The organism is Polaromonas sp. P1_E12, assembly GCF_056405975.1.
Genome location: NZ_JBFUBB010000010.1, coordinates 1 through 111,639, shown reverse-complemented (window position 1 = coordinate 111,639; position 111,639 = coordinate 1). Strand labels below are relative to the sequence as shown.

The following is a 111,639-nucleotide window of genomic DNA, read 5'->3' as shown; positions in this document are numbered from 1 at the left end:
GATATGAATCTTCTCGGTACATGCGAAACATAACGAGGCAGAGTCCCCAGCTAATCCACCTAATGTTAAAAAGATTACTGATATTCATCTAATCCCCTAGGCCAGAGCTGCCATTAAAACTGCTCGATCAGTTCGCTCATCGCGACCATGCTGACGGTTAAGGCGCCAAAAGCGAATAGCCTGAGTGCCGCGATGAAGCCGTCTTTGCGCCAGGCGGAGATCGGCCAGTACATTTGCAAAATGCAGAGCACGAGCGCGACGATGAGCAGGTATAGCTTTGTCATCGCGGCATCGTAGCAATAAAAAGCCCCCTCAGGACCTCTCCTTGTTTCGCTTGCGAGGCGGCCCTCTGCTCGGAGCCTTAAAGGCTCAAAGGTCTGCATGTGGTTGGGCGGATGACGATGCAGGCAGAACCGTGTATGTGATCACGGTGAGTCAGACCAGGATGCCGGTGAAGACTGTCGCCAGTCTGGAGCTGTAGGAGGTTGGCTATAAGTGAAAAGCTCTCAAGGATTGCGCGGCGTCAGTGCAATGGAAAGAGAAAGTTAGAGCGCTGACGTGTGACAGCCTGCAGATCACGATGGCATTGCAGAACACTGCAACGTCGAACCAGCCGCGAGCACTGTAAAAAGTATCCCCTGGGGTTTGTTTTCGTTTCGCATGCGAAACCAATGACCTTAAACTCCATCCAACAAAACGGGAGGAATTTATGAGAACCTGGATTCGAACTCTTGGTGTGATTCTGTTGGCAATTTTCACGAACACATACACCAATGCGGAAAATTTTTACGGGCCCAACGAGTTAAACGAAATCGTTACCAAGGCTTATAAGGCAGATGATTTTGTTGCGCTTGATAAGTTGGCTACCAAGCTTCGTACAGAAAGAAGTCGAACCCCCAGTGGAGTTTGGAATCTCACCGTTTTCTATGGCAACCTAGGCTACGCTATTGTTGGGGAAAAGGAAAAGAACTCGGAGGCGCAATGGGCGGCCATAGAAAGCAAACTGAATCGTTGGGTCGCAGCTTTTCCTCAATCGGCTATGGCGCCAATAGCACTGGCTACCGCACAGAAGCAGCATGCCTGGGCTCTTCGCGGTTCTGGCTATGCAAGTACCGTCACCCCTGAAGGCTGGAAAGGCTTCGCGAGCTACATGGCGATTGCTCGCAACACCCTCGATGTGAACAAAAAAATCAGCAGTGATGATCCGCAGTGGTATATCGTGATGCTGGATGTGGCGCTTGCGCAGAACTGGACAAGAGACCAACATTGGGCGTTGTACGAAGAAGCAGTGTCGAAAGAGCCTCTTCATTACCAGACATATTTTGTGGCGGCAGAGCGTTTTCTCCCAATGTGGGGAGGGAGCATGCGGCAAATCCAGGATTTTGCTGCGGATGCCGTGAGACGAACGACCTCAACAGAAGGCCAGGGAATGTATGCACGTATCTATTGGGTCGCAGCAGGGCGCATGGGAGGGGAAGCTTTCTTTGCAGAGTCGCATCGGAGCGCAGTTTGGTCGCAGATGAAAGCCGGCTTTGAAGACGTGCTCAAAAAATACCCAGCCGATTGGAATAGGAATGCGTACGCGAAATTCGCATGCCAAGCCGGTGATGTGGATACGTTTATAGCCATGACCCGCAGCTTTAATGGCACGCCCATGAAAGACGCATGGCCCGGCGACTACTTCCAGAAATGCAAAGAATACGCCGGAAAGCTGCGACCAAATAGCCTACTTTGAGTCTTTCCCAGCGTTTCCGGCACATTAAGTCGCATCAGCCAGCATGTATCTCGACAGAGTACTCGCCCCCAGCTTCCAATGACTACTTCATCTCTTCGCCAATTCTTTATGTCTTTGCTCTTGCTCGCACTTGTGGGGTGCAATCAAGCGGACATGATTCAAAAATTTGCTTCGCCTGCCGATCAGACGCTGGCCAAAAGTTACATTGATCTTCTGCGACAGCAGCGCTTTGAGGATATTGAGAAGGCGGCTGACCCAAGCATAGCTGGGCCGGCACTTCATGACGCGCTTGTTCAAATGGCGGCATTGATCCCCGCTGGAGAGCCCTCAACAATTATGCTGGTTGGCGCTCATCGGATGAACAGGGATGACTCTTCGACCGTCAATCTCACGTTTGAATATGGCTTTTCAGGCAAATGGATTTTGACGAGCGTCGCCGTAAGGAATCATGGTGGTAAGGCCACCATAGTTGGCTTTAGCGTCGTTCCCCAGCCAGCTTCACTTAAACAACAGAATCGGTTCACGTTAACAAAAAAAACGCCAATTCAATACCTTGTTTTTGCGTTGGCCATAGTCTTTCCGTTGCTTACCCTCTGGGCGCTTGTTGTTTGCGGCAGGTCTAAACTCAAAGGCCGAAAGTGGCCGTGGGTACTGTTCGTTATGCTTGGGTTTGGAAAGTTTGCAGTGAACTGGACAACTGGCGAATGGAGTTTCGCGCCCTTGTCCTTACAGCTATTTAGTGCGGGAGCGTTTGCCCCCTTGTACGGGCAATGGACCGTTGCGATTGCTCTTCCGATCGGCGCAATTACTTTTTTGATACTCAGGAAAAAGCTAAGTGTTGCAGCAATTAAAAGCTAACTGGTCGGCCCACTCGGACACACAGCAGCAGATTCCTGCTGCGCGGCGCTTGCTACGTGCCGGTGGTCTCAAACGATAGACCCCGAGGAAACACAATGCGAGTGCTCCGTGAGAAGTCCGCTTTGTGAATGGGTGGGCGCATCGCCGTTGCCACCTGTAGCCGGTTCAAAAGTAGGCATCGCGTTGTCGACGATCGGAACTGAACCAATCCACGGCCTTCGCCACAAGCCCACGACAAGTACTAACGGTTGGTACTTCTGGTCCGGAGGTGAACCGTCAGAAGCCAGCGACTTCTTTGCCCTCCTGCATGTGGAGAATCTGGCAGAGAACCTACCATGGGTTGTCGAGTATCTTGAGTTGCCGCCAGGGTATCGCTTGCTGATAGATGGCTCCAACCATGAAAATGTGTGGTTCGATAAACGCTGCTTGTGGCCCAACCCCTCAGTCAATGAGACGTCTTGCGCATCGCACAAGCCGCCCCTTACCTCCACCGTTAGACCTCTTTTGACACCATGAACGTCCTCTTGTATCCCTTCATGCTGCTATCGGCAGTTGGTCTGCTTCTCAGCGTAGGAAGTCACCTGGCAGCCCTGATTGGCCTGCCAATTCCAGGTGGACATCTGGTTTGGGGTTTGCACGCCGGCATCTTCGTAGTGTGGCTTCCGACGGTCTTGGTCGCCAATCGTATGTCGCGCCACGGAAGACGCGCTGATTTTTGGAAGCTGGCCCTATCGGGCTGCCCAACTTGGGCACGCTATGCGATCTACGGGCTCTTCGGATACGCGATGCTCAATTTCATTCTGGGTATGAGCGACGTACCCAGCCATAGAGACGGGAGCAATGCTGCCAATTCCGGCGCCGAAGTGCGTCTCTTCTCTGGGCATTGGATGGTTTTCTACGGCGCGGCGTTTGCAACGCTCTACTCCGCGATCAACAACTCCAGGTTGCTGAAAGGCCGAAAATGCATTCGAGGCCATGAGGTCGCACCACTCGATAAGTTCTGTCCCGAATGTGGGGCAGCTATAGAGCATGGGCACATCTAACCTGTCTCTCCAGCGGACTAATTCTGAGGGGCTTCGGCTCCCGCCGCGATCCGCTGAGCTCAAACGTTGGGCGTCATGACCAATCCGCGTTTATGGAAGACCTGGGGTATTGCTGAAGCAAACCTGAAAGATGCTCGTCGCTACCTTGTCGAGGCGGCCACCGATGCGGACTCAGAGAAGTATTCATTGGTTCAGTTCGATGAATACCTTGCCCATAATGAACTTGGCTTGGCACTGCAAGAGATTGCCAGCATTGCGGAAGATTTCACATGCAAGGCGGCATTCTGGAAGCGGCTCGAAGCGGCCGCAGAGGTCATGGAATTGCCAGAGTCTGCCTCGGCGTATAGGGATAAGTTCTTTGCGGAAACTCGTCGTCACTAAGACGCCCAACCCTTCATCGCAGCCGACCCTGGCCAGCTGCGCTGGCCGGTCGGCTGAATTCAAACGCAGGTTGCTCCGTGGCCAACAAAAAACCAGGTTTCAGTCGCACCCTTGCTCTAGCGTGCTGAACTCCGTCGAAATCTGATCTAGTTATGGAGTGAACCCCTCGGGCTGGACCAGGGGATTCACTCCAACACCGGGATGGGGTCTTGTGGGGGGATTCAGCGGCGACCGGGGCAGCGCGGTTTTTTCACCGGTTTATGGGCGAGGATGATCAAACACAACGGAATCGGCTGTTTAGGCTTAGCTCGTCCATATTGAGGAGGCGGTAGCCACACTGCCCGCCTAGAATCGGTTTGCGGGGTTTGGTGTTCTTTTTATCGATCTGAACGAAACTCAAAATGAGCAATAAGTCTTTTAATAACAAGCACTTGGCTGATTTTTTGGTGGCCAGGTTATACCGCAAGCGCGATGTTATACCGCGGACCTTGCGGTATACATTGCGTTAAGAACTCCAAATGCGTGTTCGCCTAGTACTACTGCTAGTCGCAGCTCTTCCTCTATGCAATGCATTTGGGCAGGAACGAGAAGGCCTACGAATTCATGCCCCACCCGCTTGGGCGGGATGGAAGAAGGCAGCGGAAGAAAAGAAAGACGGACTCGAATTTACGGCGTGGGTCCCTCTGGACCAGCAGGGGTCTGCATGGAAAGAATCAATCACTCTAGCCATTCTGGAGCCATCTCCCCCGGAAGATGCTGTAACGAACGCCATCCGCCTCACTCTTGGTGTGACGGCCAAGGCCTGTCCCAACTCCAATGTTGTGCCACCTAAGCCGCGTAGTGAAGGCATCTTTACTGTTGCTTATGCACAGTTCTACTGCTCTAGATTCCAGGACAAGAACGTGGGGGAACTTACCTTCGTCAAAGCCATTTCTTCTGCTCAGCGCACATATGTCATATCAATGATCAAGAGGGTAAGGCCCTTTGACATCCGTGCACCCGGGGCGTTTGTGTTCTCTGCAGAGGAAGAGGACCCGGTTAGCTGGCTTTCAGCGGCAGCAAATTACCTAGGTACCGTGAAAGTCTGTGTCAGTCGGCAAGAAAAGGAAGACGTATGTTCGCCCTAGAGTTCCTAACACGGCAGTCCACGCTGACGCCGTGCGGCAAAGCCGCGCAGCGCCGGTGACTTCTACGTTAGATACCATGGAAACACTGCTCGTTCTGGTGCTCGCGCTTTTTGCGGTTGGCTTCGCGGTTGGTGCATTCTTGAATCATCCAGACGAACTCCCGCCGCACCGACTTCGTAGGTTTCTGTGGTCCGGGTGGATTGGATGGACCATCCTCTGCGGTGCACTGCTGCACCTTGCGAACGAAAAGCTTTGTCCCCCCGGCAGTTGCATCGGAGTGGCCTTAGGGCTTGCGTGGTTCGGACTGACGCTAGCGTGGTTAGTTGGCGGGCTGTGCGCGACGGCTGGTATCTATACTGCCCGGAACTATCTGAGGAACCACTAGTGGCAATGGCATCAAACAAGCCGTTCGACACTGACGCCCGAGTGCTTCAATGCGCTCCGTGCACACGCCTCCCGCTCGCCGATCAACTCCAACGTTAGGCCGCACCATGCGAGTCATTGCAATTGTTTCGCTTCTCGTTCTGCCTGGTCCGATATTCCTGGCCTACTCACAATTCATTGGCAACACGGGCTTTGAGTGGAAACACCTTCTAGCGAACTACGCTTGGTGTTCTGCAGTCTTGTATTGCTCCGCGTTGATTTTGATGGGAGCCCGCGCGAGCGTTACGCTATGGCTTGCTACTCTCGCCGCGGGGAATGCAGCTCTTATTGCATTCTGTTTTTGGATGGCCAGTCTCTTGGCGAGAGGCTACAGGGACACCGAAATCGCATGGGTGCTTCTTTTTCCAGCTCAGGCACTGGTCATTGCGCTCGCGGTGTTGGCCCATTGGATTGCGCACCGGAACAAGGAACGGCCTGGCCATGTTGCCTAACAGGCCGATCGAAACCGGCACACAACGCCGCGGCTCCGCGAAGCGCATGATTTTCGGCGCGACTGATAGCGCCAAGCCTCTATGTGCGGCTCACTTTCAACGTTGAGTATCTTGACCATGCGTCTTTTTTATATCTCAATTGCCATTGCACTATTTCAGGTCACATCCAGCCATGCCGCGTGCTCTGACAAAGAAAGTTGGATGGCGGCAAAGTCATTGCGCCTAATCTCATCCAATGGACAAAACCCGAAAGAATCTTTTGAGGTAGAGGTACGCCACTTGGGTAACGCGCAAATGTTTTCGCGCGTCATCCAGGGTGTTGCGGTCGCCGAGTCTTACCGGCTTTCTGGCGGGCGACACCTGTTTCACGGCCTTGATGAAAAAACGTTCAATCACCCTGTTGGCTTTGACCCCAGGCAGTCATTTTTTCTGCCAACCATGATTTTGGAAAAATTTGGGTTTGCCGGATTGTGTGGGATTTCCGGCGAGCAACACTTTCATGGTTCCATCGACCTGGGCGATTACTCGCCTCCTGGTATGCGTAGGCTGATGGTTGAGGGAACGGTGGCCCGTACCTCTGCTTCCGTTGTGACATTTTCACTTCGCCTGCTTGGTGACGCTGCTACGACCATCGACGGGTCGTTCGATTTTGTTCCCCCACCATTTCCAGCCGAGGCCCCGGTTCTCAATTGGTATTACCTCCTTCCCGGCGATCGTATGCTTTCCGCTAAACGTACGAATACCACTATGCCCACGCTGAGTGCTTTCGTTCAAGGTACGGAACAATAACTGTGCGCACAGAAAAGGGGCCTAATTCTGGCGGCCGTAGCCGTGACCGAGAACAACAAGCATGTACCCACCGCCAGACGCATCGTCGGCACCGTCAGGTTTGAGGGTCGATAGAAATTCTTAACCCGTCAATCAACACAGACTCACAACAGCAAAAAGGCCGCTCCACCGCTACTATCGTGGTTCGGTCATCTCTAACATTAGGCGTCTCATGGCACTACTTTTAAAAATCATCACCGTACTGTTTGGCCTCGCATCGATCGCAGCGGGCGTAAAGAGTGTTCTGCGACGAGAAGCCAAATTCACATGGAATGGAGATAGCGATGAGAAGCGTGTCGTTGAAGGGATTCCGGCAATCCTCATCGGTCTGGGCGAGATCGCTATAGGCCTTTACATCATCTTCGCTCTACGCTTTCCTTTTGCGAGCTGAGATATTTACATCGGACCGAGTCACCATCGCCAATGTTGCCCGCTGCTTGTTGGCTAGAACTGGTTGCCCGGAGAGAATGCCGCCTAACCTTTCCACCGAGGGGACGTTTCAATGGCCGCTTCGCGCCTATTGGCCCGCCCCTCATGTCCAACGTTAGACCGCTTCGCAATATCATGGACCGACCTCCTAAAAACCTAAATGGCTGTCGTGTGCTGGCGTACGTCCGAACCGATGATGCCGTGTTTACCGGGCTCCTGCGGTTGAACGTCGGCGGCGACTGGTTGGGTCGTGTGCCGTGCCTTGCCATCTGTGCCTTTGGCGAAGCGTCGGAGCTGGTAGTCCTCCATTGCGACGAGTCCTGGAATGTGCTTGGGATCCAGGGATGGAATATGGTGGGTACGGATGCACCGTCCTCCCCTTCGGAGGTTGCGTCGATCGTTGCGAAGTACTATCAGGGTCTGGAGGCCCGCTGGACGCACGTTCCGTGAGGCTACGCAAGGCGTTCCGATCTCCTGGAGTATTCAGATGATGCCTGTAACGGGACAGCGGCCTAACTTGTCGATTAACACGAACGCCCAAGGGCGTCAGCGCGCTTCCCGCGCATCTTTACGTTAGCCGTCATGAAGGTCGTAGTCACGCGGAACCCCGGCTGGTATGGCAAGTTTGTATCGATGGATATCCTTTGCAACGGCCGGCGCCTCGCGTACATTCGAGAGAAAGAAACCGTGCACGTTCAACTTGAGCAAGCTGACATACCAGCGAAGTTGGAACTACGAATGCAGCAAATGGTTGGCAGCCCAACAATCGAGATATCTCGTCTGTCTTCCGATTTACACCTTGAATGCGGCGCGAACAACTGGACTCTATTGGATTTTTTTGACCTCTCCCTCCTGTCAGGTCTCAAGAACGAGGTCTTCTACTTCAGGAAGGTGGTGCCCGAGTGAACGCGTGCCACCGTCAATGAGACTTACCTTGCGGCGAGTCGTCATTTCTCAGGCGTCACATCGGGACATTCACACGATGACGGCCAGCCCTTCCTTCAAGCGGACGTGCCTATGGCACGCCGCCAAAGTCACAACCGAGGTGCTCGTCCATATTGGGGAGGCGGTACCCACACTGCCCGCCTAGAAATGGTTTGCGGGGTTTGGTCCCTTTTTTATCGACCTGAGTGAAACTCAAAATGGGCAATAAGTCTTTGAATAACAAGCACTTGGCCGGGTTTTCAGTGGCCAGGATATACGGCAGGGGCGATGTTATACCGCAGACCTTGCGGTATACATTACGTTAGACAGCATCTCAATGGCCCGTATGGAACTCCTGCCCTTCGTTGCATCTGCTGCCGCCATTGCGGGTTTCGCTTTGGTGGGATGGCTTGTCTACCGCTATTTAGCTGAGCTCATGCTAATGCGTCGCGGCACAATTACCCGAGGCAGGGTGGTTAGTGCCGTGGAGTTGGGCAACAGTCACGGCGGCAAGATGTTCGTCGTGTCGTATGAATTTTCGGCCACGAGCTCCGGCGGAAATGCCTTGATGTACCGCGGTAGGCAATTGATGAGTTACGGTTTTCGGCCCAAAGACATAGTGGTTGTTCGCTTTTTGTCAAAGTGGCCTCGGATTAACCTTATCGCAGACCGCACCGTTTGACGGGGCGACAAAACAAGAATGCCAAGTATGCTGTCTAACATTTCGCTCGGCGCGGACACGCGGCAACAGAATGCCGCTGCGCGGCGCTTGCTGCCTGCCGGGCAGCTTTGACGTTAGGCATCACCAATGCTGCTCATCCCAGTTGAGATATTTCGCTTCGTCAACCCGGATTTCCCCGGCTTCGTTGAGTGCGAGTTGGTCGATGCTGAGGGGACACGGCATCTATTCATGGAGAAGGTGCCTGTTGTGACCTTGGAGCACTTGACCGAGCACAGTGTGTACCCGGCAGCGGGCGTGATCGCTTGCGAGGTTGAGGCATCTTGGATGGAGCCGAATGGGAGAGCCCTGGTACGTGTGACCACGGAACGCCCATGGGGTGTCGAATCGGTTGGAGGACGGTCTTTATTCGTGCTCGATCCAGCGACTCTGTCGCATGAAGATGCTGCCTAACATGTTGCTCGACACGGACCCACAACTGCAGAAGGCGGCTTCGCCGCAAGTGTTATGGGCCGGTTACCTTCAACGTTAGGCCCAGAAGGAACAACGTATGCCAAGTATCGCTTCCCTGCTTCTCGCCGCGAGCGCGTTTGTGATCCTCGGCCTCGGTTGTGCTCATCTTCTATTCACCTTTCGCGGGAACAAGTTTTATCCTCGCGACCCCGCGCTAATGGCTCGAATGCAGGAAGTCTCGCCTGTCATCTCGGGCAAGATGTCAATGTGGAAGGCCTGGGTCGGATTCAATGCGAGTCATAGCTTCGGCGCAATGCTGTTCGGCCTTGTCTATGGCTATCTTGCTCTGGCGCAGCCTTCAGTCCTGTTTTCATCGTGGTTCCTGCTAGCTGTCGGCCTTGCCTTACTCGCTGGCTGTCTCTTTCTCGGCTGGCGCTACTGGTTCAGCACCCCGTTTCGAGGCATCGTCTTGTCCACGGCGCTCTATGTCTCTGGTGTACTCGCACACTGGGCCTAACCCTTCCATCGAGGGGGCAGCCAGCAGCCGGCTTCGCCGTCCGTCGGCCGCCCCTCATCTCAAACGTTAGGCCCCGCCACTATGGAGCTAGCCTTCTCGATCGCATATGCCGCGGCAATCTTTGTTGCCTCAAATGTCGTCTCATTCCCCCCTGGGCTTTATTAACGGCTTCCTGGAGGTCAGGAAGCAACCGCTAAGTCGGCGGTCTCGGCTCGTCCTCGAGTTCTCAGAAGGAGCCGTCGAAGTTCTTGTCTGGATCGTCATCACAGTTCATCTGTTCCGTCAGCAGTTCGAGACGCCTTATTTGGTTGCCGCTGGAGCATACGGGCTGGCAGGAGTGGTTGGATATCTCATTGATGTTCGAGTCTTCAAGAAGTCACAAATCACCTTTCTCATCCGCATCATCTTCACCTCCGCGTTCTGCGTTGTCGTGGGCGCATATGTTGCATAGACCTGTGCGCGCGAGGCCTAACCCGTCCCTCAACCAGACATGCCTCGGCAAACCAAGTCATGCCGCTTATCTCAACCGTTAGACATCACAAATCAGCACTGGAGGAGTACATGGGAACAGGAGGAAAGGATCAGCCCAAGAAGGCGCCGATAACGGACAACATTCGAAGCATGAGTGTTCATCGTGGTCTCTGTGTTTTTTATGGGCTCTTTGGTGTGGCCCTGTTCGTGCTGCTCTGGGACGGCGTAGACGGCGAGTCAATTATTGGCCCGGGCTTATTGGTCCTGGCCTTTGGCACCGTTCACGGCGTGATCGCATTTGGAGCTGCGCGATCCAGACCTTGGGCGCGCACGTCCTCCATCGTGGTTGCCTGCTTGTTGCTGCTTGGTGTCCCCATTGGCACCCTGATCGGTGTCTATCTTCTCGCGAACTTAAAATGGCCCAAAGCTGGTGATGTCTAACTTGGCGGTCGACACGGAAACCCAACTCCGTACGTGCGCTTCGCGCTCCTGTCGGTCGCCGGTCACCTCTACGTTAGGCGCCTCAAGAAAGGTCTTCGTGCAACAAGAATCTGAGGAAGAAGTTCGTCGAATTCTGCAAGCAGCTTTCGGCACACTGGCTCTCCACGGAGAGCTTCCCCCAAGCGAGCACTACGCAACACTGGATGTCCTCTACCATCCCGAGGCATGGGTACAGATCTATGGCGACTACATGGACTTTTCCTACGCTGAGCAGGCCCCGCCGGAAACGCTCTTGGCCGAAGTTCTTGCGTCGCTGCAATCCGCTCAGATTATCGATTGGTGCCCTGGAAGACTGGCGACTGTTCAATACAAGGCGGCAGATGCTGTCACGCTGTCAAAAACCATTGATGCGTTGCTAAAAAAGCTCTACGGATTCACGGACTACAAGCTGGTCGGGACCCTAAAAACCTGGCAGCGCGCATAAAGAAGGCTTTGCTGTGAGAAAGGAAGGCTGGTCTGCATGGAAGCGCCTAACCTTTCAATCGAGAGGACGTGTCCGGGCAAGCCGGGTCACGCCTCTCATCTCAAACGTTAGAGCGCATATGATGACTGATCACAACTCCACCAAGCTAACCTCTTTATCCGTGCTGCTCCGAGTCGTGATTGCAGCAATCGGAGTTTTTATTGGTCTACTTTTGCTTGTAATCATTGGGCTTACAGGCAGCAGCATCTACGCGCCGCGCCTTGCCATCGAAATATCCAAAGTGGCCATTTTGGTCGCGACAGCTTCCATCGTTGTTTGCTGCATGACACCCCCCAGGATTCTTCGCGGGAGATCTACCCAAGCGAGAGTCTTTAAGTACTTGCTGGTGTTTCTTGCTGCTCAGCCACTAATAGTCATACCAATTGCATACAAGTTCTTTCGACATGCACTCTAACAATTCATTCAAGTCGACGCCGCTTCGCGGGCGGCCTTAACTCAGGCGTTAGGCACCCATGCTTTCGAGCCGCGTTGGCACCTGCACCTGGACTGAAGTGGAGCGCTTCTATGAGCGTCTCGTGAGCGACAGTGCGTGGCCGTTTGTGCCAATGCTTGAACTCGTGCGCTTCATTGCGTCTTCGACTTACGCGAACGGCTTGTTCCCTGCCACGTCGCATGAAGTGTTGCTAATTGGTCGGGTCGCCAACTTTGTGCGCCACGACAATGAACTCCAAGTCGCGTTCAACGCCGCGGCCCAAACATTTTCGTTCACCTACTCACAGCGCCCCGATGAAACCGACCCATGGTCACGCTCGTGCGGCGTAGCAGAAGGCCGTGCCACATTCGAGCGCCTGCTACACAAGCGCTTAAGGTGGTTCCATGAGGGCTGAGGCGCCAACCCTTCCAACGAGCGGACACCTTCCAGCGCTTCGCACGCTTCCAGTCACCGCTCATGTCAAACGTCAGCCCCTCAGATGTTGTTCGAACTTTTCAAGACAGCCGCCCCTCGACGTATAGGGAGAACTTCTTTACGAAAATTCGTCGTCACTAAGACGCCCACCCTTCATTGCAGCCGACCCTAGCCAGCTGCGCTGGCCGGTCGGCTGAATTCAAACGAAGATTGCTCCATGGCTAACGAAAAACCAGGCTTCGGGAGCATCCTTGCTCTAGCCTTTTGAATTCCGTCGAAATCTGATTCCGGTAGCGCGGAATTCAATAGCGTCACCAGTTCGTGCCCGACACGGTATGCTGCAACTCTCGCGGCGTCGTTTTCATTTTTTTGTCTAGACATATATGAAACCCTGGATCTGCGGGCTGATCTTCGCGGCCCTTATCGTTGTCGGTGCTATCGTGACGCTGGCCATAACGCTTTGGTAGGTTACTTCGTTATCGGCTAAAAACGGACATGGAATCAGCATCGTGAAGCGTTGGTGGCACAGCCCTTATTTTTCCCTGATTGGCAACGTTGCCGGTCTTTGCCTCGGGCTTATTCTGGGATGGGTTTGCCTCAATGCGATGCTCGCGGGCGAAATCAAGTTCAGCAAAGCTAATCGATGGATTCGGTTGGAAAGCGAGCCAACTGTGTTTTGGCTGGCCTTCTGGTTTCAATTTGCCCTGGCGGTTTTCGTTGTTGCGGTGACTCCCAGATCAATACGCAAAGACATTCGTGCCATCCGGGAAAATCGAGCGCAATCCAAGAATTCTTGATGACAGTTTTGGACTCATTGCAGTCTTCTGTAGCCTGTAATGGGCCAACATTTATGAATCGCGTTCTTCACGCTTGATCCGCTGTTTGGACGCCAGCCTGCGCATTTCCCAGCACCAGCCGCGTACTGATGCCGGTAACGACGGCAGGCTAAAAGTGGACGGCACTGCCGGACTACGCGGCTTCCATCCAGTGGAAAGAAAGAGCGCAGAGCCCTGACATGTGACACCCCACAGATCACGATGCGTTGCAATAAACCGCCGTGACCGGAAGCCGACCGCTTCGAATTGTCATCCCGACCAGGATATCGCGTGCGATACCATGCCCTAAGTTATGGGGATGAGCGTTATGCAAATTGTCGGAATCGTGTTGGCGATTGGTATTGGAATCGTGAGTTGGCCGGCAGCGTTAGCACTGGGTGGATGGGGTTCTCCCCTGCGCGCTCTTGATTCACTTTTACTCTGGACTCCCATAGTTGGCACGGCAGCACCAATCGCTTTCCTCCTATTCGTGAAAGGGGCAAAGGTATCCGGGGCATGGGTGGTGGCGTTGGCTCCGCTCCTCGGTGTGCTGAACGTACTTTGGAGTGTCGATTTCTATACGGCTTACCTTGGACCCAGTCTTCCTTCGTCTGACCCAATCCCATGGGCATTCGTGGTTTATTCTGCAATGTGGCTGCTGCCCTGGTTGTATGCAATCACTGCATTGAGGAAAAGGAGACTGTCCGCCTAGAATTCGTTTGCGGGGTTTGGTCTTTCTTTATCGACCTGAGTGCAACTCTAAATGGACAATAAGTCTTTGAACAACAAACACTTGGCTGGTTCTTTAGCGGCCAGGTTATACCGCAGGCGCGATGTTATACCGCAGACCTTGCGGTATACATTACGTTAGAAATGCTATGACTGAACCGCTTACCGCACTTCTCGCCGCAATTCCCGGCCTCGCCAGCGCCGGGGCCGCTATCGCCAAGGCCTCTGGCGAAAATGAGCGCAACGCCCAGCTCATAGAGTTTCAAAAAGTTCTGATTGAGGCCAATTCCAGTATCGCGGCCGTACAAATTCAAAATGCGGCGCTGCTGCGCGACAAAGACGATCTTGAAAAGAAAATCGTGGGCATGGAGAACTGGGAGCGCGAGAAGCAGCGCTATTCGCTTGTCACCATCCTGGATGGCGCTCTTGCTTACGCGGCCAAGGAAAGCATGAGCGATGGCGAGGCCCCGCATTGGCTTTGCACAAACTGCTTCAACGGAGGTAAGAAAGTAATTCTCAACACCGTTGATGGTGCGCGCGGCTTTTCCATGCTTGTGTGCCCAGCGTGCAAGGCGCAGTTGCAGTCTGGGTATCGTGGCAATCTTCCAGCTACATATGCGCCCGGCTAACCGCCGCATTTCTAACATGGCAGTCAACACGGACGCTCCGCCTTCGGCTGCGCGCCGGTCACCTCTACGTTAGAACTCACGTGACCTACGCAGCTACTCAGAATGCGGTCTGCTTTGAGGACCTCAAGACCGCGGCGCTTTACTTCGACAGCGTTATGCCCATTTCGTTTAGCTCGATGCTCGGGCGAGGCGAGGGAAATGACGTTCTGTTTAAGCTGCCGGAGGAAATCCCTGGTGAGGTACTCGTCCATCTCCTGTTTGGCGTAACCCCGACGACCCAATCTGAGAAATGGACCCTACTGGGTCGATACATCGATTCGTGGGATGCCTTCATAAAGGCAATCGCTCCTGCGAGAGCGAGGTTCCCGAATAGCTACGACGACGTGAAGTCAGCCTATTTGCGGAATGCCTCGGTGGGTGAACAATTGACTGTGCGAGGCGAATTTCAAAAGCTAGCGAACGCACTTGGGAAGAAGTACTCGACAGTATTGCTTCCTAGCGGGAATGAAACCGAGGACGCCGGGGTTTATGGCTGTCTCGCGCTTGCGAACGTTCCTCTCGTAGATGTCAGTCGCATATCTTGGGAGCAAGTTCTAGAGCTTCGAAAAGACCCTGTTGCGCGCATGGCACTCAGAAACCTCCGGCTCTTCTTCTTCACCAACTATGAAGGAAAGCCGCCAGCGTTCATAGCTGATGATCTCGCGCGCCGCCTCGACGACTATGCCAGCACTCGCAAACGGATGGGATTCGAAGTCGTCACAGGCAGCATCTCCGCTCTCATCGATGCCAAAGGCGTTCAGACCGCTGCAGCCTTAGGCATCGCCGCAGGGCTGGCTGGGGGGCCTCTAGTGGGCTTAACTTCTGCAGCTCTCCTGGAGGTGAGCGGCGCGGTGCTTGAGTTCGCCAAGAGACGATTTGCGGTCACGGAGTTCGAGAAAAATCACTCTCTCGCGTACCTTATTCGAGTAAAGGAGATCGGACGATGATTTCTAACACATCAATCGACACGGGCCCACAACAGCAGGAGGCGGCTTCGCCGCAATCTGTTCTGGTCCGGTCATCTTCACGTTATACGGCTTTGTCGAGGAGTGGTCCATGCTGAAGCAGTACGAAGAGCTCGCGGTGCTGGAGCAAGGAGAGGACGGCGCTGTTGTCAGCATCCGGGGACAAGGCGGGCCGTCGGTCCTACTCGGTGCGGGATACCTTGGGCATCTTGAGCGCGTCGCGCGACAAGCGGAGGCTGAATTGGCCCTGCCTTCGCTTTATTCACGGTCTCCCGCGTTGCGCCTCCTTTGCGCGGAGGTCATCACGCTATTGGCCACGCATCAGGAGGCGTGCAACAAGTACGAGGGCGGTCCTCCTGCGGCAAGGTCGCTCGCTTTGGCGCTCGAAGAGTTGGAAAAATTGCGCGAGGCTCTTGGCACCCTATGAATACTCAGCGCCATGAGCAATCAGCCGTATAACATGTCGCTCGACACGGAAACGCAACTGCAGAAGGCGGCTCCGCCGCACATGTTGCGCTCCGGTCAGCTTCAACGTTAGACCTCAGGAGGTACACAGGTGAACCCCGAAACATGGAAAGTTGCAATCAGTGCCCTATCTGCCTTGGTCGCAGTAACTAGCGCCGCCCTAGCATTTCGAGCACGATTCCAGACACGCGCCGACATCTTCGAAGCCCTGCGCGACGCTCTCATACTTGCGATGGCCGAGAACGACAATCGATGCAGCCACATCAGCCTGCAATGCACATTCACCAGGAGTAACCTCGTACGAGTTCGGCCGTTAATCAAAGAGGAATCCGGGCGAGCAGAAGCCGATGCATATTTGGCCAATCTCAACGAGATAGAGAATCTGACAAAGGTGTTCGAACGCCGTGAGTACACAGCTGAAAAGATCGATGCTCTAGCCTACAACGAGGAGACTCTCGCAACGCTTCGACGAATGGCACGCTCAGAACAGGTGAATGCAAAGCATCTCCAGGCATCCAGCTACGACTTCATTTTTGCGCAGATGGATCGCTTCATGAAGAGGCACGATGCTGAGGCCTAACCCTTCAATCGAGAGGACGTGCCCCAGCAAGCCGGGTCACGCCTCTCATCTCAAACGTTAGGCCGCATATGGACCCAGGGGATATTCTGCGGAGAGGACTTGCACACGCATCTGAAGGGCGGTACGAAGAGGCACTCACGGACTATTTGTGGTTCCACAAGCACGCGTTGGAACATGAGCGGGCGTACTACGGCGTCAGACTTTCCTTTGCACTGGCCTACTGGAAGGAGCTTTCTAACGTCTATCCACCCGCCGCTGCGGCCATGAAGACAGTCAGGGACGAAACTGCCGCCGCACTGCTACGGGTCGAAGGCAATACTCGTACTCTATTTGACGAGGTGGCGGCGATCGATCGCGAGCTGGGTCTCAGCCGGGACACCTACGAGCTCTTCCTCTCCTTGATGATGAAGGATCCTGATCGAGCAAGAAAATGCGCTGAGCTAGCGCTTCCGAGCATCGTCGGGGCCGAGGACTACAAACTGGCCACGCAATTTTTACCCCATCCAGAGGACTACCTGCTGTACGAAAGCGAACGTCTGAACGAAAACCTCGCGCGCGAGGTCCTGCCTCGTAGCAGAGCGTTGGCCGAACTTGATGCATTCGTGCATATCTACTGCAACGACGTCAAATTGCTTCTGCGTGTATTGGAGGGCATTGGCGAGAAGGCGTGGCGCCGCGCTTCGGTAGAGTGGGCCATAGCACTGGTAGAGTCGCGAAAGGCTCGTACGATGGTGGCCCTTCAGTTAACTCATGGCAATGCGTAGAAGGATGAGCATTAAAGATCTCAAAATAGAATACGCCGTGTACTCAAAGCTATCCCGTTTATTCTTTTGCCTCCTGCTCGTACTCCCAATGGGGTGCGCAGTCCAGCAGACGCCGGGCAATCCCACCCAGCAAATAGAAATTGCATTTTCGCCAGAGGCCGGTTCGGAAGCGCTGGTTCTAAAAGTAATCGCCAGTGCCCATCAATCCATTCGATTGGCCGGATATTCCTTCACGTCGCCGGCCATAGTTAAGGGCTTGATGGAAGCCAAGCGCCGCGGCGTCGACGTTAAGGTACTGGTGGACGACAAAGGGAACCGGGGACAGGCGAGCCTGGCTGCGATGAATTTGATCGCTGGCGCAGACATCCCTATTCGAGTGATCTCAACCTACGCGATCCACCACGACAAGTACATCGTGGTCGACGGTCGGCATACGGAGACTGGGTCGTTTAACTTCAGCCAGGCGGCCGCAAAATCGAACTCCGAAAACGTACTCGTTGTGTGGGAAAACCCCGGCGTGGCTAATCGCTATCTGGCTCACTGGGAAAGCAGATGGCGACAAGGTATTGAGATTGATAAAGCTTACTAGCGTTGCTAATCAAAACTGATCGCGCACCAAAAGGCATCGACCTGACTGGCAGCCGATGGCGCTCTGGCGCTCATTGCCCATCAGGAAAAACTTACCGCTTTCAACCGTAGCCCGGCGAGCTGGTCAGGCGTGGGGTCAAATAGAACGCTATAGCGCGGCAAGACATAGGGGAGCTTCACCAAATCTGCGCCAAGCTCTTCCGCCAGTGTTTCCCATTTAACAACAAACGGCTGGTGGTCTGGACCGTCGCCAATCGCACCTGGATCGACAAGTGCAACCAGTTCGGACTGGGGCAGAACGGTTGGCAGACGGAGACTCAAGGTTGAATAGGTCAGTACCTCGCCGCTTGCGCTTTTCACTGCCTGGAAGCTTGCGACGAATGCGTCATTGCCCTTCTTCTCAAACAACCGGCAGAGTGCCTCTTTCTGAGCATCGTAGTCACCAGAGCGGTGCGATAGACGCATGGTACGGAGTTCATTGAGGTTCGAGCCCTCAGGCTGCCAGGAAGTCCATTCCGAACCTTCCAGGCGGAACATCTCCGGAGAAAGATGACGGGAGGTCGCCTCCATCCGGTCCTTGGCCAGCGCCATCAACAAAGCCAGACCCGCTTCATCCTTGTCGCCCGTGATCAACAGACATTCCCTGGTGGGGACCATAGCCACTGGATTGCCATTCAGCTCCAGCTGCCACGCGAGTTCTGGTAGCAGTATGCGTGCGGCATCGTAAAGATCGCCATATTGGGAGACATATGTTCCCGGAATGGCCTGCGTGAAAGATGGCGGCGCCTTGTGCCGGAGGTTATCTGTGGCGATAGCAAGTGCCTCATCGGCAGACATTCCCCAATCGGAGAAGGCCGTAGCTCCGACTTGTTGAACCACGGTTTCTGTGTCGAAAGCGACGCCAATCCCCACAATGGAGCCGAATGGGCGCATGTTCCAGGTATCCGCTTCGGCAAGCGCACAGCCCATCGCGTCCAGTACGGTTAATTCCAGGCCCGGCATATACCGCAAGACAGGCAGCAGCTTGTCGCGCGCCTCAGCAAAATCACTGGGTATCGCGGGCACCTCAGCAACCTTGCTCAATCGAGACATCAGGTCGGCGCGGRCTGCTTTGTCGCTCTTCAAGAAGTCTTCGTAGAAATTGGTGAGGTACAGCGTCTGGCCGTTGTCACCGCGGAGGCAGAACTGCCCTTCGTCATAGGTGAAACTTAGATGAGGGAGGTCTTGCCTGAGCCGTTCAGTTGCCAGGTCGGCGAACTTGTTTTTGGTAGGTGGCTTGTTGAATATTTTTTCTAGACCGAACAAAGAAACTCTCCCAATTAGTTTGTGCAACTCTATCAGAGCTATGTCTGATTAATTCGCCCCACATGCAGCGGAGTATCGTGAGATAAGCTAAACAACTTCGACGAAAGGACCTAGCCATGCGCACGCTTTTTCCCAACGCTCTTGCACTAGCCCTGCCGATAGCCCTCTCCGCCTGCGCAGGAGGCCCTGGTGCATCAACGCCAGCATCTGCGCCGCCAAGCGGACCTTGCAACGCCGCACCAGCCCAATTCGCCGTGGGCCGCAATGTGAGCGCAGCGCTTCAAGAAGAAGCCCGCACACGCGCCGGCACAAAAAACGTCCGGGTGCTTAAGCCTGGGCAGGTCGTGACGATGGAGTTCAATGCTGATCGGCTGAGCCTGACGGTGGATGCTGCCGGGCGCGTGACGCACGTCAGCTGCGGTTAAAAAATAGGCCGGCACGGAAGCCGGCTAGCGTTTGTGGTTTTTGACTTCTTTTGTTTTCAAGTTGCTGCGGCTGCTTGCGCCCGGCCTTGCTGAGCAGACTACGTTCGATGGATTGCCAGGTTTGGCAGGCCGACATATCAACCTGAATGTTGTTGTTGCCTCCCCACGCAAGCCCTTAATTTGAAGGACGCAAAGCGACCCGTTGCTGATATTCTTCCTTCGTTCGGCAGCCTCTGCTGGCCATCTGCTCCACTTATCAAAGGCTGCGAATGTCTATCAACAACTGGAACGCCTTCCTGAAGAAAGTTTGCGCGTTCGTCTTGCTATTTGGCGGGTTTCTGACCGTTGCAGTAGCTGCTTCTGAAACGGCACCAGCCGCTGCATTGGCTGCTTCTGAAGCGGTATCAGCCAGTGGCCCCAGGCCACGGGAATTCAAGAAACTGGGCATGTACCCGTGGAGTTGCTGGGGCTTCCAGGGTGACGTCTGCAAAGGTGAAGATTGGCCAGACCTTGCAACCACCAAAGATCGCCTGAAGCTGCTCTATTACTTGAACCATCAGCTGAAAAATTTCGCCATGCTTGAGCGGGCGCTCAAAGAGCTATCAGGCTCTGACAAAAACTTTCCTACGGGTGAGCCGTTATCAAGTGCGCCCGGTTTTGCGTTTCGCCAAATTTTTTTGACGCCAGGGGCGGGGGAACCTGAGCGTCTGCAACTGGCGCACTGGAAAACCGCGTTTCCGAATTCGCATTTTGTCGTCCTCGCTGAGGCGGCCTACCAGCATGCGGATGCGTGGAATGCACGAGGCGGCGGCTATGCCAACACCGTTTCACCCGAATCCTGGAAGCTGTTCGACAGCAGACTTCGGGCTGCGCAGAAACTTCTCGACAGCGCGCCAGCAGAAGCAAAAAAGACGCCCCTTTGGCATAGCGTGGCCTTTGATGTTGCGCTTGACTCAAGATCGAACAAGGCAAAAGTAGCGCCTGTCTTCAAGGCGGCAGTGACGCAGTGGCCGCGGCAATTCGACTTCTACTCAACTGCAGCCTCGCGATTGACCCCAAAGTGGGGTGGCAGCTGGGAGGTCGTTGAGGCCTTTATCGATCACTGGAGCAAGCAACAACAGGCTACCGAAGGATTGTCGATGTATGCACGCCTGTATATTGACTTGAGAGAATACGCACTTCCGAGCGACACAAAGATGAGTTGGCAGAGGATGCGTGCGAGTCTTGAGGATCTGGTTGCGCGCTATCCCGATCCCCAGTTTAAAAACTTTTATGCCGCGTATACCTGTTTCGCCAGGGACAAGCCGGCATATGCCAAGGCCATTAGCCAGCTGCCCAAAGAGCAGCTTCGTGTCAATTTATGGCTGCCGGGCAACTCCTACGATGTCTGTACGTTATGGGCTTCAAAATAGGGCACCACCGCATGCTGAAACTCATCGATTTGAAAATGACCCCGGTTTTCCAAAACTGGCGCAGCCATCTGAAGAAGGGATGCATTCTTGCCGTGCTGGGGGTTGGCTTGGCTGCTACGGCATCTGCTGCATCCGACGATGAAATTCCCTGGCGTTGCCATAGCCCACCTGGAAGCCCGCCATGCAACAACGACTATTGGCCCAATTTTCAGACTGCCGCGTCAAACCTGAAGCTGCTATACACACTGGAAAGCTTTAAAGCACTGGAACGGTCGCTTAAGGAGTTGATTGCATCGGGCAAGAATTTCCCCGCAGGTGAGCCCATGGCCACCGCGCCGTATATGGGGTTCCGCTTGGCAATGCCCGCACCTGGAACGTTGCCTCTGGAAGAAGACCGAATCAAACGCTGGAAATCTGCTGTTCCGAATTCTTACTTTGCAGTTTTTGCTGAAGCCCGCTACCAATACGCCAATGCGTGGAACGCGCGCGGCTCGGGAGGACCGAACTCGATATCTCCCGAGGCTTGGGAGCTCTATGACAGCAGGCTTGCTGCCGCACAAAAAATACTTGATGACGCGCCCACCGAGTTGAAAGCTACGCCGATGTGGGACATGCTGACGCTCGCCATTGCTCTTGACTCAAGATCTGCCAATGCCAATATTGCAGCGACCTTAAAGAATGCCGTCAAGCGTTGGCCGAGGGATTTTTATCTTTATAGAAATACGCTGGACAGCATGGCTCAAGCGGAGGACGGGAACTGGGAAGCCATTGATGCTTTTATCAATTACTGGAGTGAGCAGCAACGGGCTACCGAAGGAAGCTCAATGTATGCACGACTTTATATTCACCGGACTCGAGCTTTGCTGCCCGGATCAAAAATGAACTGGCCGCGAATGAAAGCAAGTTTTGAAGACCTGATTGCGCGCTACCCAGATCCGTATTTTAAAAACCTCTATCCGAGCTATGCATGCGCCAAACAAGACAAGCCCACGTTTCTGAAAGCCATGAAGCAATTGCCGAAGGAAGAATTGAACAGCAGCTATTGGCTGGCCGGAAAATCGTATGAAGCTTGCGCGAAATGGGTGGCCAGATAAGCCGAACACTTATACGACCCTGGATCTTCTGACGCAATCGCGCCGGAAGATACGGCTTGCGCACCCGGCTTAACGGCTATCACGACCCTTGCTGAGCTTGCTCTGTTGCTGAAGCTGCCGCTTGCGCTTGGCCTTGTTGAGGGACTCGGGCTCTGGGGGGCGATTGCGCAATGCTTCGGCTTCGCGGGCCTGTGATTTTTCTTTGCGCTTTTTGTCGCGGAAGTGCACAAACAGCCGGCCCAGCCCGAAGCTGACGGCGCAACTGATAACCAGAAAAACAACGGCGGATGTTTCCATAGATCTTGTAGACGAGGTGTTGCGTTGACGTTGGCGCTGGCGTTGGGCGTTGACGTGGGTGCTAGTCGGCCAAAAACAATGTCTGCAGGTCGTTCAAAAAATCAAAGCCGCGCTCGGTGGGCTTGACGCGTACGAAGTCGCGTTCGATCAGGCCTTTGCGTTCGGCTTCTTCGAGGCCGCGATGGATGGCGGTGACTGGCAGGCCGGTCTTTTCGGTGAAGTCTTGCAGCTTGAAGCCGTCGCGCAGGCGCAGGGCGTTGAGCATGAATTCGAACGGCAGGTCGGCGCGGCTGACTTCAGTTTCTTGCGTGACGGCTTCGCCGGCCAGGGCCTTTTCCATATAGAGCTTGGGCTCACGGTAACGCACCTGGCGGACCACACGGTGCGCAAAGCTGAGCTTGCTGTGGGCGCCGGCGCCTATGCCGAGGTAGTCGCCAAACTGCCAGTAGTTGAGGTTGTGAAAGCAGCGGTGGCCGGGCTTGGCGTAGGCCGACACTTCATAGCGCTGCAACCCGGCGGCCTGCGTGATCTCGGTGATTTTGTCGAGCATGGCGTAGGCGGTGTCTTCCTCAGGCACCACGGGCGGAAATTTGGCGAAGTAGGTGTTGGGCTCGATGGTGAGGTGGTAAATCGAGATGTGGGGCGGCTGCAGGGCCAGCGCCTGCCGCATGTCTTGCTCGAGGCTTTCCATGGTCTGGCCTGGCAGCGCGTACATGATGTCGAGGTTGAAGGTGTCGAAGGCCTGTGCGGCTTCTTCTACCGCGGCGATGGCCTGGGCGCGGTCGTGCACGCGGCCGAGGGCTTTGAGGTGCTTGTCGTCAAAGCTCTGCACGCCGACGGACAGGCGCGTGACGCCGGCGCTGCGAAAGGCCTTGAAGCGGTCTTTTTCAAAGGTGCCGGGGTTGGCTTCGAGCGTGATTTCGCAGTCGGCTTCCAGTCTGAGGCGTGCGCGGATGTCGGCGAGCAGGCGGTCTATGGCCTGGGGTGAAAACAGGCTGGGTGTGCCGCCGCCAATGAAGATGCTGTGCACCATGCGGCCCCAGATCAGGGGCAGCGCGGCCTCCAGGTCGGCCACCACGGCGTCGATGTAGCGCTGCTCTGGCATTTCGCCGGCGACCTCGTGCGAATTGAAGTCGCAATAAGGGCATTTCTCGAGGCACCAGGGCAGGTGCACGTACAGCGACAGCGGCGGCAACGCGGCCAGCTGCAGCGTGCCGCTGCGCATGTAGTGCTGGATGTCTTTCATGATGGGTTCTGATCGCTGAACGAATATGGTAGGGACGAAGCCTCACATCCGTTGATGCTCAGGCCAGTGGACACCGCGGGACCGGCTTCGCCGGACCGCAGGTGCCGCCCCTTGAGGGGGAGGCCGCGACACGAAGTGCGCGAAGCCACGGGGTGTTTCATATTCTCCAGCGCTCGCGCAGGAGTTCGATCATTTGCTGTGCGGCTTTGCCGCGGTGGCTGTTGGCGTTTTTGACTTCAACGGGCAACTGTGCAAAGGTTTTGCCGAACTCGGGGATGTACATCACCGGATCAAAGCCGAAGCCGTTGCTGCCGACGGGCGCGGGTGCGATTTCTCCGGCCACGCGGCCTGAGGCGATCAGTGGCTCCGGGTCTTCTGCAGACCGGACCGCCACCAGGGTGCTGACCAGCGCGGCGCGACGCTGGGCGGGCTGGGTCAGGCCGGCCATCTGCTCGAGCAAGGCTTTGACGTTGTTGTCGTCGCCCTTGGCGTAACCAAACTGCGTGGCGTAAAACGCGGTGTCCACGCCGGGCAGGCCGCCGAAAGCGTCCACGCACAAACCGGCGTCGTCGGCCAGCGCGGGCAGGCCGCTGAGGCGCGACGCCTGGCGGGCTTTGGCGAGTGCGTTTTCCACAAAGGTGCGAAAGGGCTCGTCAGCCTCCGGCAGGCCCAGCTCGGCCTGGCTGACCAGCGTCAGGCCCAGGGGAAGAAGCATGGCCTTGAGCTCGGCGAGTTTGCCCTGGTTGTTCGACGCAAGTACGATCTTCATAACGAAAAAATGCTCCAAGCCAATAGGGGTCTGCGCGAGCAGCTATTAATTTGATAGCGACCGTTTCTGCATGCCGACCAGTTCGACGATGCCTTTTTCGGCCAGAACCAGCAGCGCGTCCATTTCCTTGCGTGAGAACGCCGCACCTTCGGCAGTGCCCTGCACTTCCACATAATTGCCGGCGCCGGTCATGACGACGTTCATGTCGGTGTCGCAGGCGGAGTCTTCGGTGTATTCCAGGTCCAGCAGGGGCGTACCTTGCACGATGCCGACCGAGATCGCGGCGACGTGGTCGATGATGGGGGTTTGCTGGAGCTTGCCGCTGGCCAGCAGGGTATTGACGGCGTCCTGCGCGGCCACAAAAGCGCCGGTGATGCTGGCGGTGCGGGTGCCGCCGTCAGCCTGAATCACGTCGCAATCAAGATGGATGGTGCGCTCGCCGAGTTTCTTCAAGTCAAACACCGACCGCATCGACCGGCCGATGAGGCGCTGGATCTCTTGCGTGCGGCCGCTTTGCTTGCCGCGGGCGGCTTCGCGGTCTCCGCGGGTGTGCGTGGCGCGGGGCAGCATGCCGTATTCAGCTGTGACCCAGCCTTCGCCGCTGCCCTTTTTGTGGCCGGGCACTTTTTCTTCAACGGAGGCGGTGCACAGCACCTTGGTGCCGCCGAACTCGATGAGCACCGAGCCTTCGGCGTAGGCCGTGTAGTGGCGGGTGATGCGTACGGGGCGCAGGGCGTCGGCCGCACGCGCGCCGCTTCGTTCAAACTGACTCATGGTGGATGGCTTTCTGGCAAGGCGCCGGATTGAATGGCGGAATTGAGGGGGATGGAACTGGAATGGAGCGGGAACGGGAGAGGCAAGCGGCGCCGAAGGCGCAGCCACCGAAACGGCTAAGCCGGGGTATCAGGCTTTTCTTGCGGCTGAGCGGCGAATGGCTTCGTTGATTTCAGCGATGGAGCGTTCAATGGTCGCTTCGTCAAGGTCGTCCACCACGGTATCCAGCACGCCGGCCTGGATGGTCGAGGCGAAAACGCCGTCCATGATGCTGTCGGTAGACACCCCCCGGGTGGATTCGAAGGCGTCGGGCGTTTCCCACTCCATGGCCAGCACGGTGACGTTGTCGCTGTGTTCGCCGCCGGTACGCAAGGCATTTTCGACCAGGTCGGGGACGGCATCCGAAACCCCTTTGCCGGCCAGCTGGCGGACAATTTCCTCGTCGCTCAGGCTGCCCCAGAGACCGTCGGAGCAGAGCAGCAGTTTGTCGCCCTGCTGCAGGGTCACGGGCCCGGCAACGTCAAAAACAGGTTTTGTCGGAGAACCGAGGCAGGTGAACAGGATGTTGCGGTTGATGCGTTCGAGCTTGATGACGCCGGCGCTCTGCTGCTCCAGGTAGGAGTGGTCGCGGGTGCGTGTCAGCAGTTCGCCGTCTCGCACCACATACAGGCGTGAATCGCCGCAATGGACCCAAGTGGCTCCGGTGCCCTGCAAAATCGCCGCGACCAGCGTGGTGCGGGGCGTGTCGAGCATGCCTTTTTCGCTGGCGTAGCGAATGATCTGGTGGTGCGCCGCCATCAGCGCGGTTGAAAGAAATTCGGTGGTGTCTTCAATGACAGGGCGCGCTTCTTTCTGGTACAGCGCGGAAATGGTCTGCAGCGCAAGCTGCGCCGCCACTTCGCCTTCAGGATGGCCACCCATGCCGTCTGCCAGCACAAACAGGCCCGACTCTCGCGTGTAGCAATAGCCCATGCGGTCTTCGTTCTTCTCGCGCCCGCCTTTTCGGCTTACCTGAAAGACTGAGAATTTCATTTGAATTTAGTCGCGTAGCCAGTGGCTTTGCGCGCTGTTTTTTTCGTGTCAGACACCATGTTGTCAAACTGAAGGCGAACCTTTTCGCTGACGGTGAGTTTGGTGTAACGACGCTCACCTTCCCTGCTCAATTCTTTTTGTAATGCAAATACCGACTGCGGCCGTGACAAGGGGTCAAGGGACATGCACCACTCTACGACCTCAATCAGGTTGTCGGAATACACGCCACGCAAACGGGACAGGGCTAGCGACAAACGGTCTTTTTCAAGGCGCTGCGGCGCATCATTGGGGGGATAGCCCTGCATGGTGGCGTAAATGCAGGCGCCGATCGCATAGATATCGGTCCACGGACCCATGGAGGAGTCCCTGCGGTACATCTCGGGGGCAGCAAAGCCCGGGGTGTACATGGGGCGGATGAAGTTGCCTTCCTTGCTCAGCACCTCTCGGGCTGCGCCGAAGTCGATCATGACGGCGCGGTTGTCGTCGGTAATGAAGATGTTGGCGGGCTTGATGTCCAGGTGGAGCATCTTGTGCTGGTGCACGATGCGTAATCCCCGAAGGATTTCGTCGAAAAGCGAACGGATGGTCGACTCGCGGAAGACCTTCTGCTTTTTCAGCTCACGGGCCGTGATGATGAAATCCTGCAGGGTTCCGCCCTCCAGGTAGTTCATGACCATGTAAACGGTCTCGTTTTCACGGAAGAAATTCAGCACACTGACCACGGAGCCGTGTGAAATCTGGGCCAGCGAACGGCCTTCTTCGAAGAAACTTTTGAGTCCCAGGCGGTACAGCGAGAGTTTTTCAGCCTGGACCTGCGGAAGCAATTCCCCCGGGGCCCGGCCAGCCAGGGACGACGGCAGGTACTCCTTGATGGCGACCTGCTGGCCCTCGTTGTCGACGGCCAAGTAAACTACGCCAAAGCCACCGGCTGAAAGCTTTCGCACAACACGATAGCCACCAATCACGGTGTCGGGCGGCAATGGTGCGGGCTTGACCTTTGACATAATTTGGGATGAGCCAGAATGACTTGGTCAGTCTGGGTCTTGTTCTCTCTCTAGTAAAGCGTATTTTTAAATGTCAGTTTACAGCATGACGGGTTATGCAGCCGTGCAATCGAGCATGGCGCAATCCGCCCCGGAAACTGAATCGGGCGCGGATGCCAGCTCCCGTCTGGGCGTCGAAATACGCTCTGTCAACAGCCGGTTTCTTGATTTGGCGTTTCGCCTGCCCGACGAATTGAGGCAGGCCGAGCCCGCATTGCGCGAATTGCTCACCGGCAAGCTCAAGCGCGGCAAGGTGGAAGTGCGGGTTTCGCTGGAAAGTACCTCGGCCAGCACCCTGCGCGCGCCATCTTCGGCAACCTTGCAACGGCTCGGGTCGCTGGAAGACAGTATCAAATCCTGGCTGCCGCAGGCACCCGCACTCAGCGTGGCAGATATTCTGCGGATCGCCACCAATGAGGACAAAAAACCACACGACTACAGCGATGAGCTGCTCAAGCTGGCCAAAAAAGCCTTGAAAGAGCTGATGGCGGCCCGCGAACGCGAAGGCGCCCGGCTGGCCGACATGCTGCTTGACCGCACGGGACAGCTGCGTGCGCTGGCAGCGCTGGCGGTACCCATGGTGCCCAAACTGGTTGAGCAGCAGAAAACCCGCTTCCTGGAACGCTGGAAAGAAGCCATGGCGCTGTCGGACGGCGCCACGCTGCCGGAAGTTGCACAGGACCGGGCGCTGACAGAGGCCACAGCCTTTGCCATCCGCATTGACGTCGCGGAAGAAATCACCCGCCTCTCCTCGCACCTGGATGAAATTGACCGCCTTCTGGCAAACGGCGGGGAACTGGGCAAGCGCCTGGATTTCCTGATCCAGGAGCTGCACCGCGAAGCCAATACACTGGGCTCCAAATCGGCATCCCTCGAACTGACACGCATTTCCGTCGACATGAAAGTGCTGATAGAGCAGATCCGTGAGCAGGTCCAGAACGTCGAATAGCCCCGCCCCTAGCCTAAAACACCGAAATCACCGCCCAGAACGCATGGACTACCCCGGAAACCTCTTTGTTGTAGCCGCCCCCAGCGGGGCCGGCAAATCCAGCCTGGTCAAGGCCCTTCTGGAACTGGATTCACGCATCCAGCCCGCGGTGTCGCACACCACGCGCCCTCCACGCGGCCAGGAAAAGCACGGCAGGGAGTACTTTTTTCTCTCGCCCGAGGACTTTGACGGCATGGTGCTGCGCGACTCCTTCCTGGAATGGGCACATGTGCACGGCCATCGCTACGGCACCTCGCGGCAGACCATTGAAGAGCGAATAGCCACCGGCGCCGACGTGATTCTGGAAATAGACTTTCAGGGGGCGATCAACATCAAACGGATTTTTTCCAATGCGGTGCTGATTTTCATACTCCCGCCAAGCTGGGAAGAGCTGCGCTCGCGCCTGCAGCGGCGTGGCGAAGACAGTGCCGAAGTCATCGAATTGCGGCTCAAAAACGCGGCCACCGAGATGGCCCAGGCCCGGGAATTCGACTTCGTTATAATTAACGAGTTATTTGAGCGGGCAGTTTTCGACCTGAAAACCATTGTGCATGCCCAAAGGCTCAAGTTTTCGGCCCAGCGGCGAGCCCGCGCCGAAACCTTCCAGGCCCTTCAAATTCCCTGATTTCACCCGCTTTCCCCGTTATCGATCACACCGGAGATCACCATGGCCCGCATTACCGTTGAAGACTGCCTCGAAAAAATCCCGAACCGCTTCCAGCTGGTGTTGGCTGCCACCTATCGTGCACGCATGCTCAGCCAGGGGCACGCCGCCAAGATTGAAAGCAAGAACAAGCCTGGCGTTACCGCTCTGCGCGAGATCGCAGAAGGCAAGATTGGCCTCGAAATGCTGAAAAAAGTGCCATCCTGAGTCAAATCTGGCACCGCAAAAAAGCACCGCAATGCGGTGCTTTTTTCATTTATGGCCTCATAAAGTCCATTTTTTTCATGATTTATTCATGCCGCGATACATTTAAGGCATGAGCGCCATGCTTTCGCCTGTTGTTTCCAGCAAGTCGACCCCCGCCGCCGCCAACGCAGCAGCGGCAAGCTTTGCTGCGCTCACGGCGAAACTCGACTACATGAGCGCTGCCGACATTGACAATGTCCGCCGCGCCTATCGCTTTGCAGATGAGGCCCACTTGGGCCAGCTGCGCAACAGCGGCGAACCCTATATCACCCACCCTATCGCCGTCGCGCAACAATGCGCCGAGTGGAAGCTGGATGCACAGGCGCTCATGGCCGCCCTGCTGCATGACGCCATTGAAGACTGCGGCGTCACCAAGCCCGAGCTGATCGAGCGTTTCGGCGCGCCGGTGGCTGAACTGGTGGACGGGCTGACCAAACTCGAAAAGCTGGAATTCAATACCCGGGAAGAAAACCAGGCTGAGTCTTTCCGCAAGATGCTGCTGGCCATGGCACGCGACGTGCGGGTCATCCTGATCAAGCTGGCTGACCGGACGCATAACATGCGCACGTTGGGCGATGTCCCGCGCGCCAAATGGACCCGAATCTCGCGCGAAACCCTGGACATTTACGCGCCCATCGCCCACCGCCTGGGCCTGAACACGACTTACCGGGAATTGCAGGACCTTTCCTTCCAGCACCTGCACCCCTGGCGCTACGCCACCTTGACCAAGGCGTTGCAGAAGGCCCGCGGCCGCCGACGCGACGTGATCAAGCGGGTGCAGGGAGAGGTCGAATCGGCCTTTACCGGTGCCCATGTGCCGGTGATGATCTCGGGACGAGAAAAGACGCTGTATTCCATCTACCGCAAGATGGATGAAAAGCACCTTTCGTTTGCCCAGGTGACCGATCTCTATGGGTTTCGGGTGATCGTGAAAGACCTGACGGCCTGCTACACGGCCATGGGGGTGTTGCACCAGCTCTACAAACCCCTGCCCGGAAAGTTCAAGGACTACATCGCAATCCCGAAGATCAACGGTTACCAGTCCCTGCACACCACGCTGGTTGGCCCCTTCGGTACCAATATCGAGTTCCAGATGCGCACCGAAGCCATGCATGTGGTGGCGGAATCCGGGGTCGCGGCGCACTGGCTTTACAAGGCCACCGACCCGGATGGCGACGCTTCGCAGCGGCTGGGGACACAGTGGCTGCAATCGCTGCTCGACATCCAGCAGGAAACACGCGATGCGGCCGAGTTCTGGGACCACGTCAAGATTGACCTGTTTCCCGAGGCGGTCTATGTGTTCACGCCGAAAAGCCAGATCATGGCCATGCCGCGTGGCGCGACCATCGTGGATTTTGCTTACGCCATTCACAGTGACGTGGGGCACCGCGCCGTAGCGGCCAAAGTCAACGGCGAACAGGTGCCGCTTCGGTCCGAGCTGCATAACGGCGACGTGATCGAAATCATCACGGCTTCGGTCTCCAGCCCCAACCCCGGCTGGCTGGGATTTGTACGCACGGGGAAAGCCCGCTCCAAAATACGCCACCATCTGAAAACCATGGCGCTTTCCGAGTCGCAGGATCTGGGCGAGAAAATGCTCGCCCAGGCGCTGCGCGCCGAGGGCATCGAACGCGAACGTCTCCCCGACGACGATGAAGCCCACCACGCCACCTGGGAAAAGATCCTGCGTTTTACCGGCAACCGGTCACGTGCCGATCTGCTAACCGACATCGGGCTGGGCAAACGGATCGCCAGCATGGTGGCCAAGCGCATCGTCACCCTGCTTGCCGAAACCGGTGAAAAACCCAATGCCCTGCTCATGAGCCGTGAGCGCTACACCGCCCATGAGTCTGTGTCGCAAGGCGCGCTGGTGATCGATGGGAGTGAAGGCGCCTCCGTACAGTTTGCCCCCTGTTGCCGCCCGATTCCTGGCGACGGCATCGTGGGCTACCTGGGCCGCGGTGAAGGTCTGGTGATACATACTGATGACTGCGCTGTCGCCAAGCGACTGCAGCACCGTGACAGCGAGCGTTTTATCGCCGTGGACTGGTCCGACGAGCCTGTGCGGACGTTTGAAACAAACCTCCTGGTCACCGTCTCCAATGGGAAAGGGGTCCTGGCGCGAGTGGCGGCTGCATTGGCCAGTGCCGAGGCGGACATTACCCATGTCGACATGGGCCAAGAGCCTTCGCATGACGCCACGGACCTGCGCTTCGGCGTGGCCGTGCGCGACCGCATCCACCTGGCTTCCGCCTTGCGCAGCGTGAAACGCACACCTTCCGTACTGCGGGTGCAACGCGCCAAATCGTCCGGCTAATCAGCTGTCGATTTGTCCGGTGCGGGATAGTCCACTTTCAGTACCTCGAGCGCCTGTACACCCTGCGGAGTCACGAGACTGACTTCATCGCCAACACGCGATTTGAGCAGCGCTCTGGCGACAGGTGATATCCAGCTGATTTGTCCTTGGGCGCTGTTGGCTTCGTCAATGCCCAGAATGGTCACGACTCGCTCAACTCCGTCGCCATCGGCATAGGCAACTGTCGCGCCGAAAAAAACCTGGCCGCTGCCATGATGCACCGACGGGTTGCTGATTTCCGCAATTTCCAGTCTCTGCGTCAAAAACCGGATTCGCCGGTCGATTTCCCGCAGCCGCTTTTTACCGTAGTGGTAGTCGCCATTTTCGGAGCGGTCCCCATTGCTGGCAGCCCAATGAACGATTTCCACCATTTTGGGTCGTTCGCTGTCGATCAGGTCCAAAAGTTCGCTGCGCAGATGCTCATAGCCCTGCGGTGTGATGTAATTTTTGCCACCTGCAGGCAGGGGTGCGAGCGTCGGCTCGTCATCCTCCGGCTCGGTTTCTTTGGTAAAGGCTTTGTTCATGCTCCGGCCACCATAGCATTCATGGCTGCCGGCCGTGAATGTCTCTAGAAATCTTCCATTTTCAGCACGAGGGGATTTTCAGGCGTGTAGCTCACGCCCGCCACAACCAGATCAGCGGCCCGGGCGTGAATCATTTCAGCATCCTGTTCATACGCTTTTTTCAGGGAATCCGGCCCAGGCACGGCGCCGAAGAACTCCTCCATCGCCTCGCGCGAAATCCTGACGGGAATGGTGCTGCCCGCGTACGACAAGCCAAAACTGAGCCACTCGCCGTGGTCCTCGACATTCAGTGATCCCATGTTTCTCCTCCGGAATTAGGCTTCCAGAATAGCGGAGCTCTTGTTGGACGTACAGCCCGTCCGGCGCCGCCCAGTCCCAGGAAAACCACTATCGCGCTGGCAACGGTATGAAAAAGGACCCTAAAGCGGCCCCCGGAAAGAAAAATAGCCTAGAGGGATGAGCCTCTAAGCTATTGAAATCACTTAAGAAAGTGGTGCGGCTGGCAGGAATTGAACCCACGACCCCTTGGTTCGTAGCCAAGTACTCTATCCAACTGAGCTACAGCCGCTAAGCCTCAAATTATAGCTTATTTAAATGGTAGGGCGTGAGTGACTTGAACACTCGACCAAAGGATTATGAGTCCTCTGCTCTAACCAACTGAGCTAACGCCCCACTCAAGGGATCGATTGTAAGGGCCTACTTGCTATGGCTGAGCGCGGTGCTCACCAGCTTGGAGGTGATGTCGACAATCTGGATCATTTTTTCGTAGGGCATACGCATGGGCCCTATCACGCCCAGGGTTCCCACTACCTGTCCGTCGACTTCATAAGGGGCCGTCACCACAGACAGCTCCTGATACGGAATGACCTGGCTTTCGCCGCCGATGTAAATCCGGACTCCCTCGGCGCGGCTCGAAACATCAAGGAGCCGCATCAGCTGCGCCTTTTGCTCGAAGAGATCAAAGAGCTTGCGCAGGTTACCCATATCGCTGGAGAAGTCGCTGACGGCCAGCAAATTGCGTTCGCCGGAAATAACCACCTCGTCGCGCGATTCGATGGCCTCCGAGCTGACCTTCACCGCCGCCTGCATCAACGTAGCGATTTCACCGCGAAGGGCTTCCACCTCGTTCTTCAGGCGCTCCCGCACCTCTTCGATCGCCATGCCGGCGTAATGTGAATTGAGGAAATTGGCCGCTTCAACCAATTGGGACTGCGTGTAGTCCGCCTCGGTGAAGATAACCCGGTTTTGCACATCGCCGTCGGGCGAGACGATGATCACAAGAAAGCGTTTTTCGGACAGGCGCAGAAACTCGATATGGCGAAATACCGACGTCCGGCGTGGCGCCATGACGACACCCACGAATTGCGACAGGCTTGACAGCATGTGCGCCGCATTACTGAGCACTTTTTGGGGTTGATCAGGTGCCAGCCGCGGCGCACCGATATGGCCCGACGACGACAAGGAGTCGCGCTGGGTAGTCAACATCGTGTCGACAAAGAGCCGGTAACCCCGCGCTGTGGGAATACGCCCTGCCGAGGTGTGCGGGCTGACAATCAGGCCAAGCTCCTCCAGGTCGCTCATCACATTGCGTATGGTGGCCGGAGACAGTTCAAGGCCGGAAGCTTTGGAGAGCGTACGCGAACCTACCGGCTGTCCATCGGCAATGTAGCGTTCAACGAGTGCTTTCAGCAGCAATCGGGCACGATCATCAAGCATGGTGCCATTCTACGAAGCTTCGGTTGCCATGTTGTGATGTAATTTGCCGATGAAGTCGCAATTTCGCCATGTCGCATTGATCGGCAAGTACCACGCACAAGGTTCCCGGTCAGCACTGGAGGAGATCGCACACTTCCTGGGCACCCAGGGTTGCGATGTGGCGATCGAGCAGGACACCGCCAGCAACACCGGCCTGACCCGGTTCCCGACCCTTGATGCAGCCGGCATAGGGGCCCAGTGCGACCTCGCCCTCGTCGTGGGGGGAGACGGCACCATGCTGGGCATAGGCCGGCTACTGGCCCAATTCGGCATCCCCCTGGTGGGCATCAACCAGGGCAGGCTGGGGTTTATCACTGACATCGCCTTTGAGGACTACCAGAACACACTCATTCCCATGTTGCGTGGCGAGTATGAAGAAGATCGACGCTGGATGATGCAGGCCGAGGTCGTGCGTGACGGCAGGTGCGTCTTCAGCGCCACCGCCATGAACGACGTTGTCGTGAACCGCGGAGCGACCGCCGGTATGGTGGAACTCCGTGTGGAGGTGGATGGCCGCTTTGTGGCGAACCAGCGCGCAGATGGCCTGATCATCGCCTCGCCGACCGGCTCCACGGCCTATGCCCTTTCAGCGGGCGGGCCCTTGCTGCACCCATCGATTGCCGGCTGGGTCTTGGCGCCGATTGCGCCGCATACCTTGTCCAACAGGCCCATTGTGCTGTCGGACTCGGGCGAAATTACCATTGAAATCGTCTCTGGCCGCGACGCCAGCGCCAACTTCGACATGCAGTCGCTGGCCAGCCTGCTGCATGGCGACCGCATCACCGTCAGGCGTTCCGAACACCAAATGCGTTTCCTGCACCCCAAAGGCTGGAGCTATTTCGACACGCTCCGGAGAAAGCTGCACTGGAACGAAGGCGTGGCCTGACCGGCCAGGATTCAAGTTATGAGCCTCAAAACCATATCGCTTCGCGACTTTGTCATCGTCCACAAGCTTGAGCTGGATTTGTCCGGCGGCTTCTCGGTGCTCACCGGTGAAACCGGTGCGGGTAAATCGATCCTGATTGATGCACTACAACTGGCGCTGGGCGCTCGAGCCGATGCCGGCGTGGTTCGCGAAGGCGCCGCACGCTGCGAAATCAGCGCAGAGTTTGACAGCCCCGCAGGCCTGGCCCCCTGGCTGGAACAAGCCGGCTTCGACAGCAGCGAAACCCTGCTGCTCAGGCGCACGATAGACGCGCAGGGTAAAAGCCGCGCCTGGATCAATGGCAGCGCGGCAACGGCCACCCAGCTCAAGGACATCGCCGACCAGCTGGTGGACATCCACGGCCAGCATGCGTGGCAAAGTCTGACCCGCCCCGACGCAGTACGCGGCTTGCTCGACTCCTATGCAGAAGTCTCTACCGGCGAGTTGTCACGCCTGTGGCAACAATGGCGGCTCGCCCAGAAAACATTGAATGACGCACGCGAAGCGCAAGACAGCCTGCAGCGCGAACGCGAGCGGCTGGCGTGGCAAATCGGCGAACTCGACAAGCTGGCACCCGGGACCGCCGAATGGGACGAGCTGAATGCCCAGCATGGGCGATTGTCCAACGCGCAAGCTCTGCGCGATGCCGTACAGGCCGCCGTCGACGCATTGCAGGAGTCCGACGAGAACGCCACCGCACTGCTGGGGCGAGCCATTGCATCGTTGCAAGGCCAGGAACACATCGAACCCGAGTTCAAGGGCATCCTCGAGGTGTTAAATGGCGCTCTGGCCCAGATGGAAGATGCAGTGCATTCGCTCAATGGCTATGCGCGGCACGCCGAGCTGGAACCCCAAAGGCTGGCCGAACTCGACGAACGTCTTTCGCTGTGGGTCAGCCTGGCGCGACGTTACAAGCGCACCCCAGCCGAACTGCCTGAATTGCTGGCCTCCTGGCGGGCCGAGTTGCACAAGCTCGACGAAGCCGCCGATCTGGCTCAACTGGAAAAAAACGAAAGCCAGGCAAAGTCAGCCTACCTGGACGAAGCCGGGCAGGTGTCGAAGGCGCGCAGCAAAGCTGCACCCAAACTCGCCAAGGCCATTACCCAGGCCATGCAGGGCCTAGGCATGCAGGGCGGCAAATTTGACGTTGCTCTCAGCAAACTTGAACAACCAGCCCAGCACGGGCTGGAGCAAGCCGAATTCCTGGTAGCAGGCCATGCCGGCAGCACACCTCGCCCCGTGGGCAAGGTCGCCTCCGGCGGCGAGTTGTCGCGCATCGCGCTGGCCATCGCCGTCACCACCAGCCAGCTGGGGCAGGCGCAAACGCTCATATTTGATGAGGTTGATTCGGGCGTGGGGGGTGCCGTGGCCGAAACCGTCGGACGGCTGATGAAACAACTGGGTAAAGACCGGCAGGTCATGGCAGTCACCCATCTGCCCCAGGTAGCCGCCTGTGCCGACCAGCACCTTGTCGTTGCCAAGCGGGCCGAAAACGGCACCACCCTCAGCACCGTAGACCATGTCAACGGGGAACAGCGCGTGGCTGAAATCGCCCGCATGCTCGGCGGTGAGCGGCTTTCCGGCACTACGCTGGCCCACGCCAAGGAAATGCTGGGACAGTGATGGCAGCACTGGAAATGGTTCTTATCACCGGCATGTCGGGTTCCGGAAAATCGGTTGCCCTGCATGCACTGGAAGACGCCGGTTATTACTGCGTCGACAACCTTCCACCGGAATTGCTGACGCCCTTCGTCGCACTGGAGCAGCAGCACGGCGCCCAGAAAGTTGCCATTGCCATGGACGTGCGAAGCGCAGTCTCGCTTCCCCTGGTACCCCAGCAATTGCGGCAGTTGCGCGCTTCCGGCGTGGCGGTGCAATCCCTCTTCCTGGATGCAAACACGGAAACTCTCGTGCGCCGCTTTTCCGAAACGCGCAGGCTTCACCCTCTGTCGCGCATTGACGCCTCCGACCAGCACCGGGCATTGGTAGACGCCATAGAGCTGGAGCGGGAGTTGTTGGGCGAAATGCGCGAGCAGGCCCACGTGCTCGACACCAGCATGATCCGCTCATCACAGCTACAGGGCTATGTAAAGTCGCTGATCTCCGCTCCCAGCACCCAGCTCACGCTGGTGTTCGAGTCGTTTGCCTTCAAGCGGGGCGTGCCGCTGGACGCGGATTACGTGTTTGACGTTCGCATGCTGCCCAACCCGCACTATGAGTCGGGTCTGCGCCACCTGACCGGGCTTGATGAGGCCGTGGCAAGCTATCTCAAGGCCCACACGGAAGTGGACGACATGTTCCGCCATATCGAGCAGTTTCTCAGCCATTGGCTGCATGCACTGGTACGTGACCACCGGAGTTATGTGACCGTGGCCATCGGCTGCACCGGTGGCCAACACCGTTCCGTCTACCTTGTCGAGGAATTGGCCGCAGCTTTCGGCCAACAATGGCGAACGCTGAAGCGGCATCGCGAGCTCGACGCCGTTTGAGTCCAGATAAGGCTGGGCACGGCCTCACCTTCCAGTACAGCGGGCAGGCCTAGGCGTCCCGTTCCAACAGTTTGCGTATGGGCGCGGGCAGCCCCAGTGCAGGCCATTCGGCGGGGCCGAACCACGCACCGGGCCGTTCATCCGAAACCAGAGACCTGGGCATGGTTTGCCCGGCCCGAAAACCTGCGATCCACGGCGACAGGTGCAAGTCCTTGTGTGTCAGCACGTGGACAAAACCTGGCAGTGGATCGAGCCTTTCCCGCAAGGAAGCCGGCAAATCCGCAGTCAGTGCCTCATCACTCTCGAAAACCGGCAGGCAGTAAAGCCCACCCCAGATTCCCCGGCTGGGGCGCTTTTCAAGCCAGACCGAACCATCCGGCTTCTGCGCCCACAACAGACTCAGCGACTGCGCACTGCGCTTGAGCTTTCGTGTCTTCACGGGATATTTGCCGGGATCACCGGCTGCAAAACCGCGGCACAGGTTTTGTACCGGGCATAACAGGCACTGGGGCTGGCGGCCCACGCAAATCGTGGCACCCAGATCCATCAGTCCCTGCGTATAGCGCGGCATGGTTTCGGGCAGGTCCTGCTCAGGCAGCAGCTCTGCAGCCGTGTTCCAAAGCGCCCGTTCATTGGCACTTTGAGCCAGATCGGCGGAAAAACCCAGAACCCGCGTTAGCACCCGTTTGACGTTGCCATCCAGAATCGCAACACGTTCGCCAAAACAAAACGAGGCGATGGCCGCGGCGGTTGAACGGCCTATGCCTGGCAGGGTCTGGAGCTGCTCGGCCGTCTCCGGAAATTGCCCGGCATGCAATGCCACTACATCCTGAGCGCAGCGGTGCAGATTGCGCGCACGGCTGTAATAACCCAGCCCGCTCCATAGACCCAGCACATCGTCTTCGGAAGCCGCAGCCAACTCCTTCACCGTCGGGAAGCGTGAAAGGAATCGCGCGTAATAATCCAGAACCGTTGCGACCTGAGTCTGCTGCAACATGATTTCAGACAGCCACACGCGGTAGGGATCGCGTGTGTTTTGCCAGGGAAGGCTATTGCGTCCGTGCGAAGCCTGCCAGCGCACAATTTCCCCGGAAAATCCGGGCAACTGGCATGAGGCCGTTTGCTTCACAGCAACCGATTTCCGCCCCGAAGGGGTCTTGGTGGGTCGCGACCGCGTCAACGCTCAGGCAGCCTCGGGCACCGCGGCATTTTCTGCAGTAGCGGCACCATCCGGCGTCTTGGACTGCGTTGAAGAGCCCATCAGATGGGAAGTCAGCTCCGTGAGCTTGTTGTCCAGCTCATCGAGTACGCGCTCCTGGATATCGATTTCAGCGATCCGTTCATCCAGACCAGACGCCGCTTGCTGGATGCGCTCGATAGCTTCAAGCCTGCGGCCGAAATTGCGCCGCCGCTCGCGCAACTGCGCATCAAGCTGCGATGCCGCTGACTTGTTCCAGAGCTCCACTTCGCCAAGGGCGGATTCGTAGACCACCCGCAGGCGCGTGGCGAGGGCACGTACCAGCCTCTCGGAAAATTCCGGCTGGGAAAGTTTCAGAACATTGCCCACACCAAGATATTGCAAATGGCTGCGCTCAATTTGCTCCAGGTCGTGTTCATAGCGGATCAGCTCCGGCTCTTTTGGCGCCTGCAGCGAAAAACTGAACTCGGCATTGAGCTGGCGAAAGGAGGCAGTCAACATGGACTGGATTTCACTGCTCATGATCTGCGACTTCTGCAGTCCCTCGCGAAGGCGGGAAAAAGTCTGGCCATAAGCCTTCTTGACGCCCAGCTTGATGCCCGGCTGCTTCAGGGCATGCGTCAGCTCGGCCAGTTCTGCCTTGAGCGTCGGCGTGCTGAGCAGATTGAATACGTCACGGAGCAATTTGAGGTGGACAGAACGTACCGCGTGAATTTTCGAGCCGCTGGTGTCGAACTCAGCCTGCTCCTGCTCGATGCGGCTGCGCATGTGCTTGATGACCGAGACGTTCTTTCCTCTCAGGCCACGCAACTCAATCATCTGTTCGGCCAGATCGCGCCGGCGGATGTGCATGGCCCGCCCCGCTTCGGTCCGGAGTTCGCTGATACCGCCCGACACCGCTGTACGCAGGATTTTTTGGCGCTGTCCCATCACGCCCTGCCCCAGCGCCAGCTCGAGGGCAGGCAGGTGGCTGGCCTCCAGCAAGGCTTTGTCTCGCGTGACCTTGGCCACCAGCCCTTTTTGGGCCGATACGGGAATGACCTGGGATTCAGGCAGGCCCAGGATTTCGGCAGATGTTGCACGCTGCTTGTCGATCTGCGCCTGTACTTGTTCGGGCGTGCTTAACGCGTCCCAAAGGGTGTCGATCTTGTTGAGCACCACCAGGCGTGCATCGGTGCCATCACCGTCGGTGATCAAATGCTCGCGCCAGATGGCCAGGTCGGACTTGGTGACACCGGTATCGGCGGCCAGTATGAACACCACGGCATGGGCCTGGGGGATCAGGCTCACCGTCAGTTCGGGTTCTGCGCCAATGGCATTGAGACCCGGCGTATCCAGGATGACCAGGCCCTGTTTGAGAAGCGGGTGCGCAATATTGATCAGCGCGTGGCGCCACTTGGGCACCTCTATCAGGCCGTCAGCGCCTACACGCGGGTTGTCCTCCGGGCTGCTGTCATGCCAGAAACCAAGAGAGCGGGCTTCGTCCTGGGTGACATGGCGGACTTCGGCCACTTTTTCGAGCGCCTGCGCCAGTTGCGCCGGGTCATTCACGTCGAGGTCGATCCGTGTCCATTTTTCAGGTACCGCGCGCCACTCCATGAGGGCTTGCTTCTGCAGGCGCGTTTCGATGGGAAGCAGGCGCAGGCAGGGCGGCACATCCGCGTCGTAGCCCAGTTCGGTCGGGCACATGGTGGTGCGGCCAGCGCTTGCCGGCATGATGCGGCGGCCATAACCGGCAAAAAAGATCGCATTGATCAGCTCGGACTTGCCGCGCGAGAATTCGGCCACAAAGGCGACCATGACCTTGTCGGAACGTACCTGTGACTCGAGCCGCTGCAGGCGCTCCTCAACCGCTGCATCCAGCAGGTCATGGTCCTTCATCCACTCTGCAAGCAGTTTCAGGCGCAATGCGAATTCGCGCCGCCACGTGCCGTGCTGGTCAAATTGTTCGTTAAAAGACATCGGTCTACCGTAAAGTGTGTCGGTCAATATAGCATCGCAAACCCGAAAGAACCATTGGCGCGTCTACGGACTCAAGGTTTCTGGCAATTCGCACAGTAAAAAGTGGACCTTTGCCCCTGCCGGAGGGTCTTCACGGGTGCTGCGCACACCCGGCAGGGCAGGCCGGCGCGGTCATAAACCATGGCTTCCAGCTGGAAATAGCCCGATTCACCCTGTGCATTCGAAAAGTCTCTCAGGGTGCTCCCCCCCTTTGTAACAGCTTGGGCCAGTACCTGGCGGATCGCCCCGTGAAGCAAGGCCGCGCGGGGCTTGCTGATCCGGTTTGCCCGGGTGGTCGGCCGGATTCCAGCCAGGAAAAGGGCTTCCGACGCATAAATATTGCCGACACCAACCACGGCCTCCCCGCCCAACAGCACCTGCTTGATCGCCGTTTGCCGCAGTTTCAGCGCCTGGTGAAAGCTTTCCGCGTCAAAAGCGTCAGTCAGCGGCTCGACGCCGAGCCGGCCAAGCAGCTTTTGGGCGGCAGCCGCGCCTTCATCGCTGGCATACACCACAGCCCCGAACCGGCGCGGGTCGTTCAAACGCAAAGTCCCCTGGCTGGTGGCCATTTCAAAGTGGTCGTGCTTGCCCAAGGCGGGGAAACCGTCGCCAAAAGCCACACTGCCGGACATTCCGAGGTGGATCAGCAGCAGCCCGTTGCTCAGGTCCACCAAAAGATACTTGCCGCGACGGCGAACTGCCAGCACCTTCTGGCCGGCAAGCTTGTGCGGCGCGCAGCCCAGCGGCCAGCGCAGGGGCTTGCCCATCTGGACGCGCTCAATGACGGCGCCGGCGATACGGTCCGCAAAGCTCAACCGGGTGACTTCAACTTCTGGCAGCTCAGGCATGGTTTTGTAAATAAGGGCGCTGCTGCATGGCGCAAGAAGGCAGCGGTGGGCCAGCCGAAGATCAGGGCCGCGGCGTAAAGCGGCAGCGCAGCCGGGAAGCTTCAATTATCATGGTTCGATGAAGAAAAAAATTGGCCTTGCCATCAGCGGCCTGTGGCTGGCTGTTCCCCTGGTCCTGGCGCAGACCGAAGAACCGCTCCTGGCTGCGCCCTCAACGCTTGTCGAGGCCAAAGCCGCACAGGAAGCGACTCCATCATCGCAGCTGGATGGGGCCCTTTTTTACCAGCTGCTGGTGGGTGAAATGACCCTGCAGGAGGGCGAGCCCGCCGCAGGATTTGCGCTCATGCTGGACGCCGCCCGCAAAACCGGCGATGCGCAGCTCTACCAGCGCGCTACGGACATCGCACTGCAGTCGCGCTCTGGCGATGCCGCACTGCAGGCAGCCCAGGCCTGGAAGGCAGAGCAGCCCGCCTCGCGCGAGGCAAACCGTTATGTCCTGCAGATCCTGGTGGCATTGAACCGGATTGCCGACACGACCGAACCGCTGCAAACCGAAATCCGGCTTGCTCCGGAAATGGAACGCGCTGCGGCATTGACTGCGGTACCCCGGATTTACGCGCGTGTGCCCGACAAAAAGCTGGCCAGCACGGTGGCCGAAGAAGCGTTGGCCACCTACCTGAACAGTCCCGCCACCGCCAGCGCCGCCTGGACCACGGTGGGGCGTATGCGGCTGGCCGCCGGCGACAGCAACGGCGCGCTTGCGGCAGCCAGGCGCGCACAGGCTGCAGGCCCGCTCTCCGAAGGCCCGGCCCTGGTCGGGCTGGAACTGATGGACCCGAAACAGCCTGAAGCAGAAAATCTGGTCCGCAAATACTTTGAAGGCAACGCCAAAGCCCTGCCCGAAGTGCGGATGGCCTATGCGCGCGCGCTGCTGGATGCCCAGCGCTACGCCGAAGCCGCCGCCCAGCTGCAAGTGGTGACCCGCGAAAAACCCGAGCTTCCCGAAGGCTGGCTGGTACTGGGCTCCCTGCAATTGCAGGACAACCAGCTGGCACAGGCACAAACCTCGCTGGAGCGCTACGTCACCCTGGCCCAGCAGCAGACAGCCGAAGGCGAGCGCAACCGCGGCCTGGCCCAGGCCTACCTCTCGCTGTCCCAACTGGCCGAAAAACGCAAGGACTATGCGGCGGCAGAAAGCTGGCTGGCCAGGATTGAAAATTCCGCTGACCTGACCCAGGCCCAAACCCGGCGCGCCTCTATCCTGGCCAGCCAGGGCAAACTGGAAGAAGGACGCCAGCTGATCCGCAAGCTCCCCGAACGCAACGCTGCAGACGCAAGACTGAAATTGAACGCGGAAGTAGGCCTGCTCCGCGAATTCAAGCAGTACCAGCTGGCCCATGATGTGCTGGCGCAAGCCCTGGCCAGGAACCCCGACGAAACCGAACTGCTGTACGACCAGGCCATGATGGCTGAAAAGCTGGGTTCGATGGATGAAATGGAACGTCTGCTGCGGCGCGTCATCCAGCTCAAGCCCGACTACCACCACGCCTACAACGCCCTGGGCTATTCATTTGCGGATCGCAGCGTGCGCCTGCCGGAAGCGCGTGATCTGATTCGCAAAGCGCTCGAATATGCGCCCGCCGATCCATTCATCAAGGACAGCCTGGGCTGGGTCGAATTCCGAATGGGCAACACCTCGGAAGCCATCAAGATCTTTGAAGCCGCTTACAAAGCCAAACCGGACGCCGAAATCGCGGCCCACTTCGGTGAAGTGCTCTGGACAACAGGCCAGCGTGACCGCGCCGTGGCCATCTGGAAAGAAGGCCGGCTGCTGAGTCCCGAAAACGAGACCCTGCTCGAGACGCTCAAGCGCCTGCGCGTGAAGCTGTGACGGGAATTCGCGTCCTGCCGCCTGTACTGCGTATCCACCTGACCCGTCTGGGTCTGGTGTGCGCCTGCGCTATTGCTCCTTTTTTGATAGCTGGTTGCGCTCAACCACAAAGGCTTGCGGGCACAAATGACTCAAAAAATGAGCTTCGGACAGGCCGTATCAGCCTGCAGGTCCAAAGCGAACCTGTGCAGTCTTTTTCGGCGAGCTTCGAGCTCAAGGGCCAACCCGAGCGCGGCGAACTCTCGCTGATCAGTCCTTTGGGCAGCGTGCTGGGTGTGCTCCGCTGGTCGCCCGGTGAAGCCGTACTCGACTCAGGCAATGGCAAGATCCAGCGATTTTCTTCGGTGGATGAGCTGATGGCCCAGGCGACAGGTGCGGCCGTCCCGGTGACCGCGCTCTTTGCCTGGCTGCAGGGCGACAATGCCAGCGTCAGCGGCTGGTCTGCAGACCTTTCCCGTTACGCCGAAGGCCGCATCACGGCCAGGCGGGTGCAGCCAGCGCCCCCAGCCGACCTGCGTGTTGTCCTTGACCAATAATTCCGGGGTGAATGCCCCGGCTTCGCCGCAAGGCCTCCCGTACTTTCACGCTCCCGGTTCCTGTTATTGCTTTGGCGACACCAGTTCATGACGACTCATACCGCCCCCGTCCCACACGCCGCGCAGCCGCTCAAAGCCCTGTATGACGTGCCGGCGCCCGCCAAATTGAACCTTTTCCTGCACATCACCGGACGCAGGCCCGACGGCTACCACCTGTTGCAATCCGCATTCATGCTGATCGACTGGTGCGACACCCTGCACTTTGAACTGCGCGCCGATGGCCAGATCACCCGGGAAGACCTTCGCCAACTCAACGAGGGCAACCCCGGCGAGTCCCAGGCCTTGCCCGCCGAGGACTTGTGTGTACAGGCAGCCAGGGCGCTGCAAGCGGCTTGCGGCACGTCTTTGGGCGTTCACATCGGCCTGCAAAAAAGCGTCCCTTCAGAAGCCGGCATGGGTGGGGGTTCATCCGACGCAGCCAGCTGCCTGCTGGCGCTGCAGCGGCTTTGGGGTGTGCGCCTGCCGACCCCAACACTGCAAGCCATCGCCCTGTCGCTGGGCGCCGATGTCCCCTTTTTCCTGTCCGGTGGCCACGCCTGGGTGGAAGGCATTGGTGAAAAAATCACGCCGCTGGCCTTGCCGCCAGCCCGTTTTGTGGTGGTTAAGCCCCCTGCCGGTGTCTCCACACCAGGAATTTTCGGTGCGCCGGGGCTCAAACGCGACACAGAAACTGCTACAATCCAAGGCTTTGCTGCAAATGCTGAAGGCCCTTTGAGATCGGTTGATTTCGGATTCGGCCGCAACGACTTGCAGCCGGTAGCGCAGGAGATGTGCCCGCAGATTGGCCAGTCGATCAACTGGCTGAAAACGAAACATCTTCAAGGGCGCATGACCGGCTCCGGAAGTGCTGTATTTGCGCAACTGCCGCATGGCACGGATTTGACGGATCTTTCAGGTTTGCCTGATGACTGGATAGTCCGGACATGCAGCAATTTGGAGGCGCATCCTCTGGCTGGTTGGTAAAATAACCGCTCTTTGAAATGCGCTTTCAAGCGACCTAAATGGAAAAGTTTATAGGTCTGTTGTTGGCAACAACAACTGTCCTGTGTAGGGGTGTCGCCAAGCTGGTTAAGGCACCGGATTTTGATTCCGGCATTCGCAGGTTCGAATCCTTCCACCCCTGCCAAATTACTCGCCGTGGGCCGTAGCCCCGGTGTTGCGGTCCCGCCCGGAGCGGGCCCGTGTGACTCCTGACAGACCCGCGTGATGTGTATCAGCGGGTCTGTGTGTTTTTGGAAACACGCCAGGCAAGCGGCGCTCACTGCCAAGCCCGTTGCAACGTGTTGTCCCGTGCGTATTTTGCTTCGATAAAAATTTCAGCCACGTTCAAGTCCTTGTAGCAGCTGGGCCCCACATGCAAACGCACCATCCCGACTTCATGGTTTTCACCGGCAATGCCAATCCGAGCATGGCCTCCGACATCGCCCAGCACCTGGGCATTTCACTGGGTGCAGCCCATGTCGGCCGTTTTTCGGATGGTGAGGTTACCGTCGAGATCCAGCAGAACGTCCGGGCCCGTGATGTGTTTGTGGTGCAGTCGACCTGCGCGCCGACCAACGACAACCTGATGGAACTGCTGATCATGGTTGATGCGTTGAAACGGGCTTCGGCCGAGCGCATCGCCGCGGTGATCCCGTATTTCGGTTATGCCCGGCAAGACCGCCGCCCACGTTCGGCGCGGGTGCCGATTACAGCCAAGGTGGTCGCCAACATGCTGCAGGCCGTGGGCGTGTCGCGTGTTTTGACGATGGATCTGCATGCCGACCAGATCCAGGGCTTTTTTGATATTCCGGTCGACAACATTTATGCGTCGCCGGTGTTGCTGGGCGACTTGCGCCAGAAGAATTACGCCGACCTGATGGTCGTGTCGCCCGATGTGGGCGGCGTGGTGCGCGCCCGGGCGCTGGCCAAGCAGCTGGGCTGCGACATGGCGATCATCGACAAGCGCCGCCCCAAGGCGAACGTGTCTGAAGTGATGCACGTGATCGGCGACATTGAAGGCCGCAACTGCGTCATCATGGACGACATGATCGACACGGCCGGCACGCTGGTGAAGGCGGCTGAAGTGCTGAAAGAGCGCGGCGCCAAGAAGGTTTACGCATATTGCACGCACCCGATTTTTTCGGGCCCGGCCATTGACCGCATCGCCCAGGGCGACGCACTCGATGAAGTGGTGATCACCAACACCATTCCGCTGAGCGCCCATGCAGCAAGCTGCAAGAAGATTCGCCAGCTCTCCGTGGCGCCGCTGATCGCTGAAACCATTCAGCGCATCGCCAAGGGAGAGTCGGTCATGAGTTTGTTTTCGGACCAGGACAACCTGTTCTGATCTGAAACAAAAAGGTAGCTGCCCTCGCCTCACGATGTTCATCGTCAGGAAAAAGCAGCTTTTTAAACCAGAACGAGACTGGTCGCGGTCCGTTCTTTATTGGAGTTGATTATGAAATTCGTCGCTTTTGAGCGCGCAAAGCAGGGCACGGGTGCGAGCCGCCGTCTCCGCATCACCGGCCGTACGCCCGGTATTGTTTACGGTGGCACCGGTGAACCCACGCTGATCGAAATCGATCACAACGCGTTGTTCCACGCCATCAAGAAAGAAGCGTTCCATGCTTCCATCCTCCAGATGGAACTGGCAGGCAAAGAACACAAGGTTCTGCTGCGCGACCTGCAAATGCACCCGTACAAACAGCAGATCCTGCACATCGACTTCCAGCGCGTGGAAGCCAAGACCAAGATGACCGTGAAAGTGCCTGTGCACTACAGCGGTGAAGAAGAGTCTCCAGCCGTCAAGACGGAGAACTGCCTGGTCAACCACGTGATCACCGAGCTGACCGTGTCCTGCTTCCCTGCAGACATCCCCGAATTCATCGCCGTCGACCTGAAGGGCCTGAAGAAGGGCTCGCCGCTGCACATCAAGGACATCACCCTGCCAAAGGGCGTGAAGTTCGTGGCCAAGGGCCAGGACAACCCGGTTCTGGTGTCGGTGTCTGCCGTTTCCGAAGAAGCCGAGGCCGATGCCGCAGCAGCCGCTGCAGCAGCCGCACCGGTGGATCCGAAAGCCGCTAAAGCTGCGGCCGCCAAGGAAGCCAAAGCCGGCGCCAAGGCCGACGCTGCCAAGCCTGCCGCCAAGAAGTAATTAACCCACTTCACGCTCAGGCCTGAAAAGGCTCGCGGCCCTTGTCCTCCCGCAGGACAAGGGCCGTTTTTCTTGACCAGCCTTATCCCTTCAACCCCAGGGATGCGAAGCACGACAGACACGCCCCTAGAATTGGGCGGATGGAAATCTCCAAATGATCAAATTGTTTGTCGGGTTAGGCAACCCTGGCCCTGAATACGAAGCCACCCGCCACAACGCCGGTTTCTGGTTTATCGACGCCCTCTCGCAGGAGCTGAAAGCCCCGCTGAGCCTGGACAAGAGTTACCACGGCCAGGTGGCCCGCATCACGGTGAACGGCCAGAACGTCTGGCTGCTCAAACCACTCACCTTCATGAACGTGTCCGGCAAGTCGGTGGCGGCGCTGGCGCGGTTCTTCAAGGTCGCACCCGAGGAAGTGCTGGTGGCGCACGACGAGATGGACATCGTGCCCGGCCAGGTCAAGCTCAAGTTCAGCGGCAGCCATGCCGGCCACAATGGCCTGCGCGACATCCATGCGCAGCTGGGCACGGCCGACTACTGGCGCCTGCGCATCGGCGTGGGCCACCCGGGCGTGAAGGCCGAGGTGGTCAACTGGGTGCTGAAAAAACCTTCGCAAGAGCACCGCGTGGCGATTGAAGACTGCATTGCCCGCTGCATCAAGGCCGTGCCGGAACTGCTCAAGGGCGAGATGGAAAAAGCCACGATGATGATCCACACCAGCACGCCACCGCGGCCGAAACCGCCGCGCAAAGTGGATATCGAAGACTGAAATTCAGCCGAGCCGGGCACACCACGCAAAAGGTGGAGTGCTACTATTTTTATAGCTGCTTGCGCTCACCCCTGTTAGTCCAGAGGCCTGTTTGGCTATAAATTTGTGCTGCCGGGAAGGTACCAGGCTCGAAAACCCATGTCCCCGACGGAATCAGGTCACCGGGCCGTGACCACCGGAATAATGGTTTGCAGCCGCTGGTATTTTTCAAACAGGGTTTCCCGCGTTTCAATGTGCTGCGGGTTGATGGGAATGCAGGCCACAGGGCAAACCTGCACGCACTGGGGCTCATCGAAATGGCCCACGCATTCCGTGCATTTGTGCGGATCGATCTCGTAAATTTCCTTGCCCAGGTAAATCGCCTGGTTGGGGCATTCGGGTTCGCAGACGTCGCAGTTGATGCACTCGTCGGTGATCATCAGGGCCATGTCAGCGCCCCTTTGCGGCTTCGTGCGCCGCCGCCAGTGCCGACGCCACCGCCGGGCTCACCATCTGGCTGATGTCGCCGCCCAGCTTGCTGATCTCGCGCACCAGCGTGCTGCTGATGCATTGCAGCGGTGCGTCGGGCAACAGAAACACGGTTTCCACCTCGGGGCGCAGTTTGCGGTTCATGGCCGCCATCTGCGCTTCGTAGTCAAAGTCGGTGATGTTGCGGATTCCGCGCACCACGGCTGAGGCCTTTTGCGCCGTGCAAAAATCCATGATCAGGCCGTCAAACGGCAGCACCGTGACGCCAGCGATGCCCTGGGTTGCCGCCTGTACCTGCGCCACACGCGCTTCCAGTGAAAACAGGGTTTTCTTGTGGTGGGCAGTGGCCACGGCAATGACAAGCCGGTCAAACAACCCGGCAGCACGGCGCACGACGTCGTCATGGCCCAAGGTGAACGGGTCAAACGTGCCGGAATAAACAGCGGTGCGGGAGGTGGCCATAGGAGGAATTATGCCCGCCCCACCCTTTTTGCCGCCAATTGCCGCCCTGTAACCACGAGGCAGGCAAGGCCTGGCCGGCGGTTCAGCCCGCTGGCGTACCCAGAGCGGCCAGCAGGTGGAAATGCACGGCGCCTGCCTTTCCGCTGCGGTGCACCTGCAAACCCAGCGGCAGCAGTTCCTCATCCGTCCAGGGTTTGGGCGCCTCCAGATAAACCACGCCGGTCGGGCCGATGGCCTGCGCTGCGGCTTTGAGCGTGGATTCGTACAGGGTGGATTCAAAAGGCGGGTCCAGCAGCACCAGCTGCAGGCTGCCCGGCGCAACGCGTTTCAAGGCGCTCAGCCCGTCGCCACGCTCGATACGGCACATGTCGGCCTTGAGCCTGGCTTGCACTGTCTTGAGCTGTTGCGCCAGCGCCGGGTCCTGCTCGCACAGCAGCACGTCGGCCGCGCCGCGCGACGCGGCCTCAAAGCCCAGCGCGCCGGTGCCGGCAAACACGTCGATACAGCGCCAGCCCGTCAGGTCCTGGCCCAGCCAGTTGAAAAGGGTTTCACGCACGCGGTCGGGCGTGGGACGCAGGCCCGGCTTGCTGGGCACCGGCAATTTGGTGCGTTTGTACAAGCCGCCGATGATGCGGATTTCGCCCGGCGGCACGGTTTTGCGGCCCACCACTTTGCCGCTTTTGGCGCGCGGGTTTTTGGGGGTGGCGGGAGCTGGGGTGGGAGCGGGCGTGTACTTCATGGTGCGGCGCCAAGGATAACAGTGACCATTTTTTCAGGCTGCAGCTTGCGTGCAAAAGCCGCCTTGACATCGGCCACCGTGACCTTGTCGACCTGCTGCGTCCAGGTATCCAGGTAGTTCAGGGGCAGGTCGTTCCAGGCAATGCTCGACACGTTGTCAAGGAGCTTGCGGTTGCTGTCAATGCGCAAGGCAAAGCCGCCCACCAGGTTGTCCTTCGCCGCCTTGAGTTCGGCCTCCAGCGGGCCGTTGGCCACAAAGTCAGCCACCACTTTGCGCACCAGGTCCACGGCCTGCGCAGCCTGGTCAGGCCGGGTCTGCATGCTGATGGTGAAGGCGCCCGCATGCAGGGCAGGTGAGAAATAACTCGACACGCCATACGTCAGGCCGCGCTTTTCACGCACTTCACTGGCCAGCCGCGAGACAAAACCGCCGCCGCCCAGGATGTAATTGCCCACCGTCAGGGCGAAGTAGTCCGGGTCTGAGCGTTTGTAGCCCGGCTGGCCGATCAGCACCTGCGCCTGCGCTGAAGCAAAGGGGATGCGTTTTTCAACCGGTGCGGCCAGCGGCGCGACCTCGGCCACGGCCGGCAATGGCGGCAGGCCGGCGCAAGCCGTTTGCGGCAGGCGCGACAGCAATTTTGCGGCGATGGCATCAGCCTGCGCGCGCGTCACGGCGCCCACCATGCTGATGCGCGCGCGGCAAGCCGTCACGCCAGTGGTGTGCGCGGCGCGCATGTCGCCCACGCTGATGCGCGTCAGGCTTTCTTCCGTGACTTCATAGCCGTAGGGATGCGTGCCGTACACCGCCGGTGTGTAGGCGCGGCCGGCAACACTGGCCGGGCGGGTATAGGACTCGCGGATCGAGGCCTGCAGGCGTGCGCGCTCGCGTTGCCACACAGCTTCGGGAAAAGCCGGCTCGGCGATCTCACGTGCGGCCAGCGCTGCGGCTTTGTCCAGCAGCGCCGGGTCGGTCAGGGTGCGCAGTGAAAAGCTCAGGCGGTCGGACGTGGTGCCGGCACCGAACTGCGCGCCCAGATCCGCCCAGGCTTCGCTGAGTGCGTTTTCATCGAGCGCCGGCTCGGGAACACACAGCCCTCCACAAATTCCGTCTGGCCCCAAGCCATTGCTGGCACGCACACCTTTTTCCAGCAGGCCGGCCATCATGCTGGCCAGGCCGGCTTTGTCAGCAGGGTCACGCCGGTTGCCGGCGTCCAGGTCGATCTGCACGTCCAGCATGGCAATCGCCGGGCTTTCGACCAGGTAAACCTTGGCGCCATTGGGCTGCGTCCAGTGCTGGATCGGCAGGGCAGCCAGCGCCAGCGAGTGAAAAAACAAACCAAAAAGGCCTGCGACCCCTACACACCTTGCGCGAGCCGCTATTGTTTTTATAGCAATCATGATGTTGTCAACAATTCTGGATGAGTAGGGCAGCTCAACGCTGCAGGTCGCCGGCAGGCGCAGTGCCCTGGCGCGGCTTGCGGTTCGGATCCAGCGGCTGCGGCAACAGCGTTGCCATCGTCATCTGGTCGTCACCAAAATATTTCGCGGCCACTGCCTGCACCTCGGCGCCCGTGATGCTGCGCAGGGCGGCAATGATGCGTTCGCTGGCATCCAGCGGCAGGCCTTGCACCCAGTGGGAGCCGAGCTCGCGCGCCTGGTTGAAGACCGAGTCGAGCTTGTAGGTCTCGCTGGCCACCCACTGCGTCTTGACGCGGTTCAATTCGGCCTCGCTCACGCCTTCGCGCGCCACCTTGGCCACCTGCTCGCGCAGCGCGTCGGCCACCTGCTGGGCGGTTTTACCGGCAGCGGGCACGCCGTCAAGCGAAAAGAGCTGCGGCCCCCGGCCCATCAGGCCATTGGACGCACCGGCGCTGTCGGCCACACGGGACTGCTGCACCAGCGCGCGGTCAAGCCGGGCGCCGCTGTAACCGTCCAGCACGGCGGCCAGCACCGTCAGCGCCAGCGCGTCGCGGCCGGCGCCGGCGACCGGCGCGGCCAGGTCTGCCGGCTCCAGCTTGGGCACCTTGAAAACCATGCTGACATAGGCCTGGCTGGCCGGTGCCTTGAAGTCCATGCGGCGCACACCGGCCTGCACGGGCTCGGTACGCGGCTTGCGCACCGGCACGGCACGCGCCGGAATCCCGCCGTAGTATTTTTCGGTCAGCTTTTTGACCTGCGCGACATCCACATCACCGGCAATCACAACGGCGGCATTGGCGGGCACATACCAGCGGCGGTAAAAATCGCGCGCGTCGTCGGGCGTCATGGCCTCAATGTCGCTCATCCAGCCGACCACCGGGCGCCGGTAAGGCGAGGCGGTAAACGTCATCGCGGTCATCTGCTCATACAGCATGGCGCGCGGTGAATCTTCGGTGCGCAGGCGCCGCTCTTCCTTGACAACCTCGATCTCACGCTTGAACTCGTCGTCGGCCCACTGGTTGCCGGTGAAACGGTCAGCCTCCAGGCGCATGACGTCCTCCAGCTTGCCTGCCGGAATCTGCTGGTGGTAGGCCGTGTTGTCGCGGCTGGTGAAAGCGTTGTCGCGTCCACCCAGGGCGGCTACGCGCTTTGAAAACTCACCCGGTTTGACCTTCGCCGTTCCCTTGAACATCATGTGTTCCAGCGCATGGGCCACGCCCGACGTGCCGTCGACCTCGTCCATGGAGCCCACGCGCACCCACAGCATGTGGGCCACGGTGGGGGCGCGATGGTCGGGCTTGACGATGACCGTGAGGCCATTGGCCAGCGTGAACTGCTCGACCGGTGCCGGCACGGGCGTCTGTGCAAGGGCGGCCGTACCCAGGTACAGTGCCAGCACCAGCGCGGGAAGGTGCCGCACGGCCGACGGGCGAAGTATGGAAGATAGGGGTACTGGGGGTGTCAAAAAGGCTGGCCTGGGGTGTTTCATAGAATAGCTGGGTGGCGCCGCACGGCACTGCAGAGTGCAATTGCCCACTAGGACTCCACAAGCATACCCAATGTTCAGTTTTTTCAAGAAAAAATCCCCTCCCCCTGCCCCACCGGCGTCTTCCGCGCCCGATACGCCCTCCCCGGCCGGCGGATCCACCCCGGACCCGGCAGTACCTGTGCCCGCTGCACCCGCGCCAGCTCCTGCGGGTGGCAGCTTGATTGGCAGCGCGCTTGTAACCCCCATTGCCATTCCGGTTCCCGGCGCTGTGGCCCCCGAGCGGGAACGCTGGCTCGGCAAGCTGCAGGCCGGGCTGCGCAAGACCGGCTCCAGCATCTCGACCGTGTTCACCGGCAGCCGCATCGACGATGCACTCTACGAAGACCTGGAGACCGCGTTATTGATGGCCGACGCCGGCAGCAAGGCCACCGAACACCTGCTGGCCGATGTCAAACGCCGCGTCAAGGAAGGCGGCATGACGCACCCCGTCGCCGTCAAGAATGCCTTGGTGGACTCCATCGCACAACTGCTCAAGCCGCTGGAGCAGCCCCTCGTGATCGGCCAGTACCAGCCCACCGTGATCATGGTGACCGGGGTCAACGGTGCCGGAAAGACCACATCCATCGGCAAGCTCACACGGCACTTGGCCACCGAAGGCGCCTCGGTGCTGCTGGCAGCAGCTGACACCTTTCGCGCCGCGGCGCGCGAGCAGCTCAGCGTCTGGGCCGACCGCAACACCGTCGAGATCGTCAGCCAGGAAGGCGGCGACCCGGCCGCCGTGAGCTTTGACGCCGTGAGCGCAGGCAAGGCGCGCGGCAAAGATGTGGTGCTGGTCGACACGGCCGGCCGCCTGCCGACGCAGTTGCACCTGATGGAAGAGCTGCGCAAGATCAAACGTGTAGTGCAGAAAGCAGACGCCACAGCACCCCACGAGGTACTTCTGGTTATTGACGGCAACACCGGGCAAAACGCATTGGCCCAGGTCAAGGCCTTTGATGACACGCTGCAGCTGACCGGCCTCATCGTGACCAAGCTGGACGGCACAGCCAAGGGCGGCGTTTTGGCGGCCATTGCGCTGTGGGCCCGTGAACGTGCCATTGCCTCACCCACACTGCGTCCGATGTCGGTGTACTTCATCGGTGTGGGTGAGCAGCTGGAAGACCTGGAAACCTTCAACGCGCGTGAATTCGCGCAGGCTCTTCTGGGCTGAACCGGCAGATTCGCCGCTTGCCGCTCAAGGCACCCCAAGCTTTAGCAGCAGTACCGAGATCACCACGAAGGCCACGATAAAGAATGTCTCGGCCAGCAACAGCGCCACAGGCTTCCAGCCCAGCTTGAGCAAGTCTTCAAAACTGGTCTTCACACCCGCAGCGGCAATGGCCGTTACCAGCATCCAGCGCGATGCATCGCTGGCCAGTTGAACCACCGGCGCCGCGATCAGGCCGGCGCTGGCCAGCATGACCAGCACGACAAAAGCGATCAGGAAGCCCGGTACCAGCGGCACTTCTGTTTCCGGCACCTTGACGGCCGGATGGTTGCGGTACAGCACCGCAATGAACAGTACGATGGGCATCAGCATCATGACGCGAAACAGCTTGACCACGGTGGCCGTGTCACCCGCCTGCGGGCCGAGCATCATGCCGGCCGCTACCACCTGCGCCACGTCGTGAATCGAGCCGCCCAGCACAATACCGGCCTGCCCCGGCAAGAGCCCGATGGCCTGCAGGCTGAATGGGTAGACCACCATCGCCAGCGTCGACAGCACCGTGACGCCCACCACGGCCAGCAGTGTGAAGCGTTCGTTTTCTTTCGTCTGGGGCAGCACGGAAGACACGGCTAGCGCCGCCGATGCACCGCAGATGGCCACCGCGCTGCCCGACAGCAGGCCTTCATCACGCGAACACTTCAGCCAGCGCGCCAGCAGCACGCCCAGCAAAATCGTCAGTACCACCGCCAGCACGATAACCACGGCGGTTCCGGCGCCCAGTTGGGCCACTTGCGCAAACGTAATGCGGGCACCAAGCAGCGCGACCCCCACGCGCAGCACCACGCGGCCGCAAAAACCAATGCCCTTGGCCGCCTTGGGGTGGCTATTGAGAAAGTGGAACGCCAGGCCGATCAGCAAGGCATAGAGCAGTTGGGGACCGCCATAGTGCTCGGAGATGAAAGTCGCGGCCAGTGCAATCACCATGCACACCAGCACACCTGGAAAGTGGGACGCCAGCGCCATGCGCCATTTAAAAATCATGGGATATCAGACAGACTTGTTGGATGAATGGGACGGAGGGTTTGGACCACCGGGGTAATGCGTGAGAACTTTTTCCAGCAGCGCCGCACCGGTAGGGCTTCCCGCCACCAGCATCCGGCTTTGCAGCAGGGGCAAGCCGTCCAGGGACCGCATCGTGGCGCCGGCCTCGCGCAGCAGCACCAACCCGGCCGCAGCGTCCCACGCGCCCATGCCGCGTTCCCAGAAGGCATCAGCCCGCCCGGCCGCCACATAAGCCAGTTCCAGCGCCATGGACCCGCTTCGCCGAACCTGCCCAAACGTTCTCAGTACATCACCAAATTCACGCAGGTAGTCGTCCATGAAAGGCGCACCCGGCTTGGGAAACACCGTCGAAACCAGGCATTGCGCAGCAGGGCGCGCGGCAGCACAGGCCAGGCGCTCCCCATTCAGGTATGCACCAAGGCCCGATGCCGCAGTAAAAATTTCGTGGCGGGACGGATCCACGATCACGCCCAGCACCGGCTGCCGGTCCACACACAGTGCAATCGATACCGCATACTGAGGGTAGCCGCGCGCAAAGTTTGCCGTGCCATCAATCGGGTCGACCAGCCAGGTGGGCTGCTCCGTCAATTCGCCGCCGCTTTCTTCGCCGACAAAACCGCTCTGCGGCAAGACTTGCAGCAATGCGCCGCGCAAGCCCTCTTCCACTTCGCGGTCAAAGCGCGTGACCCAGTCACCCGGCGCTTTCTGACGGACATCCGCCGGCTGCAGTTCAGCCTGCGCTTTCCTGATGCGGGCGGCAGCCTCCATGCCCGCGAGCCGGGTTTTCTCCAGCACCACAACAAGGTCCATGTTCATGCCTTCTTGGACAGCACGCTGACATAGTCGTGCGCCTGGGTATTGATGGTAGAGACCCGGTATTCCACGGGCTTGTCGCCGAACGTCAGGGCCAGCCGATGCACTTCCAGCACCGGGGAGCCCACCGCCAGCCCCAGCAGGCGCGCCTGGGTCCGGTCGGCCGCCGCGGCGCGTGCACGTTCCTGTGCCCGCAGCACGGTGATGCCGAAGTCCGTCTGGTACAAGGCATAGATCGTGCCGGGCCTTTCCACAAAACGCTTTTCGGTGAGGTTGCGGAACAGAGCCGCCGCAATGGTCAGCCGGTCATGCATGACCACCCTGCCCTGCAGGGCGAGGCGGTTTTCCGCCCTGAACACGGACTCCCCCGCCTTGATACGCAACGCGGCGGCTTCTTGCTCCGTGGCCCGCTCGCGCCCAAAAGCGATGCAGTCAATTTCCGGGTAGTCGCGGTCCCGCGCCGCATCGTCGTCACCGAAGTTCCAGTGCGGCTCCACGTGAAAAAACTGGAACATGAAGCGGGCATTGTTGTGCGGCGCCACAAAAGTTCCCTTGCCCTGCCGCCGCACCAGCACATGCTCGTGTACCAGCTCGTCAACGGCATGGCGCAGGGTGCCAATGCTCACCTGCAGGCTCGCGGCAATATTCGCCTCGCTGGGCAAGGGTTTACCCGGGCCGCAATGCCCGGCCTCGATGAGTTTTTGCAGCTCGCGCTTGACCTGGCGGTAGAGCGGCATGGCCTCTTCGCTCATCAACGGACGCAATGGAGCCGATGTGTTTTTGACATTCACGGCCGCCATTGAAACACCAACGGGCGAGTCGTACAAGTCATATATATGAGTGAATTGACAAGCGGTTGCCGGCCCATAAAACTGGCAACTCAATTCAACTCAGGCCATTCGGAGACCCCATGATTCATTTTGTATTGCATGACGCCAAAGACACCGTGGCCGTTGTGGTGGTGGAAGGTGTGAAGGCAGGAACCGCCATGACCGGCTGGATCATGGACGAGGACCGCATGATCAATGTGCAGGCCCAACAGGACATCCCGATCGGCCACAAGGTGGCCCTCAAGGACATGGCTGTCGGCGACACCGTGCTGAAGTACGGCATCGACATGGGCAAGGTTGTTGCCAACATCAAGGCCGGCCAGCACGCCCATGTCCATAACATCAAAACCAAGCGCTGGTAGTTGATGGCTTGCCTGGCTACTGCGCGGGCGGGATGCAGCGTTGCAAATCCTCGCCGGGCAGGAGCCCGCCTGCGGTTTGCGCCTTGCCTGCCGCCCGCTCGCTACGCCATCCAAACCATCAACTCAAAAAACTTTAAAAGGATCCCCCATGTCAGTCATCGATAAAAACACCACATTTCTGGGCTACCGCCGTGAAAACGGCCGCGTCGGCGTGCGCAACCACGTCATCATCCTGCCGCTGGACGACCTTTCCAATGCAGCCGCCGAGGCGGTGGCCCACAACATCAAGGGCTGCATGGCGATTCCGCACCCCTATGGGCGGCTGCAATTCGGTGCCGACCTGGAGCTGCACTTTCGCACCCTGATCGGTGCCGGCTGCAACCCCAACGTCGCCGCCGTCGTGGTGATCGGCATTGAAGACAGCTGGACCAAAAAAGTGGTGGACGGCATCGCCAAAACTGGCAAACCGGTCGTGGGCTTCGGCATTGAAGGCCACGGCGACCATGAGACCATCATGAAGGCCTCCAAAGCCGCACGTGAGTATGTGCAGTGGGCCAGCGAAAAGCAGCGCGAGGTCTGCGGCATCTCCGAACTGTGGGTGTCCACCAAGTGCGGCGAATCGGACACCACGTCCGGCTGCGGCGCCAATCCCACCGTCGGCAACGCCTTCGACAAGCTGCACCCGCTCGGCAACTACCTGTGCTTCGGTGAAACCTCCGAGATCACCGGTGGTGAAAAGATCGTCGCCGACCGTTGTGCCACAGATGCCGTGCGCGACCAGTTCATGTTCATGTTCAACCGCTACCAGGACATGATCAACCGCCACAAGACCAGCGACCTGTCGGACTCGCAGCCCACCAAGGGAAACATTGCCGGAGGCCTCACGACCATCGAGGAAAAAGCGCTGGGCAACATTCAGAAGATCGGCAAGGTCTGCACGGTCGACGGCGTCATCGACAAGGCCGAAATGCCCACGCACCCGGGCCTGTGGTTCATGGACTCGTCGAGCGCCGCCGCCGAAATGGTGACCCTGTGCGCCGCCTCCGGTTACGCCGTGCACTTCTTCCCCACCGGCCAGGGCAACGTGATCGGCAATGCGATTGTTCCCGTGATCAAGATCTGCTCGAACCCGCGCACCGTGCGCCTGATGAGCGAACACATCGACGTGGACACCTCCGGGCTGCTGCAGCGCGATATCACGCTCGACCAGGCCGGCGACAAGCTGCTGGAGAACATGCTGCGCACCGCCAACGGCCGCCTGACCGCTGCAGAAGCGCTGGGCCACCGCGAGTTCGTGCTGACGCGCCTCTTTGAATCAGCCTAGAACATGGCCCCCACGCTTTTCACTTCGTGTAATACGCTGCCCCCCGAGGGGGCTAATTTTCCTTGGGGCGGCCCGGCGGAAAATTTGGCCCCCACGCTTTTCACTTCGTGTAATACGCTGCCCCCCGAGGGGGCTAATTTTCCTTGGGGCGGCCCGGCGGAAAATTGTGCTCACATGCTGGTGGCACTGTCATGACGCGGGCGCGCATTGTCATCTGTGAATTCATGGACGAGCGCGCAGTGGCGCAGCTTGAAGCGGCACATGGCGTGCTCTATGACCCGCAGCTGGTGGGCGACGCCACCCGCCTGCGGGCCGAGGCGGGCCAAGCCGATGTGTTGATCGTGCGCAACCTGACGCAGGTGCGCGGCGAACTGCTCGCCGCAATGGCCCGCTGCAAGGTGGTGGGCCGGCTCGGCGTGGGGCTGGACAACATCGACGTGCCGGCCTGCGAAGCCCGCGGCATCAAGGTCATTCCCGCCTCGGGCGCCAACGCACTCAGCGTGGCGGAATACGTCGTTGCCAGCACCCTGCTGCTGTTGCGCGGTGCGTTTGCATCCACCGAAACCGTGGCAGCCGGCCAGTGGCCGCGCGCTGCGCTGAGCAACGGCCGTGAAGCTGCCGGGCAAACGTTGGGCATCATCGGTTTTGGCTCCATAGGCCAGACCACCGCCCGCCTGGCACGTGGCCTGGGCATGCACGTGATTGCCTATGACCCCGCGCTTGCACCCGATGCTCCGATTTTCGCGCAGACCGGTGTGCAGTACGCCGGCCTTGACGACCTCATCAGCGGCGCAGATGCCGTCACATTGCATGTGCCCCTGGTGGATGCGACGCGCGGGCTGTTCAGCGCGGCACGCATTGGCCAGATGAAAAAAGGCGCAGTCCTGATCAATACCTCGCGGGGCCACATCGTGGACATCGCGGCAGTCAGTGCGGCACTGCGGTCGGGGCAACTGGGCGGTGCGGCCATTGATGTATTCGACGCCGAGCCCCTGCCCGCGAGCGCGGCGTTGCAAGGCTGCCCCAACCTGTTGCTTACACCACACATTTCAGGTCTCAGCATGCAGTCAAATGAACGTGTATCGTTCATGATTGCCGACAAGGTGCTGGAGAGCCTGAAGTAAATGGTCCAACTGTCTATTGAAGAAGCAACCCGTCTTGCCACGCAGGCGCTGCGCAAGGCGGGCGCGGCAGAAGCCATGGCGGTCACCACCGCGAGAGCACTGGTTCGCGCCGAAGCGCAAGGCCTTGCTTCGCATGGCTTGAGCCGCGTGCCGCAATATGCCACCCATCTTCGCAACGGCCGGGCCGATGGCCATGCCGTCGCCGTCGTGGCGCACAAAAAAGGTGCGGCGGTGCTGGTGGATGCAAAGCAGGGCCTGGCTTTTCCCGCTTGCGACCTGGCGATCTCCACAGCGATTGCAACCGCCCGGGAACTGGGCGTGTGTTTTGTCGGCGTGACCAACAGCCACCATTGCGGGGTATTGGTGGATCATCTGCGCGCCGCAACCGATGCGGGCCTGGTAGGCCTTGGTTTTGCCAACGCACCGGCGGCCATGCCAGCGGCAGGCGGCAAGCACCCGATCTTTGGAACCAACCCGATTGCTGCCGCGTTTCCCCGCAGAAACGCCGATCCACTGCTGATTGACCTGTCTCTGAGCGAAGTTGCGCGCGGCAAGGTGATGGTTGCGGCCAAGGAAGGCAAATCCATTCCGCTGGGCTGGGCGCTGGACACGCAAGGCCGGCCCACAACGGACGCACAGGCGGCTCTGGAAGGCTCCATGCTGCCGCTGGGCGCCGTGAGCAGCCCTAAAGGTTCCATGTTGGCATTGATGGTTGAGCTGCTGGTGACAGCCGTGATTGGCGCGCAGTTTGCTTTTGAGGCATCATCGTTTTTTGTGGATGAGGGCAATCAGCCGCGAATCGGCCAGGCTTTCATCCTGATCGACCCGGGCGCGCTTGCAGGCACAGACACTTACTTTGAACGCATGGAAACCGTGATCGCCGAAATGCTGCTGGACGAAGGTGTACGTCTGGCCGGTACGCGGCGCATCGCACTTGAAACGAAAGCACTACAGACGGGAATCAACATTCCCGACGCACTCAAATCGCAGTTGGATCAGTTAGTGGGTTAACAGTTATTCAATCAAGAGGAGTAGGCATGAAACGTCGTGACATCGTATTGGCATCAACAGGTGCAGCCCTGACGGGCATTCCGGGTCTGGGGCTGGCCCAGCAGACCTTTCCCAAACCAGGCAGCACCATCAAGTATGTGGTCCCGTTCACGCCCGGCGGCCTGACCGACATGATGGCCCGCACGGTCGCCCAAAAGCTGTCCGAGGCGTGGAAGACTCCCGTGATTGTCGAAAACAAGGCTGGCGGAAACGCGCAGATCGGCGCCGAGCTGGTCGCCAAATCGGCGCCCGACGGCAATACGCTGCTGGCCATCACGTTGACACATGCCGCGAACGTATCCCTGTATCCGAATGCGGCTTACAGCTTCACCAAAGACCTGCGCCCGGTCGCCCTGATGGCCAATTCGCCGATGCTGGTCGTGGTTCCCGCCGCCAGTCCCATCAAGGACTTCAAGGACCTGATGGCCGTGTCCAAAACCAAGCAGCTGAGCGCGGGCTCGAGCGGCAACGGCACCCCAGCACACCTGACCATGGCTTTGTTCTGCGAGTTGAACAAAACGAAGATGATCCATGTGCCCTACCGCGGCGGCGCGCCCTCGATGGTCGACCTGATCGGTGGCCAGCTGGACGTGATTTTTTCCAACTATCCGGAATCGATCGCTCACGTCAAAGGTGGAAAACTGCGCGCGATCGCGATCTGCAGCCTGGGCCGGCACCCGGGGGTGCCTGATGTCCCGACTGCTTTCGAGGCCGGTATGACTGGCCTCTTTGTCGAGAACTGGACAGGGGCCATGCTCCCGGCCAAGACGCCGGATGACATTGTCGACAGATACTCGCGCGAGATCATCAAGATCATGTACAGCGCTGACGTGGAAGAGCGCGCCAAGCAGCAAGGCTTTCGTGTCTCACAAAAGGGTTCAGAAGAGTTCGGCCGCTTCCTGAAAAGCGAAATAGACCGCTGGAGCCGGATTATCAAGACCGCGAAAATCACGCCGACCTGATCGGCAAGCACACCGGGTAAGCACAAAGTCCGCAGGCCGCTCGCGGTCTGCGTTACGTTTTGTAAAACACCGCTCAGGTTCTGGTGGCCTGGCGGAAAATCCGCCCAGAGGCGATCCCCGCCAATGGAGACATACATGAACGACATAGCGGATATTCCCGATACCGTTACCGGGCCGCGCAAGGTTGACCAGCTGTTGGCGCACTACGGCGAAAGCCACCGGAACCCGCGCAACGAACTGATCCACTTCATCGCCATCCCGCTCATCATGCTGAGCCTGGTCGGCATGCTGTTTGCGCTTCACCCCTATATCGCGTATGTGTTCGTCGCGGCCAGCATGGTCTACTACGCGCGCCTGTCGGCGATGTTCTTTATGACCATGGCGGTCTGGTCGGTGCTGTTTCTGGGTCTGGTGTTCGCCATGGGGCCGCTGGTATTGCCGATTTGTATCGGGATTTTTGTGGGCGCCTGGATCCTGCAATTCATCGGCCACAAGATCGAGGGCAAAAAGCCTTCTTTCTTTGAAGATATCCAGTACCTCTGGGTCGGGCCGCTGTTTGTGCTCAGCAAGCTGTTTGGCAAGCTGGGTATACGCTGGTGATCCATCCAGCTTGAAAACACCCGGGCGGCCTCCATCTTGGAGGTTTAAACCTTTTCACAGGTACCTCGCTTGATCAGCAAAATTCTGCGTTTTTTCCTCAAGCTCCTCTTTGGCATCTTCGCGGCTGTGTTTGCCGTCAGCCTGCTGGTCGCAGCCCTGATCGTCGTGGCGCTGAGCCTCCTGAAGTCGCTCGTCACCGGCCGCAAGCCGGCGCCTGCGATGGTGTTTGGCCGCTTCCAGCGCTATTCGCCCCAGGGCATGTGGCCGGGTGGGGCCGCCCAAGGCAACCCGGCCAGCCCCCGTGCCGGCGACGTGGTGGACGTCGAAGTCCGCGAAGTGCGTGACGACAAGCGCCTGCCGTAAATCCATACCTGCAAGCGCCGGTTCAGGTGGCTGGGAACGAAAAGTACGGAACCGCTATTAAATTCGTAGCTGCTTGCGCCCGTCCTACCTGGGTGAAAGGCCAATTTCATTCCATAAAATTGGCCATAAAGCTGATGCACAGCCCACCTGGATTTGGCGTCAAATATGGCTTCAACCCAACAAGAACTTGCGCAGGTAGCTATCAAATAGATAGCAAATCCGCCTTTGGAAGGGCAGCAGCCCCGTACAAATCGATACCGCGCATTTACAAGGCAGAAACCAATCCCCCTGAACCAATGGCCCACAATGCGGCTCATACCAAGGGTTTTCACTTATTAGCCTTGCGCTATCCGAGTCATTGAACCTATTGCTTAGCACTCTCTCCAACAGAGTGCTAATATTTAGCACCAGACGAAAGGAGTCTTGCTGTGTCTTATGCTCTTTCCCCCGCTTCCCTGACCGCTGTCGTGCCGAAATCGGGCGCGTCCACAGCCGTCAACCCCTGGTCGCTGGTGCCCCCGCTGGGCAACCTGGACGCTTATATTTCCGCCGTGAACCGTCTCCCCATGCTCACCCTGGAGCAGGAGCAGGAATTTGCCAAAAATCTCAAGGAAAACAACGATCTAGATTCCGCAGGTAAGTTAGTGCTCTCTCACTTGCGTCTGGTGGTTTCGATTTCGCGCAAATACCTGGGTTATGGCCTGCCGCACGGCGACCTGATCCAGGAAGGCAACATCGGCCTGATGAAGGCGGTCAAGCGCTTCGACCCGGACCAGAACGTGCGCCTGGTGAGCTACGCCATGCACTGGATCAAGGCTGAGATCCATGAGTACATCCTGAAAAACTGGCGCATGGTCAAGGTCGCCACGACCAAGGCCCAGCGCAAGCTGTTTTTCAACCTGCGCTCGATGAAGCAAGGCTACAAGGACGACGCCGACGTGGCGACGCACCGCGACACGCTGACCGAAGGCCAGATCGACTCAATGGCCAAGACGTTGAACGTCAAGCGCGAGGAAGTCATCGAGATGGAGCAGCGCATGTCGGGCGGCGACGTGCTGCTGGACCCAAGCCCGAGTGACGACGGCGAAGACGCCTTTGGCCCGATCGCTTACCTGGCCGACGCCACGCAAGAGCCGACGGCACTGATGGAGTCGCGCCAGCGCGACAACCTGGCGTCAGACGGCATCACTGCTGCGCTGGAAGATCTCGACCCGCGGTCGCGCCGCATTGTGGAAGAGCGCTGGCTCAAGGTGAACGACGACGGTTCAGGCGGCATGACGCTGCACGACCTGGCCGACGAGTACAAGGTCAGCGCCGAGCGGATCCGCCAGATTGAGGTGGCGGCCATGAAGAAGATGAAGAAGGTGCTGGCCGCCTACGCGTAAAACCCGCAGGCTTACGCTCTTTCAAAAAGCCCGCGCAGCAATGTGCGGGCTTTTTCCTTTTCCGGTTGCAGCCGTGCGGAACGGATTCGCTCAGGACTTGAGCAACAGGCGGATGTCGGACGCCAGCGCCTCAGCGCCGCTGCCGTAGCGGTTGTAAAGACGGATGCGCCCCTGGCCGTCGAAGACATAGCTGCCGGCGGAATGGTCCATGGTGTAGCTGCCCGGCGTTTTGCCGTCGACTTTTTTGTAATACACCTTGAAGTCCTTGGCGACCTGGGGCAATTGGTCGAGCGTGGGCCGCAGCGCCACAAAGGTCGGGTCGAAATTGCCCATGTAGGCCTTGAGCAGTTCGGGCGTATCGCGTTCCGGGTCGACCGTGATGAAGATTGCCTGCAGCTTGTCGCCATCGGTGCCCAGCAGTTTCTTGACCTGCGCCAGCTCGGCCATGGAGGTCGGGCAGACGTCGGGGCACTGCGTGAAGCCGAAGAACACCACCACCACCTTGCCGGCAAAGTCTTTCAGCGTGCGCACCTGGCCATTGTGGTCGGCCAGCGTGAAGCCCTGCGCGTAGTCGGCGCCGGTGAGGTCAATGCTCTTGAACTGAGGTTTGTCCGGTGCGCATGCAGTAAAAATGCCTGCAGCACCCACTGCAAAAGCGCAGGCAGCTATTGTTTTAATAGCAGATCGGCGAACGGGTGAGGCAGCCCGGGGCGTGCTGTGGGACTTCATGGTGGGAGCCTAGAGATAGTGGTCAAGCAGCAGCGCTGCGAACAGCACCGAAAGATGAATCAGTGAAAACCGGAAGGTCTTGCGTGCCAGCGCGTCGGAGTAGTTGCGCCACAGGCGAAAGCCATACCAGCTGAAGCCGATGCTGAGCGCGACAGCGGCAACGAGGTAAGGCCAGCCGCTCATCTTGAAGATAAACGGCATCAGGCAGGCGGGGAACAATACCAGCGTGTAGAGGAACACCTGCAGGCGCGTGAACTCATTGCCGTGCGTCACGGGCAGCATGGGCAGGCCTGACTTGCGGTAGTCTTCCACGCGGTAGAGCGCCAGCGCCCAGAAGTGCGGCGGCGTCCAGAGGAAGATGATCAAAAAGAGGATCAACGCCTCCGGGCCGACCGAACCCGTCATGGCAGCCCAGCCCAGCACCGGCGGCATGGCGCCTGAAGCGCCGCCGATCACGATGTTCTGCGGCGTCAACGGCTTCAAGATCACGGTGTAGACCACCGCATAACCGATGAAGGTGGCAAAAGTCAGCCACATGGTGAGCGGGTTCACCCACACATAAAGAATCCACGAACCGAGGGCGCACAGTGCGGCCGAAAAAGACAGCGTGAGCGGATTGCTGAGCTCGCCCTTGGCGGTGGGCCGCCAGGCGGTGCGCCGCATGCGCGAGTCAATCTGCTGCTCGACCAGGCAGTTGAAGGCGGCGGCAGCCCCAGCCACCAGCCAGATGCCGGCGCAGGCGATCAGCGCGAGCCGGACATCCGGCCACGACGGAACACCGGGAACGGCCAGCACCATGCCGATCAACGCGCAAAACACGATGAGTTGCACCACGCGCGGCTTGGTCAGCGCATAAAACTGCGCGAAACGGGAGGGCGCGCGGGGCAAGGCCGGAGCCGGTGCGGCGGAGGGAGTACTGGGGTTCATGGAAAGTCGCTAGGCATTCAATTTTGACGCATATGGCGTAGGGGGCCGCTGCGGCTGGAAAAGACCACGCCGCTGAGCACAATGACAAGGGCCGCGGCACCGCCGGTATGCATGACCGCGGCGAGCAAAGGCCAGCCCAGCACGGCGTTGCTGATGCCAGTGACGGCCTGCAGCAGTATGAGCCCGGCCAGCCAGCGCGCCGACGTGCGAAATGCGGGCACGCGGTGCAGGCACAAGGCAAGCGCCAGAAACACGGCAAACACGAGATAGGCCACCAGGCGGTGCACATAGTGAATGGCGGTGAGTGCCTCAAAGCTGATATTGGCGCCGTCATGGCCCGCACCGAGTTCGCGCCACAGCGTGAAGCCCTGGCGGAAGTCCATGGCCGGCCACAGCGATCCCTGGCAACCCGGAAAGTCCGTGCAGGCCAATACGGCGTAGTTGGTGCTGACCCAGCCGCCGAGAGCAATCTGCACCCAGAGCAGCACGAAGGCTGCGATCACAGCACGCCGCAGGCCGGCAGAAATATCCGTGGCGCTGACGCCCTGCGCTTGCGCATAACGCACCGCCTGCGCGCGCAACAAGGCCAGCAGAACCAGGCCGCCCAACAGATGCAACGTGACGATGGCCGGAAACAACTTCATGGTCACAGTGAGCGCGCCGAACGCGCCCTGCAGGCACACCCAGATCAGCGTGACAGCAGGCCACCAGAATGAGACCGGTGTGCGCTTGCGCTCCAGCCAGCTTGTCACCGCGAGCGTAAGAATAAGCACGCCAACGCCAGTCGCCAGATAGCGGTGGATCATCTCGATCCACGCCTTGGAATGCGTCACGGGGCCGGTCGGCATCGCAGTCTGCGCAGCTTCGATGTGCATCTGGGCGCCAACCGGACTCGCGCTGCCGTAGCAACCAGGCCAGTCGGGGCATCCCAAACCGGAGTCAGTGAGCCGCGTGAACGCGCCGAAGATCACCAGATCAAACGTGAGGAACAGCGTCACCAGCGTCAGCACCCGCAAGCGTTGCGCCACCGGGGCATTCTTGTTGTGTACCCACACCCAGGCCAGCGGCCCGAGCGCCACCACCAGCCCCATGATCATCAGGCGCAGGGCAGGACTCAAGTCGTAAAGATTTTGCGCGGCCATGATTGATTAATGAAAACTGGAGCCCGCAACGCCCTGGAGGTATCCAACCAAGCAGGGGCCGCGGGACTGGCTTTGCCAGACCGCAGGCGCAGCGGCCCCCTCGGGGGCAGGGAGCTACACGCAGTGAGCGACCGTGGGGGCTCTTCACACAAGCAGGGGCCGCGGAACCGGCTTTGCCAGACCGCAGGCGCAGCGGCCCCCTCGGGGGGCAGCGCATTACACGAAGTGAAAAGCGTGGGGGCCATATTCACCTTCCCTCTTTGTCCCAGCTGCTGGAGGCGCGCAACAGGCGCTCCAGGTCGCGCTTGGCCTTGGCAGCGGCGGCGACGTCCATGTCGGCCGGGAAACGCATCATCCAGTTGCCGATGGGGTCGACCAGGTACAAGTGATCCTCCAGGCGCTGACCCGCAGCGGGCTCCAGCCACTTCGCGAGTTCAGCTGGCGCCACACGCAGCACCGCCGACGAAGCCAGCGCGGGGAGCAAGGCATCACGCACCGGCGCTTCGTCCACCACCAGCCAGACACGGTCCAGGCGCTCTTTTTCCTTGCCGAGGGACTCGCGCAGCTGGCGCTGGAAATACAGGTTCTGCTCGCACCGCGCACCGCAGGCGCCGCCGGCCACACTGATGAGCAGCCACTGGTCCTTCAGCGCCGTCAGCGTGCCGGTTCGGCCGTCGAGCGAGCGCGTGGCCAGCGGCGGCAGCGGACGCTGCGGGTCAATCAACTCACCAAAGTTGCGGCGGCCTTCGGGCCGGATCAGGTAGTAGGTGACGTAAGACGCGATGACCGGTGCCGCGCACACCAGCAGCACGGCCAGCATTTTCCAGCGGCCTGCCACGGTGCTGGGTGCGCGCGTACTGGACTGGTCCAGCACGGGCATGGCATGCACGGTCAGGCCCAGGGGCTGGTCTTGCAGTCCGGCTGCAGCAGCGTGGACGGGAGGAGTATCAGGGGTATGAGGGGTAGCAGGCGTATCGTTTGTCACGGCAATTGATCGCGGCGTTTGCCGCGCATGTGGGTACGAAAAGGAAGGACCAGCTGAAACCAGCCATACAAAAGAACCACCAGGCCGCAAAGGCCGAACCACTGGAAGGCATAACCGTAGTGCTTGTCCACGCCCAGGTTGGGCGCAGCCCACTCGCGCAGCAGGCCTTCGCTGGGCGCACCGGTCTGCAGCAATGAGACATCCAGCAGCGGCAGGCCGGTTTGCGCCCGGAAAGCAGGCAAGTCGAGATTTTGCCGTATGCGCCCACTCTCGGTACCCTGGAACTCATAGAGCCTGGAAGGCGGCGGGGCCATACGGCCCTCAACCGTCACGATGCCTGGCGGCGTTGAAACATCCGGCAGGCGTGTGCGGTCGGCAAAGTTGCGCGGCACCCAGCCACGCTGCACCAGAATGGCCTGCTGGCTGCCTTCCAGCAGCAACGGTGTTACCACCAAAAAACCCGTCTTGCCGCTCATGGGCCTGTTGTCGAGATACACGGTGTGCTCGGCGCGCCAGCTTCCCTTGAGCATGGCGGGCCGGTGAATGTCATCAGCGAGGTTTTGGCTGGCAAGCAGTGAACGCACATCCAGCGCGGGAAGCCGTCCTTTGGAATCGACGGCGGCCTGCAGCGCTTCTTTTTGCGCGGCGCGGCGCAGCTGCCATTGCCCCAGCGAAAAAGTCGTGCCGGCAACCACCAGTGCGGCCACCGTGAGAATCCAGAAGCGCGGGGAGTGCAAAGCACGTGTCATGAGCCGATAATCCTGTTCATGACTTACCTGATCGCACTGGCGTTTATCGCCATTTTTGCCAGCCTGGCCTCCGCATTGTTTTTCATGCTCAGGGGCGGCAAGGGCAGTGAAGGCGCCGAAAGCAGCAAACGCAAAAACAGCAACATGGCGCGCGCACTGGCGTTCCGTATCGGGTTTTCGGTTTTGCTGTTTGTCTGCATTCTGATTGCGTGGAAGCTCGGTTATATCCAGCCTACCGGCATCCCCGCTGGTAAATAAAAAACCACTGCGGGTGGCGGAATAAAGAACAAAGGCCGCATCAAGCGGCCTTTGGTTGAGCGGCCTGAGCCGCTGTTGGTTCCCTTACAACCAGTACACCAGGATGTAGAGGCCCAGCCACACCACATCCACAAAGTGCCAGTACCAGGCAGCGCCTTCAAAGCCGAAATGCTTTTCAGGGGTGAAATGGCCTTTGTGCAGGCGCAGCGTGATGAACAGCAGCATCAGCATGCCGACAAACACGTGGAAGCCATGAAAGCCCGTGAGCAGGAAGAAGGTCGAGCCGTAGACACCGGACGACAGCTTCAGGTTCATCTCGTGATAGGCATGGAAGTACTCATAGCCCTGCACGAACAGGAAGACCACGCCGAGCGCAACCGTCGCCCACATGAAAGCGATGGTGCGGGCACGCTTGCCTTCAATCAGCGCGTGGTGGGCGATGGTGATGGTGACACCGGAGCTCAGCAGCAGTGCCGTATTGACCGTTGGCAGGGAGCCCATGATGCTGGCCCAGATGCCGCCGCCGATCGCCAGCGGCTTCATGGCGGTAAACGCTTCGACGATGTCGGCGGGCGATGTCGTGGCGCCGGGCACGATAGAGGGCCAGGCCGCCTTGAAATCAGGCCAGAGCAGCGCGTTTTCCAGGCTGCCCAGTGCGGGCAAGGAGTGCGAGCGGGCCCACCACAATGCAGTGAAGAAAGCGCCGAAGAACATCACTTCCGAAAAAATGAACCAGCTCATGCTCCAGCGGAAGGACATGTCGATCTTGCGGCCGTACATGCCGCCTTCGCTTTCGGCGATGGACTGGCTGAACCAGCGGAACAACGTGACCAACCACCACACCATACCGAAGGCCAACGACCATTTGCCCCAGTCGGCGCCATTGATCCACTGGCCGGCGCCCAAGATGACAAAAAACAGGCCAATAGATGCCATCACCGGATGGCTCGATGGGCTGGGGACGAAGTAGTGGGGGGTTGACCCGTGGGTTGCTGATGACATCGCTCGACTCCTGTTTTTCTCTCGAATTTCCAATAATCTTTTAACTTGTACCGTGGGGCATTGTGAGGATGCCGCGCTTTAGCGCGCGACCATCCACTTCGCCAGCAGCACCAGGACTGCGACAAACACGACCACGGCAATCAGCCCCACCACAATGATGTGGAGAGGGCTCAAATTCTTCACGTCTTCTTCGTAGTCGCCGCGTGCACGCAGGCCTACAAAGGACCAGGCCACAGCCTTGACCGTGCGCCAAAAAGAGGGTTTGCGGGGGGTTGCGGCCATGCTCATGCGCCTGCCTGTTTTTCAGGTGGCACGGCGGCAGTCGTTGCCTTGGGCGTGACGGGCGCAGCCGGCGTCTTGCCGCCCACTTCAAAGAAGGTGTAGGACAGCGTGATCGTGCTCACGTCTTTCGACAGTTTCGGGTCGATCACGAAGGCCACGGGCCACTGCTTTTTCTCACCGGGCGCCAGGGTGTACTGGCTGAAGCAGAAGCACTCAAGCTTGTTGAAATGCGCACCGGCCTGCGCGGGAGCGTAGCTGGGGATGGCCTGGGCGGACATGGTCCGGTCCTGCACATTCTGGAATTCGTACATCACAGTGGTCAGCTCGCCCGGGTGAACCTGCAGCGTGTTCTGCGCGGGCTTGAAATGCCAGGGGCCGCGCGTGTTCGCATCAAACTCAACCGTGATGGTGCGCGTGCGGTCTACCTGCGTATTGGCCGGCAAATTGGGCGTCGCACCAGGGATCTGGCGGTCGGACAGGGCCAGCACGTTGATGCCGGTCATCTCGCAAATCGCCTTGTAGATGGGCACCAGCGCATAACCGAAGCCGAACATGCCGAGCACGATCACGGCCAGCTTGCCCATCATGTTGAAGTTTTCGCGCTTGAGCCGCATCACATCGGTACTGGTTTGAGATTGAGGTCGACCTGGCGGCTCAATGGCTCAGGAAAATCATCTTGGCCATGAAGCCGGCAAAAAAGACCAGAGCGACCGAAGCCAGTATCAGGGCCAGCCTCAGGTTGCTCTTCTTTTGTTCGGGTGTCGTCATGGCGATTACCGTTGAGTTCAATCAGCCGATCACGCGGGTTGCCGAGGCATCCAGCTTGGGCGGCGTTTCGAAGGTGTGGAAAGGCGCGGGAGAAGGAACTTCCCACTCGAGGCCTTCGGCGCCCTTGCCGCCTTCGTCCACCCAGGGATTCTGCCTGGCAGGTGCGCCCTTGCCGCGCATCGTGGGGACCACGATGAACAGGAAGAAGTACAGCTGGGCAAATCCGAAGAAGAACGCGCCCACGCTGGCCACGGCATTGAAATCCGCGAACTGCATGGGGTAGTCGGCATAGCGGCGCGGCATGCCGGCCAGGCCCAGGAAGTGCATCGGGAAGAAGGTCACGTTGAAGGAAATCAGCGACCACCAGAAGTGGATCTTGCCGCGGGTTTCGTTGTACATGACGCCGGTCCATTTGGGCGACCAGTAGTAGTAGCCGGCAAACAGGGCGTAGAGCGAACCAGCCACCAGCACGTAGTGGAAGTGAGCCACCACGTAATAAGTGTCCTGCAACTGCGTGTCGATCGGTGCGACCGAAAGGATCACGCCCGTCAGGCCGCCGATGGTGAACACGAAGATGAAGCCCACCGCAAACAGCATGGGGGTTTCAAAGGTCATGGAGCCGCGCCACATCGTGGCGATCCAGTTGAACACCTTCACGCCCGTGGGCACGGCGATCAGCATGGTGGAGTACATGAAGAACAGCTGGCCCGTAACCGGCATGCCGGTGGTGAACATGTGGTGCGCCCACACAACGAAGCTCAGGATGGCGATGGAGCCGGTGGCGTACACCATGGAGGCGTAGCCAAACAGGCGCTTGCGCGAGAAAGCCGGGATGATCTGGCTGATGATGCCGAAGGCCGGCAAGATCATGATGTAAACCTCGGGGTGGCCGAAGAACCAGAAGATGTGCTGGTACATCACCGGGTCGCCGCCGCCGGCGGGGTTGAAGAAGCTGGTGCCGAAGTGGCGGTCAGTCAGCGTCATGGTGATGGCGCCTGCGAGCACCGGCATCACGGCGATCAGCAGGTAGGCGGTGATCAGCCAGGTCCAGCAGAACATCGGCATCTTCATCAGCGTCATGCCGGGAGCGCGCATGTTGAGGATGGTGACGATGATATTGATCGAACCCATGATGGACGAAGCACCCAGGATGTGCATCGCAAAAATACCGGCGTCCATGGACGGGCCCATTTGCAACGTGAGCGGCGCGTAGAGCGTCCAGCCCGCGGCGGGTGCGCCACCAGGCATGAAGAACGACCCCACCAGCATGATGCCGGCCGGGATCAACAGCCAGAAGCTGAAGTTGTTCATGCGGGCAAAAGCCATATCGGCCGCGCCGATCTGCAACGGGATCATCCAGTTGGCGAAACCCACGAAGGCCGGCATGATGGCGCCGAACACCATGATCAGGCCATGCATGGTGGTGAGCTGGTTGAACAGTTCGGGGTTGACCAGTTGCAGGCCGGGCTGGAACAGCTCGGCGCGGATCAGCAGGGCCAGCACGCCACCGAACATCAGCATGAAGAAACTGAACAACAGGTACAGCGTGCCAATATCCTTGTGGTTGGTCGCAAAGACCCAGCGACGCCAGCCCGTCGGGGCATGGTGATCGTGGTCATCATGTGCGTGATCGTGATGGTCTAGAACTGCACTCATCTTGGCTTCCTTTGGTGGCTTGTGCCTGTAGCTTGTCTTTTGCGGCCGGCAAGGTCACGCCGGCGAAATGATGGAATCTGCGGGTAACGCCTGAGGCTTACTTGCGAGCCGCCTGTATTTCAGCGGGCTGGACGATCTGGCCGGTCTGGTTGGACCAGTTGTTCTTGGAGTAGCTGATCACGGCGGCGAGATCGGTGTCGCTCAGCGCCTTCCAGGAAGGCATGGCGCCACCGGCGGCCCCATTGAGCACGGTCTGAATCTGCTTCTTGTGGTCTGCGTCGAGAACAATCGGCGAGCCGTCCAGCGGCTTGATCGGGCCAGCGCCCTTGCCGTTGGCCTGGTGGCAGGCAGCGCAATTGGCAGCGTACACTTTTTCGCCGCGCGCCTTCAGGTCAACCAGCGTCCAGACCTTGGAAGGATCATCCGCCTTGGCTGCGGCTTCCTTGGCCTTGACAGCCACCCATGCGCTGTAATCGGCTGCGGACACAACCTTCACGTGGATAGGCATGTACGCATGCTCCTTGCCGCAAAGCTCCTGGCACTGGCCGTAGAAGTCGCCGACTTGTTCGGCACGGAACCAGGTGTCGCGCACAAAGCCGGGAATCGCATCCTGCTTGATGCCGAATGCCGGCACCGCGAAGGCGTGGATCACGTCGCTGGCGGTAGTGATGATGCGGATTTTCTTGTTGACGGGAACAACCAGCGGGTTGTCGACCTTGAGCAGGTAGTTGTCGGGAGCTTCGCCGGCCTTGGGGCCGCCGTTGTCGGACATTTCGCGGTGCGTGTTGTCGAGTGTGGAGACAAAGCCGATGCCTTCGCCTTCACCCTTGATGTAGTCGTAGCCCCATTTCCACTGGATGCCGGTGGCCTTGATGGTGAGGTCGGCGGCGGTGGTGTCCTTCTGGGCGACCAGCACCTTGGTGGCCGGCAGGGCCATGGCGATCACGATGATGAAGGGGACGATGGTCCAGGCAATTTCAACAGCGGTAGATTCGTGGAAATTGGCCGATTTGTGGCCGACCGACTTGCGGTGTTTCAGGATGGAATAGAACATCACCCCGAAAACAGCCACAAAAATCACGAGGCAGATGGCCATCATGAACCAATGCAGCCACTGCTGCTCTTCGGCAATTTTGGTCACGGCCGGGTGCAAATTCAGCTGATTGACGGCCGGGCCGCCCTTCAGGTCGTTGACGGCGTAAGCGGCGGTGCTGACCCAGGCGGCCGCAGATGCCAGAATTGCGCCTGCATGCTGCATGCCAAGCCGTGTCATTTTGCTCATGGTGTTGCTTACGTTCATCGTGATCACTTTTTCTGCTTCAATTACCGACCAAATTAACCGGCTGATTATAAAGTTAGCGGCAAGCCCTCCTGCCGCACCTGAACTGACACAAGTCTTTCAGGAACTGTCAAACACTCCGCAACGCCATGCGAATCTCTCGGGCCAGCGCGGGCCGCAGCTCTGGCCGCACATGCCGCCCGACCTGGACAGACCGCCCCTGCCCGGACACCTCAATCAGCGACCCATCCCCATCCCTGGGCTCGATCCGGACCCATTCGCGGTTGAATTCAGCCCGCTCCGTGCGCCCTGCCGTTTCCAGCTCCACCACCAGCCGCTCGCCCTGCAGGACGATTTTTTCACCGTCGCCCGCATGCCTGGCATACGCCACAAAAGCAGCCCCCACCGCTATCAGCTCGATCCAGGCAAAAGGCATCACCATGGTGGCACCCTGCAGCCAGAAAAATCCGGCAATACCCAGTGAAACACCGCACAAAGACACATACAGCCAGCCCAACTGGGCCGGTGTGAGTGAACAGTGACGCTTGAGAAGCCACAGCACAGCATCGTGGCTGTAGGCGCCCTGTGCGGGCAAGGTGGCAAAACGAAACGCTGGTGTTGGCTGCAGCATGTGGCAACCCTCAAAAAAACTGCGGTTAACGCTGGGCATTGACCGCATGAGGCTTGGGAACATACCCAAAAATTCAGCTTTGAATTGTAGCCGGGTTTACCTTGCCGCCCCTTCTGAAAACCCGTCAACACCAGGGATTGGGAGCGCCTGCGCAACACCTGCCGGGCACCTAGCCGCCAGAGCGCTGGCCCTGCAGCATGCTGCGCATATCGGCGACCGACACCGCGCTGAGCGGACTGACCTTGATCCGCGGCGGCGCCTTGAGCGCGTGGCCATAAATGATTTCAAAGGTGAGGCAGAGCCGCCCGTCTTCGCCCCTGACGAGATGGCGGGACAGCGCACTTTCAAGCTGCGCCTTCCAGGCCCGGCCCCTCAGGGAAGAAAACCGCGCCGGGTGAAAATTGCGGCCCAGCTCCCTGATGTCTTCCAGCAGCCGCGCCGAGGTCGCATAGGTGAGGGTGATGCGCTCCATGTCCATCACGGGTTCGGCAAACCCCGTCTGCACCAGCATATCGCCCCAGTCATGCATGTCTGTCAGTTCATGCCCGGCCGGCGGCCAGCCCAGTTGCGCATAAACCTCGCGCAACTCCTTCGCGGTATCCGGGCCCAGGCAGGAAAACATCAGGAAACCGTCTACCTTCAGCGTTTGGTGCCAGTGCGCCAGCAGGGCCTGCGGGTCGGCCGATTCGTGCAGCGCCATGTTGGCCCAGAGCATGTCGGCAGTTCCTGCCGGTGGCGCCTCAAAGCGTATGGGAGCCGCCAGCCAACGGCGCGGATTCCACCACGGTTTTGCTATATTTTTGATAGCTTCTTGCGCACGTCCAGAGCTGCTTTCAACCACAAAACACCTTGATTTTGGGTAGGCCTCGGCCAGTTTTTCCTGCGCCTGGATCCCTCCGCGCAATGCTCCCCAGTGCACCCACGCACGCGGCTGCAGCTTGATCCATTGCAACCGGTCCATCATGCGCCGCGCCACTTCTTCATGAAGCCACGGCGAGGCCAGTGGAGCGGTGCGGTCCCAGCGGCTGACGGCAATCGGGTCGAGCGTGGGTGGGCGCTGTGTAGGGGTCATGGAAGGGAGCAAAGAGGGCAAAGGAAGCGCGGGGCCCGCCGAGGCAAGCGGGGAAGGTACGCGAGTATATTGACACGGTGTTCACACGCCTGCTTGCTCCCGCCACATTCCCGTCCCGGCCGACCGGCCGCTTTGGCGGCTTCCCCGGCCTGGCCAGCCAGTGCGCTGTATGCCGCAGCTGGCCGGCGCGCCAGGTGTGCGGCGCCTGCGTGGCCCGGTTTGCCTTGGCCGTCCCGCGTTGCCCCCGCTGCGCTCTCGCCCTGCCCGGCGACCTTTCCATGGGTCTTCGGGTTGGGCCGCAGCCCTGCGGCGCCTGTGTCAGCCATCCGCCGCCTCTGGACGGCGCCTTTGCCGCCGTGAACTATGCCTACCCCTGGTCCGCGCTGATTGCGGGCTACAAATTCGGCGGGCAGCACGGCTGGGCCGCTTTTTTTGCAAAGCTGCTGGCCCAGTCGCCGGGCGTAGCCGGGCTCATGGCGGAACTGACCCCTGGCGACTGGATCGTTCCGGTGCCGCTGTCGGCGGAGCGCCTGCAGGCGCGCGGCTTCAACCAAGCCTGGGAGTTGTGTGTGGCACTGGCCCGGCAAACACGCACAGAGGGCCAGACCGATGCCAGGCTGCTGCTGCGGGTAAAGCACACGCGCCCGCAAAGCCAGCTCAAACGCAAGGACCGGCTGGCCAACGTCAAGGGAGCTTTCCAGGTGGATCCGCTGCGCACGGGGGAACTGCAGGGACGGCGCGTGGTGCTGGTGGATGACGTAATGACCAGCGGTGCCTCGCTGTATACGGCCGCACAGGCCTTGCGGGATGCGGGCGCTGCACATGTTGGCGCCGTTGTCCTCGCGCGGACCGAATAAAAGCCCCCACGCTTTTCACTTCGTGTAATACGCTGCCCCCCGAGGGGGCGCTGCGCCTGCGGCCCGGCAAAGCCGGTTCCGCGGCCCCGGCTGGTAAAACTCCAAGCAGCTTTCGGTCGCCCGGCGGTATCGGTAGGAGAGAAGCTGGCGGTCCGACAGAAAACCTGCGCCCGCCGCACGACAATCCAGCCATGTTCAATATTGTTCTGGTCGAGCCTGAGATCCCCCCCAACACCGGCAATGTCATCCGGCTGGCAGCCAATACCGGCTGCCGGCTGCACCTGGTGGAACCGCTGGGGTTTTCGATGGACGACAAACACATGCGCCGGGCGGGGCTCGATTACCACGAGTACGCCCAGGTGCTGCGGCATCTCAGCTGGCAAGCCTTCCTCGAAAGTGAGCAACCACCCTCCGACAGGCTCTTCGCCATGACCACACACGGCTCCGCCAGCGTCTATGACACGCGCTTCCTGCCCGGCGACTGGCTGGTTTTCGGCGCCGAAACCCGCGGCCTGGCGCCAGAGTTACGTGAATCCTTTGCGCCACCGCAGCGCCTCAAAGTGCCCATGCTGCCGGGCCAGCGCAGCCTGAACCTCTCCAACACCGTGGCCGTTACCGTGTTTGAGGCCTGGCGGCAAAACGGGTTTTCAGGGTCGCCCGGCACGCCTGGATGAGACATATGTCCGCTTTTGCCAACCTTTGGACTGCCCCCCCTTGCCAGGATCTAAGTAAAAACCCTAAACTCCAATCCTTCAAGCCTAAAGTTCTCGCTGCAGGCCCGAACGTGCGGATTGCCACTACCCGGCCCTTCCTGCGTTATCCCTTCCCACCGCCCAGTCCACAAGACTGGAAGGAAAAACACAGTGAATATGGTCATCCAGCGTATTTTCGGCAACAGCACGTCCCGCCTTTCCAGCACCGCCAAAGCAGCCAACCGGCTCTCGGTCGAACAGATCCAGGAAAGCCTGCGCACCCTTTTGCATGATTGCGAAGATCCGCGCACCCCGCGGGTGATCTACAAGATCAACCTGGCCAAAACGCCCTCCGACCTGTGGCTGCTGCGCAGCGACCTGCACCAATGCATCGCACATGCGCATTCCCAGACGGAAGCCGCCGAACGCATCAATGGCCTGATCGGTGTTTTTGAGGGCTGGCTGCCGGCCAGCCAGCTGACGCGCATCTAGCGCCAGCGGCACATTCAGGGGTATCGCCGCACCAGCGATTCCGCCACGCATACCGGCTTGGGCGAGCCTTCGCGTTCCACGGTCACTTCCCAGGTCATTTGCATGCCGGCGCTGTCAATCGCCTCGGCAGCCAGCAGCTTCATGCGTGCCCGCAGACGGCTGCCGACGGGCACCGGCGCGGTAAATCGCACCTTGTTGAGCCCGTAATTCACGCCCATGCGCGAGCCGGTAATCTCAAACGACGACTCGAAAAAACGCGGCAGCAGTGACAAGGTCAGGAACCCATGGGCGATCGGCCCGCCGAACGGGCCGGCCGCCGCCTTTTCAGGGTCCACATGAATCCACTGGTGGTCGCCCGTCGCTTCGGCAAACAGGTTGACCTGTTGCTGGGTGATTGTGATCCAGTCGCTGACGGCGACTTCCTGGCCGGTGCAGGCGGCCAGGTCGGCCAGGGTTTCAAAGATTTTCATGCCGCCACTGTAGCGACACATAGGGGCGCGGCATGTCGGCTCAGCGACAAACCGGCGCGATGCTCAGAGGTTCAGCGGTCAAGCCACCGGCAGATGCCCTGCCACTGTTCCATGTCTTTTTCAACACGGCTGGGTGCCACGTCAAACACCGTGAGCCCCCGCGCGGCCAGGTGAATGTAGTTCTGCGTGTCGCGCAGGTAGCCCAGCACCGGCAAACCCAGCCCCTCAACGAAACTGCGCAGCTTGTCGGCGGCAATCGTGCGTGAATCCACGCGCATGCCGACAATGCCCACCTGCATCTTGCCGGCGTGCTTGTGTTCGGCCAGCTGGTCCAGGAAGGTGCGCGTGGCAAAGATGTCGAAGACGCTGGGCTGCAGCGGCACGATGACCTTGTCGGCCAGCTTCAAGACATCGTTAAAGCGCGAGCCATGCAACCCGCCGGGCGTGTCGAGCACCACATGCGTCGTGCCCTTGGGGGGTTTGACGATCAGGTCTGCATTCACATCCCAGGTGGCAATCGGCCGGGCGGCGGGCGGCCGCAGCCCCAGCCACAACCGTGAAGACTGCTGCCGGTCGGCGTCTCCCAGCATGACCGCATGGCCCTGGCTGGCAAAGTATCCGGCAACGTTGGTGGCCAGCGTCGTTTTGCCGACGCCCCCCTTCGGATTGGCGATCACAACCACGGGCATGCGAATCTCCTCGGTTTGGAACTTGTCGTTCCTGGGAACTCTTGGTCTTGCTTTTCCGCTATGGTAACGGCATGGACACAGTTCTCACAACCACTGATAAATCGGCGGGCAGCACGGCAAATCCAGATATTTATGTCATTGCGGCCCATCCTGCCTGGCGAGAATCACGGGTCAACCGCCCGCTGATGGAGGCCGCGAAGGCCCTGCCGCGTGTCCAGGTGCAAGACCTGTACTCGAGCTATCCCGACTACGCCATCGACGTGCCCAAAGAGCAGGCCGCCCTGGAACGCGCGCAACTGGTGGTACTGCTCCACCCCATGCATTGGTACTCGATGCCCGCGCTGCAAAAGCTCTGGCTGGACGATGTACTCACCTACGGCTGGGCCTACGGCGAAGGTGAGGAGGAAGGCGCAAAAGGCCGGGCACTGCAGGGTAAGGACCTGTGGCTGGTCGCCACCACAGGCGGCCCCGAAACGTCCTATCACCCACAAGGCTACAACCGCTACTTTTTTGATGCCTTCCTGCCGCCGTACGAGCAAAGCGCCGCGCTGTGCGGCATGCGATTTTTGCCGCCTCTGGTGTTGCACGGCGCCCACAGCGTTGACAGGCAAACCGTTGCCGATCACATCGCAACCTTCCGCCAGCGCCTGCAAAGCTACCCCGACTGGCCCGAGCTGGAAGACCTGGAGCAATGCGCCGCCTGCGTGGTTCCGATGAAGGATCGGCCTGCGCCAGAAGCTGCGGCCGACTTGCCGAACGGACACGCTGCGCGGCTGGCCGTCGGGCCGCCCCAAGGCCAGGCAGCCCCTATTGAAAGTGAAAGGGGCAGCGTAACGCCGAAGGCACACGGAGTGAAAAGCGTGGGGGCTAGATAACATGGAGCACGCACCCGCCTGGCTGACCAACAGCTTTATCTACCTGGCCGCCGCCGTCATTGCCGTGCCGCTGGCCAAAAAACTCGGCCTCGGCTCCATCATCGGCTACCTGGCCGCCGGCATCGCCATAGGCCCCTGGGGCCTGGGGCTGGTTACCAATGTGCAGGACATCCTCCACTTCGCCGAGTTTGGCGTGGTGTTGATGCTGTTCCTGGTGGGGCTGGAGCTGGAGCCCAAGCGCCTGTGGAATTTACGCCGGCCCATCTTCGGCTGGGGCAGTGCCCAGGTGCTGGGCTGCGCCGCCCTGCTCATGGGCGTCGCGATGGCATTTGGCGTGAGCTGGCAGATTGCGCTGGTGGCCGGCCTCGGGCTGGCGCTGTCGTCTACCGCCATCGCGCTGCAGGCCATCGGCGAGCGCCACCTGATGCCGACGTCGAGCGGCCAGGCCGGGTTTTCCATCCTGCTGTTCCAGGACGTGGCGGCCATCCCGATTCTCGCGCTGTTGCCCCTGTTGGGCGCAATCGGTGGAGAAAATGAGGCTGTAGCGCATACCAGTCGTGCGCTGGAAGCTATCAAAATCGTAGCGGCCATCGTCGGCATTATCCTGGGCGGCCGCCTGCTGCTGCGGCCCCTGCTGCGCTGGATCGCCAACAGCGGCACACCCGAAATTTTCACCGCAGCCTCGCTGCTGCTGGTGGTGGGCATTGCGGCGCTGATGCAGTTCGTCGGCCTGTCGATGGCCCTGGGCGCTTTTCTGGCAGGTGTGCTGCTGGCGGAAAGTGAATACCGCCGCGAACTCGAAACCGATATCGAGCCGTTCAAGGGCCTGCTGCTGGGCCTGTTCTTCATTGCCGTCGGCATGAGCATCGACTTCGGCGTGCTCTGGAAATCGCCCGGACTGATGGCCGCCATCCTGGTGGGCTTCCTCGGCCTGAAACTGGTCGTGATCTACGGCCTGGCGCGCCTCATGAAGCTGCCTTTCCAGGAACGCCCGGTGTTCGCGGTGCTGCTGGCGCAGGGCGGGGAGTTCGCCTTCGTGGTGTTCCAGGCAGCAGCCGGTGCGCATGTGTTTTCTGCGGAAACCGCTTCCCTGCTGATAGGTGCGGTGGCGCTGTCCATGCTGCTGAGCCCGCTGCTGCTGGTGGCCGTCGACAAGCTGCTGCTGCCGCGCTGGGCCGGCTGCGACACGCCGCAACTCGAAGAAATTTCCGAGCAGCAAGAGGCCCCGATCATCATTGCCGGTTTCGGCCGCTACGGCCAGATCATCGGCCGCATGCTGCTGGCCCAGGGCATTCCGGCCACCGTGCTGGACCACGACGCGGAAATGGTCGAAACCGTGAGGGCGTTCGGCTACCGGGTTTTTTACGGCGATGCGACGCGGCTGGACCTGCTGCGCACTGCCGGCGCGGCCACGGCCAAAATCCTGGTGCTGTCGGTCGACGACATGGAGCAGTCGCTCAAGATCGTTGACCTGGCGCGCGAGCATTTTCCGCAAATGCAGATCGTTGCCCGCGCACGCGACGTGACACACTGGAACGCGCTGCGTGACCGCGGCGTGATGCAGGTGGAACGTGAGGTGTTCGAGTCCAGCCTGCGCAGCGCGCGTACGGTGCTGGAGCTGCTGGGCCAGCCGCCGCACGAAGCGCGCCAGGCGGCGATGCGCTTTCGCCGGCACAACCTGGAGCTGTTCGAACGCATGTACCCGCATCGCAAGGACCGCACCAAGGTCATCGCCGTAGCCACCCAGGGACGCCTGCAGCTGGAAGAACAGCTGGCCCAGGAACGCCAGCAACAGGCGCAGCGCCGGCCAGTTGCCTGGCAGGGCCAGGAATCTGAATAAAATGTCGCGCCAGCCCTTTAGCAACGGGCGCCAGCAGCTATCGTTTTTATAGCAAAAAAAATGAGGCAGTCGGCGGCCTACCGGTTCGACTGATCCTCGCGCCGCCGCTGCTCCATGACCCGCCGTTCCACACACACCGGGTGCTGGGCGAAGCCCGGCTTGGCACACTGCTCAGACATGCAGATCTGGAAACCGAGGAGGATGCGCCCTTCACAGGCCTGCCGCGGATTGCCGGCCGCTGCCTGCGGCGCCGGTGTGGCAGCGTGGTCGGTCGCCGAAGGGGAAGGGGTAGCCGCGGATTTGGGCTGAGCCTGTTTGGCCTGCCGCTCTTTTTCCAATGCAGCCTTTCGGGTGGCGGCAGCAGCCGCAAGCGCCGCCCTGGAGGCCGCAGACAGGGGTGCCTTCGCCACAGAAGAGGAAGCAGCCGAGGCCGCAGGCTGGGCCTGCGCAGCTGGCACTGCGGGTGCAGCTGCAGCAGGCGCCGCAGACACCACGGGCGAAGTGGAAGCTGCTGGTGCCACCCTCGCCGCGCCGGGCGCTGCCTTGGCCGCTATATTGGCCGGTATGGCAGACGGGGCGGCAGGGGCAGCGCGGCCGGAAAGGGATTTCCATCCAAGGCCGATCACGGTCACCGCCACCAGGCCCGCCAGACCCCACACCAGGTAGCGGTAGGGTGCAGGTGAAGCTGCCTTTGCGGGTGCCGTTGCGACCCCGGGCGACGCCAGGGGACTGCGCCGCCGTGCCGATTTTGACTTTATCGGCGGCAGTGCGGCGTCGTTGGTATTCGCGGCTGGGCTCCTGGCGGGAATTACAGCTGCACCTTGCGTTGGCCGGCCGCTGGCAGGCTCAGGTGCTGCCGGGCTCACGGCTGCCTCGCTAAACACGGTCTCCGGCCAGTCGGTGGATGCGTCATGCGCTTCCTGGTCCGGTTGAGCCGCCGCAACCACCACCGGTGTCCCCAGGCGCGTGGCATCCGGGTCATCGGCGGCGGGTTTCACCGGCACATGAGGCGGCAAAGGCGCCTTGGCTGCCGCCTCTTCAAGGGCCTTCCAGGCCATGTCGGTGTCGGCCGCGGAGGCGGATGCGCTGGCCGGCGCTGGAGGGGCTGGCGGGGCTGGTTGTGTATCGGGACGCGGAACAATCAGCGTTCCTGTACCCAGGCGCCGGCCGATGTCCGAGTCGTCTGCGCCAGGCACGCCGAGTTTTTTGAGGCGGCGGCGCGCCAGGTCGGCATAGATACCCGACGGGAACTTGGCCAGAAAGCCCTGGATGTCTTCCACATCCATGGACTCCTTGATGTCTTTCCAGTAGACGAGCTCGAGCTCCTGCGTCACGACCGAGATGTTGGCGCTGGTGCCCGACGGCTGGTCAACCAGCGCTTCGCCGGACAGCATCGTGGAAGTCCAGGTTGAACTGCTGCCGGGCCCGGGCGGCACGGCGGTCGGAACCACCGAGATATCGGGCGCCTCGCGTGCCGCGGCCTGCAGCGCAGCAAGGAACTCCTGCGCGCTGGCATAACGCTGGTCGCGCGATTTGGCCAGGGCCTTGGCCACCACGGCATCCAGAGCAGCGGGCAATCGGGCATTGAACGCACCCGGCATGACCGGGGTATGCCCGACGATCTGCTGGATGGTGGCGAAGTCGGTGTCACCGTCAAACGGCCGTTTCCCGGTAAGTAACTGATACAGCACGATGCCGGCAGCAAACAGGTCGGCGCGGGCATCAATCGGCCGGCCCTGCACCTGCTCGGGCGACATGTATTTCAGCGTTCCGACCATGGAACCCTGCGTACGGGTGGCTTCGCCGGAATCCTGGATGCGCGCCACACCAAAGTCGGTGAGCTTGACACGCCCGCTCGTCTCGATCAGCAGGTTGGCCGGTTTGATGTCGCGGTGGACGATGCTTTGCCTGTGCGCGTAATCCAGCGCCGAAAGCAGGTCACCCATGATGCCCAGGGTTTGCTCCAGGGTATAGAGGTTGCCCTTGTCCAGGTGGTGCTTGAGGTCGTCGCCGTCGACGAATTCCATGACCAGGAAGGCAATGTCGCCGTCACGGTCGGAGTCATAGACGCTGACAATATGCGGATGCTGCAGGCGCGCCGCAGACCGGGCCTCGGTGCGAAAACGCACTTCGTACTCTGCGGCGGCTTCTTCCGAAAGATTTTCGACCTTGATGGTCTTGATCGCCACGCGACGGTCAAGGTTGGGATCCCGCCCCTCATACACCAGCCCCATCGCCCCCTTGCCGAGGACGCGGATGAGATCGTAACGGCCAAGTTTCTTGAGACTCATGAGGGAATGGAAATGGACGTAACTGGCGGAAACCGTGCTGCGGGCCTGAGGGGGACGCCTACGTCTTGAAACAAAAAACGATTCTAGCCTGCATCATGCAGCGAAAAAGGTCCGGAATCCGCCCTCTTCCGCGGATCAGGTCCTGATGGAAAACGTGACAAGCGGGGCATTTTCGTCGGTACGCTCGCAGCCCGGCACGATCTGGCCGCTGCCAACCAGGTAGCACTCGGTGCGCCGCAGCACCACCGCCTCACTCTGGTTGCCAAGGTACACCCAGGTGCCGTAGCTGGAAGCGTCCGTCAACACAAAATGCCCGCCACGCCATTCGAGGGTGGCATGCATGCGCGAAACACGGGGGTCGTTTAATGTCAGCGCCGCATCGGCGGCCCGGCCCAGCGCCAGCTTGCTGCTTTTCGAATCCAGCCTGACAGTTTGCTCCGCAAAGCTGAGTTCGAGGAAGGCCTGGCTGGGTGAAGAGAACATCGAACGCCCGGCCATCGTGGCATCCTCGTCGCGGCCAGCCTGCCATTCGACCCGGTAGACATGGCTGGCTTCAGCCCTGCCGCGAAGGTACATGGGGCCCATGCTGCGCAGGGATGCCCTCTGGGCGGGCAACAGGGCGGTCCAGACGTTTTCGGTCGTGAGGATCTGGGCGGCACCCGCAAGGTCTGCGAGCCGGGCGGCGGAATTGACGGTGTCACCGAAACAGTCGCCGTCGATTTCAACCACTTCACCCGACTCGATACCCATCTGCATCTGTACCGGGGTGCCGCTGCCGCCCGGCTTGATCGGTTTTTCCTGAAGGCGCTTCTGGATGCTGATGCAGGCGGAAAGCGCGTCGCCCTCGTTGGGAAACACCACAAAGAGGCCGTCACCCAGCAACTTGACCACACGCCCCTGGTGTTGCTGGAAGACCTGGCTCAGGACGCCGATGAGCTGGGTCACGAAGTGCGATGCTGTTTCATCGCCCAGCCGTTCGAACATGCTGGTGCTGCCCACAAGATCCGCAAAAACGACTGTGGTCATGAAGGGCGTTAGCCGCGGTGCGCGCTTCTTGTTCTCATGCCAGCGATTCTCACAGAAATTTGCAGTGAAGAGGCCGGTGAAATTCCCGGGCTCCCCGCAAGAAACCAGCGGATGCGCCGGGTTTCACAAGCCGCAGTAGACGGGAAAGGGAAATACCGGTAAAGCAATTGCAGAGGTTCGCATGGCAATCCGTGCCGGCCACTTCACGCTTCTAGCGGAAAGCGTCCCAGAGCAGCTTGCACCCGGTCAGCAACATGCCGACATACAGCAGACGATAGAAAAGCACCGGGCTGATGCTCCGGGCCATGCGCACGCCTATCCACACGCCCAGTGGCGCCAGCGGCAGCAAAACCAGCGACGTCGCCATATTGCGCAGGTCCAGCAGACCCAGCCAGGCGTATGGAATCCATTTGGAAAGGTTGATGACAAAAAAGAAAGCGGCCATGGTAGCCGTGAACTTCACCGGGCTCAGGCGCATGGGGATCACATAGGCGCTCAGCGGCGGGCCACCTGCGTGAGATACAAAGCTCGTGAAGCCCGAGGTCACCGTCAGAATGGCGCCCAGCCACTTGGGCGGCGGCGGGCTGTCGGGCCGGGGAGGGAACAACAGGCGCTGCGCCAAAAACAACAAGGTGAATATTCCCACCACCCCTGCCACGACTCGGGCGTCCAGCACCTTGAACAACAGCGCCCCCACCACGGTTCCCACCAAACCAAAAGGGATCAGGAATTTCAGAAACTTCACATCGAAGTCCCGGCGAAAAGCCGCCAGCCCCAGCAAGTCCATCAGCAGCAGCACCGGCATCAGGATGGCGGCGGCCTGCGGCACGGTGACCGTCAGCGCCATGACGGGAACCGCAAGAGACCCGAAGCCGGCCCCAAAACCACTTTTGCTGATGCCCAACATCAGCACGGCGGGAATTGCCACGGCATAGAAGAAGGCGTCGGTGATCAGCGGGAAATCCATGGATTTATGTAAAAAACATCGGTTACCCAAAAGGGACGGGCGCAAGCAGCTATTAAAACAATAGCAAACCGGAACCAGGGATGTATTTCACCACAGGCCGTCCATGCAATGGCGATTGCCTCAGGCGCCCCCGCGCGAGGGGATGCCCAGTCACCGGTCTGGGCTAGACACGCTCCAGAATCACCGCGATGCCTTGGCCTACGCCGATGCACATGGTGGCCAGCGCGTAACGGCCACCGCCCTTGTGCAACTGGTTGACGGCCGTGGTGGCCAGCCGCGCTCCCGAAGCTCCCAGCGGATGGCCCAGCGCGATCGCGCCGCCGTTGGGGTTGACGCGCGGATCGTCGTCCCGCACACCCAGCATGCGCAGCACAGCCAGGCCTTGTGCGGCGAAGGCTTCGTTGAGTTCGATCACATCCATCTGCGCTATCGTGAGACCGGTGAGCGCCAGCACTTTTTGTGTGGCCGGGGCAGGGCCGATGCCCATGATGCGCGGCGCCACACCGGCCGTGGCCATACCGACCACGCGCGCCTTGGGCGTAAGGCCGTTTTTTGCGGCGGTGGCTTCGTCGGCCAGCAGCAACGCACAAGCGCCGTCGTTCACGCCACTGGCATTGCCGGCGGTCACCGTGCCGTCGGGCCGCACCACGCCCTTGAGCCTGGCCAGCGCTTCGAGCGAGGTTTCGCGCGGGTGTTCGTCTTTGCTCACCACGATGGGGTCGCCCTTTTTCTGGGCAATCGTCACCGGCGTGATTTCAGCGTCGAAGTAGCCGGCCTTTTGTGCGGCCACGGCTTTGAGCTGGCTGGCCAGCGCCATTTTGTCCTGGTCTTCGCGGCTGATCTTGTAGTCGGTAGCGACGTTCTCGGCCGTCTCGGGCATGGCATCAACGCCGTATTTTTCTTTCATCAGCTTGTTGATGAAACGCCAGCCGATGGTGGTGTCATACACCGCATTAGCGCGGCTGAAGGCGCTCTCGGCCTTGGGCATGACAAAGGGCGCGCGGCTCATGCTCTCGACGCCGCCTGCGATCATCAAGGTGGCCTCGCCCGACTTGATGGCACGTGCGGCACTGCCCAAGGCATCCAGGCCCGAGCCGCACAGGCGGTTGATGGTGGAGCCCGGCACGTCCATGGGCAGGCCGGCCAGCAGCGCCGCCATGCGTGCCACGTTGCGATTGTCTTCCCCGGCCTGGTTGGCGCAGCCGTAGAGCACATCCGTGACTGCCTGCCAATCCACGTTCGGGTTGCGCGCCATCAGCGCCTTGATCGGGATCGCACCCAGGTCGTCGGTGCGCACACTGCTGAGGGCGCCGCCGTAGCGGCCGAAAGGGGTGCGGATGGCGTCGCAGATAAAAGCTTGGGTCATGGTGTGTGCTTTGAAAGAAGTGAGATCAACGATCAGGCGGCCGCAATCGGCAGGCCCACCAGTTTTTCAAGTTCGGCGTGCGTGAGGCCTTCGACGGTGTCGATCAGCTTCAGGCCCTGCGGTGTGCATTCCAGCGTGGCGATGTCGGAGTACACGCGCTTGACGCAGGCGATGCCGGTCAGCGGATAAGTGCATTGCTGCACCAGCTTGCTGGCGCCCTGCTTGGTCAGCAAATCCATCATCACCCAGGTTTGCCGCGCGCCTATGGCCAGGTCCATGGCGCCACCTACTGCGGGAATCGCGCCCGGCTCGCCGGTGCTCCAGTTGGCAAGGTCGCCCGTGGCCGAGACCTGGAAGGCACCCAGCACGCAGATATCGAGGTGCCCCCCGCGCATCATCGCGAAACTGTCAGCGTGGTGAAAGAAGGAGCCGCCCTTGAGCAGCGTCACCGGCTGTTTGCCTGCATTGATCAGGTCGTAGTCTTCCTCGCCCTCGGCAGGTGCGGGGCCCATGCCGAGAATGCCGTTTTCGCTTTGCAGGATGACCTCGCGCCCGGCCGGCAAATGGTTGGCTACCAGCGTGGGCTGGCCGATGCCGAGGTTGACGACGGCCCCGTCAAAAATGTCTTGCGCGACGCGGGCTGCGAGCTGGTCTTTGGTACGGCGTTGGTAGGTCATGGTCATGCCGCCTTTTTAAAACCGCCGGCTTGCGTGGCGGTGCGAGGGATTTTGACGATGTGATGGACAAAGATGCCGGGCGTGACGACGGCTTCAGGGTCCAGGTTGCCGAGCTCAACGATGTCATGCACGGTGGCAATCGTCTTCTTCGACGCGGTCGCCATCACAGGACCGAAATTGCGCGCAGCCATGCGGTAGGTGAGATTGCCCCAGCGGTCGCCTCGCTCGGCCTTGATGAGGGCCACATCGCCATGAATCGGCATTTCCAGCACGTAGTGCTTGCCGTTGATCTCACGGGTTTCCTTGGCAGTGCCGTCGGCGTTGCGCGCCAGTTCGGTGCCGTAGCCCGTGGGGCAGAAGAAGGCGCCTATGCCTGCGCCCGCAGCGCGAATCCGTTCCGCGAGATTGCCTTGGGGCACCAGTTCGAGTTCCAGCTTGCCGCTACGGTACAGGCCGTCAAACACCTGGCTATCGGCCTGACGCGGAAAGCTGCAGATGATCTTGCGCACGCGCCCGGCCTTAAGCAGCGCCGCCAAGCCCGTTTCGGCATTGCCGGCATTGTTGTTGACGACCGTCAGGTCTTTGGCGCCCTGCTCTATCAGGCCGTCGATCAACTCATTGGGGATGCCGGCGGTGCCGAAGCCGCCAATCAGCACGGTTGAGCCGTCTTTCACATCCGCCAGCGCGTCTGCGACGGAGGCGGCAATTTTGTTGATCATTCCAAAGTCTCCAGCTGCGGGCGGCTTGCAGAAATCATCCAGCCACCACTTAAATATTGTTCGACATAAGAACAAGAGTTCGTATAATGAATTCTAGGAGATTTTGATCACCATGGCAAACGCCGCATCCACGCCCATTACCGGCCCCAGGCCCGGAGACGCTTACGTCCAGTCGTTTGCGCGCGGGCTCGAGGTTATACGCTCGTTCAGCACCGAAGCACCGCGGCAAACACTGACTGAAGTGGCCGGTCGCAGTGGCTTGAGCCGTGCGGGCGCGCGCCGCATTTTGCTGACGCTGGAGACGCTGGGCTACGTGCACAACGACGGCAAGCTGTTCAGCCTCACGCCACGCATCCTGGACCTGGGCTTTGCCTATCTGTCCTCCATGCCGATCTGGAACCTGGCTGAGCCGGTGATGGAAGCGCTGGTCGCGGAGGTCAAGGAGTCGTGTTCAGCCGCGGCTCTGGACGGAACAGACATCGTCTACGTGCTGCGTGTGCCGACGCACAAGATCATGAGCATCAGCCTGGGCGTGGGCTCGCGCCTGCCGGCTTACTGCACGTCGATGGGGCGGATGCTGCTGTCGGCCCTGCCTGAGGCCGAAATCATGAAATGCCTGCAGGCCTCAGAGCTGACGGCACGCACCAAGTACACCGTGACCGACATCAAGGAGCTGATGGCCAAGGTCGCGCAAGCCCGCAAGCAGGGGTGGTCGCTGGTGAATCAGGAGCTGGAGGAAGGACTGGTGTCGATGGCCGCACCGATCACCAACCGCGCCGGCCAGACAGTGGCAGCGCTCAACATCAGCGGCCAGGCCAACCGCACCAGCGCCAAAGCCATGCAGGAAACAATGCTGCCGCAACTGCTGGCGGCGGCACAGGCAATATCGCGCATGTTGATCTAGACACACCCCCGTCCGGGCTCACTTCGTGTAGCTTGTTCCCCCCTCAAGGGGGCGGCGCCTGCGGCCCGGCAAAGCCGGTTCCGCGGCCCCTGCTGGTGTGAGACGGGGCCGTCGGTTACGACTTTTTGAAGCCGACGACGAGTACGACGGCGCCCAGCACGATGGCGCCCAGGCTGAGCCATTGGGGAATGTTGACGGACTCTTTTTCTTTCACGGTCAGCTGGATGGGGCCGAGCTTGGCAGCCGTTGTGTCCTTGGTGAAGCTGAAGCCGCCGGTGAAAAAGCCGGCCAGGCCCAAAACGATCAGGATAATGCCTGTGATGCGTGCTGCGTTCATGTGAAATCTCCTCGCCGGGCTTGTGGATGGTTGTGGAATGGCCTTACCCCGGAACTGCGCCACCGTGCCTCGTAATGTAGGCAGCAGCAGGAAAACTGTCTGTAGGACGCAACCAGCGAGCGCTGTGGCCCAAGCGCTGATAAGCAAACCATCACGCCGGCAACGGGAACCGCCTGCGTGATAACCTTTCACCATGTTCACCCCCTCGCAAGCCGACGTACGCCGTTTTTTCTGCTCTGTTTATGCCAAGGTCCGCGCCGGTCAACCGATGGAGGCTATCGAAACCATAGCAAGTCAATGGATTGAAGAGCATCCCGAATACCATGCGGACTTTGCCGACGCCGACAGTGCGCTCGAAAAAATGTACGACGTGGAAGCGGGCAAGACCAACCCCTTTTTGCATCTGTCCATGCATTTGTCGATCAGCGAGCAATGCTCCATCGACCAGCCTCGCGGCATTCGCCAGGCCGTCGAGCTGCTGACGGCCAAACGCAACTCACTGCACGATGCGCACCACGAAACCATGGACTGCCTGGGGCAGATGGTCTGGGAGAGCCAACGCGCCGGACGCCCGCCCGACGGCGCGGCCTACATCGACTGCGTGCAGCGCCACGCCACTAGGGATTAGCCCCCACAGTTCCTCATTGCGCGTGTAGCGCCCTGCCCCGAGGGGGTCGCTGCGCCTGCGGGCTGGCAAAGCAGGATCCGCGGCCTCTGCTTGAAAAGAAAAGGATCCCCTTCCCCCCCCGATTTCGCGTCTGGTAATTGACCACAAAAAAACGCCGCTTGGTCAGCGGCCTTCTGTTTCAGAGTGCCCTCAAAGGCTGCGCCCGTGGCGCGGACGATACGGGCGCACGCTGCGCTCCGCTGTTGTTCTGCGGCACTGGCCTGGAATGGGTGGGCGCGCTGCGTACCGGCGCTTGCTTGAGAACGCCGGGGTTTTGCAGAATCGGCAACGGCAGGTTGTTGCTGGAATCATTTCTCGGTGCGGGGCTCAAGGGCTTATCCGAATGCGGAATGCCCGGATTCAGAACGGGCTCTTTGCAGGTAATGGTGTAAAACTTCTGCTCTGCCTGGGCGACGACTTTGCCTTCCAGGTTGGTGAGGTTGAAACCGATGCGCACTTTCTGCGTCTTCATGGGTGGCTTGCCTCCCGCGGGCGGTCCCGCCAGCGTATCGGCAAATCCGCCTCCCGTCGGTTTCCAGTCGAGCTCGCGCTTGCCGAACACATGCTTGACCTGATTGGCAGGCACTTCAATATCCTGCAAGGCCGTCAAAAAATGATCGCCAAGAAACAAGCCCTTGCCGTGAAACGCACTGCCCGCATTGATCGTGGTGTGCAGCAGCACAGCACTTGGGCAGATTTGTCCATCGACCATAACAGTGGAGGCGGGTTCGATATTCATGTTGACCTTGGGAACCGTGGCGGCCTGCAAGCCCTGTGGGGCGGGTTTGCTGCACTCCATGTCATAGGTCTTCCAGGCCGACTCGAACTTGGGCGACACGCCGACGATGCGGATGCTGCCTGCTTCGCCGCCATTCGGGTTGTTAGGAACATCGTATTTGTACGAGAAGAAAGCGGTTTTCGAATGGTCGGTCGTCACCGTTTTGATGTCGCTTTTATTCCCGTTGGTATGTTCGTAGCGGAATTTCACCTGCGCGTTCGTGACGTTGGTTTCAATCACACCAGACAGATTCACCTTGCATGCACCGTTGGCAGTCGCTGTTTCAATAATGGTGAGCGACGATTGTGTGACACCAACGCCCGCTTGCAAGTCGCTGATGCCTTGGGGCACCTGCGCACCCGCCCACTGCATGCAGACGACTTTGGCAAACGCTTCCGCATCTGGTGGTGATTCAAAAATTTGTGAGGTGTCGGTGTCGGCAATACTGGTATAGGTGATTTTGTATTTGCTGGTGGTTTTGATGTTCAGCGTGTAAGGCTTGTCGAAGATTGCGGTATTGCCTTTTCCCTGGTTACGCAGGGTACCGGCACGCGCGTTACAGACCTCAACAGCGAAGAGTTCAATGAGATACCGGCCGACGTTCATGGTAATGAACTTGTCGACGTTGGTGGGCCGGTCACCGTATCCATAGCTCTTGCTCACAACGCCCCACTCCGCCCCGGGTGGACGGCCGGGGCCGAACTCCCAGCCCAGGGTTTTGCCAAGGGCGCTGAAGCGCGGCGCAACATTCCAGTTTCTGATGCGATCCTGTCCGGCCGCCATTTGCAAATGCGCATCGAACTGAATCGGCTGGCTCCCGTGTTTCGCAGGGGATAACCGGGTGTAACTCGCACCATTGGACTCAACGTAGATTGTTGGGGCCGAGGTATATCTGACCCAGACATCCACATCTTTGGCCCGCAGCGGTGTACACACGGTGAACAAAATTGCCGCAACCAGCAACAACATGAATGCAGGGTGCCAGGCAGGCGCGTTGCGAATTCCGGCTTGGCTCGAAATGAGGGTTTGCATGATGAACTCCTTAAGGTCTTCGCTCGAATTCTTCGCACCAACGCGAAGTGGCTTGTTTCGAAAGCAGGCTTGACTGCCTTCTGAAACATGAGTCGGGATGTGTACCAAAAGGGTTCAAAAAGTTCTTTTGAACCCCATACCGACGTATTCCGACTCACCTGCATCGGGCGGACGCCGGATACCCCATTCAACCGGGTTGGTTGAAAGCTTCTCTAAAGGAGACGCATCATGAAAAAACAAGCCACAGCTCTATTTGCAGGTCTGGCGCTGACCATCGCAGGCGCTGCCACTTCGGGCTCCTGTTACGCGATGGGCGAAACATCGAACGCCGTTGAGGTACCACCAAGATCTGACATGTCTCGGAAATCAGCAACTCAAAAATCTGCACCATCGCTTGAGATGTCTGACTGCAATCACAACGGCGTCGATGACCTGGACGAGTTCTTTCCGCCAGACTGCTACGGAACGCTCACGAGCAGCGGTGGCAAATAAACACCACACGGACTGCAATCACAACGCCTGGCAAGGTGCGCGTCAAAGAACTTTGAACTCCCCTGCCGTCAAGATCGACTCAGAGAGGGCGCGGGATTTTCCCAGCCCTCTCGCTCACGGTGACGCGGCGAGACAATTTCCTCAAGGAGATCCATCATGAAGAAGCCGTTCTCTGTCTTACTCGCCGGATTACTGTTCGCCTTTTGGGGAGGATCCATCAGCTGCGCAGCAGCAAAAAATCCCAGTCCTCTTATGCCAATCGCAGACAAAGCCCAAATCGGACCTGATCCGCAACGCCGTGCAATCGTCTGCAATACAGCGGCATCGCCACAGTGGTGCTGGGGCGACTTCATCATTCATTGCGGGCACTCCAAGGGCGTCATAAGCACCAATCCTGACGGCACCATCACGTGCACCATCAACTGACTGAAGCAAGTTTCAATCCCCTCATCAAGGATGACCATCATGAAAAAATCCGCTGTATTCCATACCGCGCCCGTGGCGCTGGCATTCCTGTTCGGTGCGGGCTGCCTGCCTGCAGCCTATGCTGCCAATCCGGCCGGCACCCAGCACCTGAAGCCATGCCCACCGGGCACAATTGGCGATTGCGACCGCCGCTATGCCTCACCCGGAGAACCAGCAAGGGCTGTCACATCTCCGGCGACCAATCTGCCACTCAAGACACCGGGGTTACCGCCTCCTCCAACAGTGCACCCAGCCGGCGGAAATAATGCTGCGCCGGTTGATCCGAATGCAGTTGAATCACTGCAGGCAAATGGTTTGCCGGATCTTTTCATTTACCGTTTTTACAAGGCCCCACAAGAGGCAGGTCTGCCGGCAGGTTTTCCGTTCGTCGAGTTTTGCGGCTCCAACGACGGCCAGGGCGGGCCTTCCAGGCGCGTCTATTTTGAAGTGCATAACCGCGGCACCGTGCCCTCTCCGAGTAGCAAGGTCCGCGTGCGGTTTGTGAATCCAAACACGCAACAGGCGCAGACGGTGAATGTGTCGGTTCAGGCTCTGACGGCCCACTCGCATGTGGCAAAGAAGGTGACCATTCCCAAAGGATGTTATTCAGCAGGCTCGAATGCGCAATGCAATTTCACCATCACCGCAGATCCCGACACACAAATAGCAGAGCGCTTTGAAAATAACAATGTGCAAAGTGCATTTTGCGTTGGCCCGACGAATTGAGGCGCGGACATCAAGACAGCGTACGGACACTGGCACCGGCTGGAGGCGGCGAGCCAGGACGCTGAGAAGAACAGGAAAGCGACGGCCCGATTGTCAATGCCAATCGGGCCGCAGTTTAATTTTTGCATCGAGGCATCTACCAGTTTCCCCATCACCAGCCACATTCAGGGTGATGCGCGCTGACAGCGGTCAAGCGAGGCGCTGAGTGCGCCTGCCCTGGCAGTAGGTCAGGAACCTCGGCCAGACGAACCTGAGGAAAGCGCGCGAGGCGTCTTCGCATCGGACTTCACACCAGGCGACGCTGCCTCCGGGGGCGGATTGGTGCAGCCAAAATCCCCCCAGGTGCAATGCTCAAAGTCGTCGATCGACGAGGCGGCCCTAGCCTGAAGATTTACGCTCCCCAAGGTAAGCAGTATGGAGATAGCTATTGACGCAGTAACTTGCGAGGTGATTGGTTTCATATGTCTTCCAATGGTTGGGTTAAGCGCCACCGGGCACATTGCCCGGTGACTCCAGTGAGTCAGACACCGCCGCACAATGGTTCAAAGTATTTGCACTCAGCGCGTGACGCGGCTCTTGCCTTCTGCGGTGCGTACCTGCACACGATCACCTTTTTGGAAAACTTCGTCGCCAGCCTGCACGACGGAAATTCGCTGGCCATCGTCGAGTCGCAGGCTTATCTCGAGTCCTTTGGCTTTCGACATATGGGCCTCTACGGCCTGCCCGGCAAAGCCGCCAGCAACGCCACCCAGGACTGACGCCGCAAGCTGTCCATTTCTATTGGTATTGGTGCTCCCCAGTGCTGCACCAACACTGCCCCCGGCTGCAGCACCAGCGCCACTGACCCCACGTTCAATGGTTACAACGCGTACATCGGTCACCGTGGCCATGACAATGCTGTGGGCCTTTTGGGTATCAGCGTCGGTGTAGACATCATTGGAGTAGCTGCGCCAGGCGCAGCCCTGGGTAGACAGCACACTGGCCAGCACGGCAGTAACCAGAAGGTGGCGTTTCATGGTGTTTTCCTTTCAGGTGATGGGTCACCAATGAGTCGGAGTTGTTGCGCGGTCGGTTCAAACACAAAATTCATTGAACCTTTCACCGCCAACTGCCGACTCATCACACGTTGACTTCTCCATACACAAAATACGCCATGCAGGTTTATACTTCCCAAAATTTCGGCGCCATTGATTTGCTCGCCATACGGACATCAATTCGGGAGGTATTGTGGGAGATCGTTCTGATCCATCGACCGACCCGGAAGCGCAGGCCCTGCAAGCCGACCTTGCCGCCATTGTTCGGCGCGACGAGCAAGCCATGAAGCGCTTTTACCAAGCCCTGGCACCGTCGGTCTACCAGTTCTCCATGCGCCGCTTGAGTGACCCGGTGCAAGCCCAGGAAGTGGTTGTGGAGGCGCTGTATGAAGTGTGGTGCCATGCCGCCAGTTTTGCGGGGCAGTCAAGCATTCGTACATGGGTGTTGGGCATTGCCCGTTACAAGCTGCTCGACAAATTGCGTGAACGCTATCGCCATCAGCATGTCTCATTTGATGAGCAACTGGATTCGCAGTCTGACAACCATGTGGAACCAGAGTCCGATGCCCCCACGGGGTTCGAGCGCGTGGTACAGCGCGAACACCACGACATGATTGCGCACTGTGCGAGCAAGTTACCGCCGGACCAAAGAGAAGCACTTCACCTGGCCTTGTACGAGGACATGCTTTTGGCCGATATCGCCCACGTACAAGCTTGCCCGCAGAACACGGTGAAGACCCGCCTGTTTCATGCGCGCCGCAAAATGAAAGAGTGTTTGCAGCGTTTGTTCAAAGATGTCGAAGGTCCAATGACCGGAGTCCGCCATGACTGAACACGACACTGATGCAGTTAACAAGCAACAGTTGCGCGAACTGTTGCCGTTTCATGCGAACCAGACGCTGGATGAAGCGCAAGCAGAGCAAGTACGTGCCGGATTGCAACGGTATCCCGAATTGGCGGCTGAGCTGGCCTGGCTGCAAGGCATGCGAAGGACTGTTCAAGACCTGCCACTGGACCCTCTGCCCGCCGGCGATCTTGGGTGGTCAACGCTTGCTGCGCGCATCGAGGCGCAACGCCAACCCAAGTTGGCCCGCCCTGGCTCAGCCGACACCGCCTGGCCTGAAATGCTGCGGACATGGCTGCAACGCAACCTCATTCCTATCATGGCAACCGCCTGTGCCGTGCTGGTGGCGCAGGCAGTGGTAATTGCAACACTGGTGCAGCAAGATCCAGGCTATGTCGCGGCAGGCGCGCCTGAGCCGGTATTGAGCACTTCATCGGGCGTTTTGCTGCACGCCACCATTGCTCCAACGGTGACACAAGCACAATTGACCGAGACACTGCACCGCCACAAGGCAACTATCGTGCAAGGCCCCACAGCGCTGGGCATCTACACCCTGCAAATCAAACCCGCTGGCGATGGCGAGCCCGAATCGCGCAATGCGGCGGTTTTGGCACAACGTTTACAACGCGAGGCAGCCACCGTTTTTGAGACTGTCACGCCCGCTGGAGACCGTTGACCATGCTCCGCATTGCGATATTCATCGTGCTGCTGCAAACAGCCTGGGTATCCGGGTCTTTGGCTCAACGCACCCCTGACCCCGGCTCATTCAGGGCAGCTCCAGCAATACCCAACCCCGGTTTGGTGAACCGGGGCTCCATAACTCCACCTCCAAGCTCACCGCCAATAACTACGGCGCCCGGGAACCCCCCAGGCACCGTCACGCCACCTGGGCGTGAAATCAATATTCCAGGATACCCGGCACTACCGTCCCCGCGAGCCACGCCCAGCGTCGCTCCGATATCACCCAGCGACGTTGAGACGGGCCAGGTATTGCTTGTGTCGAAAGACCTGGCGGCCATGCAGAATGTACTGAACGCTCTGGCTAACGAAAATACGCAGCCAATTGCCTCCACCAGGTTGAACACACTGGGATGGAGCCTTGCGCTGTTTCAGTTTGCCGACCATGCCGCGGCTGCACAGCGGGTAACCCAATGGCAACAACGGTTTTCGCAGCTTAGTGTGGACTTCAACTATCTGTACCGTACACAGGCGGGTGCCACCGGCAGGGAATATGCGGTGGGCATGCTGGATTTGCCGCCTCAGCCCGCAAAAACCGGTGCAGCATCCAAAGCCAGCTATCAAGCCCTCCGGTCCGTCCGCGTTGGCATGCTCGACACCGAGGTAATGCCCACCGCGTGGCTGCGTGACGTCACGCTCGCCAACAAGCCCTTCGCAGCAGAAAGTCCAACCGCCGCCCTGGATCTGCCAGCTCATCCCGCCCACGGCACCGCTATCGCAAGCCTTATTGCACGTGTTGCGCCGTCAATACGTCTTTTTAATGCTGTCGTCATGTCGGCAAAAGGGGAACAAACTGTTACCACCAGCTACCGGTTGATTCAAGGGGTCGACTGGCTGCTGGAACAGCGTGTGCAAATCATCAATATGAGCCTGTCTGGCCGGTACGATAAAAACGTCGCAATGACAATCGCCGAACTTATGCAGCGGGATGTTTTGCTGACAGCCGCCGCAGGCAACCACGGCAGCAGTGCACCACCCGCTTACCCCGCGGCCTATGCAAACAGCTACACGGGCATGCTGGCGGTTACTGCGATCGATGTTGAAGGACAGCTTTATAGCCAGGCCAATCACGGCGCTTACATTTCAGTGGCGGCCCCCGGTGTCAATATTTGGGTACCCCTTGCGCCGCCCGCGCCACACCTGCCCTCGGGTGTTGCTGCACGCTATGTCAGCGGTACCTCCTACGCCAGTGCCCATGCCGCAGGCGCCGTTGCGTACTGGTTGAGCAAGAGAAAAGTGAGCGTGACCGCGCCTTACCATTTCTGCGAAACCGCAAAAGACCTGGGCCCCACGGGGCGCGACGATGCATTCGGTTGCGGGCTGCTTCAAGTTAACGCGGCGCTCCGGCGACCCGGCACGTAGCCAAACCGCCAACGGTACTGCCCCCCCCCAAAGCCAACAAAAAAGTCGCTGCTCCCAGTGGCCTTTTTGCAGGAGCGACCCGGTCTAACGGAATTTTCTCTGCGGAACGGTTTTCAGGTCACCGTCTACCGACGACAGGTAGTTGGCCAATTGCTTCAGCTCAACATTGGTGTACTGCTTGGCCATGCCGGACATGATGGCATTGCCGCGGCCAACCTTGGGGTTGTTTTCTGTCTTGTAGGCCTTGAGCGCCACGAACAGGTAGTCAGCATGCTGACCACCAATCTTGGGATAGGCCGGATCAATCGGTTTGCTGAAGTTGGCGCCATGGCAAGACGCGCAGTTGGCCTTGTTCAACAGGGCCTGGACTTCCGCGCTTGGTTCTTTGGCCGGCTTGGCCGGCAGCTCTGCGGCGCCGGCAACCACACCGTCAGCACTGTAGTGCGCGGCGAGGTCAGCCATGTCCTGGTCGGTCAGCGAATCGGCAATGGCGCGCATGGTGGGATGTTTGCGGTCGCCTTTTTTGTATTCGTTGAGCGCGGCGATGATGTATTTGGCGCCCTGGCCTGAAATCATCGGGACCTTATAAACCTCGGGGAAAGAGGCCTGGTAGCCCTTGATGCCGTGGCAACCGATGCACATGGCATTCTTGGTTTCGCCGGCTTTGGCATCGCCCTTGATCTCCTGGGCAAGGCTTGCAACCGTCACGCAAGAGACAGTTACGGCGAATATCGTGGTGAACAGCTTATTCATTTTGCGCGCACAATCAGGTGGGAATTCATCGTATAAAACAACCTTGGATTATATCTGGGCCTGCCGAGACCGGGCACCCCTTGCCGGCAACCCGCGCAAACGCCCTTTCAATTTTCACCTCCTCTCCCCAAGAACATGAAATTTCTAGGTTCCAAGAACTACGTCGCCACCCAGGACCTGATGCTGGCCGTGAATGCCGCTGCCGCCCTGAAAAAGCCGCTGCTCGTGAAGGGCGAGCCGGGTACCGGCAAGACCATGCTGGCCGAGGAAGTGGCCGAAGCGCTCAACTTGCCGCTGTTGCAATGGCACATCAAATCCACCACCAAGGCGCAGCAGGGCCTGTACGAATACGACGCGGTGTCGCGCCTGCGCGACTCGCAATTGTCGACCGTGGACGGTGGCGAAAAGGTCAAGGACATCCACAACTACATCGTCAAGGGCGTGCTGTGGCAGGCCTTTACCTCGGAAACGCCGGTCGCGCTGCTGATCGACGAGATCGACAAGGCCGACATCGAGTTCCCGAACGACCTGCTGCGTGAAATTGACCGCATGGAGTTCTACGTGTATGAAACGCGTGAGCTCATCAAGGCCAAGCACCGGCCGCTGGTGTTCATCACCTCCAACAACGAAAAAGAGCTGCCCGACGCGTTTTTGCGCCGCTGCTTCTTCCACTACATCAAATTCCCCGACGCCGACACCATGAAGCAGATCGTGGACGTGCACTTCCCCGACCTGAAGAAAGAGTTGCTGACCGCAGCCATGAAGACCTTCTACGACGTGCGCAACCTGCCTGGCCTGAAGAAGAAACCGTCGACCTCCGAATTGCTGGACTGGCTCAAACTGCTGGTCGCCGAAGACATCCCGCTGGACGCCCTGCAAAGCAAGGACGACAAGGTCGCCGTGCCGCCGCTCGTGGGCGCGCTGCTCAAGAACGAGCAGGACGTGACCCTGTTCGAGAAGCTGGTTTTCATGCAGCGCAACAATCGTTGAACAACATGTACATCACAGAACTGCTAGATCCAAAGACTCTGCAGCCAATCCGCAAAATTATTGTTGTCAGTTAGAGCTAACTCATATGAACCAAAAATCACTGTTGATCGAGGGTATTTCAGACGCGGTGGGCTTTGTCGGCGGTGCGCTCCTTGGTTTTTGGGCCGGCCATCTGCTCGGCTTCGATATTTTTGAAGCCGGCTACGGCAACAGCGCCATCGCCGGCATCGTGCTGGTGGGCTTGGGCGGCGGCGGCGGCTTGCAACTTGCGCGGGCCTGGCGCCGCCGTAAGAAAGCCGATTGACCGCAAACACCTGACTGGGATACGCCCATGCAACGCTCAACCGCCCCCTTCCACCGTGCAGCCCTGCACAGCAGTTGCCTGGCCGCATTGCTGGCCCTGACACTGCTCCCCGCCCCGTCATATGCCTTCTGGGGCCTCCTCGGCAAGGTGGGCTCCACTGCAGGCAAAGGCGCTGCCGGTGCGGCAGGTGCTGCGGGTAAAGGCGCCGCTGGCGCAGCGGGCGTGGCTGGCGCAGTCGAGGTAACGCAGGGCGCCAATGCGGCGGCGAAGGCAGCCAAAGCCGCCGGCGCGGCGGAGCTCGGCGCGGGCGACGTCGCTGCCGCAGCCGGTGCCGCTGAACGCAACGCGGCGACCGGCGCGATGAGTGCCGACGAACTGTCGCGCGCATCAGGCCTGGGCAAGGCCGTGCCCGACGACGTCGCCGCTATGCTGACGGCGCCGGGCCGAAAACTCAGCGATGTGCCTGACGCCGGCACACGCTCCTGGCTGTCGCTCCCGCGCAAGCAGCTGACGGCGACGGATGCCGACCTGATGGTCCATGACTACGTGAAGCTGCTGGAAGGCCGGCCCGCCGCCGGGCCGCCGCGTCTGCGCGCCAAGGCCTCGATCGAATCCGAGAAGGCTGCCGCCGCGCGGCCGGTGCCGCCGCACCGCCCTGTTGCAGACGTTCCCTGGCATGCCGTAGAGCTGCTGGTGCGCGCGGCCCATGCCGGCCACGCCGGCGCCAGAAATGAACTGAACAAGCTGTGCCGGGACAATCCGCGCGGCCAGGCCGCCACAGCCTGCGCCACGCTGCGGTCCACGTGAACACGCTAAATATGAAAAGGATTGCCGGATGGCCTTCGTAGAACCCGTCACCCTCACGACGCGCGGCGTCAAGCTAGTTCCGTTCACGCTCGACCATGAAGCAGGCCTGAAGGCCGCAGCCGCCGACGGCGAGCTCTGGAAGCTGCGCATCACCTCGGTGCCCGAGCCTCACGAAACCCGCGGCTACATCGAAACTGCGCTGGCCACCAACAACCGCCTGGCCTTTGCCGTCACCGACGATGGCACCGGCGAGGTGCTCGGCTCCACCAGTTACCACGACATCGTGCCCAACCTCAAGCGCGTCGAGATTGGCTACACCTGGTACGCCGCACGCTGCCAGCGCACCCATGTCAACACCACCTGCAAATTGCTGATGCTCACGCATGCGTTTGAAACCCTGGGCTGCAACATCGTGGGCTGGCGCACCGACAACTTCAACCACGCCTCCCAGCGCGCCATCGAGCGACTGGGCGCCCGCAAAGACGGCGTACTGCGCGGCCATGCCTTGCGTCGCGACGGCACCATACGCGACACGGTGATGTACAGCCTGGCTGCCGGCGAATGGCCCGAGGTGAAAGCACAGCTGCTGTACCTGCTCGACAAGCCAAGAGCCTGAGGCGTGCGTCGCCAAGGAGTTTTTCATGCTGATCGATTTCTTCTACACCCTGCGTTCGGCCAAGTTGCCGGTCTCCGTCAAGGAATACCTGATGCTGCTCGAGGCGCTGCAGGCCGGCGTTGTCGGCCCGAACAGCGACAAACTCGACGCCCATGAGGGCGAAGGCGCCTGGAAGATCGACGACTTCTATTACCTCAGCCGCACGGTGCTGGTGAAAGACGAGAAAAACTATGACAAGTTCGACCGCGCCTTTTCTGCCTACTTCAAGGGCGTGGAGATGCTGGCTGACTTCACGAAAGACATCCCGCTCGAATGGCTGCGCAAAAACCTCGAGCTGGAACTCAGCCCCGAAGAAAAAGCCAAGATTGAGAAGATGGGCTGGGACGAACTCATGGAAACGCTCAAAAAGCGCTTTGAAGAACAGAAAGAACGCCACGAAGGCGGCAGCAAATGGATAGGCACAGGCGGCACCTCGCCCTTTGGCGCCAACGGCTTCAACCCGCAAGGCATACGCATTGGCCAGGAGAAAAGCCGCAACAAAAGCGCCGTGAAAGTCTGGGACCAGCGCGCCTACAAGGACTACGACGACACCCAGGAGCTCGGCACGCGCAACATCAAGGTCGCGCTGCGCCGCTTGCGCAAGTTCGCGCGCCAGGGCAATGTCGAAGAACTGGACCTGGACGACACCATACGTTCCACGGCGGCCAATGCCGGCTGGCTGGACATCAAGATGGTGCCCGAGCGTCACAACAATGTGAAGGTGCTGCTGCTGATGGACGTGGGCGGCACCATGGACGAGCACATCCACCGCGTCGAGGAAATGTTCTCTGCCGTCAAAGCCGAGTTCAAGCATCTGGAGTTTTATTACTTCCACAACTGCGTCTATGACTTCATGTGGAAGAACAACCGCCGCCGCTTCAGCGAGAAATTCCCGACCTGGGACATCATCCGCAAGTACAACAAGGATTACAAACTCATCTTCGTCGGCGACGCGACCATGAGCCCCTACGAAATCCTGCAGCCGGGCGGCAGTGTGGAATACAACAACGAAGAAGCCGGCGCCGAATGGATGCAGCGCCTGACCAACGCCTTCCCCAAGTTCGCCTGGATCAACCCCGAGCCGCAGGGCGTCTGGCAATACCGCCAGAGCATCAGCGTGATCCAGCAACTGGTGAACCAGCGCATGTACCCGCTGACCATCAAGGGTCTGGAAGAGGCCATGCGAATGCTCTCGAAGTAGCGTTCGCCTCCTACGCCTGAGCGCTGGGGCGCTCAAGTAAACTGCCCTCGTGACCCATCCAAGTACCCACAGTACCCACTGCGCACGGACGGCCACCCCGGCAGGATTGCCGACCAGCGCCGGCTTCATCCCTGCTTTCGCCCTCTTTGCGATATTTCTGGCGCCTTTCGCCGCCGCGCAAACAGCTGCGCCTGCACAGTCCGGCAACACAGCGACACCGCCTTCCGGCGTCATACAAACCGCGCCAGCCCCACCTCCGCCCCCTCAGAAAGTCACGCCGGAGCCCACACCGCAGGGCTCCACCGGCCCAACCGGCGCTCAGCCTGAAGTTACGGCCTTTGACATCGCGGTGCGCGCGCCGCAGCCCATCAAGGAGCTGCTCGAAAGACACCTTGAGCTGCAGCGCTACCGCGCCGTGACCGATCTGGACGAAGCCGAGCTGGCGCGCCTGATCGTTCTGGCTGAGCGCAATGTGCGCAATCTGGTAGGCACGCTGGGTTATTTCAGCCCGACCATCGCCATTACGCGAGAAGGCGGCACTGCCGCGGGGTCAGGCCAGCGGCCGACCATTGTGGTCGCGGTGGAGCCGGGCCAGGCTACAACGGTCGGGCCGGTGGCAATCGACTTTGCAGGCGATATTGCCGAATCCCCCGACCCGGATGCGCAGGCCCAGCGCGCGGAAATCCAGCGCGACTGGCGTCTGCCCACGGGCCAACGCTTTACGCAGGACGCCTGGGACAGCGCCAAGACACAGGCCTTGCGCGACCTGGTTGCCCGCCGCTACCCGGCCGGCAAGTTGGCAGGCAGCCTGGCCGATGTGGACGCACCGGAGCACAGCGCAGCCCTGAGCCTCAAGCTCGACTCCGGCCCCCTCTACCGCCTGGGCCCCATGCAGGTCACAGGTGTCGAGCGCTACGACCCGGTGCTGGTGCCGCGCCTGGCACGCCTCAGTGCCGGTGCCGTGTACGACCAGAAGCAGCTGACCGAAGCACAGCAGCGGCTGGCTTCCAGCGGTTATTTCGATTCGGCTTACATCTTTGTCGATCCCGAAAGCGATCCGCAGGCAGCGCCCGTCCAGGTACAGGTGCGCGAAGCCAAACTGCAAAAAATCATCCTGGGCGTGGGCGTTACCACCGACAGCGGGCCGCGCGCCTCGATTGAGCACACACACCTGCGCGTGCCGGGCACCAATTGGCGCGCCGTCACCAAACTGCAACTCGAAAAGAAATCACCTTTCGCCCAGACCGAATGGACCTCGATTCCCGATGAGGCCAGCTGGCGCTGGGTGGCCCTGGCGCGCACCGAACGTGTCGACGACAACGAGCTCGTCACCCGCTCCGGGCGCCTGCGCTTTGGCCGCACGCAGGCCGGCGAACGCATAGACCGCAACATCTATTTGCAATACGACAGGGCGAGCGTGAGCGGCAGCGGCCAGATCAACAGCTCCGCCGCCGACATCGGCGACGGCTCGGCCCTGACGGCCAACTACGTCTGGACCGGGCGTTACTTCGACAGCCTGCCATTCCCAAACAAGGGCTACGGCCTGGGCTTTGAACTCGGCGCCGGCAGCACCATGGGGTCGCAGCACCTGCCCCTCACCCGCGCCGTGGGCCGCTGGCTCGGCATTGTGCCGCTGGAGCGGGGCCGCATTGCCATGCGCGCCGAGGGCGGCGCCGTGCTGGCCAAAGACTCGGCGCGCATTCCCGGCACCCTGCTGTTCCGCACCGGTGGCGACACCACCGTACGCGGCTACGGCTATCGCGACATCGGCATCAAACTGGACAACGGCGTGACTGGGCCGGGCCGCTACATGGCGGTGGGCAGCGTGGAATATCAGCGCCCGATGCTGCGCGACGGCCGGCCCAGCGAATGGGAGAACACTTTCTTCATCGATGCAGGCGCCGTGGCAGACAATCCCAAAGACATGAAACCTTCCGTCGGCATCGGCACCGGCGTGCGCTGGAGAAGCCCCATCGGGCCACTGCAGATTGACCTGGCCTATGGCGAGAAAGTCAAACAGCTGCGCCTGCACGTCAGCGTGGGATTTGTTTTCTGATGGACACGCCTGATACCCCCGTCACGCCTGTTGTCGTGCCCAAACCGGCGCGCCCGCCACGCCGTTGGCTGCGCGCCATTGCATGGGCCGCCGGCAGCATGGTGGTGCTGGCCGTAGCCGCCACGACAGGCGCCTGGTGGTGGGCCGGCACCGACGGTTCACTGGCCACCGCACTGAACTGGATCGCCCGAACCCAGCCGCTGAGCGCCGAACGCGTGACAGGTTCGTTACGCGCGGGCGGGCATGTTGACCAACTGGTGTGGCAGCAAGATGGCCTGCGTGTGGATGTGAGGGATGTCACCCTCGCCTGGCAACCGTGGTCGCTGCTGCACGGCACGCTGGAGGTCAACCGGCTGGCCGCGGCCAGCGTGCAGGTCACCGACCAACGCGCGCCTTCAACAACACCGTCAGTGCCGCCCTCAGCGCTGGGCTTGCCGCTGCCGGTGGTGCTTGACGGGTTTTCAATCGGGCAGTTTCAATGGACGGGCGGCGCGGCATTTTTTGCCTCCGCCATCACGGGCAATTATTCGTTCAAGGGCATAGACCACCAGCTGGAATTGCTCAGCGCGCAGGTAGCGCACGGCCGCTACAACGGGCGCGCGACCTTATCGTCACACAGCCCCCTGAAGCTTGATGCCAGCCTGGCAGGCGCGCTGGATACGCAGATTCCCGGCACAAAAGCGCCCTTGCCGCTGGCTTTCAAAGCCACGGCCCACGGCCCCCTCACCGAACTGCTGGTGAAGGCCGAGCTGCAAATGAGCGCTCAGCCTTCCGCCACATCACCCCCCAAAAACCAGCGGCAACCACAGGCAACTGCCACTGCCCGTGTGATGCCCTGGGCCGCCCAACCCCTGCCGCAAGCGGATGCGAGTTTTCGCGACCTGGATGTAGCGGCCTTCTGGCCCGAAGGCCCACAAACCTTGCTGACGGGCAGCGCCAACGTACGGCCTGCACCCTCTGCAAGTTCACCGGCAAGCGCTTCATCGACATCCGCCTGGCAGTTGCAACTGCAACTGGCCAATTCCCTGCCTGGCCCCTGGGACCAGCAGAAGCTGCCCCTGGATCGGCTGGAAATCCAAGGCGAGTGGCGTAGCGGCATAGCCATGGTGCGCACGCTCAAGGCTCAGTTGGGCGGCGGCGAGCTGCTGGCCAGCGGCGAGTGGGCTGATGCGCCCGCCACATCCCTTGCAGCACCCGCGTGGAAGCTGCAGGCGACGCTCCAACACGTCAACCCGGCCCTCTTGCACAGCCAACTGGCGCCCCTGCCGCTGGACGGCAAAGCCGACATCCGCAGCCAGGGCCCGGCCATAAGCTTTGACGCAAACGTGCAGGCAGCACGCAATGACGCCAGCGCCAGGAACAATCCGCTGGGCCAGCTGCGCCTGCGCGATGCCAGTGCCACCGGCAGCTGGAATGCCGAACAGGCCGGCGGCACGCTGGTGCTGTCGGCTCTGCGCGTACGCACCGACGACGCCGAGCTGGCAGGTCAGCTTGAGGCCCAACCCAGTGCAAAAAGCGGCAAGGGAAAACTCACACTGACAGCCCCCGGACTGGACGCTCAACTGCAAGGGGAACTGCGGCAAACCAGCGGCAAAGGCGACGTGAGCCTGCGCGGCCGCGACATGGCGCAAGCCCTGCGCTGGCTGCAAAGACTCCCGGGCCTGCCCACATCATTGAAGAGCGCATCGGCGAGCGGCAACGCTGAGCTGCTAGCCAGCTGGCAAGGTGGCTGGCAAGACCCGGCCTTGCAGGCACGGCTGGACCTGCCGTCGCTTGACTGGCGTATGGGGACGCCTGCGCCTGCCGCTGCGACGACTTCCAGCACAGCAGGAACAGCACCAGTCGCTACCGCAGAGGCCCTGAAAATCCGCGCCTTCCAGGCCACGCTTTCCGGCCGCCTGAGCCAGGCACAGCTGGCCACGCAAGGCCGCATGGAAGCAGGCCAGCGCCGCTACACCCTGCAGCTGGCGGCAGAAGGCGGGCGACTCAACAACGGCGCCGCGCGCAACGCCCCGCTCGCTGAATCCGCGTGGCAAGGCCTGGTCAAGCAGCTCAGTGTGAGTGTGGAAGACCCCACGCTGGGCAAGGGGACCTGGCAGCTCAAGACCCGCAGCACCGTGCCGCTCAAGTGGACGCCCGCGCGCAATGGCGACCTGTTTGAAAGCGGCGCGGGAGAAGCCCTTCTGGTCGCGCCGCCTTCGGGCGCATCCACCAGTGCACCTTCGCAGGCCACGCTGGCCTGGCAACCGGTTCGCTGGCGGCCAGGCCGTGAGCTCATCACCGCAGGCAAGCTCAGTGGCCTGCCGCTGGCCTGGATAGAACTGCTGGCCGGCCCGCAGATGGCCGGCGCAGGCCTGGGCGGCACCCTGCTGCTGGATGGCGACTGGGACGCCACGCTGGGTGACACGCTGCGCCTGAAAGTCAGCCTCGCACGCAGCAGCGGCGACATCACCGTGCAAGCCGAAACCGTGCAAGGCATGGCGGCGCGCGTGGCGGCCGGCGTGAAGGAAGCTCGCCTCTCGCTGCAAAGCGAAGGCGAGGCCGTCACGCTGGCGCTGCGCTGGGACAGCGAACGCGCGGGCACGGCCGACGGCCAGCTCAGGACCCGTTTGGCCCGCGCGCCAGCCACCGCCGGCGGTGGCTGGCTCTGGCCGGCCGATGCACCGCTGGCCGGCCAGCTGCGCGCCCAGCTGCCGCGCATCGGCGTGTGGTCAGTGCTGGCGCCGCCGGGCTGGCGGCTGCGCGGCTCGCTGGGTGCTGACGTCGCCATCAGCGGCACCCGCGCCGCGCCGCAACTGGCCGGCGACCTGCAGGCCGACGACCTGGCGCTGCGTTCGGTGGTAGACGGCATCGAATTCGGCAACGGCCGCCTGCGCGCCAAACTCGACGGCACGCGCATGCGCATCAACGAGTTCACGCTGCAGGGCGCAGGCGACAAAGGCACGGGCGGCGTTCTCACGGCCCAGGGCGAAGCCGGCTGGGTAGAGGGCAAGCCGCAGGTGCAGCTCACGGCCAGGCTCGAACGCTTGCGGGCCAGCATCCGTACCGACCGGCAATTGACGGTATCGGGCGAGGTGCAGGCCGGCCTCAAGGGACAACAGACTGAACTCACCGGCAAGCTGGTGATCGACCAGGCCCGCATCATCCTGCCCGACGAAGGTACGCCGCAACTTGGCGACGACGTGGTGGTGCGCACCTCCCGCGGCGCGGCGGCGGGCCAAAAGGCGCCCGCGCAGACCAGCGACGAAATCGCCGACCGCGACGCGCGCCCCGTCAAACTGGCGGTGGAGCTCGACCTGGGCCGCGACTTCCGCATCCAGGGCAAGGGCATAGACACGCGTGTGCGCGGCACGCTGGCCCTGAGCGGTGAAACGCTGCGCGAGCCCCGGCTCAACGGCACCATCAACACGGCGGGCGGCCAGTACCGCGCCTACGGCCAGCGCCTGGATGTGGAGCAAGGCATGCTGCGCTTTACCGGCGCCATCGACAACCCTTCGCTCGATATCCTGGCGATTCGCCCCAACCTCACGCAGCGCGTCGGCGTGCAAATTACCGGAACCGCCCTGCTGCCGCGTGTGCGCCTGTATGCGCAACCCGAGCTGCCCGATGCCGAAAAACTCTCGTGGCTGGTGGTGGGCCGCTCGTCGGCTTCGGGCGGCGCCGAAGCCGCGCTGCTGCAGCAGGCTGCCCTGGCCCTGCTGGGTAGCAAAGGCGGCGGCATGTCGGGCGGCCTGGCTGCCTCGCTGGGACTGGACGAGCTGTCCTACCGCGGCGCCTCCAGCAACACGGACGGCACCACGACAGAAGGCGCCGTCACGCTGGGCAAGCGCTTTTCGCGCAATTTCTACGCCGCCTATGAGCGCACCGTGACCGGCGCACTGGGCACGCTCTACGTGTTCTACGACCTCTCGCAACGCTTCACCGTGCGCGCCCAGGCCGGCCAGCAAAGCGCGGTGGACCTGATCTTCACCGTGCCTTACGACTGAGGTGATTCCTGAGGGCGAGGCCGGCGTTCGCCACCGAATACAATTGCAGCTTCTCCAAGAGAAGTGCCGCCATAGTTCAATGGATAGAACGAGTGCCTCCTAAGCGCTAGATACAGGTTCGATTCCTGTTGGTGGTACCACATGCTCCTGTTTTAATAGCTGCTTGCGCCTGTCAAGTTAACCATATTTCTGCTTTATTCGGCCAATATGCTTTATTGCAAGTTTTGCCGGAAAATGCTTTATTTACACGGCGCTTGCCCTCGACTGGGGTGTACCTACCTGCAGTTTTTTCGAACCGCTTAGCGCCAGTGACTCTCAATCGACTGAGCGCGGACGCGTTTTGAAGCTTCTTCGATCAAATAACGCATATCCGACCCGAAGCGTAGCGAGGGGCACAAGCCCACAAACGGTTTCGTGCCGAAGTCTTCTCTAAGCGTCAAAAAAATTCTTGCGCGCAATTGCCTTGGAAACCAATCCGTCCCGTCCAAGGATCCCGCATTTCGTAGGGTTAACCTCTGTTTATTCCTAATCAACGCCGAGATCACTGATTCGGCCTGATCTAAAGCTTGCTGCCGAATTTCATGGACTCGAGTCCTCCGAGTTGCGGTGCTTTTCGCTTGAATCTGCTCACAAAGACCAGGGAAAATCTGTGCCATACGCTTATAAGTAACTCCAATTTCTTTTTGAAGCCGCAGCAGCGAAGTCGGCGCCTCAGACTTCAGCGCTTCCTCAAGCTGAGTTTTGACCGCAACTCGGTCCACTTTGACGTACACACGGTCTCGCTTCATAAAGCGAGGCTTGACCGGCTTATCTCGACTGGTCAAATCCGCACAAAGCAATCCGGCGACAGACCACCCCTCCCCAGCGGCTAACTTGGTCATTCCTTTAAGTGAAAGTCTTGCGCTCGGCAGGTGCAAAAAGCGCCATAAGGTGGACTTATTCAATGCTGCCCTTGCGGCCATACCAGCGATGCCTCCTTTGGAGCGTGCCGAGTGATTGATTAGCGCAACCTTTAGATCACTCATACTTGTTGATTCGACTTCGGAGAGTCGGGCGACTAGCTCTTGATACTGTTCGGAAAGCCAAATTTCACTTTCACTCGAATGCAAATCTACACTCTCGATACAGTTAAAACCAACTGAACTGCAGCACTGACACACGCCACCCATTTGCCTGCGTAGACGGGCAGGAAGATGTTCAATAGTCGGTTTTCCACAATTGCTCTCAATCAAATTAACATGGTGGATCGGGCAACACGTAACAGTTTTAAAGGACCAAAGGAGCCGACGATATGGAACACGACCCTGCTTGATATCTTCCGAATAACATTTATGGCAGTGACGCAGTGATGTGGCCATCATCCCCTCTCCACTCACATGAAGTTGGAGCGGCGTCATGGTGGTCTTTGCTAATTCCTCGCGCCCAGTAGCTCGCTGCAACACGTCTAACCATTGCCTGGCAAGTTTGTTGACATGCATTAATTGGCCACCCTGCGCACGCCAGCTAAAAGTAAACTGCAGCGGTGAGATTCCTGGCGGCAATAAAGGATACAAAACTTGGCTCACGAGTTGTCTTGGAGCGACCCGGTGAGCGCGAGCGAGTGCGAGCAGATAGCCTTGCAAACTTTCTATCTGGCCTGTCCCAAGTCCCTGTGGCGCAAAGCCGTAGAGCGCTGTTGGAAGAGGTGGCTCTGGCGGCTCGAAATAATAATCCTCACACATCAACCGCCTCCTTAGGGGAGGTGGCCATCTGCCTCACCACTTTTTTTATGGCCTCGTCCGAGGCGAAGAGCGAATCACCATAAGCCGCTCCGCGCAATTCCTCTTCCCCGATCTTGACCTCCCCTTCGATCTTCACGAGCGATTTGGAGCTCTTGACGGCCTTCGCAAGCATCGATGACTCAAAGCGCTCATGGTGATTTCGCATTTGGAGACTCGCGAGTTTCAGCATCGAGGCTTTTAGCAACCCCACTGAGCCCAAAGAAGTCTGCATTAGGAGGTCCGCTATAGCCAAGAGATTTGGAACCTCGTTGCACGGCCAAAGTGACTGCATAACTGACAACACGCGCGCGAACTCGGCCTCGTGCGCCGTTACTCCTCTTTCATAACGCTGGTAATGAATGATTTCGGATCGCCGAGCGACTTGCCCATACTCCTGCATCATCTTGGAAATGTCATACGACCCAATTAGAAGTAGCTTGGTGGCATATATATCTGCCAATGACTTCAGGGTGTCCATGACTGCCTCGTAGTTTTTGAAACGGAGAAGGTGAAGTGCCTCGTCGATGATTAGCACCCGGACATTCCGTTGAACGAGCATCGACTCAATCGCCTCTCTTAGGTCCCCAAGACTGTCTTTTGATCGTTCGAGTTGAAGATGATCGTTTCTGACCACTGAAGCGCGCTTGAGGTTGATCAGCGGCTCATTAGAAGATTTAAGTACTCGCCTATATAGAGTTTTCCAAGACAATGATCGATCGCCATTTGCTGGCGCCTTCACGTACAGAATAGGCGCCTCACTCGGTAGTGCATCCTTAAAGAATTTTTGTCTCAGTGTTGTCTTCAGGCTGTTGGCGAGAGTTGTCTTTCCAATACCAGTCATTCCAATAATGCTGATAATGCTCACCTCGTTGTTGGGTTCAAGCAGCTCAAGCAAGTCAGCAGTTACGCGAGTAAGTTCTTGGTGACGACATTGCACCAAGTAAAACCACCTGAGCCTTAACTCAGGCGCCAACTCAAGGATCTCTGCCCGCTTCAATCGCCGGAGCATGTTGTCGTGGTCGATAGGTTCTTCCACCGTGGCTGACTCTAAAAGCTCGTCTGAGCGCTGCATGCGATGTTTAGTGGAAGCCGTCGACGTCATCGTAGATACTCTTTGTATTGGGGGTCGCGGGTTGCGCTGGGAAGACTGAGATGGCATCGACCACCTCAACAGTAGAGAACTCCTCGGCCAATTGAACCGGCATGTAGATGTCGTTTGACGACGGCGCGAGGAGCTTTGGAATGGGCACCGTGCTCCTGGTGTCACTAGACGAAATTGCCGTCAACGCTTCAGAGGGCACTGGCAAAGCGGTGGTCATCTTCAGCTGGTCAAACAGGTAAAACATTTCCCTCTGTTGCTCGTTAATACGCGGATCGAAGTGCTCCGGCCGAAGCAAATTACTCCGGCTACTGAGGTTGTCTCTGGTGATGGAGTATTTGTTGGCGTTGACGCCAGCCAACCTCTGCTGCTCCTTGAACGCCATCTCAACCTCTTTTCTTCCTTTGGAGTGGTAGCCGCGCGAATTCCCCCCCACGGCCGCACGCCACTTTCCTTCAATCAACACATAGATGACGCTGTGCATCCACGACTCGACGCGCACTTCCAGTTTGGTCCCCTTCTTGACGAGGTCCATGGCAGGGTGCCGATACCATTGGTTGTCGACCCAGATTCCACGCCTATCGTCAAGTTTGTGAAAGGGGCGCTTCGCATGGGGCGATGTCATCAGCATGATGTTTTCGTCAAAAGCCACCAGGCGGTGCGTCCGGCTGCCGGTTTCGGCCATGCGCATCTGCTCGAACTCAACGGGTGTCATGCCGAGCGAAGGATGGGGCCGGTTCGGTCGGGTCTGAAAAAGATACTCCTCCAGCGCCCCAAAGACGGCCGTCAAAGTCCATGCGGCACGCTCGAATGGGTTAACGCTTTTGGTAACGAGACGGGGATCCGCCATCTGGCGGGTGTTGCCCTCCATGACGCCGAACACTTCTTCCTCCGTTGCCCCGATCAGACGCTCAATCATGGCCCCACCCCTTGGCTCTCCAGGACTGCGGAAGCGAAGATCAATGTCGTAGATTTTGCAGAACCATTCCAGTTCTTTGGAGCGAAAGTCGGCGCCATTGTCAACGCTGATGATTTTCGGGA

The 111,639-nt window shown here is 59.9% G+C and carries 115 protein-coding genes and 4 tRNA genes; 67 read left to right on the top strand and 52 right to left on the bottom strand.

From position 1 onward, the window contains the following. Positions 1–113: 113 nt before the first annotated feature. A complete protein-coding gene (locus tag AC1D13_RS22710; protein ID WP_457282154.1) occupies positions 114–383 on the bottom strand; it encodes a hypothetical protein in 270 nt (89 codons plus the stop codon). A 326-nt stretch (positions 384–709) separates the two neighbouring features. On the opposite strand from AC1D13_RS22710, the gene AC1D13_RS22705 reads away from it, so the two are divergent. The 19 genes from AC1D13_RS22705 to AC1D13_RS22615 all read left to right on the top strand — a co-directional run bounded on the left by AC1D13_RS22705 (position 710) and on the right by AC1D13_RS22615 (position 17,727). Next, positions 710–1,735, top strand: coding sequence for a hypothetical protein (locus tag AC1D13_RS22705; RefSeq protein WP_457282155.1), 1,026 nt, complete (start codon positions 710–712; stop codon positions 1,733–1,735). 153 nt (positions 1,736–1,888) lie between these two features. Then, positions 1,889–2,593 (top strand): hypothetical protein, encoded by a 705-nt coding sequence (locus AC1D13_RS22700; RefSeq protein WP_477690332.1) that lies wholly within the window; start codon positions 1,889–1,891, stop codon positions 2,591–2,593. A gap of 108 nt (positions 2,594–2,701) precedes the next feature. Then, complete coding sequence (locus AC1D13_RS22695; RefSeq protein WP_477690331.1) at positions 2,702–3,109, top strand: immunity protein Imm33 domain-containing protein; 408 nt, start codon at positions 2,702–2,704, stop codon at positions 3,107–3,109. Then, a complete protein-coding gene (locus AC1D13_RS22690) occupies positions 3,106–3,636 on the top strand; it encodes a hypothetical protein (protein ID WP_457282157.1) in 531 nt (176 codons plus the stop codon). The genes AC1D13_RS22695 and AC1D13_RS22690 overlap by 4 nt, the downstream gene beginning before the upstream one ends. Positions 3,637–3,711: 75 nt before the next feature. Continuing rightward, entirely contained in the window at positions 3,712–4,017 is a 306-nt protein-coding gene (locus AC1D13_RS22685; RefSeq protein WP_457282158.1) for a hypothetical protein, read from the top strand. A gap of 2,119 nt (positions 4,018–6,136) precedes the next feature. Next, positions 6,137–6,808 (top strand): hypothetical protein, encoded by a 672-nt coding sequence (locus AC1D13_RS22680; protein ID WP_477690330.1) that lies wholly within the window; start codon positions 6,137–6,139, stop codon positions 6,806–6,808. 211 nt (positions 6,809–7,019) lie between these two features. After that, positions 7,020–7,238 carry a hypothetical protein gene (locus AC1D13_RS22675; RefSeq protein WP_477667673.1) on the top strand — a complete coding sequence of 73 codons (219 nt, stop codon included), beginning with the start codon at positions 7,020–7,022 and terminating at the stop codon, positions 7,236–7,238. Between the two features lie 620 nt (positions 7,239–7,858). Then, positions 7,859–8,182: a hypothetical protein gene (locus tag AC1D13_RS22670; RefSeq protein WP_477690329.1), complete on the top strand. Its 324-nt coding sequence runs from the start codon at positions 7,859–7,861 to the stop codon at positions 8,180–8,182. Positions 8,183–9,429: 1,247 nt separating this feature from the next. Continuing rightward, positions 9,430–9,849 (top strand): LIC_13387 family protein, encoded by a 420-nt coding sequence (locus tag AC1D13_RS22665; RefSeq protein ID WP_477690328.1) that lies wholly within the window; start codon positions 9,430–9,432, stop codon positions 9,847–9,849. A gap of 561 nt (positions 9,850–10,410) precedes the next feature. Next, positions 10,411–10,761: a hypothetical protein gene (locus AC1D13_RS22660; protein ID WP_457282165.1), complete on the top strand. Its 351-nt coding sequence runs from the start codon at positions 10,411–10,413 to the stop codon at positions 10,759–10,761. Positions 10,762–10,858: 97 nt separating this feature from the next. Beyond that, complete coding sequence (locus tag AC1D13_RS22655) at positions 10,859–11,245, top strand: hypothetical protein (RefSeq protein WP_457282166.1); 387 nt, start codon at positions 10,859–10,861, stop codon at positions 11,243–11,245. 512 nt (positions 11,246–11,757) lie between these two features. After that, the gene (locus AC1D13_RS22650; RefSeq protein ID WP_457282167.1) at positions 11,758–12,132 is read left to right on the top strand and encodes a hypothetical protein; all 375 of its coding nucleotides are present in this window, start codon (positions 11,758–11,760) and stop codon (positions 12,130–12,132) included. 529 nt (positions 12,133–12,661) lie between these two features. After that, positions 12,662–12,949 (top strand): hypothetical protein, encoded by a 288-nt coding sequence (locus AC1D13_RS22645; RefSeq protein ID WP_457282168.1) that lies wholly within the window; start codon positions 12,662–12,664, stop codon positions 12,947–12,949. Positions 12,950–13,845: 896 nt separating this feature from the next. Then, a complete protein-coding gene (locus tag AC1D13_RS22640; protein ID WP_477690327.1) occupies positions 13,846–14,325 on the top strand; it encodes a hypothetical protein in 480 nt (159 codons plus the stop codon). An 80-nt stretch (positions 14,326–14,405) separates the two neighbouring features. Beyond that, on the top strand, positions 14,406–15,311 hold the full coding sequence (locus tag AC1D13_RS22635; RefSeq protein WP_477690326.1) for a hypothetical protein: 906 nt from the start codon (positions 14,406–14,408) through the stop codon (positions 15,309–15,311). A 109-nt stretch (positions 15,312–15,420) separates the two neighbouring features. After that, complete coding sequence (locus tag AC1D13_RS22630) at positions 15,421–15,756, top strand: hypothetical protein (RefSeq protein WP_477690325.1); 336 nt, start codon at positions 15,421–15,423, stop codon at positions 15,754–15,756. Between the two features lie 129 nt (positions 15,757–15,885). Then, positions 15,886–16,374: a hypothetical protein gene (locus tag AC1D13_RS22625; protein WP_477690324.1), complete on the top strand. Its 489-nt coding sequence runs from the start codon at positions 15,886–15,888 to the stop codon at positions 16,372–16,374. Between the two features lie 68 nt (positions 16,375–16,442). Beyond that, positions 16,443–17,138, top strand: coding sequence for a hypothetical protein (locus AC1D13_RS22620; RefSeq protein WP_477690323.1), 696 nt, complete (start codon positions 16,443–16,445; stop codon positions 17,136–17,138). A 4-nt stretch (positions 17,139–17,142) separates the two neighbouring features. Then, positions 17,143–17,727: a phospholipase D family nuclease gene (locus AC1D13_RS22615; RefSeq protein ID WP_477690322.1), complete on the top strand. Its 585-nt coding sequence runs from the start codon at positions 17,143–17,145 to the stop codon at positions 17,725–17,727. An 80-nt stretch (positions 17,728–17,807) separates the two neighbouring features. Here AC1D13_RS22615 and AC1D13_RS22610 read toward each other — a convergent pair whose 3' ends face one another. After that, entirely contained in the window at positions 17,808–19,031 is a 1,224-nt protein-coding gene (locus tag AC1D13_RS22610; protein WP_477690321.1) for a DUF1444 domain-containing protein, read from the bottom strand. 116 nt (positions 19,032–19,147) lie between these two features. Here AC1D13_RS22610 and AC1D13_RS22605 point away from each other — a divergent pair, with 116 nt between their 5' ends. The 3 genes from AC1D13_RS22605 (at position 19,148) to AC1D13_RS22595 (ending at position 21,962) form a co-directional block, all read left to right on the top strand. Beyond that, on the top strand, positions 19,148–19,456 hold the full coding sequence (locus tag AC1D13_RS22605) for an I78 family peptidase inhibitor (RefSeq protein WP_477690320.1): 309 nt from the start codon (positions 19,148–19,150) through the stop codon (positions 19,454–19,456). A gap of 269 nt (positions 19,457–19,725) precedes the next feature. Continuing rightward, positions 19,726–20,868 carry a DUF4034 domain-containing protein gene (locus AC1D13_RS22600; RefSeq protein ID WP_477690319.1) on the top strand — a complete coding sequence of 381 codons (1,143 nt, stop codon included), beginning with the start codon at positions 19,726–19,728 and terminating at the stop codon, positions 20,866–20,868. 11 nt (positions 20,869–20,879) lie between these two features. After that, on the top strand, positions 20,880–21,962 hold the full coding sequence (locus AC1D13_RS22595; RefSeq protein ID WP_457282174.1) for a hypothetical protein: 1,083 nt from the start codon (positions 20,880–20,882) through the stop codon (positions 21,960–21,962). Between the two features lie 69 nt (positions 21,963–22,031). Here AC1D13_RS22595 and AC1D13_RS22590 read toward each other — a convergent pair whose 3' ends face one another. The 6 genes from AC1D13_RS22590 to AC1D13_RS22565 form a co-directional block, all read right to left on the bottom strand. After that, positions 22,032–22,259, bottom strand: coding sequence for a hypothetical protein (locus AC1D13_RS22590; RefSeq protein ID WP_477690318.1), 228 nt, complete (start codon positions 22,257–22,259; stop codon positions 22,032–22,034). A gap of 61 nt (positions 22,260–22,320) precedes the next feature. After that, a complete protein-coding gene (gene hemW / locus AC1D13_RS22585; protein ID WP_477690317.1) occupies positions 22,321–23,505 on the bottom strand; it encodes a radical SAM family heme chaperone HemW in 1,185 nt (394 codons plus the stop codon). A 157-nt stretch (positions 23,506–23,662) separates the two neighbouring features. Continuing rightward, positions 23,663–24,274: an RdgB/HAM1 family non-canonical purine NTP pyrophosphatase gene (rdgB, locus tag AC1D13_RS22580; protein WP_457282177.1), complete on the bottom strand. Its 612-nt coding sequence runs from the start codon at positions 24,272–24,274 to the stop codon at positions 23,663–23,665. 45 nt (positions 24,275–24,319) lie between these two features. After that, positions 24,320–25,048, bottom strand: a complete 729-nt coding sequence (gene rph / locus AC1D13_RS22575) for a ribonuclease PH (protein WP_477667683.1) — start codon at positions 25,046–25,048, stop codon at positions 24,320–24,322. A gap of 129 nt (positions 25,049–25,177) precedes the next feature. After that, entirely contained in the window at positions 25,178–26,080 is a 903-nt protein-coding gene (locus tag AC1D13_RS22570; protein ID WP_457282179.1) for a PP2C family protein-serine/threonine phosphatase, read from the bottom strand. Then, positions 26,077–27,084 (bottom strand): serine/threonine protein kinase, encoded by a 1,008-nt coding sequence (locus AC1D13_RS22565; protein WP_457282180.1) that lies wholly within the window; start codon positions 27,082–27,084, stop codon positions 26,077–26,079. Before AC1D13_RS22565 ends, AC1D13_RS22570 begins: the two co-directional genes overlap by 4 nt. Before the next feature lie 70 nt (positions 27,085–27,154). Between AC1D13_RS22565 and AC1D13_RS22560 the strand changes: the two genes are divergently transcribed. The 4 genes from AC1D13_RS22560 (at position 27,155) to AC1D13_RS22545 (ending at position 31,338) form a co-directional block, all read left to right on the top strand. Beyond that, complete coding sequence (locus AC1D13_RS22560) at positions 27,155–28,072, top strand: YicC/YloC family endoribonuclease (RefSeq protein WP_457282181.1); 918 nt, start codon at positions 27,155–27,157, stop codon at positions 28,070–28,072. A 43-nt stretch (positions 28,073–28,115) separates the two neighbouring features. Next, complete coding sequence (gene gmk / locus AC1D13_RS22555; protein WP_457282182.1) at positions 28,116–28,736, top strand: guanylate kinase; 621 nt, start codon at positions 28,116–28,118, stop codon at positions 28,734–28,736. Positions 28,737–28,778: 42 nt separating this feature from the next. Then, positions 28,779–28,982, top strand: a complete 204-nt coding sequence (rpoZ, locus tag AC1D13_RS22550) for a DNA-directed RNA polymerase subunit omega (protein WP_011482283.1) — start codon at positions 28,779–28,781, stop codon at positions 28,980–28,982. Between the two features lie 109 nt (positions 28,983–29,091). Further along, positions 29,092–31,338, top strand: coding sequence for a RelA/SpoT family protein (locus tag AC1D13_RS22545; protein ID WP_477667766.1), 2,247 nt, complete (start codon positions 29,092–29,094; stop codon positions 31,336–31,338). Here AC1D13_RS22545 and greB read toward each other — a convergent pair. The 5 genes from greB to hrcA all read right to left on the bottom strand — a co-directional run bounded on the left by greB (position 31,335) and on the right by hrcA (position 33,617). Beyond that, positions 31,335–31,901, bottom strand: coding sequence for a transcription elongation factor GreB (gene greB / locus AC1D13_RS22540; RefSeq protein ID WP_477690316.1), 567 nt, complete (start codon positions 31,899–31,901; stop codon positions 31,335–31,337). The two genes, AC1D13_RS22545 and greB, sit on opposite strands and share 4 nt — an antisense overlap. Before the next feature lie 44 nt (positions 31,902–31,945). Continuing rightward, on the bottom strand, positions 31,946–32,200 hold the full coding sequence (locus AC1D13_RS22535; RefSeq protein ID WP_457282185.1) for a hypothetical protein: 255 nt from the start codon (positions 32,198–32,200) through the stop codon (positions 31,946–31,948). 192 nt (positions 32,201–32,392) lie between these two features. Further along, positions 32,393–32,469 (bottom strand) — tRNA-Arg (locus tag AC1D13_RS22530). A gap of 27 nt (positions 32,470–32,496) precedes the next feature. Then, positions 32,497–32,573, bottom strand: a tRNA-Ile gene (locus AC1D13_RS22525). Positions 32,574–32,597: 24 nt separating this feature from the next. Next, positions 32,598–33,617, bottom strand: a complete 1,020-nt coding sequence (gene hrcA, locus AC1D13_RS22520) for a heat-inducible transcriptional repressor HrcA (protein ID WP_457282186.1) — start codon at positions 33,615–33,617, stop codon at positions 32,598–32,600. A 49-nt stretch (positions 33,618–33,666) separates the two neighbouring features. Here hrcA and AC1D13_RS22515 point away from each other — a divergent pair, with 49 nt between their 5' ends. From AC1D13_RS22515 to rapZ, 3 genes are read left to right on the top strand one after another with little or no spacing between them, the layout of a single operon-like run. Next, positions 33,667–34,542: an NAD kinase gene (locus AC1D13_RS22515; protein WP_477649604.1), complete on the top strand. Its 876-nt coding sequence runs from the start codon at positions 33,667–33,669 to the stop codon at positions 34,540–34,542. 18 nt (positions 34,543–34,560) lie between these two features. Then, positions 34,561–36,204 carry a DNA repair protein RecN gene (gene recN, locus AC1D13_RS22510; protein WP_477690315.1) on the top strand — a complete coding sequence of 548 codons (1,644 nt, stop codon included), beginning with the start codon at positions 34,561–34,563 and terminating at the stop codon, positions 36,202–36,204. After that, complete coding sequence (gene rapZ / locus AC1D13_RS22505; protein ID WP_477666676.1) at positions 36,204–37,070, top strand: RNase adapter RapZ; 867 nt, start codon at positions 36,204–36,206, stop codon at positions 37,068–37,070. The genes recN and rapZ overlap by 1 nt, the downstream gene beginning before the upstream one ends. Positions 37,071–37,119: 49 nt before the next feature. Here rapZ and mutY read toward each other — a convergent pair whose 3' ends face one another. The 3 genes from mutY to mutM form a co-directional block, all read right to left on the bottom strand. Continuing rightward, positions 37,120–38,199, bottom strand: a complete 1,080-nt coding sequence (gene mutY, locus AC1D13_RS22500) for an A/G-specific adenine glycosylase (protein WP_477666675.1) — start codon at positions 38,197–38,199, stop codon at positions 37,120–37,122. 54 nt (positions 38,200–38,253) lie between these two features. Next, positions 38,254–40,230 (bottom strand): dynamin family protein, encoded by a 1,977-nt coding sequence (locus AC1D13_RS22495; protein ID WP_457282191.1) that lies wholly within the window; start codon positions 40,228–40,230, stop codon positions 38,254–38,256. Between the two features lie 71 nt (positions 40,231–40,301). Continuing rightward, positions 40,302–41,117, bottom strand: coding sequence for a bifunctional DNA-formamidopyrimidine glycosylase/DNA-(apurinic or apyrimidinic site) lyase (mutM, locus tag AC1D13_RS22490; protein WP_457282192.1), 816 nt, complete (start codon positions 41,115–41,117; stop codon positions 40,302–40,304). Positions 41,118–41,235: 118 nt separating this feature from the next. Here mutM and AC1D13_RS22485 point away from each other — a divergent pair, with 118 nt between their 5' ends. From AC1D13_RS22485 to pth, 7 genes are all read left to right on the top strand, one after another. After that, positions 41,236–43,008, top strand: coding sequence for a tetratricopeptide repeat protein (locus tag AC1D13_RS22485; RefSeq protein ID WP_477666674.1), 1,773 nt, complete (start codon positions 41,236–41,238; stop codon positions 43,006–43,008). Then, positions 43,005–43,544 carry an outer membrane lipoprotein LolB gene (locus AC1D13_RS22480; protein WP_477666673.1) on the top strand — a complete coding sequence of 180 codons (540 nt, stop codon included), beginning with the start codon at positions 43,005–43,007 and terminating at the stop codon, positions 43,542–43,544. The genes AC1D13_RS22485 and AC1D13_RS22480 overlap by 4 nt, the downstream gene beginning before the upstream one ends. Before the next feature lie 87 nt (positions 43,545–43,631). After that, complete coding sequence (gene ispE / locus AC1D13_RS22475; RefSeq protein ID WP_477666672.1) at positions 43,632–44,567, top strand: 4-(cytidine 5'-diphospho)-2-C-methyl-D-erythritol kinase; 936 nt, start codon at positions 43,632–43,634, stop codon at positions 44,565–44,567. A gap of 86 nt (positions 44,568–44,653) precedes the next feature. Next, positions 44,654–44,730, top strand: a tRNA-Gln gene (locus AC1D13_RS22470). 228 nt (positions 44,731–44,958) lie between these two features. Continuing rightward, positions 44,959–45,933, top strand: a complete 975-nt coding sequence (locus AC1D13_RS22465) for a ribose-phosphate pyrophosphokinase (protein WP_457282195.1) — start codon at positions 44,959–44,961, stop codon at positions 45,931–45,933. A gap of 111 nt (positions 45,934–46,044) precedes the next feature. Continuing rightward, on the top strand, positions 46,045–46,740 hold the full coding sequence (locus AC1D13_RS22460) for a 50S ribosomal protein L25/general stress protein Ctc (protein WP_431098044.1): 696 nt from the start codon (positions 46,045–46,047) through the stop codon (positions 46,738–46,740). Positions 46,741–46,894: 154 nt separating this feature from the next. Continuing rightward, the gene (gene pth, locus AC1D13_RS22455) at positions 46,895–47,509 is read left to right on the top strand and encodes an aminoacyl-tRNA hydrolase (protein ID WP_477690314.1); all 615 of its coding nucleotides are present in this window, start codon (positions 46,895–46,897) and stop codon (positions 47,507–47,509) included. Between the two features lie 158 nt (positions 47,510–47,667). Here the strand turns inward: pth and AC1D13_RS22450 are convergent, their stop codons facing one another. The 5 genes from AC1D13_RS22450 to AC1D13_RS22430 all read right to left on the bottom strand — a co-directional run bounded on the left by AC1D13_RS22450 (position 47,668) and on the right by AC1D13_RS22430 (position 52,085). Continuing rightward, complete coding sequence (locus AC1D13_RS22450) at positions 47,668–47,937, bottom strand: YfhL family 4Fe-4S dicluster ferredoxin (RefSeq protein WP_457282197.1); 270 nt, start codon at positions 47,935–47,937, stop codon at positions 47,668–47,670. 1 nt (position 47,938) lies between these two features. Continuing rightward, positions 47,939–48,439 carry a pantetheine-phosphate adenylyltransferase gene (coaD, locus tag AC1D13_RS22445; protein ID WP_477666670.1) on the bottom strand — a complete coding sequence of 167 codons (501 nt, stop codon included), beginning with the start codon at positions 48,437–48,439 and terminating at the stop codon, positions 47,939–47,941. Between the two features lie 82 nt (positions 48,440–48,521). Beyond that, positions 48,522–49,178 (bottom strand): 16S rRNA (guanine(966)-N(2))-methyltransferase RsmD, encoded by a 657-nt coding sequence (gene rsmD, locus AC1D13_RS22440; RefSeq protein ID WP_457282199.1) that lies wholly within the window; start codon positions 49,176–49,178, stop codon positions 48,522–48,524. Continuing rightward, positions 49,175–50,575: a M16 family metallopeptidase gene (locus tag AC1D13_RS22435; RefSeq protein WP_477690313.1), complete on the bottom strand. Its 1,401-nt coding sequence runs from the start codon at positions 50,573–50,575 to the stop codon at positions 49,175–49,177. The genes rsmD and AC1D13_RS22435 overlap by 4 nt, the downstream gene beginning before the upstream one ends. A gap of 34 nt (positions 50,576–50,609) precedes the next feature. Continuing rightward, a complete protein-coding gene (locus AC1D13_RS22430) occupies positions 50,610–52,085 on the bottom strand; it encodes a M16 family metallopeptidase (protein ID WP_477690312.1) in 1,476 nt (491 codons plus the stop codon). 70 nt (positions 52,086–52,155) lie between these two features. Here AC1D13_RS22430 and ftsY point away from each other — a divergent pair, with 70 nt between their 5' ends. Next, positions 52,156–53,295, top strand: coding sequence for a signal recognition particle-docking protein FtsY (gene ftsY, locus AC1D13_RS22425; RefSeq protein ID WP_477690311.1), 1,140 nt, complete (start codon positions 52,156–52,158; stop codon positions 53,293–53,295). A 24-nt stretch (positions 53,296–53,319) separates the two neighbouring features. Here ftsY and AC1D13_RS22420 read toward each other — a convergent pair whose 3' ends face one another. From AC1D13_RS22420 to AC1D13_RS22410, 3 genes are read right to left on the bottom strand one after another with little or no spacing between them, the layout of a single operon-like run. Further along, positions 53,320–54,333, bottom strand: coding sequence for a YeiH family protein (locus AC1D13_RS22420; RefSeq protein WP_457282203.1), 1,014 nt, complete (start codon positions 54,331–54,333; stop codon positions 53,320–53,322). Positions 54,334–54,339: 6 nt separating this feature from the next. Continuing rightward, complete coding sequence (locus AC1D13_RS22415; RefSeq protein WP_457282204.1) at positions 54,340–55,164, bottom strand: inositol monophosphatase family protein; 825 nt, start codon at positions 55,162–55,164, stop codon at positions 54,340–54,342. Between the two features lie 2 nt (positions 55,165–55,166). After that, positions 55,167–55,967, bottom strand: coding sequence for a GntR family transcriptional regulator (locus AC1D13_RS22410; RefSeq protein ID WP_457282205.1), 801 nt, complete (start codon positions 55,965–55,967; stop codon positions 55,167–55,169). 110 nt (positions 55,968–56,077) lie between these two features. Here AC1D13_RS22410 and AC1D13_RS22405 point away from each other — a divergent pair, with 110 nt between their 5' ends. From AC1D13_RS22405 to rpoH, 8 genes are all read left to right on the top strand, one after another. Further along, on the top strand, positions 56,078–56,359 hold the full coding sequence (locus AC1D13_RS22405) for a UxaA family hydrolase (RefSeq protein ID WP_007862870.1): 282 nt from the start codon (positions 56,078–56,080) through the stop codon (positions 56,357–56,359). 148 nt (positions 56,360–56,507) lie between these two features. After that, positions 56,508–57,683, top strand: a complete 1,176-nt coding sequence (locus AC1D13_RS22400) for a UxaA family hydrolase (RefSeq protein WP_477666665.1) — start codon at positions 56,508–56,510, stop codon at positions 57,681–57,683. Positions 57,684–57,874: 191 nt separating this feature from the next. Further along, the gene (locus AC1D13_RS22395) at positions 57,875–58,807 is read left to right on the top strand and encodes a hydroxyacid dehydrogenase (protein WP_477690310.1); all 933 of its coding nucleotides are present in this window, start codon (positions 57,875–57,877) and stop codon (positions 58,805–58,807) included. Next, a complete protein-coding gene (locus AC1D13_RS22390) occupies positions 58,808–59,818 on the top strand; it encodes an Ldh family oxidoreductase (protein WP_457282208.1) in 1,011 nt (336 codons plus the stop codon). It abuts the gene before it with no gap. A gap of 26 nt (positions 59,819–59,844) precedes the next feature. Further along, positions 59,845–60,819 carry a Bug family tripartite tricarboxylate transporter substrate binding protein gene (locus AC1D13_RS22385; protein WP_457282209.1) on the top strand — a complete coding sequence of 325 codons (975 nt, stop codon included), beginning with the start codon at positions 59,845–59,847 and terminating at the stop codon, positions 60,817–60,819. A gap of 135 nt (positions 60,820–60,954) precedes the next feature. After that, complete coding sequence (locus tag AC1D13_RS22380; RefSeq protein WP_457282210.1) at positions 60,955–61,419, top strand: Mpo1 family 2-hydroxy fatty acid dioxygenase; 465 nt, start codon at positions 60,955–60,957, stop codon at positions 61,417–61,419. A 69-nt stretch (positions 61,420–61,488) separates the two neighbouring features. Continuing rightward, positions 61,489–61,782 (top strand): hypothetical protein, encoded by a 294-nt coding sequence (locus AC1D13_RS22375; protein ID WP_457282211.1) that lies wholly within the window; start codon positions 61,489–61,491, stop codon positions 61,780–61,782. Positions 61,783–62,237: 455 nt separating this feature from the next. Next, a complete protein-coding gene (rpoH, locus tag AC1D13_RS22370) occupies positions 62,238–63,167 on the top strand; it encodes an RNA polymerase sigma factor RpoH (RefSeq protein WP_457282276.1) in 930 nt (309 codons plus the stop codon). Between the two features lie 90 nt (positions 63,168–63,257). Here the strand turns inward: rpoH and AC1D13_RS22365 are convergent, their stop codons facing one another. The 5 genes from AC1D13_RS22365 to AC1D13_RS22345 form a co-directional block, all read right to left on the bottom strand. Further along, the gene (locus AC1D13_RS22365) at positions 63,258–63,896 is read right to left on the bottom strand and encodes an SCO family protein (RefSeq protein ID WP_477666664.1); all 639 of its coding nucleotides are present in this window, start codon (positions 63,894–63,896) and stop codon (positions 63,258–63,260) included. Between the two features lie 9 nt (positions 63,897–63,905). Beyond that, complete coding sequence (gene cyoE / locus AC1D13_RS22360; RefSeq protein WP_457282213.1) at positions 63,906–64,823, bottom strand: heme o synthase; 918 nt, start codon at positions 64,821–64,823, stop codon at positions 63,906–63,908. A 17-nt stretch (positions 64,824–64,840) separates the two neighbouring features. Then, a complete protein-coding gene (locus AC1D13_RS22355) occupies positions 64,841–65,965 on the bottom strand; it encodes a COX15/CtaA family protein (RefSeq protein ID WP_477666663.1) in 1,125 nt (374 codons plus the stop codon). Positions 65,966–66,212: 247 nt separating this feature from the next. After that, positions 66,213–66,845 carry an SCO family protein gene (locus AC1D13_RS22350; protein WP_457282277.1) on the bottom strand — a complete coding sequence of 211 codons (633 nt, stop codon included), beginning with the start codon at positions 66,843–66,845 and terminating at the stop codon, positions 66,213–66,215. Positions 66,846–66,946: 101 nt separating this feature from the next. Further along, complete coding sequence (locus AC1D13_RS22345) at positions 66,947–67,699, bottom strand: SURF1 family protein (RefSeq protein ID WP_457282215.1); 753 nt, start codon at positions 67,697–67,699, stop codon at positions 66,947–66,949. An 18-nt stretch (positions 67,700–67,717) separates the two neighbouring features. Here AC1D13_RS22345 and AC1D13_RS22340 point away from each other — a divergent pair, with 18 nt between their 5' ends. Further along, on the top strand, positions 67,718–67,957 hold the full coding sequence (locus AC1D13_RS22340; RefSeq protein ID WP_457282216.1) for a twin transmembrane helix small protein: 240 nt from the start codon (positions 67,718–67,720) through the stop codon (positions 67,955–67,957). Positions 67,958–68,041: 84 nt separating this feature from the next. On the opposite strand, the gene AC1D13_RS22335 is transcribed toward AC1D13_RS22340, so the two are convergent. The 8 genes from AC1D13_RS22335 to AC1D13_RS22300 all read right to left on the bottom strand — a co-directional run bounded on the left by AC1D13_RS22335 (position 68,042) and on the right by AC1D13_RS22300 (position 74,647). Beyond that, the gene (locus AC1D13_RS22335) at positions 68,042–68,959 is read right to left on the bottom strand and encodes a cytochrome c oxidase subunit 3 (protein WP_457282217.1); all 918 of its coding nucleotides are present in this window, start codon (positions 68,957–68,959) and stop codon (positions 68,042–68,044) included. Between the two features lie 78 nt (positions 68,960–69,037). Further along, the gene (locus AC1D13_RS22330; RefSeq protein WP_457282218.1) at positions 69,038–69,241 is read right to left on the bottom strand and encodes a DUF2970 domain-containing protein; all 204 of its coding nucleotides are present in this window, start codon (positions 69,239–69,241) and stop codon (positions 69,038–69,040) included. Between the two features lie 2 nt (positions 69,242–69,243). Continuing rightward, positions 69,244–69,855 carry a cytochrome c oxidase assembly protein gene (locus AC1D13_RS22325; protein ID WP_477666770.1) on the bottom strand — a complete coding sequence of 204 codons (612 nt, stop codon included), beginning with the start codon at positions 69,853–69,855 and terminating at the stop codon, positions 69,244–69,246. 40 nt (positions 69,856–69,895) lie between these two features. Further along, positions 69,896–70,009, bottom strand: a complete 114-nt coding sequence (locus tag AC1D13_RS22320; protein WP_457282220.1) for a cytochrome oxidase small assembly protein — start codon at positions 70,007–70,009, stop codon at positions 69,896–69,898. A 21-nt stretch (positions 70,010–70,030) separates the two neighbouring features. After that, complete coding sequence (gene ctaD / locus AC1D13_RS22315; RefSeq protein WP_477690309.1) at positions 70,031–71,665, bottom strand: cytochrome c oxidase subunit I; 1,635 nt, start codon at positions 71,663–71,665, stop codon at positions 70,031–70,033. Positions 71,666–71,762: 97 nt separating this feature from the next. Further along, positions 71,763–72,938, bottom strand: coding sequence for a cytochrome c oxidase subunit II (coxB, locus tag AC1D13_RS22310; RefSeq protein ID WP_477666769.1), 1,176 nt, complete (start codon positions 72,936–72,938; stop codon positions 71,763–71,765). A gap of 136 nt (positions 72,939–73,074) precedes the next feature. Then, a complete protein-coding gene (locus AC1D13_RS22305) occupies positions 73,075–73,575 on the bottom strand; it encodes a DUF2244 domain-containing protein (protein ID WP_457282222.1) in 501 nt (166 codons plus the stop codon). A 169-nt stretch (positions 73,576–73,744) separates the two neighbouring features. Then, the gene (locus AC1D13_RS22300) at positions 73,745–74,647 is read right to left on the bottom strand and encodes a methyltransferase domain-containing protein (RefSeq protein WP_457282223.1); all 903 of its coding nucleotides are present in this window, start codon (positions 74,645–74,647) and stop codon (positions 73,745–73,747) included. A gap of 77 nt (positions 74,648–74,724) precedes the next feature. Here AC1D13_RS22300 and AC1D13_RS22295 point away from each other — a divergent pair, with 77 nt between their 5' ends. From AC1D13_RS22295 to AC1D13_RS22285, 3 genes are all read left to right on the top strand, one after another. Beyond that, positions 74,725–75,504 carry a ComF family protein gene (locus AC1D13_RS22295; RefSeq protein ID WP_477690308.1) on the top strand — a complete coding sequence of 260 codons (780 nt, stop codon included), beginning with the start codon at positions 74,725–74,727 and terminating at the stop codon, positions 75,502–75,504. Positions 75,505–75,695: 191 nt separating this feature from the next. Further along, positions 75,696–76,178, top strand: a complete 483-nt coding sequence (locus AC1D13_RS22290; RefSeq protein ID WP_477690307.1) for a tRNA (cytidine(34)-2'-O)-methyltransferase — start codon at positions 75,696–75,698, stop codon at positions 76,176–76,178. A gap of 189 nt (positions 76,179–76,367) precedes the next feature. Then, on the top strand, positions 76,368–76,688 hold the full coding sequence (locus AC1D13_RS22285; RefSeq protein ID WP_457282225.1) for a hypothetical protein: 321 nt from the start codon (positions 76,368–76,370) through the stop codon (positions 76,686–76,688). A gap of 14 nt (positions 76,689–76,702) precedes the next feature. Here the strand turns inward: AC1D13_RS22285 and AC1D13_RS22280 are convergent, their stop codons facing one another. Together AC1D13_RS22280 and AC1D13_RS22275 are read right to left on the bottom strand one after the other, a co-directional pair. Continuing rightward, positions 76,703–77,158, bottom strand: a complete 456-nt coding sequence (locus AC1D13_RS22280) for a MaoC family dehydratase (protein WP_477690306.1) — start codon at positions 77,156–77,158, stop codon at positions 76,703–76,705. Between the two features lie 71 nt (positions 77,159–77,229). Then, the gene (locus AC1D13_RS22275; protein WP_457282227.1) at positions 77,230–77,847 is read right to left on the bottom strand and encodes a nucleotide-binding protein; all 618 of its coding nucleotides are present in this window, start codon (positions 77,845–77,847) and stop codon (positions 77,230–77,232) included. Positions 77,848–77,918: 71 nt separating this feature from the next. Here AC1D13_RS22275 and kefF point away from each other — a divergent pair, with 71 nt between their 5' ends. Both kefF and kefC read left to right on the top strand, forming a co-directional pair. Next, positions 77,919–78,722, top strand: coding sequence for a glutathione-regulated potassium-efflux system oxidoreductase KefF (gene kefF, locus AC1D13_RS22270; protein WP_457282228.1), 804 nt, complete (start codon positions 77,919–77,921; stop codon positions 78,720–78,722). 1 nt (position 78,723) lies between these two features. Continuing rightward, positions 78,724–80,562, top strand: a complete 1,839-nt coding sequence (gene kefC, locus AC1D13_RS22265) for a glutathione-regulated potassium-efflux system protein KefC (RefSeq protein WP_477690305.1) — start codon at positions 78,724–78,726, stop codon at positions 80,560–80,562. 77 nt (positions 80,563–80,639) lie between these two features. On the opposite strand, the gene AC1D13_RS22260 is transcribed toward kefC, so the two are convergent. From AC1D13_RS22260 to AC1D13_RS22235, 6 genes are all read right to left on the bottom strand, one after another. Then, positions 80,640–82,853: a serine/threonine-protein kinase gene (locus tag AC1D13_RS22260; RefSeq protein ID WP_477690304.1), complete on the bottom strand. Its 2,214-nt coding sequence runs from the start codon at positions 82,851–82,853 to the stop codon at positions 80,640–80,642. Positions 82,854–82,988: 135 nt separating this feature from the next. Further along, on the bottom strand, positions 82,989–83,879 hold the full coding sequence (locus AC1D13_RS22255) for an adenylate/guanylate cyclase domain-containing protein (RefSeq protein WP_457282231.1): 891 nt from the start codon (positions 83,877–83,879) through the stop codon (positions 82,989–82,991). Between the two features lie 211 nt (positions 83,880–84,090). Then, positions 84,091–84,846 carry a sulfite exporter TauE/SafE family protein gene (locus tag AC1D13_RS22250; RefSeq protein ID WP_457282232.1) on the bottom strand — a complete coding sequence of 252 codons (756 nt, stop codon included), beginning with the start codon at positions 84,844–84,846 and terminating at the stop codon, positions 84,091–84,093. A 163-nt stretch (positions 84,847–85,009) separates the two neighbouring features. Further along, positions 85,010–86,212, bottom strand: coding sequence for a 3-oxoadipyl-CoA thiolase (gene pcaF, locus AC1D13_RS22245; protein WP_477666656.1), 1,203 nt, complete (start codon positions 86,210–86,212; stop codon positions 85,010–85,012). A gap of 32 nt (positions 86,213–86,244) precedes the next feature. Further along, positions 86,245–86,895 (bottom strand): 3-oxoacid CoA-transferase subunit B, encoded by a 651-nt coding sequence (locus AC1D13_RS22240; RefSeq protein WP_477648347.1) that lies wholly within the window; start codon positions 86,893–86,895, stop codon positions 86,245–86,247. Next, positions 86,892–87,608 carry a 3-oxoacid CoA-transferase subunit A gene (locus tag AC1D13_RS22235; RefSeq protein ID WP_457282235.1) on the bottom strand — a complete coding sequence of 239 codons (717 nt, stop codon included), beginning with the start codon at positions 87,606–87,608 and terminating at the stop codon, positions 86,892–86,894. Before AC1D13_RS22235 ends, AC1D13_RS22240 begins: the two co-directional genes overlap by 4 nt. A 112-nt stretch (positions 87,609–87,720) precedes the next feature. On the opposite strand from AC1D13_RS22235, the gene AC1D13_RS22230 reads away from it, so the two are divergent. Then, complete coding sequence (locus AC1D13_RS22230; RefSeq protein ID WP_477690303.1) at positions 87,721–88,512, top strand: IclR family transcriptional regulator; 792 nt, start codon at positions 87,721–87,723, stop codon at positions 88,510–88,512. Between the two features lie 115 nt (positions 88,513–88,627). Here the strand turns inward: AC1D13_RS22230 and AC1D13_RS22225 are convergent, their stop codons facing one another. Next, a complete protein-coding gene (locus AC1D13_RS22225) occupies positions 88,628–88,849 on the bottom strand; it encodes a hypothetical protein (protein ID WP_457282237.1) in 222 nt (73 codons plus the stop codon). A gap of 193 nt (positions 88,850–89,042) precedes the next feature. Here AC1D13_RS22225 and AC1D13_RS22220 point away from each other — a divergent pair, with 193 nt between their 5' ends. Continuing rightward, the gene (locus AC1D13_RS22220) at positions 89,043–89,477 is read left to right on the top strand and encodes a DUF1841 family protein (protein WP_457282238.1); all 435 of its coding nucleotides are present in this window, start codon (positions 89,043–89,045) and stop codon (positions 89,475–89,477) included. A 178-nt stretch (positions 89,478–89,655) separates the two neighbouring features. On the opposite strand, the gene AC1D13_RS22215 is transcribed toward AC1D13_RS22220, so the two are convergent. Further along, positions 89,656–91,326: a hypothetical protein gene (locus AC1D13_RS22215; RefSeq protein WP_457282239.1), complete on the bottom strand. Its 1,671-nt coding sequence runs from the start codon at positions 91,324–91,326 to the stop codon at positions 89,656–89,658. A gap of 228 nt (positions 91,327–91,554) precedes the next feature. Here AC1D13_RS22215 and AC1D13_RS22210 point away from each other — a divergent pair, with 228 nt between their 5' ends. The 3 genes from AC1D13_RS22210 (at position 91,555) to AC1D13_RS22200 (ending at position 93,009) form a co-directional block, all read left to right on the top strand. After that, positions 91,555–91,818, top strand: coding sequence for a hypothetical protein (locus tag AC1D13_RS22210; RefSeq protein ID WP_477690302.1), 264 nt, complete (start codon positions 91,555–91,557; stop codon positions 91,816–91,818). A 156-nt stretch (positions 91,819–91,974) separates the two neighbouring features. After that, positions 91,975–92,244 carry a hypothetical protein gene (locus tag AC1D13_RS22205; RefSeq protein ID WP_457282241.1) on the top strand — a complete coding sequence of 90 codons (270 nt, stop codon included), beginning with the start codon at positions 91,975–91,977 and terminating at the stop codon, positions 92,242–92,244. A 39-nt stretch (positions 92,245–92,283) separates the two neighbouring features. After that, on the top strand, positions 92,284–93,009 hold the full coding sequence (locus tag AC1D13_RS22200) for a CARDB domain-containing protein (RefSeq protein ID WP_457282242.1): 726 nt from the start codon (positions 92,284–92,286) through the stop codon (positions 93,007–93,009). 557 nt (positions 93,010–93,566) lie between these two features. On the opposite strand, the gene AC1D13_RS22195 is transcribed toward AC1D13_RS22200, so the two are convergent. Continuing rightward, on the bottom strand, positions 93,567–94,025 hold the full coding sequence (locus tag AC1D13_RS22195; RefSeq protein ID WP_457282243.1) for an outer membrane lipoprotein: 459 nt from the start codon (positions 94,023–94,025) through the stop codon (positions 93,567–93,569). Between the two features lie 211 nt (positions 94,026–94,236). On the opposite strand from AC1D13_RS22195, the gene AC1D13_RS22190 reads away from it, so the two are divergent. The 3 genes from AC1D13_RS22190 (at position 94,237) to AC1D13_RS22180 (ending at position 96,987) form a co-directional block, all read left to right on the top strand. After that, positions 94,237–94,875, top strand: a complete 639-nt coding sequence (locus AC1D13_RS22190; protein WP_457282244.1) for an RNA polymerase sigma factor — start codon at positions 94,237–94,239, stop codon at positions 94,873–94,875. Beyond that, positions 94,868–95,563: a hypothetical protein gene (locus AC1D13_RS22185; protein ID WP_457282245.1), complete on the top strand. Its 696-nt coding sequence runs from the start codon at positions 94,868–94,870 to the stop codon at positions 95,561–95,563. The genes AC1D13_RS22190 and AC1D13_RS22185 overlap by 8 nt, the downstream gene beginning before the upstream one ends. A gap of 320 nt (positions 95,564–95,883) precedes the next feature. After that, the gene (locus AC1D13_RS22180; protein WP_457282246.1) at positions 95,884–96,987 is read left to right on the top strand and encodes a S8 family serine peptidase; all 1,104 of its coding nucleotides are present in this window, start codon (positions 95,884–95,886) and stop codon (positions 96,985–96,987) included. Between the two features lie 84 nt (positions 96,988–97,071). Here the strand turns inward: AC1D13_RS22180 and AC1D13_RS22175 are convergent, their stop codons facing one another. Beyond that, positions 97,072–97,740 carry a c-type cytochrome gene (locus AC1D13_RS22175; protein WP_457282247.1) on the bottom strand — a complete coding sequence of 223 codons (669 nt, stop codon included), beginning with the start codon at positions 97,738–97,740 and terminating at the stop codon, positions 97,072–97,074. Between the two features lie 135 nt (positions 97,741–97,875). On the opposite strand from AC1D13_RS22175, the gene AC1D13_RS22170 reads away from it, so the two are divergent. The 8 genes from AC1D13_RS22170 (at position 97,876) to AC1D13_RS22135 (ending at position 107,879) form a co-directional block, all read left to right on the top strand. Continuing rightward, positions 97,876–98,730: an AAA family ATPase gene (locus AC1D13_RS22170; RefSeq protein WP_457282248.1), complete on the top strand. Its 855-nt coding sequence runs from the start codon at positions 97,876–97,878 to the stop codon at positions 98,728–98,730. Positions 98,731–98,815: 85 nt separating this feature from the next. Then, positions 98,816–99,034, top strand: coding sequence for a hypothetical protein (locus AC1D13_RS22165; RefSeq protein ID WP_457282249.1), 219 nt, complete (start codon positions 98,816–98,818; stop codon positions 99,032–99,034). A 27-nt stretch (positions 99,035–99,061) separates the two neighbouring features. Beyond that, entirely contained in the window at positions 99,062–99,841 is a 780-nt protein-coding gene (locus AC1D13_RS22160) for a hypothetical protein (RefSeq protein WP_457282250.1), read from the top strand. Between the two features lie 28 nt (positions 99,842–99,869). Then, positions 99,870–100,457 carry a GNAT family N-acetyltransferase gene (locus AC1D13_RS22155; protein WP_457282251.1) on the top strand — a complete coding sequence of 196 codons (588 nt, stop codon included), beginning with the start codon at positions 99,870–99,872 and terminating at the stop codon, positions 100,455–100,457. Between the two features lie 25 nt (positions 100,458–100,482). Next, positions 100,483–101,697 (top strand): vWA domain-containing protein, encoded by a 1,215-nt coding sequence (locus tag AC1D13_RS22150; protein ID WP_457282252.1) that lies wholly within the window; start codon positions 100,483–100,485, stop codon positions 101,695–101,697. Between the two features lie 49 nt (positions 101,698–101,746). Continuing rightward, positions 101,747–103,753 carry an autotransporter assembly complex protein TamA gene (locus tag AC1D13_RS22145; RefSeq protein WP_457282253.1) on the top strand — a complete coding sequence of 669 codons (2,007 nt, stop codon included), beginning with the start codon at positions 101,747–101,749 and terminating at the stop codon, positions 103,751–103,753. Beyond that, positions 103,753–107,739 carry a translocation/assembly module TamB domain-containing protein gene (locus tag AC1D13_RS22140; RefSeq protein WP_477690301.1) on the top strand — a complete coding sequence of 1,329 codons (3,987 nt, stop codon included), beginning with the start codon at positions 103,753–103,755 and terminating at the stop codon, positions 107,737–107,739. The genes AC1D13_RS22145 and AC1D13_RS22140 overlap by 1 nt, the downstream gene beginning before the upstream one ends. Before the next feature lie 65 nt (positions 107,740–107,804). Next, positions 107,805–107,879: transfer RNA gene (locus tag AC1D13_RS22135), tRNA-Arg, on the top strand. Positions 107,880–108,038: 159 nt separating this feature from the next. Here the strand turns inward: AC1D13_RS22135 and AC1D13_RS22130 are convergent. The 3 genes from AC1D13_RS22130 to AC1D13_RS22120 all read right to left on the bottom strand — a co-directional run. After that, positions 108,039–109,460: a TniQ family protein gene (locus tag AC1D13_RS22130; protein WP_477690300.1), complete on the bottom strand. Its 1,422-nt coding sequence runs from the start codon at positions 109,458–109,460 to the stop codon at positions 108,039–108,041. Then, on the bottom strand, positions 109,453–110,601 hold the full coding sequence (locus tag AC1D13_RS22125) for an AAA family ATPase (RefSeq protein ID WP_477690299.1): 1,149 nt from the start codon (positions 110,599–110,601) through the stop codon (positions 109,453–109,455). Before AC1D13_RS22125 ends, AC1D13_RS22130 begins: the two co-directional genes overlap by 8 nt. Continuing rightward, a partial coding sequence (locus AC1D13_RS22120) for a hypothetical protein (RefSeq protein WP_477690298.1) occupies positions 110,579–111,639 on the bottom strand: 1,061 nt, incomplete at its 5' end. The genes AC1D13_RS22120 and AC1D13_RS22125, both read right to left, overlap by 23 nt.

Bases quoted from the DNA above. Each gene is read 5' to 3' on its own strand.
- AC1D13_RS22710 (WP_457282154.1), bottom strand. From the start codon at position 383: ATGCAGACCTTTGAGCCTTTAAGGCTCCGAGCAGAGGGCCGCCTCGCA.
- AC1D13_RS22705 (WP_457282155.1), top strand. From the start codon at position 710: ATGAGAACCTGGATTCGAACTCTTGGTGTGATTCTGTTGGCAATTTTC.
- AC1D13_RS22700 (WP_477690332.1), top strand. From the start codon at position 1,889: ATGATTCAAAAATTTGCTTCGCCTGCCGATCAGACGCTGGCCAAAAGT.
- AC1D13_RS22690 (WP_457282157.1), top strand. From the start codon at position 3,106: ATGAACGTCCTCTTGTATCCCTTCATGCTGCTATCGGCAGTTGGTCTG.
- AC1D13_RS22685 (WP_457282158.1), top strand. From the start codon at position 3,712: ATGACCAATCCGCGTTTATGGAAGACCTGGGGTATTGCTGAAGCAAAC.
- AC1D13_RS22680 (WP_477690330.1), top strand. From the start codon at position 6,137: ATGCGTCTTTTTTATATCTCAATTGCCATTGCACTATTTCAGGTCACA.
- AC1D13_RS22675 (WP_477667673.1), top strand. From the start codon at position 7,020: ATGGCACTACTTTTAAAAATCATCACCGTACTGTTTGGCCTCGCATCG.
- AC1D13_RS22670 (WP_477690329.1), top strand. From the start codon at position 7,859: ATGAAGGTCGTAGTCACGCGGAACCCCGGCTGGTATGGCAAGTTTGTA.
- AC1D13_RS22665 (WP_477690328.1), top strand. From the start codon at position 9,430: ATGCCAAGTATCGCTTCCCTGCTTCTCGCCGCGAGCGCGTTTGTGATC.
- AC1D13_RS22660 (WP_457282165.1), top strand. From the start codon at position 10,411: ATGGGAACAGGAGGAAAGGATCAGCCCAAGAAGGCGCCGATAACGGAC.
- AC1D13_RS22650 (WP_457282167.1), top strand. From the start codon at position 11,758: ATGCTTTCGAGCCGCGTTGGCACCTGCACCTGGACTGAAGTGGAGCGC.
- AC1D13_RS22640 (WP_477690327.1), top strand. From the start codon at position 13,846: ATGACTGAACCGCTTACCGCACTTCTCGCCGCAATTCCCGGCCTCGCC.
- AC1D13_RS22630 (WP_477690325.1), top strand. From the start codon at position 15,421: ATGCTGAAGCAGTACGAAGAGCTCGCGGTGCTGGAGCAAGGAGAGGAC.
- AC1D13_RS22620 (WP_477690323.1), top strand. From the start codon at position 16,443: ATGGACCCAGGGGATATTCTGCGGAGAGGACTTGCACACGCATCTGAA.
- AC1D13_RS22615 (WP_477690322.1), top strand. From the start codon at position 17,143: ATGAGCATTAAAGATCTCAAAATAGAATACGCCGTGTACTCAAAGCTA.
- AC1D13_RS22605 (WP_477690320.1), top strand. From the start codon at position 19,148: ATGCGCACGCTTTTTCCCAACGCTCTTGCACTAGCCCTGCCGATAGCC.
- AC1D13_RS22600 (WP_477690319.1), top strand. From the start codon at position 19,726: ATGTCTATCAACAACTGGAACGCCTTCCTGAAGAAAGTTTGCGCGTTC.
- AC1D13_RS22595 (WP_457282174.1), top strand. From the start codon at position 20,880: ATGCTGAAACTCATCGATTTGAAAATGACCCCGGTTTTCCAAAACTGG.
- AC1D13_RS22590 (WP_477690318.1), bottom strand. From the start codon at position 22,259: ATGGAAACATCCGCCGTTGTTTTTCTGGTTATCAGTTGCGCCGTCAGC.
- hemW (WP_477690317.1), bottom strand. From the start codon at position 23,505: ATGAAAGACATCCAGCACTACATGCGCAGCGGCACGCTGCAGCTGGCC.
- rdgB (WP_457282177.1), bottom strand. From the start codon at position 24,274: ATGAAGATCGTACTTGCGTCGAACAACCAGGGCAAACTCGCCGAGCTC.
- rph (WP_477667683.1), bottom strand. From the start codon at position 25,048: ATGAGTCAGTTTGAACGAAGCGGCGCGCGTGCGGCCGACGCCCTGCGC.
- AC1D13_RS22570 (WP_457282179.1), bottom strand. From the start codon at position 26,080: ATGAAATTCTCAGTCTTTCAGGTAAGCCGAAAAGGCGGGCGCGAGAAG.
- AC1D13_RS22565 (WP_457282180.1), bottom strand. From the start codon at position 27,084: ATGTCAAAGGTCAAGCCCGCACCATTGCCGCCCGACACCGTGATTGGT.
- AC1D13_RS22560 (WP_457282181.1), top strand. From the start codon at position 27,155: ATGTCAGTTTACAGCATGACGGGTTATGCAGCCGTGCAATCGAGCATG.
- gmk (WP_457282182.1), top strand. From the start codon at position 28,116: ATGGACTACCCCGGAAACCTCTTTGTTGTAGCCGCCCCCAGCGGGGCC.
- rpoZ (WP_011482283.1), top strand. From the start codon at position 28,779: ATGGCCCGCATTACCGTTGAAGACTGCCTCGAAAAAATCCCGAACCGC.
- AC1D13_RS22545 (WP_477667766.1), top strand. From the start codon at position 29,092: ATGAGCGCCATGCTTTCGCCTGTTGTTTCCAGCAAGTCGACCCCCGCC.
- greB (WP_477690316.1), bottom strand. From the start codon at position 31,901: ATGAACAAAGCCTTTACCAAAGAAACCGAGCCGGAGGATGACGAGCCG.
- AC1D13_RS22535 (WP_457282185.1), bottom strand. From the start codon at position 32,200: ATGGGATCACTGAATGTCGAGGACCACGGCGAGTGGCTCAGTTTTGGC.
- hrcA (WP_457282186.1), bottom strand. From the start codon at position 33,617: ATGCTTGATGATCGTGCCCGATTGCTGCTGAAAGCACTCGTTGAACGC.
- AC1D13_RS22515 (WP_477649604.1), top strand. From the start codon at position 33,667: ATGAAGTCGCAATTTCGCCATGTCGCATTGATCGGCAAGTACCACGCA.
- recN (WP_477690315.1), top strand. From the start codon at position 34,561: ATGAGCCTCAAAACCATATCGCTTCGCGACTTTGTCATCGTCCACAAG.
- rapZ (WP_477666676.1), top strand. From the start codon at position 36,204: ATGGCAGCACTGGAAATGGTTCTTATCACCGGCATGTCGGGTTCCGGA.
- AC1D13_RS22495 (WP_457282191.1), bottom strand. From the start codon at position 40,230: ATGTCTTTTAACGAACAATTTGACCAGCACGGCACGTGGCGGCGCGAA.
- mutM (WP_457282192.1), bottom strand. From the start codon at position 41,117: ATGCCTGAGCTGCCAGAAGTTGAAGTCACCCGGTTGAGCTTTGCGGAC.
- AC1D13_RS22485 (WP_477666674.1), top strand. From the start codon at position 41,236: ATGAAGAAAAAAATTGGCCTTGCCATCAGCGGCCTGTGGCTGGCTGTT.
- ispE (WP_477666672.1), top strand. From the start codon at position 43,632: ATGACGACTCATACCGCCCCCGTCCCACACGCCGCGCAGCCGCTCAAA.
- AC1D13_RS22465 (WP_457282195.1), top strand. From the start codon at position 44,959: ATGCAAACGCACCATCCCGACTTCATGGTTTTCACCGGCAATGCCAAT.
- AC1D13_RS22460 (WP_431098044.1), top strand. From the start codon at position 46,045: ATGAAATTCGTCGCTTTTGAGCGCGCAAAGCAGGGCACGGGTGCGAGC.
- pth (WP_477690314.1), top strand. From the start codon at position 46,895: ATGATCAAATTGTTTGTCGGGTTAGGCAACCCTGGCCCTGAATACGAA.
- AC1D13_RS22450 (WP_457282197.1), bottom strand. From the start codon at position 47,937: ATGGCCCTGATGATCACCGACGAGTGCATCAACTGCGACGTCTGCGAA.
- coaD (WP_477666670.1), bottom strand. From the start codon at position 48,439: ATGGCCACCTCCCGCACCGCTGTTTATTCCGGCACGTTTGACCCGTTC.
- rsmD (WP_457282199.1), bottom strand. From the start codon at position 49,178: ATGAAGTACACGCCCGCTCCCACCCCAGCTCCCGCCACCCCCAAAAAC.
- AC1D13_RS22435 (WP_477690313.1), bottom strand. From the start codon at position 50,575: ATGATTGCTATAAAAACAATAGCGGCTCGCGCAAGGTGTGTAGGGGTC.
- AC1D13_RS22430 (WP_477690312.1), bottom strand. From the start codon at position 52,085: ATGAAACACCCCAGGCCAGCCTTTTTGACACCCCCAGTACCCCTATCT.
- ftsY (WP_477690311.1), top strand. From the start codon at position 52,156: ATGTTCAGTTTTTTCAAGAAAAAATCCCCTCCCCCTGCCCCACCGGCG.
- AC1D13_RS22420 (WP_457282203.1), bottom strand. From the start codon at position 54,333: ATGATTTTTAAATGGCGCATGGCGCTGGCGTCCCACTTTCCAGGTGTG.
- AC1D13_RS22415 (WP_457282204.1), bottom strand. From the start codon at position 55,164: ATGGACCTTGTTGTGGTGCTGGAGAAAACCCGGCTCGCGGGCATGGAG.
- AC1D13_RS22410 (WP_457282205.1), bottom strand. From the start codon at position 55,967: ATGGCGGCCGTGAATGTCAAAAACACATCGGCTCCATTGCGTCCGTTG.
- AC1D13_RS22405 (WP_007862870.1), top strand. From the start codon at position 56,078: ATGATTCATTTTGTATTGCATGACGCCAAAGACACCGTGGCCGTTGTG.
- AC1D13_RS22400 (WP_477666665.1), top strand. From the start codon at position 56,508: ATGTCAGTCATCGATAAAAACACCACATTTCTGGGCTACCGCCGTGAA.
- AC1D13_RS22395 (WP_477690310.1), top strand. From the start codon at position 57,875: ATGACGCGGGCGCGCATTGTCATCTGTGAATTCATGGACGAGCGCGCA.
- AC1D13_RS22390 (WP_457282208.1), top strand. From the start codon at position 58,808: ATGGTCCAACTGTCTATTGAAGAAGCAACCCGTCTTGCCACGCAGGCG.
- AC1D13_RS22385 (WP_457282209.1), top strand. From the start codon at position 59,845: ATGAAACGTCGTGACATCGTATTGGCATCAACAGGTGCAGCCCTGACG.
- AC1D13_RS22380 (WP_457282210.1), top strand. From the start codon at position 60,955: ATGAACGACATAGCGGATATTCCCGATACCGTTACCGGGCCGCGCAAG.
- AC1D13_RS22365 (WP_477666664.1), bottom strand. From the start codon at position 63,896: ATGAAGTCCCACAGCACGCCCCGGGCTGCCTCACCCGTTCGCCGATCT.
- cyoE (WP_457282213.1), bottom strand. From the start codon at position 64,823: ATGAACCCCAGTACTCCCTCCGCCGCACCGGCTCCGGCCTTGCCCCGC.
- AC1D13_RS22355 (WP_477666663.1), bottom strand. From the start codon at position 65,965: ATGGCCGCGCAAAATCTTTACGACTTGAGTCCTGCCCTGCGCCTGATG.
- AC1D13_RS22350 (WP_457282277.1), bottom strand. From the start codon at position 66,845: ATGCCCGTGCTGGACCAGTCCAGTACGCGCGCACCCAGCACCGTGGCA.
- AC1D13_RS22345 (WP_457282215.1), bottom strand. From the start codon at position 67,699: ATGACACGTGCTTTGCACTCCCCGCGCTTCTGGATTCTCACGGTGGCC.
- AC1D13_RS22340 (WP_457282216.1), top strand. From the start codon at position 67,718: ATGACTTACCTGATCGCACTGGCGTTTATCGCCATTTTTGCCAGCCTG.
- AC1D13_RS22335 (WP_457282217.1), bottom strand. From the start codon at position 68,959: ATGTCATCAGCAACCCACGGGTCAACCCCCCACTACTTCGTCCCCAGC.
- AC1D13_RS22330 (WP_457282218.1), bottom strand. From the start codon at position 69,241: ATGGCCGCAACCCCCCGCAAACCCTCTTTTTGGCGCACGGTCAAGGCT.
- AC1D13_RS22325 (WP_477666770.1), bottom strand. From the start codon at position 69,855: ATGCGGCTCAAGCGCGAAAACTTCAACATGATGGGCAAGCTGGCCGTG.
- AC1D13_RS22320 (WP_457282220.1), bottom strand. From the start codon at position 70,009: ATGACGACACCCGAACAAAAGAAGAGCAACCTGAGGCTGGCCCTGATA.
- ctaD (WP_477690309.1), bottom strand. From the start codon at position 71,665: ATGAGTGCAGTTCTAGACCATCACGATCACGCACATGATGACCACGAT.
- coxB (WP_477666769.1), bottom strand. From the start codon at position 72,938: ATGACACGGCTTGGCATGCAGCATGCAGGCGCAATTCTGGCATCTGCG.
- AC1D13_RS22305 (WP_457282222.1), bottom strand. From the start codon at position 73,575: ATGCTGCAGCCAACACCAGCGTTTCGTTTTGCCACCTTGCCCGCACAG.
- AC1D13_RS22300 (WP_457282223.1), bottom strand. From the start codon at position 74,647: ATGACCCCTACACAGCGCCCACCCACGCTCGACCCGATTGCCGTCAGC.
- AC1D13_RS22290 (WP_477690307.1), top strand. From the start codon at position 75,696: ATGTTCAATATTGTTCTGGTCGAGCCTGAGATCCCCCCCAACACCGGC.
- AC1D13_RS22280 (WP_477690306.1), bottom strand. From the start codon at position 77,158: ATGAAAATCTTTGAAACCCTGGCCGACCTGGCCGCCTGCACCGGCCAG.
- AC1D13_RS22275 (WP_457282227.1), bottom strand. From the start codon at position 77,847: ATGCCCGTGGTTGTGATCGCCAATCCGAAGGGGGGCGTCGGCAAAACG.
- kefF (WP_457282228.1), top strand. From the start codon at position 77,919: ATGGACACAGTTCTCACAACCACTGATAAATCGGCGGGCAGCACGGCA.
- kefC (WP_477690305.1), top strand. From the start codon at position 78,724: ATGGAGCACGCACCCGCCTGGCTGACCAACAGCTTTATCTACCTGGCC.
- AC1D13_RS22260 (WP_477690304.1), bottom strand. From the start codon at position 82,853: ATGAGTCTCAAGAAACTTGGCCGTTACGATCTCATCCGCGTCCTCGGC.
- AC1D13_RS22255 (WP_457282231.1), bottom strand. From the start codon at position 83,879: ATGACCACAGTCGTTTTTGCGGATCTTGTGGGCAGCACCAGCATGTTC.
- AC1D13_RS22250 (WP_457282232.1), bottom strand. From the start codon at position 84,846: ATGGATTTCCCGCTGATCACCGACGCCTTCTTCTATGCCGTGGCAATT.
- pcaF (WP_477666656.1), bottom strand. From the start codon at position 86,212: ATGACCCAAGCTTTTATCTGCGACGCCATCCGCACCCCTTTCGGCCGC.
- AC1D13_RS22240 (WP_477648347.1), bottom strand. From the start codon at position 86,895: ATGACCATGACCTACCAACGCCGTACCAAAGACCAGCTCGCAGCCCGC.
- AC1D13_RS22235 (WP_457282235.1), bottom strand. From the start codon at position 87,608: ATGATCAACAAAATTGCCGCCTCCGTCGCAGACGCGCTGGCGGATGTG.
- AC1D13_RS22230 (WP_477690303.1), top strand. From the start codon at position 87,721: ATGGCAAACGCCGCATCCACGCCCATTACCGGCCCCAGGCCCGGAGAC.
- AC1D13_RS22225 (WP_457282237.1), bottom strand. From the start codon at position 88,849: ATGAACGCAGCACGCATCACAGGCATTATCCTGATCGTTTTGGGCCTG.
- AC1D13_RS22220 (WP_457282238.1), top strand. From the start codon at position 89,043: ATGTTCACCCCCTCGCAAGCCGACGTACGCCGTTTTTTCTGCTCTGTT.
- AC1D13_RS22215 (WP_457282239.1), bottom strand. From the start codon at position 91,326: ATGCAAACCCTCATTTCGAGCCAAGCCGGAATTCGCAACGCGCCTGCC.
- AC1D13_RS22210 (WP_477690302.1), top strand. From the start codon at position 91,555: ATGAAAAAACAAGCCACAGCTCTATTTGCAGGTCTGGCGCTGACCATC.
- AC1D13_RS22205 (WP_457282241.1), top strand. From the start codon at position 91,975: ATGAAGAAGCCGTTCTCTGTCTTACTCGCCGGATTACTGTTCGCCTTT.
- AC1D13_RS22200 (WP_457282242.1), top strand. From the start codon at position 92,284: ATGAAAAAATCCGCTGTATTCCATACCGCGCCCGTGGCGCTGGCATTC.
- AC1D13_RS22195 (WP_457282243.1), bottom strand. From the start codon at position 94,025: ATGAAACGCCACCTTCTGGTTACTGCCGTGCTGGCCAGTGTGCTGTCT.
- AC1D13_RS22185 (WP_457282245.1), top strand. From the start codon at position 94,868: ATGACTGAACACGACACTGATGCAGTTAACAAGCAACAGTTGCGCGAA.
- AC1D13_RS22175 (WP_457282247.1), bottom strand. From the start codon at position 97,740: ATGAATAAGCTGTTCACCACGATATTCGCCGTAACTGTCTCTTGCGTG.
- AC1D13_RS22170 (WP_457282248.1), top strand. From the start codon at position 97,876: ATGAAATTTCTAGGTTCCAAGAACTACGTCGCCACCCAGGACCTGATG.
- AC1D13_RS22165 (WP_457282249.1), top strand. From the start codon at position 98,816: ATGAACCAAAAATCACTGTTGATCGAGGGTATTTCAGACGCGGTGGGC.
- AC1D13_RS22160 (WP_457282250.1), top strand. From the start codon at position 99,062: ATGCAACGCTCAACCGCCCCCTTCCACCGTGCAGCCCTGCACAGCAGT.
- AC1D13_RS22155 (WP_457282251.1), top strand. From the start codon at position 99,870: ATGGCCTTCGTAGAACCCGTCACCCTCACGACGCGCGGCGTCAAGCTA.
- AC1D13_RS22150 (WP_457282252.1), top strand. From the start codon at position 100,483: ATGCTGATCGATTTCTTCTACACCCTGCGTTCGGCCAAGTTGCCGGTC.
- AC1D13_RS22140 (WP_477690301.1), top strand. From the start codon at position 103,753: ATGGACACGCCTGATACCCCCGTCACGCCTGTTGTCGTGCCCAAACCG.
- AC1D13_RS22130 (WP_477690300.1), bottom strand. From the start codon at position 109,460: ATGTGTGAGGATTATTATTTCGAGCCGCCAGAGCCACCTCTTCCAACA.
- AC1D13_RS22125 (WP_477690299.1), bottom strand. From the start codon at position 110,601: ATGACGTCGACGGCTTCCACTAAACATCGCATGCAGCGCTCAGACGAG.